Below are 115,343 nucleotides of genomic sequence, written 5' to 3' on the forward strand. Positions count from 1 at the left end.
CGCATCTCCCGTTTCTCGGGGTCGAAATCGGTACTCTCCACGCGACCGACGGTATAGCCCTGGTAGGTGACCGGATCGCCGGCGCTGAGCGAATTGCCGACCTGACTCACCAGGTTGATCCTGAGTCCAGGGGCATCCGGCGGTGCGACCGGCGGCTGTTCGAGGACATCGAAGCTGTCCTGAGCTTCATCGCTCTTGCCCGGCGCGAGCTGGATGTAAGCGCCGGACAGCACGGTATTGAGACCGCTGATGCCCTCGCGCCCGATGCGTGGCTTGACCACCCAGAAGCGCGTCTCGGCATTGAGCATTCGCGCCGCGTCGTTGGACATGCGCGCCGTGACCACGGTGTGTGACAAGTCGTCGGACAGGCGGACGGCCTCGACATGGCCGACTTCGACATTGCGCGTCTTGATCAGGGTCTTGCCGGCCTCTATGCCCTCGGCGTTGTCCATGTTCAGCGTGATCAACGGCCCTCGGCTGGAAATGTTGTCCCACACCATCCAGGCACCGATCAGCGCCGCCAGTAGAGGCACTATCCAGATCGGCGAGAGTCGCGATTGCGACACCCGTTTGGCGCGTTGCATCGAATCAGGCATCGTCGGCTTCCTTGACGGGCGAGTAGGGTGACTGGCGTTTGAGCGCGGCCGGCATGTGGGGCTGCATGTTGCGCGCGTCCCAGATCAGGCGTGGGTCGAAGCTGATCGCGGCCAGCATGGTAATGATGACCACCGCGGAAAAGGCGAGCGCCGCCGGGCCTGGCGTGATCGCCAGCAGCGATCCGGCATGGACCAGGGACACCAGAATGGCGACCACGAAGACGTCGATCATCGACCAGCGCCCGATCAGTTCGGTGATCCGGTACAGCTTCTGGCGCTTGTGCTTGAATTCGGATTCACCGCTGCGCCGGACTGTAATGCAGAGCCAGCCGAGTGCGAAGACCTTGCCGATCGGCACCACGACACTGGCGGTGAAAATGACCAGCGCGATGGGCCAGTCGCCGTGGCCGAGAAAGATCATGACGCCGCCAATGATGGTCGAGGGCGTTTCGTTGCCCAGCGACGTCGTGGTCATGATCGGGTAGAGATTGGCGGGGATATAGCAGAGTGTCGCCGCGATCAGCAGCGCCCAGGTCTTCTGCAGACTGTGAGGGCTCCGGAAGCGTAGCGGCTCGCCACAGCGCTGGCAGCGCCCGCGCCCGAAATGGCCGAGGCGATTGACCAGGCCGCAGGTCGGGCAACCGGTGAGCTTCTGTTCGGCGGCCGGCTGGCCCGGTCGGCACCCCTCGGGGGCGAGCGGCTCACCCACCAGCGAGAACCACATCCAGTCGGTGTCGATGGAGCGTGTGGTCAGCAGCAGCAGCAGGGCATAGACGCAGAACGCCCAGAACGACAGGCCCAGGTCGACGGATGCCATGCCGGCGATCTTGATCAGGCTGACGAGGGCGCCGATGACGAACACGTCCGCCATCATCCAGGGGCCTAGATGGGAGAGCGCGCGAGCGATGCGGTAGCTCCGCGGCAGCGGACGTCGTTGCAGGAGGCCGAGGTGCAGCCAGACGACGGCGAGGAGATAGACCGTGGGCAGCACCACGACCGTCAGCAGGACCAGCATGCCGACGAACGGCTCGTGGAATCTGACGAGACTGGCGGAGGTGTCGACGAGATGAATGGCATTGCTGACCCCGCGCGCTTCGAAACTGATGAACGGGAAGTAGAGCGCCGCCGCCAACGCCATCAAGGCGCTGATGGCAAATGCCAGGCTGCGCTCGGCGGGGCGAAAATGTCGGTGGCTGAGTGTGTGACCACAGCGTGGGCAACTGGCTCGCTCACCCGGATGCAGAGGCGGCAGGGCGACCAGTAGATCGCATTCGTGGCAGGCACGAAGACGACGACGCGTCCGTCGAGGCGTCAGGAAACTCGTCTTGTCGATGTCAGAGTCACTCTTGCCTGCTGCCAAAGCCGTACCCGATGCGAAAGCTGGATGAAAGGCGTACCACGCTGCTTGATGTCAGCATGTTACTGGAATACATACGTCCGTGCATGTTTGTTGGATGCACTCGAAGACGCTGGCGTCGTTGTCGAAAAGTCATGATAGTTCAGCCGCTTGGATACTATAGTAGGCTAAGGCCGTTTTGCCGAAGAAGCACAATCGCTTACCTGGGCGGCAGAGGCGTTCTCCGGAGCGCAGCCGGGCGCTCTGTCGTTGCCCCGCCACCGGCTGTCGGGGCCTTACGAACATAGGGGAGATCCTAACGTGTGGATGGCGCTGGCGGCCATTGTGGCCGGACTCGTGGTACTGGTGTGGAGTGCCGACCGATTCGTGGATGGCGCCGCGGCGACGGCTCGTCATCTGGGGCTCCCGCCACTATTGATCGGCATGGTGGTGATCGGTTTCGGCACCTCGGCTCCGGAGCTGATGGTATCGGCGCTGGCAGCCGTCCAGGGCAATCCCGGCCTGGCGCTGGGGAACGCCTACGGCTCGAACATTACCAATATCGCCCTGATCGTAGGGCTGGTGGCGGTGATCAGCCCGCTGACTGTGCACTCTCAGGTGATCCGCCAGGAGTTGCCAGTGCTTGGGGGGGTGACGCTGATTTCGCTCTGGTGCCTGCATGACGGCGTGATCTCCCGCGTCGATGCGGTCCTCCTGCTGGCACTGCTCTTCGGTTTCCTTGGCTACAGCATCTGGCGGGCCCGCAGTACCCACGGCGATGCGCTGGAGACCGATGTCGAGGCGCATGCGGCAGCAGACGCCATGTCGCTGAAGCGCGGCGTGGTCTGGACGCTGGTCGGCTTGCTGATGCTGATCGTCAGTTCGCGCTTTCTGGTCTGGGGCGCGGTCACGGTCGCCGAGGCGTTCGGGGTTAGCGATCTGGTCATCGGGCTGACGGTGGTCGCCATCGGCACCTCGCTGCCGGAGCTTGCGTCTTCCATCAGTGCGGTACGCAAGAACGAGCACGACCTGGTGATCGGCAACGTGGTGGGCTCCAACCTGTTCAACACCCTGGCGGTCGTCGGCCTGGCCGGCGTGATACACCCCATCGACGTCGATCCCGACGTGCTGGTCCGGGATTGGCCGGTCATGGCGGCACTGACGCTGGCGCTGCTGGTGTTCGGCATCGGCATCAAGGGGCAGGGCCGCATCAATCGGCTGGAAGGTGCGGTGTTGCTACTCAGTTTCGTGGCCTACACCACGTGGCTGGTCTACAGCGTGATCGGCACGCGCTAGACCATCGACTCGGGCCGCCCGACCCTCATGGCTGGGCGTGCCACGGCGCCAACCCGCTCAGCGCTTGCTGGAGCGGTACCAGATCGTCACAGCAGGCCGGGGCATGGGACTGGTGATCGATACGTATGCACTCGCGGTCGGGGAAGGTCGCCTCGAGATGATCGATCCAGGGGCGTTGCTCCTCGCGCCAGTTGGCGAGCCATTGGCTGTCGATCTCGGCAGGCAGGCACTTGTTGATGACCACGGCGCCGACGTGCAACCCGTGACTCTCGAGAAGTTGGCGGGTGCGTGTGGTTTCCAGTGCCGGCAGCCGTTCCGGGTTGGCGACCAGGATCACCGCCGAGTGCGCGGGACAGGTCAGGTGCTCGCGGGCGGCGGCGAGACGCCCGCGGCGGCGCATCAGCGTCTCCTGGATGGGATCGTCGACGACCTCGCCGTCGCCTAGCCACGCCTTGTAGTCGCTGCGTACCTTGCGGCGGCGCTGCATCAATCCCTCCACCCAGGCGCCCATGATCTCGGGCAGCGCCAGTAGACGTACCGTGTGCCCGCCGGGCGCGGTGTCGAAGATCAGTCGATCGTACGCGTCGCCGGTATCCAGCAACAGGCCCACCAGGGCATCGAACAGGGCGGCTTCCTCGGTGCCGGGAGCATGTCGTGCGAGGTCGAGCTGGCGAAACACGGTTTCGCTGCGTTCGCCGCTGACCAGGGGGCGCAGCGTGGCCTTGACCTGCTCCAGGTAGCGTTGCGTCTCGTGATCGGGATCGAGCTCGACGACGTCGAGACCGGCCCGCATGCGCGTTGGACTCGGCCCCGGCGAGCGCCCGAACAGATCCGCCAGATTGTGGGCCGGGTCTGTGGAGACCAGCAGGGTCCGCCAGCCGGCCGCCGCGCAGCTCAAGGCATAGGCGGTGGCGCAACTGGTCTTGCCGACGCCGCCCTTGCCGCCGAAGAAAAGGCTCTTGGCCATGCGGGGTTCCTTGTGCGACATGCGCCCGCCTAGCAGCAGCGGAAGCCCGCCAGGGGCGAGCGCGGCATGCCCTGGCGGGTGTGCCACTCGTGGAAGCGGTCGAGCATGTGCGGGTAGAGCTCCAGGGTCATGTCGCTGACGGGATTGGGGATTCCCATCATGTCGCAGAAGCACAGCAGCATGAAGAGATCCTCCTCATCCTGCAGCTCCCGGGCGATTTCGCGCCGGTGCGGCAGGCTCAGGACCGCGTCGTATCCCTGGATCGCGCGATGTAGCCGCGATCGCCACAGGGCAACCGTGGAGACCTCGTTGTCAGGGCGATTCATCGGAGCTCAGCGATGGCTGCCGTGTGCCAGTGTCGTCCTGGCGGAAGCTGCGCGAGGCCTCGAGCAGGATCCACAGCGTGAACACCATGATCAGGCTCCCGAAGATGAACAGCAGCCAGTTGCGGTCGGCATCGCCGAAACCCGACCAGGTGAAGATCACCTGCTGGCCCATGGCCCACAGCGTCATGACCAGCAGGAACAGCATGGGGGCGAGGGTAAAGATCACCGGGCGGCCCTGGCGCTTGAGCCATACCGAGACCAGCATCAGCGTGATGCCGGCCAGCAGCTGGTTGCTGGTGCCGAACAGCGGCCACAGCAGGTAGCCGCCGGAGCCGAAGCCGTTGGGACCTTCCGGCAGGATCACCAGCGCGCCGCTGGTGATGACGGCGATGCTGGTCGCGACGTGCTTGCGGGCGATGACCGGCATGCCGTACTCGTTGCCCAGCTCGGCAATGATGTAGCGCATCAGGCGCACGGCGGTATCCAGGGTGGTGGCGGCGAAGCTCACCACGATCACCGCGATCAGCGTCGACCCCACCTGTTCGGGAATGCCGAGATTGCCGGCGAGCTGGCCGGCACCCCTCACGAACGACCCCAGGCCGTTGGAGCCGGCCGCGGAAAAGCTCGAATAGGTGGCGGTGAAGTCGGCGCCCGAGGCGAACAGGGTGCCCACCGCGATGATCGCGATCATCGCCAGCATGCCTTCGCCCAGGGCGCCGCCATAGCCGATCATGCGGGCGTCGGTTTCCTTGTCCAACTGCTTGGAGGTGGTGCCCGAGGCGACCAGGCCGTGAAAGCCGGAGATCGCGCCGCAGGCGATGGTGATGAACAGCAGCGGATACCAGCTGATCTCCGCCTCGCCGTTGATGCTGGGCGCGGTCATCTCCGGCGCGCCGAACAGCAGCCCCAGGTACAGCAGCGCCAGGCCGACCACCAACTGATGCGAATTGATGTAGTCGCGCGGCTGCAGCAGTTTCCAGACGGGGAGCGTCGAGGCGATGTAGACGTACACCATCAACACCACGATCCAGACCAGGAAGGCCATCGAGGTGCCGTTGAAGCCGCCGACGACCGGTGCGTCGGCCCCGCCGAACCAGCTCACCAGGTCGAACTGCAGCAGCGGCACCTCGCTGGCCACCAGCACCGCGCCGTACATCACCGCCAGAGCGACCACCGACGGCAGCAGCATCGAGCCCGAATGGCGATAGACGCGATAGCCGATCCACACGGCAAGCGGAATCTGGATGAAGACCGACAGCACACTGGCCGGGAAGGTGATGAACAGCTTGGCGATGACCCAGGCGAAGACCGCGTTGACCATCAATACCAGAATCAAGATGATGAACAGGAACAGCAGTTTGGCACGCTGTCCGATCAGCCGGTTGGCCAGTGTCCCGATCGAATGGCCCTTGTGGCGATTGGAGAGCACCACCGCGCCGAAGTCGTGGACGCCGGCGGCGAAGACGGTGCCCAGCACCACCCACAGGATGGCCGGCAACCAGCCCCAGTAGATCGCGATGGCAGGCCCCACGATGGGCGCCGCCCCAGCCACCGAGGTGAAATGGTGGCCCCACAGAATCCACTTGTTGGTGGGAACGTAATCGACACCGTCGCGATAGGCATGCGCCGGCGTTTGAAAATCGGCGTCGAGTCGGTAGATGCGTTCGGCGATGAACTTCGAATAGAACCGATAGCCCATCACGAAACACACGGTACCGAACAGGGCGATCCAGATAGCGTTCATGGGCATCCCCTAGACCGTTCCGGCGGGCGTGGCGGAGCACGGCCACCTGCGTTGTCGTGGTATGCCTACACTACCGAAGAACAGGAGGGCGCTCCGTTAGACGAACGCAGCAGGCGCGCGAGGGGTTTCGAAGAGACCCGAGATCTCCCTCCGGTGGCTCAGCCCGGGGGCTGGCGATCGAACCGCAGCGCGGTTCTCAACGCGATCTGGCCGATCACGGCAGCCGTGGCCAGCACCACGGCCGCACCCAGGGCCGGGTTGTCGCCCAGGCCGGCCAGCGCCGTGCACAGAGCGCCGATGCCCATCTGGGCGAATCCGTAGAGCCCGGCCGCGGAGCCGACCACCCTGGGGTTGATGCCCACTGCCAGCGTCAACGCGGTCGGTCCGGTCATCCCCACCCCGAAGGTGAACAGCAGCACCGAGGCTTCGAGGGTGACCGCCGAAGCCCAGCCCGCCAGCACGATGACCAGCATCGAGATTCCGCCCGCCAGGCTCAGCAGGCTGGCAGACAGCATCAATCGCACCAGGCCGACGCGGTGAATGGTGCGATTGGTGATGAAGTTGCCCAGCGAGATGCTGAGGATCAGCAGCGACAGGTAGTACGCCACGTGACTCGCCGGCTTGCCCAGCTGTTCGACGAAGATGAACGGTGCCGAGGCGACGAAAGCGAACATCGCCGTGGTGACGCAACCTCCGCCGATCGCGTACCCGATGAAGGCGGGAGAGCGGAGCAGGGTGCGATATTCGTGGGCCAGGTTTGGCAGGTTGATGCGACCGGTGGCTTGTGCCGTTTCCGGCATCAGCCGCCAGACGAACAGCAGGTTGCCGACACCCATCAGGCAGAGTGCCAGCAGTACGGTTCGCCAACCCAGCGTCGATGTCAGCAGGCTGCCGATCAGCGGCGCCATGGCCGGGCCGATGGCGACCACCAGGTTGAGCACCGCCAGGCGCTGCACCGCCCGGTCCGGGGCCGCGGTGTCGCGGATCATGGCGCGCCCCAGCGCCAGCCCGGCGCAGCCGCCGAAGGCCTGGAAGAAGCGCGCCGCGATCAGCATCTCGACGCTCTGCGCCTGCCAGGCGACGACGCCCGCGATGCTGTAGATGGCCATGCCGAGCATCAACGCCGGTCGTCTTCCCAGCGCGTCGGAGAGCGGGCCATAGAAGAGCTGGCCGAGCGCCAGACCCAGTATGTAGAGGCTGATGGTCAACTGCATTCGGGCGTTGTCGGCGTGCAGCGCCTCTCCGGCGATCGGCAGCGCCGGCACGAAGATGTGCATGGCCAGCGTGCCGGCCAGGGTGATCATGACCAGCATCCACAGGGCCGGCACGGGACCGGCCTTTGTCGTCTGGGCCGGGGAGGCCGAGCGGGCGGTCGAGGAGGTCGGGTCGGTCACGAAGCGCCTCGTGATCAGGGATAAGAGTCAGGCAGGATCCAATAGCGGGATAGCCATTAGCCTGTATGTCATTCGAACCTTACGCGATCTGCCTTTGTATGACTATTTGACGTATGACTATTTGACCAAAGCCGTCTGCCGCGTGACGACGCGGGGCGGCCCCCGGTCGCCACGGCGTGTCAGCCAGGCATATTGTCGCAGGTGTGCTGGAATCCGCCGGGATGAAAGTCGGCTCTGCGGGTGGCGCGGAGGCTTGGAAACCCTCGTGGTTGGCGACTTTCGGCAGCATTGCCTAGGTTGTCTAGAGCGTCGCGCGCAACAGTGCGGCATGGGGCTGCGACAACCGGACACGGCGGCCCGGCCCAGGGTCGCGCCTATGATAGGGCGCATCGAACGGCTGCAATGGCCGGGCGAGGGACAAACAGCAAACAGTCAGATGAAACAGCTGCCGTCGGGGTATGAGGGAACCGCTGCCCTGGCGCTTGCGAGGAGTCAGCCATGGCGTTAGATCCTATCCTGCTATCACGATTGCAGTTCGCCTTCGTGGTCTCTTTTCATGCGATATTTCCCGTCTTCACGATAGGGCTCGCTTCCTATGTGGCGGTGTTGCAGGGTCTCTACGTCGCGACCGGTAACGCGGTCTGGGATCGTCTGGGCCTGTTCTGGACCAAGATATTCGCCGTCGTCTTCGGCATGGGCGTGGTTTCCGGCATCGTCATGGCCTTCCAGTTCGGTACCAACTGGAGCAATTTCTCCCAGTTCGCCTCGAACTTCATCGGGCCGATGCTGAGCTACGAAGTGATCACGGCGTTCTTCCTGGAGGCCGGGTTCCTCGGCGTGCTGCTGTTCGGCCGCCATCGTGTCTCGCCGTCGGTGCATTTCTTCGCTGCGCTGATGGTCGCCATCGGTACCTTCATCTCGGCCTTCTGGATTCTGGCCACCAACAGCTGGATGCAGACGCCGCAGGGTTACGAGATCCGCGAGGGTGCCGTGCACGTGACCTCCTGGCTGGAGGCCATGTTCACGCCCTCCTTCCCGTATCGATTCGCGCACATGGCGCTGGCGGCCTTCCTGACCGGAGGCTTCGTGGTCTGCGGGGTCAGTGCCTGGTTCCTGCTCAGACGGCGCGATGTCGAGGCACACAAGCGGGCGCTCTCCATGACCATGTGGCTGCTGCTGATTCTGGCGCCGTTACAGGCCTTCGTGGGTGACGAGCACGGTCTCAACACCCTCGAGCATCAGCCGATGAAGATTGCGGCGATGGAGGGGAACTGGGAGACCCAGTCCAATGTTCCATTGCTGCTGTTCGCGCTTCCGGACCGCGAGCTCCAGGCCAACCGCTTCGAGATCGGTATCCCCAACGGCGCCAGCCTGATTCTGCGTCACGATGTCGATGGCGTGGTGCCGGGGCTCAAGGAGATCCCCGTCGATCAGCAGCAGCCGGTCTGGATCGTCTTCTACAGCTTCCGGGTCATGGTCGCGCTGGGTCTGCTGATGATCGCGTTTGCCGTCACCGGGCTGGTGCTTCGCCGTGGCGGGAAGCTGTACACCTCGCGCTGGTTCCTGCATGGCCTGCAGGGCATGAGCCTGGCACCGTTCATCGCGGTGCTGGCGGGGTGGTTCGTGACCGAGATCGGGCGCTCGCCCTGGCTGGTCTACAACGTGCTCTCCTATGCGGATGCGGTCACGCCCTCGCTGACGGGTGGCATGGTGCTGGCGACGCTGATCGGCTATGTCGCGGTCTACGCGGTGATCTTCTGGGCCGGCATCTACTACTTGTTCAAGGTCGTTCGCCAGGGGCTGGACGATCTCGGTGCGGACGAGGAAGTCCATGACGCCGACCGCCCCATGCGTCCCTTGTCCGCCACCCACGTGCCATTCGACGGCACCACCGCGTCATCCAGGAGCTGAGCCATGGAAATGTACGATCTGTCGCTGATCTGGGCCTTCATCATCGCGTTCGGCGTGATCATGTACGTGCTGATGGACGGGTTCGACCTGGGCCTGGGCATTCTGTTTCCGTTCGCCCCCGACGAGGACGCCCGCGACGTGATGATGAACTCCGTCGCACCGGTGTGGGATGGCAACGAGACCTGGCTGGTGCTCGGCGGTGCCGGTCTCATCGCCGCTTTCCCGCTGGTCTACACCATCCTGCTCCCGGCGCTCTACCTGGGGGTATTCCTGATGCTGGCCGGATTGATCTTCCGTGGCGTGGCGTTCGAGTTTCGCTTCAAGTCCAAGCGGACGCGGGGCTGGTGGAACGCGGCCTTCGCCGGCGGCTCCTTCGTCGCGGCGTTCGCCCAGGGCTGCGTGGTGGGGGCCTACATCCAGGGCTTCGAAACCGCGAATCGCGTCTATACCGGCGGGGCGTTCGACTGGTTGACGCCGTTCTCGGTCCTCACCGGCATCGGGCTGGTGGTCGGTTACACCCTGCTGGGGGCGACCTGGCTGGTGCTGAAGTCCGAGGGGCATGTTCGCGAGTGGGCGCGAGGCTTGATTCCCGGGCTGCTGATCGGCGTGCTGGCGATATTCGTCATCGTCAGTCTGTGGACGCCCTGGATCGATCCGGGCGTGTTCGACCGCTGGTTCGATCATCTGCAGGTGATCTGGCTGCTGCCGTTCGCGGCGCTGCTCTGCGCGGCTGGAATCTACCTTGCCACTCGCCGTCGCCGTGAAGGGCTGGCGTTCCTGTTGACGCTGGGCCTGTTCATCTTCACCTACCTCGGACTGCTGGTCAGCCGCTGGCCCTACGTGATCCCACCGGATTACACGCTCTGGGACGCCGCCTCGGCGCCGGAATCCCAGTTCTTCATCCTGATCGGGGTGCTGTTCGTGGTGCCGATCGTGCTGACCTACACCGCGTGGTCCTACTGGGTCTTCCGCGGCAAGGTCCGCGTCGGTGAGGGCTACCATTGAGCGCCGCCAGGCGATCCGCTAACCCGTCACGCGAGTGGTTGAAGCAGCAGGCGGCCGATGTCCGGCCCTGGTATCGTGGGGCCGTCTGCTGTGGACTATTGGTGGGCGTTGCCACGCTGATCCAGATGGGGGCGCTGGCCTGGGTCGTCGATCGCGTGATCTCGGACGGCGCCTCGCTCGAGGCGGTCGTCGGTGGTATCTCGGTGATCGTCGCCGCCATTGCCGCCCGGGCACTGGCGCAGTGGGGGCAGGAAGTGTGCGGCCAGGCCTGCGGCCTGCGGGTGAAGCAGCGAGTGCGTGCGCTGTTGCTGGCGCGCCTGCAGCAGCTCGGCCCCGTGCGGCTGGCGTCCCGGCATAGCGCCGGTCTCGCCAGCCAGCTGGTGGATCAGGTCGAGTCGCTTGAGGGCTACTACGCCCGCTTCTTGCCGCAGATGGTGCTGGCGGCGCTGATCCCCTTGATCTACCTCGCCGTGGTGTTCTGGCTCAACTGGCTGGCGGCGATCTGGCTGTTGATCGCGGCGCCGCTGATTCCGCTGTTCATGGCGCTGATCGGGATGGGCGCGCAGCGTCTCAACGAAGCGCAGTTCCAGGCGGTCACCCGGCTTTCGGGGCATTTCCTCGACCGGGTGCGGGGCATCGCCACGCTGCAACTGTTCGGTCTGGCCGAGCGCAGCGTCGAGGAGGTGAGCGAGGTCGCCCACGACTATCGGCGGCGAAGCCTCAAGACGCTGAGGGTCGCCTTCCTGTCGTCGGCGGTGCTCGAATTCTTCGCGGCGGTCTCCGTCGCGGTGGTGGCGATCTACATCGGCTTCGGCCTGCTGGGCTATATCCAGTATGGCCCCGCCGATCAGCTCGATCTGTTCAGCGGGTTGTTCATCCTGCTGCTGGCCCCGGAGTTCTTCCAGCCGCTGCGCACCCTTTCCCAGCACTACCATGACCGGGCTTCCGCCCTTGGCGCGGCGGAAGGGCTGGTGGCGCTGCTGGAGCCGGAGGCCGACGAGAAGGGCGCGCCGGCGGGAATCGGCGGAGAAACCGAGGCGGACGAGACCCCGCGCCAGCTTCCCGGTGCGGTCGCGCTCGACGCTGTCGAGTTGCGCCATCGCGGGCGGGAGCGAATTCTCGGGCCGCTGTCGTTGAGGATCAATCCCGGCGAGGTCGTGGCGCTGATCGGCCCCTCCGGCAGTGGCAAGTCGAGCCTGCTGCAACTGATCGCGGGCTTCATCGCGCCCAGCGCGGGGAGGGTTCGGGTCACCCCGACGCCGGCAATCGCCTGGCTGGACCAGCGACCGCTGATCGTCCAGGGCACCCTCGCTGAGAATCTGCGCCTGGTGGCGCCGGATGCCAGCGATGACGCGCTGCGTAGCGCCCTGGAGGAGGCCGGATTGGGGGTCTGGCTGCGCGCCGCCGAGTCTGGCCTCGACACCCCGCTAGGCGAGCGGGGCGTCGGGCTCTCCGGCGGCGAAGGGCAGCGGCTGGCGCTGGCCAGGGTCTTTCTCTCGCCAGCGAAGCTGGTGCTGCTGGACGAACCGACGGCAGCCCTCGATCCGGAGACCGAACGCGAGGTCATCGCCGGCCTGACCCGGCTGGCCGCCAGCGGTCGCACCCTGATCGTCGCTACCCATCACCCTGCGATCATGGCCATGGCCGGTCGTGTCCTCGCCATCGAGGCGGGCAGGCTGTCCGCGGTCGAGCGTCCGGATCTCTCCCGGGAGGCGCACTCATGAAGTCACTGCTCTCGCTGCGGCCATGGCTCGGCGTCCTGGCCGAGCGTCGCGGCCGGCTCCTGATCGGCGCGCTGCTGATGCTCGCCACGCTGCTCAGCGCGCTCGGGCTACTGTCGCTGTCCGGCTGGTTCATCACCGCCACGGCGATCGCGGCGGTCAGCGCAACCGGCTACCTGGACGTCTTCACCCCCGGCAGCGGTATCCGGTTCTTCGCCGTCTCCCGCACTGCCAGCCGCTATCTGGAACGGGTCTACAACCACGACACCATATTGCGACTGCTGGCGGATCTTCGCGGGCGCGTATTCGCTGGCCTGGTCACGCTGGATGCGCGCACGCTGGCACGGGCCCGTGCTTCCCAGTGGCTCCATCGACTGACGGCGGATATCGACACCCTCGACAATCTCTATCTGCGCCTGCTGGCGCCGCCGCTGGTGGCACTGATCAGCGTGCTGGCATTCGCCGCTTTCGCCAGCGCCTTCCTGCCCGTCGCCGGAATCGTGCTGCTGGTCATTCTGTTGCCGCTGGGCGTGATCGCGACCGCCGGCTGCGGCTGGTGGGGTTGGCGGGCCAGTCATCGCCGGATCGATCGGCAGGAACGGCTGCGGACGCGCGCCATCGAGCAGGTCGAGGGGCTGGCCGAATTGACCAGCTACCGGGCGCTGGAGACACATCGCGCGCTCTGGCGCCGCGAGGAGCAGGCGCTGCTCGACGACCAGCGTCAACTCGGCCGGCGTACTGCCACCGGCAATCTCGTCGTCACGCTCGGCGTCCAACTGGCCACGCTGCTGGTGCTGCTGGTGGGGCTCGAGGCCTTTCGCGGCGGCCAAGTGAGCGGGCCGGTGATGGTGATGCTGGCGCTGGGCACGCTGGCGGTCAGCGAGGGGCTGGGTAATCTGCCGATGGCATTCACCCAGTTGGGGGCCACGGTACGGGCCGCCGAGCGGCTCAACGCCCAGGCCGAGCTGAAGACGCCGCTGGCCGGGGACCGGCTCACGTCCGGAGGCGCGGCGCCATCGCTGGTCTATCGGGGCGTCGAGGTCAGCCATGGCGCGCGAACCGTCTTCGACGACCTGAGTCTGGTCATCGGAGCCGGCCGGAAAGTCGGCATCATCGGCCCGTCGGGGATCGGCAAGTCGACACTGGCGCAGTTGGCGGTACGCGCATTCGATCCCCAGGCGGGGCGCATCGAATTCGCCTCCCAGGATATCTCCCGGCTGGCGCCCGACTCGTTGCGAGCGCGAATCGGCTATCTCACCCAGCGCAGCGAGCTGTTCCACGACACCCTGGCCGCCAACCTGCGCATGGGGAACCCGGATGCCAGCGATGCCGAACTCTGGGCCGTGCTCGCCAGTGTCGAGCTCGAGGCCTGGGCGCGATCGCTGCCGGACGGCCTGGAAACCTGGGTCGGCGAGCAGGGGCGCCAGCTTTCCGGGGGCCAGGCGCGTCGCGTCGCCTTGGCGCGGGTGATGTTGCGCAATTCGCCGCTGGTGATTCTGGATGAGCCCCTGAGCGGGCTGGATGCCGAGACGGCGGCCTCGATCAAGTCGACACTGGATGCGTGGCTGGCAGGACGCACGGCGCTGCTGCTGGGCCATGATCGCCAGGCGCTGCCAGCCTGCGACGAATGTTGGAGGCTGATGCCGGCCCGGACGGGGAGGATCGGCGAGCGCGAGTTGTCAAAAATGTAGACATTTATCCAATAGTGTCGATATTCGCCATGGCGTTACCCTGACCATATCTTGCCCGTCCGAGCTGTCGAAGCCGGGCGATTCCATCGATGTCAGGAGCGCCAATCATGTCCGGTTTCCAGTGGGATGACCCTTTTCTGTTCGACCAGCAGCTCGGCGACGAGGAGCGCCAGATTCAGCAGCTGGCCCGCGACTACTGCCAGGAGCGCCTGCAGCCTCGCGTGCTGGAGGCCTTCGAGCGCGACCATTTCGACCGCGAGATCCTGCGCGAGATGGGCGGGCTCGGCCTGCTGGGGGCCACGGTGGCCGAGGCCTATGGTGGCGCGGGCGCCAACCACGTCGCCTACGGCCTGATCGCGCGCGAGGTCGAGCGGGTCGATTCCGGCTATCGTTCCGCCATGAGCGTGCAGTCCTCGCTGGTGATGCACCCGATCGAGGCCTACGGCAGCGAGGCGCAGAAGCGGCGCTACCTGCCCGAACTCGCGAGCGGCGAGATGGTGGGCTGTTTCGGCCTGACCGAGCCCAATGCGGGCTCCGACCCCGGCAGCATGCAGACTCGGGCCAGGAAGGTCGATGGCGGCTATCGTCTCAGCGGCCAGAAGACCTGGATCACCAACAGCCCCATCGCCGACGTCGCCGTGGTGTGGGCCAAGTCCGATGCCCACGAAGGCAAGATCAAGGGGTTTCTGGTCGACCGGGGCGCCGATGGCTTCTCCACGCCCACCATCCAGGCCAAGGCGTCGTTGCGGGCGTCGGTCACCGGCGAGATCGTGCTCGATGACGTCTTCGTCGACGAGGAGGCGCTGCTGCCCGGCGCTGCCGGGTTGAGCGGGCCATTCGGATGTCTCAACAAGGCCCGCTACGGGATCGGTTGGGGCACCATGGGGGCGGCGGAATTCTGCTGGCACGCTGCCCGCCAGTACACCCTGGATCGGGAGCAGTTCGGCCGGCCACTGGCCGCCACGCAACTGGTCCAGGTCAAGCTGGCCGACATGCAGACGGAGATTGCGCTTGGCCTCCAGGCGTGTCTACGGGTCGGGCAGCTGCTGGACGCGGGCCAGGCGACCCCGGAAATGATCTCGCTGATCAAGCGCAATCACTGCGGCAAGGCGCTTAACATTGCCCGCGTATCGCGAGACATGCACGGCGGCAACGGTATATCGCTGGAGTTCGGCGTGATCCGCCACATGATCAACCTGGAGACGGTCAACACCTACGAGGGGACGCACGACGTCCATGCGCTGATCCTGGGGCGTGCCCAGACCGGCATCCAGGCGTTCGGTTGAAGGCGATGCGTGAGCTATCCAAACCGTTGGCCGGTCTCAAGGTGCTGGACCTCTCGAGGGTGCTTGCCGGCCCCTGGTGCACGCAGCAACTGGCGGATCTCGGCGCCGAGGTGATCAAGGTCGAGAGACCGGGGCGGGGCGACGATACCCGGGCCTGGGGCCCGCCGTGGCTCGACGGCATCGGCACGGGGTCGGAAACAAGAGAGTCGATGGAGTCGGGTACCGGCACCGGTCCGGGTGCCGAGACAGGAAAGATGGAGTCGGGTACCGGCACGGGTTCAGGTGCCGGAATGAAAGAGTCCGCCTACTTCCTGAGCGCCAACCGCGGCAAGCGCTCGGTCGCCATCGACCTGTCGACCGCGAAGGGGCAGGAGCTGGTTCGGCGCCTGGCAACGAAGGCCGATGTCGTGATCGAGAACTTCAAGGTCGGCGGGCTGGCTGCCTATGGGCTCGACTACGCCAGCCTCCAGCGACTCAAACCGGACCTGATCTACTGCTCGATCACCGGGTTCGGCCAGGACGGGCCCTACGCCGGCCGCGCCGGCTACGACTTCCTGATCCAGGGCATGGGCGGGCTGATGAGCCTGACCGGGGCGCCCGACGCACAGGGCGGCGAGCCGATGAAGGTCGGCGTCGCGATCACCGACATCTTCACCGGGCTCTACGCCGCCAACGCGATCCTGGCGGCGCTGCGCCGCCGGGATGCGACCGGCGAGGGCGGCTACATCGACATGGCGCTGCTGGATGTCCAGGTCGGCGTCCTCGCCAATCAGGCACTCAACTACCTCACCAGCGGCCAGACGCCGCAGCGCATGGGCAATGCGCACCCCAACATCGTACCGTACCAGGCGTTCGCCGCTGCCGATGGTCATCTCATCGTCACAGTGGGCAATGACAGCCAGTTTCGCCATCTCTGCGAGGCGCTGGGGGAGCCGGCGTGGGCGGTGGATCCGCGTTTCGCCACCAATGCCCAGCGAGTGGCCCATCGCGAGGCGCTGGTTACCCTGCTGGAGGCGAGGTTGATCGCCAGGCCGCGCGACGAGTGGCTGGCGCTGCTGGAGGCCCATGGCGTGCCCTGCGGACCCATCAACACGCTCGATCAGGTCTTCGACGATCCCCAGGTGCGCCACCGGGGCATGTCAGAGGAGAGCGCCATGGAAGATGGCCGCCGTGCCAGATTGGTGGGCAACCCGATCACGCTGGATGGCTGTCGGATGACGTCGCCCCGATCGCCGCCGCGCCTAGGGGAGCATACCGCGTGCGTCCTGCACGAATGGTTGGCGCTGGACGCCGAGGCGCTGGCGGATCTGCGTCGTGATGGAGCGATTGGCTGAACGCGCCGTATCTGGGCCCGGTGGTGCCAGACAAGCGGCGAGACATCCCACTAGACCCAGCCCCGTTCCTCCAGCCGCTCGCGGATGATCGGCACCGGCGTCATCAGGTGCTCGCGCATCATTCGGCTGGCGGCCGTGGCATCGCGTGACAGGATCGTGTCCACCAGTGTCCGATGCTCGCGGTGCTTGTCGGCCAGCGCCTGATCGGAGAAGACGGTTCGGCGTAGCCATAGATGGCGGTAGCGCTGGGCCTGATCGAACAGGGCCGCCCGCGACTGCAGCAGCGGCAGGCAGTCGCAGCCGGCGACCATGGCATCGTGAAGCGCCTGGTGTCGCCGGTCCCAGCGTTCGAGCATCTCCTCGCCATCATTGATACGGTCGACCTTGGCCAGGGTATGGGCCCGGGCCAGGATCGAGGCCTCCCAGTCATCGTCGCCGCGCTCGATGGCCAGGCGTATCAGCAGGCCCTCGAGTTCGGCGCGAGCGTCGTAGATCGCGGCCAGTTCGGCCACCGACATCGGCGCCACGCGATAGCCACGCTGGCTGATACCGGTGACCAGGCGTTCGCCGATCAGTCGGGTCAAGGCCTCCCGCAACGGGCCGACGCCGGTGTCGTAGCTCGCCTTCAGCCGGCTCATCAGCAGCTTTTCCTGCGGTGCATAGGCGCCGCGGATGATATCCGCTTTCAGGCGCCGGTAGACGTCGAGCGCGGTGGGGGATCGTTCGGCAGTTGCGGTCATCGCCAGGCCCTATCGGGGTCGATCGGTGTCGGTTGGTCAATTCTGTCGATGTTGAAGAAAAATATCGACACCTGTGCTGCGTCGACCGGTATCCGACGAGAGGCGCATTGTGGCCGTCGGCGATGCCGACCAGAATGAACTCGAAACCTTCGGCGCTACCCGGCATCCGTCCGGTGTCGCCATGCACCGGATCCCTCGTGCATCGGCATCCGTCAAGCGAGGTTCGCCATGCCGCTCACCACGCCGCACCAGATCGAACAGCATATCGCCAGGACCATGGCGTTCTATCACCCGCGCTGCATCGATCCCCAGGCGGGTTTCTACCACTACCTCACCGACGACGGGCATCGCTACAACCGCCACCATCGACATCTCGTCTCCAGCGCCGGTTACGTGATCATCTACGCCCGCTCCGCGATGCACACCGGCGCGCCCGAGGCTCTCAAATGGGCACGCCACGGTTTGAAGTTCATCGAGGAGAAACACTACCAGACCCGTACCCAGGGATTCGCCTGGACCCTGGACCACGGCAAGGCGGAAGAAGCCAACCATCACTGCTACGGGCTGGCCTGGGTCATGCTGGCCTACGCAACGGCGCTGAAGGCCGGGGTTGCCGAGGCGCGAATCGGGCTCGATCGAGTCCACGCCCTGATGGATCGCCGGTTCTTCGAGTCCCATTCGCGGCTCTACGCGGCTGAAGCGGACGCGAACTGGCACCTGACTGGCTATCGTGGCCAGAGCGTCAATCAGCGGAGCTGCGAAGCGCTGATCGCGGCGTTCGACGCCACTGGCGAGCCTGCCTTGCTCGACCGGGCGCTGGGTATCGCCCGAACGCTGTGGCAGCGGCTGGCGCCCATGGGCGATGGCTGGCTGTGGGAGAACTACGACCGCGACTGGCATATCGATTTCGACTATCACCGCGACCGTCCCGACGACCAGTTTCGACCCTGGGGGTTTCAGATCGGTCACCAGACAGCGTGGGCCAGACTGCTGCTGCGGCTCCATCATCATCGTCCGGCCGAGACCTGGCTGCTGCCGACGGCCCGCCAGCTGTTCATCGAGGCGGTCGAGAAGGGATGGGATGACAAGTATGGCGGGTTGATCGGCGGGGTGGATTTCAACCGTCGGCCTCTCCATCGCGACAAGCTCTACTGGGTGCAGGCGGTTGGCCTGGCCGCCGCCGCGATGCTCGGCGACCTGACCGGGGAGGCGCGCTACTGGCGCTGGTATGACAGGATCGCCAACTACTGCTGGCAGCACATGATCGATCACGAGCACGGCGGCTGGTATCGCATCCTGACCCAGGACAACCGGCGCTACTCCCGGGAGAAGAGCCCGGCCCCCAAGACCGACTGCCACAATCTTTCCGCCTGCTACGACATCCTGCCGATCATGCAGCGCCAGCACGGCGAGCGCGGAGTGGCGGCATCGCTATGACTTCCCGCCAACTGACGGCGTTTCGGCCGGGTCCGGATCGGGTTCTTCTGCCTGACCCTCGCTCGAGGCCTCCTTCGCCGCCAGCAGCGCCGCACGTTCGTCGTCGAGGCGATGGCGGATATCGGTCCAGGCCGCGAAGGTGCTGAGATAGGCCTCGCCGGTCAGGTGATCGAGGAAGTCGCTGTTGCCGAGCATGTCCATCACCGGCCCTTTCACCTCGGCCAGGTGGAGGGTGACCTGCGAATCCTTCAGGCGGGCGTTGATCGCCTCCAGGCTCTCCAGCGCCGAGGCGTCGATCAGGTTGACCGCCGAGCAGATCAGCACCAGGTGTCGCAGGTTTTCGCGGTCGGCGAGCAGCCCGTAGACGGTATCCTCCAGATAGCGGGCATTGGCGAAGTAGAGGCTCTCGTCCACCCGCAGCAGGGCGATCTCGTCATCGACTTCCGCTTCGTGACGCCGGATGTTGCGAAAGTGCTCGGTGCCCGGGAGACGCCCGACCTCCGCGGTATGGGGACGGCTGGTGCGGTAGAGGTAGAGCGCCAGCGAGACGCCGACGCCGGCCATGACGCCGGCCTCCACCCCTTCGACGAAGGTCAGCACGATGGTGATCAGCATCGCGGCGAAGTCGCTTCGGGAGTAGTGCCAGGTTCGCCTGAGGCCGGGGAGGTCGACCAGCGTCATCGCCGAGACGATGATGCTGGCAGCCAGGGTGGCGATCGGCAGATAGGCGATCAGCGAGGTCAGAAACAGGATCACCAGCCCGACGCCCAACGCGGCGAACGCCCCGGCAGCCGGGGTGCGGGCGCCGGCGTCGAAATTGATCACCGTGCGTGACAGGCTGCCGGTCACCGGCATGCCGGAAGTGAAGGCCGCCGCCAGGTTGGCGGTGCCGAGGCCGACCAGCTCCTGGTCCGGGGAGATGCGCTCACGTCGCCGTGCGGCCAGCATCTGTGCCAGCGACACCGACTCGATAAACCCGACCACGCTGATCAGGAACGCGGGCAGCAGCAGGTCGCGCAGCAGGCCCGGCTCGAACGAGGGCAGGCTGAGCGGCGGCAGATGCGCGGGGATGTCGCCGACCACGTTGACGCCTTGAGCGGGGAGCTGCAACGCCCATGAGGCGAGCGTGGTAATGGCGACGGCCATGACCGGGCCAAGGCGTACGATGAAGGTCGCCTTTCCGGCGCTCAACCCCATCTTCTGCAGCATCGGCCCTGCCCGTCGTATCAGCAGCAGAAAGACCAGCGCGGCGACGCCCAGTATCAGTGTTGGCCAGTGAACGCCATCGAGATGGGTCAGCAAATGTGCCAATTGGTCGATCAGCGTGAATCCCGAGCCGCCGATGCCGATCAGGCTGGCGAACTGGCTGGCGGCGATCAGCACGCCAGAGGCGGTGAGCAGGCCGGAAACCACCGGATGGCTGAGGAAATTGGCGAAGAACCCCAGTCGCAGCAGCCCCATGACGGCCAGAATCAGGCCCGACAGCATCGCAAGCGTCATTGCGGCCTGGCTGTAGGCCGGGGTGCCGCTTGCGAACAGGGGTGATAGGGCGGCGGCGGTCATCAGCGAGACGATCGCCATCGGGCCCACCGCCAGCGTGCGGCTGGTGCCGAAGATCGAATAGAGAATCAGCGGCAGCATGCTGGCGTAGAGGCCGGTGATCGCCGGCAGCCCTGCCAGGATGGCGTAGGCCAGGGCCTGTGGAATCACCATCAGCGTGACGATGATGGACGCTACCAGGTCCTCGCTCAGCAGGTGGCGGTTATAGTAGGGCGCCCAACTGATGATCGGGAAATAGCGTGCCAGACGGGCACGGAAGTGGATCTGTTCTCGCGTGTCGGTTCCCGTCAATCGGCGCCAAAGGCTCATCGTCTCGTCACGCTCCCGGTAATAAGCTTATCGTTTAAAAGGATAATCAGGGCGGTAAATGGTGCGCGCACTCCGGATCGTGTGCAAGTCGACGAGCGCTCCGCCGTATTCCCGCGGGCGGCGATGGGGCACAAGTGGTGGCCTGGCTGTGGATGTGTCTTCAGGCGTTCGGCGCCGGCATCTCCCGCGCCAGGAAATCCAGCGCTGCGGATTCGGCGCTGCCACGAAACAGAAAGGTCGTGATATGGCCGCGGCCATTCATCCAGAGCAGTTCCACGTGGTTGCCGTCCGCTTCCAGCGCCTGCATGAAGGTTTCGGCCTGTTCGGGGGGCACGAGGTCGTCCCAACTGCCATGAAACAGAAAGAAGGGCGGTGCGTCGGGATGGACATGGAAGACCGGTGACGCCTCGGCATAGGCCGTCGGACGCTCCGCCTCGGTTCCATTCATCAACTGGATCAGCAGGCGACCGCTGTCCCATAGCCGCAGGTCTGCCGGCGTACCGCCGGACACCACCGCCGCGAAGCCGGTATCGCTACCGCCGTAAGGGGCGTCCAGTCTGCTGCTCGTGCCAGCCACCAACGCCAGCAGGCTGACGAGATGCGCCCCGGAGGAGTAGCCGAGACCGGCGATGCGCTGCGTATCGACACGCCACTCGCCAGCGTGGTCATCGATCCAGTGACGGGCGACCTGCAGATCGTTCAACTGGGCCGGAAAACGATACTCCGGCGCGAACCGATAGCTCACGTTGACCACCACATAACCCCGGCGCGCAAATCGCTTGGCGATCGGAGTCATGTCATCTCGCGAGCGGCCTTCCCAGCCGCCGCCGTGGACCATCATGATGGCAGGGCGTAGCGCCTCGCCGGCGGTCTCCGGCAGGTAGATATCCGCCTGCAGCGGCTGGGGCCAATCCGATGGCGTATAGGTTCGATTCTTGACCACGCGATAATCGAGACCGTGTGGCTGTTGCCATGCTGGGGGAAGATCGCCCTTGGGAGCGTTGACGTAGGTAGTGCAGCCGGCAAAGAGAACGCAGGAGAGGACCGCTGGCAGCCAGCGCCCCAGCGGTTTCATGACTCGGATTGGCATTCACGCACATCCCTGATTCGTGTCTGGTGAGTTCAGCGTAAGAGGTCACTGACCATTGCGCGAATCGTGGCCGAAGGAGGCTCGATGGTGAATCAGACAGAGGCGTCGAACAGTCGTCCCTGATTTTCCGCGAACGCCTCGGCGATTCTTACCATCTCTTCCGCCGGGATCTGGCGGATGACGTCTCCCGTCGTCCGATCGATGACCTGCGTAATGACTCGACTATCGAATTCGCTCAACTCGAAACGCAGTCCGTACTGAGACATGACGCCGTTGAGCGAGTGAAGCCGATCGCTCAGATAACCGACTCCTGGGGTCGAGCCGTCCGCTGGCGAAGAGGAGGACGCCGTGACGGATGGCGGCGCAACCAACCCCGCTTGGCTCAGCAACGTTTCCAGTCTCTGACGGGGAGACCCGTCGACACCCAGGTTGAGAGAGAGCGAAGCCAGATCGATGGGGGTAGGCATGACCATCTTCCTCGAAGAGTCGACACGGAAAGTAGACATCCAGGTTTCGTCATCGCTATCTGGACTCGGAGACCGGACGGGGTGAAGCAGGGGCGGGAGACACGGGACGAGCAGGGGCCGCCCGTCTGCCGCCGATACCGAAATTGCCCTGGATCCATGCACCCTCGTGGCAGTGCAGGCTTGCCGTGGAGAGCTGGCCTTCCAGCCGCGCCCCCATTTCGATGACGACATGCTCCGATACTTCCTGCCTTCCCAGCGAGGTTCCCGCCAGACGGAGTTCGCGAGCCGCGAGCCACGGCGCTACCCGGGCATCCGTGCCGACCACGACTCGTTGACCATCGGCCACGACGTCTCCCTCTACCTCCCCTTCGATCCAAAGCGTCTCGCGCGTCTCGAGACGACCCCGCACCTTGACCGTTCGGCCGATCAGGCTGCCTTCAGGGAAGGTGGGCGTCTGCCCTGGTTGCGACTCGCTTGCGCATGGGGCGGAAGTCGCATGCTCGAGCAATGACCCGTTACCCGGAGGTGCGGTGTCAAGCGGTGTACCCGCGGGTAGTCGTTGTCGCCTCGTTACTCGGCGATACCCATCCAGCAGCAGCAGGGCGCAGCCGATGAGTCCACCGAGCAGAAGCCATTCTGCCGAGTCCATAGATTTCATTCCCCAAGCGGCTCCAACCCCTGTGTCGAATAGACCGTTCGGCGATGGTTGGGCGAGATATGTCGATAGCTATCGGCGCGGCGGGAAATATCTGAAGGTGAGAATTGCCGGTAGGCATCGAAGGGAGATAAAGATGCCTCGTCTTCTGCCGATCTATCATCACACCGGGTGGCCATGCTTGAGGCTGAATCCGCCATCCCCCGACAGCGACAGAGAACTGCGACATGTTTCAGAAATCGAACCACAATACCCGGCAGTCGGTGGCGCCATCCCGCAGCAGCGACAGCCCGGCGTCATCTGGCGGCAACCCCGCTCCCGCTCACGGCCTCTCTCGAATCGGGGGCAAGACGACCCTACAAGGCGACATCAGCGGCGACGAGGACCTTCTTATCGAGGGGCGGATCCTGGGCGACGTCCTGTTTCGGGAGCATGGCGTTACCGTCGGAGCGGAAGGCGTCGTGGAAGGCCGGATGGTGGCCAGGGAGCTGACGGTGAAAGGACGGGTGGATGGCACCCTGATCGCCGCCGAGAAGATCACCCTGAAAGCGGGGGCCGTGGTCAACGGCCAACTCCACTCTCCCGGTCTAGTACTGGAAGAGGGCGCGGCATTTCACGGCAACATCGACATGGAGCCGGAACAGGAAGAGCTCAGGAACGCCTTCGAGACCGGGGCGGCGCGTGTCGACTCCACGGTTCCGGCGTCGGCTCGCCTCGGCGCGGAGCCGTCTCCGGTTGCAGAAGCCGATACCTCCCCGGCGGACGACCGGAGCGCGCCCGTCTCGGGGAGTTGAGGCAAGAAACCCGTAGATGCGTCGAACCCGAGTGAGCTGAATGGCTCGTCAGTTTTGATATTCGACTAGAATTACAAATTATCATTTTGTTCAAGATTTAAACAGTTTTTGGGTGAGCTTAGACATTTCCTCAATATGCGGCCCCGGCCGGCTTTACGGAGCCGGCCTTGGTTCGTCGGAATTCAATGGAGTTGGTTCCGGCAAAATAATTTTATCGTTACTACGATGCTCCATATGCAACTTTGTTGTAATTTTCCAAAATCCATGCCAAGTGTTTTCTGGGTAGCGAGCTAGGTACGAGGTCAAATCGTGCCATCCTGCCCACGGTCTCCGTTGGCTCTGCCAATCTTTCGATCTCGTGGTAGTAGTGTCGATCTGTATAATCATCGAAAAGCACGATGGTGGGCTTCTCGATCATCAAGAAAGTCGTTATAAAGCACGCCCGCCGAAACCGGCCGTCGATCAGAACAACATCTGGGTGCACGAAGTCATCGTGATGCCACGCTTGAGTGGGATATCGATGGAAATTGCGCCATTTTGCATCATTTTTGGGTTTTGCCCAAAGGCCCGTCTCGCCGACATCGACATGCATGACGTTTGGGCGCGACAAGAGATCGGCTGATTCGATATAGCGATCCATGTTTTGGGCCCAAGCAGCATCGTTCTCTACTGACGTAATATGCTTATTGGGCATTTTAGCAGCGATGATCGTGGAGCCCCCACTCCCGTACTCGAGAATGACAGAGCTTTTCTGGTATAGCTCAGTAATGTAGTTTTCTACTTCTGGAGGTAAGGTGACCTTGGGTTCTATCAGGGTATCCCTGCTATCACTTTGCTGTTCTGAGGTGTTTTTATCAATTTTCGGATGAGTACGAGCATCTTCTGCGTATGATGCCCGAGTAACGGCGTCCCGACTGATGAGCCCTTGACTCTTGGCCTCCTGAAGAAGAGAAAAATGCTTTGAAATTTGGGAGTGCAAAGCGTTCAGCAATACCCATGAGTCGGCCTGCTTGCGGATCTTTTCTTTGGCATGGTCCTGACCACGAAGATATTCGTGAATCAACACCGGACCAGGGTCGTAAGCCTGTTTGCGGGCAGAATATCCCGCTTGAATCAGTCTATATGAGATATCCACGCCGCCATGGCCGAACAGTATGTAGTCTCCCCAGCCTCCTATTTCGAAGAATGGCTTTGCTGAAAATGAAGCATTACCCTCCAGCTCCGGAGGAGCCGGGAGTGGCTTGTCGCAAGGGTAGTAGTGGCTAGGTCCAGTCAACCCTGAAGGCTGATGATAAACGCCTCGCAGTGAGACGATATCCCATTTTTTATGGGCTCTGATATGGCTGTCAATGAAGCCCGGTTCAGGGATGCCATCATCATCGACAAACAGAAGAATAGGGGCTTCGCTGTACAGTGCGCCAATATTGCGCGCTAGATATGCACCTGCGTTTCCAGAGGTTTTTAACCAAGTGTCTACCCAAGGCTCTATGTCTTTGAACTCCTCGTCCGGGCAGCCGTTATTGACAAAAACGATCTGTAATTTATTTCCACCTTCCTCACGAAGTTTTGAAAGGTTTTTTACAATTTCTGGTTTGAATCGGTTTGCTATAATGATAGCCGATATATCGAACTCAGCCCGATGGTTTCGCACATTCTCTTGAGATAGCCAGTAGTCGTAGAGTGGCCCTTTGTGCTCCCATTTGACTCTTGCCAATCGATTTCTTAGAGATGCTGATTTTTCACTGTCATCTAAGTATTCCTTTCTCGACAGTAGTGCATGTGTGAGAATGAAGAATGCGGCATTATTGCTCTGTTGCCACTCAAGCAGATCTCTACAGCTTTCAAGTAAGCTATCGACCGAGCTTGCATCGAATCGATTCAGGTTGTCTGTCAGGCCGACTACGATAGCACCCTTTTCATGATCCAGAGGATCTTCTTCACTTACCAATGAAATAATGTCGTTGGGAGTGAGCGGTCCTCCTTTGTTGTTTTCTTTCAGCATTTTGAGACTGTTGGGGATATTTTCTTCTTTATTAAAAGATGGTAACAAGCCCTTGAAATCTTCAATGCCGTAAAGACCAGCGGCAAGAAACGCCAGCTTCTTTCTCTGCACCTCGCTTAAGGTAGATAGGCGAGAGTCATTTGGTATCAGCAATGCATCAGCGCTGATCAACTGGGACGCCCGGAAACCTGGGATTGATGATTTATCCTGTTCAGTGACAGCATATGAGGCTGAATGAAAGCGATAGAATTGAAACCCGTTCTCATCGGCCCACTGAATCAGATGGCCTAATTCTGTCTGTCTTTTATAAATAGGGTTGAATCTTACCCGAATCTGCAGGACGAGCGCCTCCGCCAACGCCTGAGAGCCATGTTCAAGGATTTCCAGGTTGTCGTGCCGATCATCCAGCGCCAACAAATCGATACTTTCCAGCCCTTCGATGCTGTCCAAGGAAACGCTGGCGATATCGAATGTCTCAAGATCGACGGTATCAGGGATTTTCAATGGCTCAAGGGTTGCGGGTTTCTCTCCCGTATCATTGAGTATCACCGGGGTTGGATGTCCATCGCCAAGAGTGACCTGCGGTAGATGCTCTAATTCGCCGTATTGAGAAAGCTCACTCGCATTATCGAGCTCACAGGCGGGATCGAAGACCAGCATTGCCACGTTGCCAGTGCCTAGCAAGTTCTTGATGTCGCCACGTCTGACGATATTGCAGCCGTTGTCCAGAATCGTGATTGGGCTCTCCAGATCCCAATCGAACTCCTTTAGAAGCGATGCAGGCAGTTTGACGGGCTTGGCCTCATCTTCGAACCAGGCTTGGCCACCTTTGTTGAAAGTCAGGGCTGCCGGTGCCTTGTCTTCACAGTGGCGTTGCCAGATGGCTCGTAAGGCTTTGTGCAGATTTCGGGCAAAGCGAGGGGCATCGCAGATGGGCGACTGTTCGAGATAGGTGCGTAGCGCTGCTCGAATCACTGCCAGACTCGGTAGGTCCGAAGCGAGGTCGAGAACACGTTTGCGGTAGTCTTCCCAGTTGTCCGTCACCAATTCCGGCATGCCGGCGTTGCACAGATGGGTCGCGCTATGGCGGCCGGCAAAAGTCGGGCCGGTGTGGGTGACCACGGGAACGCCCATCAGCAGGGCTTCGCATGTGGTCAGGCCGCCGGAGTACGGCCAGGTGTCCAGCGCGATATCGACACGGTTGTAGCTCTCCAGTAACTCCTTGTGTTGCGACGGGCCCTCCAGCAGGACTCTCGACCGCTCGACGCCGTGTTTTTCCAGCGTCGCGAGCACACGCTCGCACACCTCGTCGCTGCTGTACTGACCGCCTTTCAGGAACAGGCGGCTACCCGGCAGCTGTTGCAGGAGAATTGCCCACTCGGCCAGCAGAGTGTCGTTGACCTTGGCAGGATTGTTGAAGCAGCCGAAGGTGATGTAGCCATTGCTGAGCGAGGGTAGTGCGGTAATGGCGGGCTTGTAGCCCGGGGGTTGATAACAGATATAGTCGTCCGGCAGCCGGATGAGCTTTTCGGTATAGAGGTGGTCGACGCCCGCCGGGGTTTCATGACTGTCACTCAGGAAGTAGTCAAACGCATCAATGCCCATGCTACTGATCTGCATGCCGACCCATTTGACAATGATGGGAGCCGGTTTCGTGTCGACGGTCGGCAATCGGTTGAGACCGCCATGTCCGGCGAGCTCGATCAGAATGTCGATGTCGTCCTCGAAGATCTTTTCGGCGAGTTGGCGATGATTCAAGTGATAGACGGGATGCCACTCGCAGGCCTGCTTGATGCGTTTGGCAATCGGATCATTGTCTCCGGCGTCGGCATCGGAATAGGCATGGAGCTCGATGTCTTCAGGGAGCTGCTCGATGGCGCTACTGATCATCCAGCCGACCGGATGAGCACGCAGGTTTCCGGACAGCAGGCCCACCCGTAATCGTCGATTGGGGGACGTATCCTTCTCACCCTGATCAAAAGTCTGGGGCGGCTTGAAACGCGCGCTCCACTTTGTCGACTTTTCAAGGATGCTCTCTGCCGAAGCTTCCGGATCATAGTGCTTGGTCAGGATCTCGTTGGAGTAAGCACCCGAATAGTCGGGTCTCAAGCGCAGGGCTTCTCGATAATGCCACTCGGCCTTTCTGAAGTCGGCCATGTCCTTGTGGTAGTTACCGAGCGTGTTGTGCACTGTGGGGTCTTGAGGCCTCAACGTATAAAGACGATTCAGTGCCTCCAGCCCTTCCTTGAACTTGAAATGGAGCGAGAGGATCACACTGCGCATGGCCAGGACTTCTGCGGGGGAGTGGCCCAGCTCCTCGGCTTTTGACAGGAACTTTTCTGCCTCCGAATAGGAGCCCATCTGGTAGAGCATATGACCCATGTTGAAATGGGCCTGGGCATTGCCGGAATCGAGTTCGATACTGCGGGCCTGCAGTGCCTGGGCTCGCTGCTTCTCTCCCGCCATGAAACAGGCTCGTGCCAGTGCCGTCAGCGTTAAGGGATCATCGGGATCGAGCGCATAAGCTCTCTCCAGTGTCTCTTTGGCCTCATCGGGGGCAATCTGCAGCTGGCAGTTGCCCAGTGCTTTCCAGGCAAAAGCATCCTCGGGATAGTTCTGGACCAGTTTCTCGGCTTCCGTCATGGCGAGTTTGTGCTTGCCCTGCCGGTAGAGATCCATGAACTGTTTTTGACGGGAGGCGGGGGCTTGAAGACTCTGGCTCATAAGAATCCGTATTCCGGTGTGGTGCTGACGAGGATTGGATCAGCTTCCCACACTCGAAGAGATTCGAAGCGACGAAGTGATGTCACTCCAAGCCTTTTATCGTCGTGAACCGAAACGTAAAAAGGCCGGCATATTGCCGGCCTCGTTTACCGCCTCGGCGCGCTTACTGGAGCAGTGACAGAACGCTCTGCGGAGACTGGTTGGCCTGGGCCAGGACCGAGGTGCCGGCCTGCTGCAGGATGTTGGCGCGTGTCATGTTGGAGACTTCGACCGCATAGTCGGCGTCTTCGATGCGCGAACGTGCGGCAGACAGGTTGGTCGAGGTCGTGGTGATGTTGTCGATAGCGGTCTCGAAACGGTTCTGGACCGCACCGAGGTTGCTACGCTCGTTGTCAACGTTGTTGAGCTTGTTGTCCAGAATGGCCAGTGCACTGGTGGCGAGCACGTCGAAACCGTTGGTGCTGACAGCGCGAGCCTCGCCGTTGACGGAAGCTCCGGCTGCAGTTGCGGTGCTCGTGTACATGTTCCAGCCAGAGGTGCCAGTGCTGGAGGTGCCGGAAGCGCTGGCGCCGCCGATGGTGATGCTGATGGTCTCGCCGTCTTTGGAACCGACCTGGATGCTGAAGGAAGAATCGCTGGCGTTGGTCTTGAAGACGTTGGTTCCGTTGAAGGACGTTTGAGTCGTAACGCGGTTGATCTCTTCCAAGCGCTGGTTGACTTCCTTCTGGATGGAGTCGATGTCCTGGGCGCTGTTGGTACCGTTCTGAGCCTGTACGGTCAGTTCACGGATACGCTGCAGGTTGTCGTTGATCTGATCCAGCGAGCCTTCGGCAGTCTGGGCCAGAGAGATGCCGTCGTTGGCGTTACGGCTGGCTTGGGTCAGACCGGTGACGGTAGAGGTCATGCGGTTGGCGATGGCCTGGCCGGCAGCATCGTCCTTCGCGCTGTTGATGCGCAGGCCGGAAGAGAGACGCTCCATCGCGGTCTGAAGCTGGCCCTGAGACTTGTTCAGGTTGTTCTGACCGATCAGGGAGGTGATGTTGGTATTGATAACTGCCATTGTCGTATTCCTTTCTCACTTGAGAGGGCAATTTGGGCCTGATCCGCTGCGCGGTGGCAGGTGGTGCCGGATCCTGCTGCAACGGCCCCGTGGCCGTTGACCCAGTTATCGGCGCTACCCGATGTTGCTTTAGCCTCGTCTGAGAAATTTTTGATGTAGTGATTCGGTACTGGTGGGAGTGCCTCAATGCGAGGCCGCATGGTTGCGGGGATTCCGGCGGTGTAGGAGAGCTGACGGCAAGAACCCGGGCAACAAAAGACTTCTATTGATTACCTAATGTTACTCATTGTCCTTCATATGAGTCGCTACCTTCGGGCAGGCGAGGTGGCGTCTCGCTCCAGGCCGCAGGGTAAACGCCAATCCGACACGAGCGTGTGACATGGCTCTACGCATTTGCAGTAAGAGGAGCGAACTTGGTCAGCGGCTGTGCGGGGCCCCCGGCGCTACGCCATCTTTTTCTATCCATCGCGAGAGCGCATTGACCAGAATTTAGCGATCGATGTTCGAGACGCCCTCGAAACGGTCGAATCGGGCTCGAATGATGTTGCTTGGCGGGCTTGGCGGGCTTGGCGGGCTTGGCGGGCTTGGTGGGCTTGGCGGGCTTGGCGGGCTTGGCGGGCTTGGCGGGCTTGGCCAAGGCGAGGCGGGAGCCGTTCCTGGCGATGCTGGACGCGACCGTCCCAAGTCACTATCCGCACGCCACTATTGATTCGCTCGTTGCTTTGCTCGCCCGCTTTCTTGGTTCCTGGCCCGACCAAGTGCAGGCATGGTGATTTTTCGGGTGTCTTTCGCTAGACTGAGCAGGCCCGTGTCAATGGCAAAATGCTGAATCTTCTGTCGGCAAATAGTGACTCTTTCGTGCCTATCAGAAGGTGGTAGCGCTGACGATGCGTCGATTTCTCTTTTTATTGATAGGGTTTCCTGATAAATCACTATGCCACGCACCATGAATGAACGTGAGAAGATTCGTAAGTTCCGTGAACTTGATGATGCCTTTGCCGAAGCCCTGCGCGAGCTGGATGGCGGGCCCAGCCGATCCGAGCAGGTATCGGTGGATCAAAAAGATTCTGATTTCAAGGATCGCTTGCAACATCTGATGCAGGAATACGCCTTGAGCCAGCGCTGCGTGCACAAGATGTTGAGCACGCTGATGGAATATAAAAAAATATTCTAAAATCGAGTGGTTGAATAATGGTGTTGTAATTGCTACGTGTCTCTGAAATTTATCTGCCTTTGTATGGCGTGAGCGGTAGCTAAAAGTTCGGCCGAATACTTTTCCTTTAATTCAACCCCGCAGTGGAAAGGATTCCGCTCATGACATCCTCGATTAGCCTCGAAAGTCGGCTAAGTTTTGTTTTACTATTATCCTTGCCCCAGTTTTTTGTCGTGAAAGTCATGGGGATGTGGCTTCCTTTAGCTCTCGTGGCCGTCGTTCTACTATTTCCTGAGCTAATAATTCGATTCAGAGAGCTGGTCAGGGATAGAACGGTTCTACTCTTGATGGGCTTGATGGCGACGCAGTGCTTTGCTCTTACAGGGTCAGTCGATAAAGCAATGGGAGTGAAAGTCATTGTCTACGAGGCAGTCTTTATCGTCGTGTTTTTAGCGGCAAAGCATTGTGATTGGGAAAGGCTCAAAAAGCAGCCGGCCATGTGGATCTTTTTCATAGGATGTTTTCTATTGGCAGGATTCGTCATCATTTGTCGAATCTTTCCGGAATTGGAGGATACCTTCCTGCTATCCGGGTGGAGTGGTATTTTCATCAACCCCAATGTGCAGCAGGGATTGGCCGATGGCAGCATCCGTAACAATGTTTTCGACCCAGTGAAAGCTGGCGGCATATTCGTCAACGCCAACGTGGCAAGCTGCTACCTGGGTATGCTTTCACTCTGTACGTTGGCTTGTATCAGGCGCCCTCGGCTGGCTTGGGGCATCAGCCTTCCACTGCTCGTTGCCGTTTTTTCGACGGGATCGAAGACGGCGACGGTTATCTTGATCGGCCTGACCATCGTCTATCTGGTAGTCGCTCTCGTCCTGAGAAACATCCTGGCCGCCAAAATGGCTCTGGCGCTGGGAGTGATGGTGGCTTCAATGATGATATTGTTCTACAGCCCGATTCCACAACAGTTCGTCGGCAAGATTACGAGTCAGGAAACTAGCCTAGCTCCTATGTTACCCTCCGCGTCTCCGCCGTCTTCGGACGAACCGGGCCCGCGCGAGACATTGGATAATGCCGAGGATTCGATGAACAGCCGACTGCTGATATGGCAATACGGCTTGGAAGCGTTCGAAGAAAGACCTCTCATGGGGCAAGGGTACGGGGGGTGGCAGCAGGGGTTTTCCAGTTACGTCAAAAGACTGGGCGAGGAGGGGATCGAGTTGCGCGATGGCTTTCCCCCGCATAATACCTTTATCTATCTCTGGAGCCAAAGCGGGGCGCTCTCGGTTGTTTTTGCGGCTCTGTTGTTATTGTACTGGAGCGGTATTTCCCTTTCGGCGATCGGCAAAAATCGTGAAAAAGAACATGGCCTCAGGATGGCGATGGCGTTGACGGGGGCATGGGTCTGGCTGACCGTGCATGGCATGGGAGATAACACCGGGCTCCTTGGCGATGCTCATCAGGTGACGCTACTGGCTGTCATCATTGCCGGCATCGACAATCTATCAGAAAGGAAGCGCGCTAGTGCAGCTTAAGCGAGTGGGCATATTTCGGAATCAATTGTTTAAATTTTCCGAACCTTTCATAACTCAGCAGGCACAGGCGTTAACCCATTTCGAACCGGTTTATATCGGCAGGAAACTGCTGGGTAGAGCGCCTGAGGGCGCAAGGTATCTATCACTGGATTGCTCGCAGGGAACCGTCGCGCGGGGGCATCAAACGGTCAATGCACTGACTCGCTACCCGGGTGCATACGTTCGCCTGCTGAGGGAGGGGCCGGTCGACATCATTCATGCCCACTTCGGCGTGGATGCCGTCTACGCGCTACCATTGGCTAGAAGGCTTGGCGTGCCGCTGGTCACCACGTTTCATGGGTTTGACGCCACGACCAACCGCAAAGGACTCCTGACATCGGGTTCTCCCGCGTGGTATCACTATCTGCTGTTTCGAAGGCAGCTGGCTCGGGATGGCGACGTCTTTCTTTGCGTTTCGGACTACATCCGAGAGCGTGTGCTGGCGCTGGGTTTTCCCGAGGAGAGGACGTTTGTCCACTACACGGGAATTGACTCGGCCCTGATACCTCCCAGGTCGCCCGTCGGCGGGACCAAAAAGATAGTTCATGTCGCAAGACTGGTGGAGAAGAAGGGCACGCGTTACCTCATTCTGGCATTCAAGGAGCTGCTTCGGGAAATGCCGGATTGTGAACTGGAGATCATCGGCGAGGGTCCTTTGGAGAGAGAGCTTAAGGATCTCGTCGACTCCTTGACGCTGAACGGGAAGGTCAATTTCCTGGGTTCGCTTCCACACGAGACTGTTCTCACCAGATTGACCGGTGCCTCGGTCCTTGCCTTGCCCAGTGTCCAGGCGGCAACCGGAGACATGGAAGGTCTCGGAATGGTGCTGCTCGAGGCGGCAGCCATGGGAATCCCTCTGGTCGGCACCCATCACGGTGGTATACCGGAAGTGATCGTTCACGGGGAGACGGGGTTTCTCGTTGAGGAAAAATCCGTCACGAATCTCAAGAAATACCTTCTAGAGCTAGTCTCGGACGATGAAATCAATGTCCGCATGGGGCTGAATGCAAAGGTCATGATACAGGACAAGTTTGATATGCCTAAGCAAGCTGAGTCTCTGGAAGCCTTCTATCGTAAGGCTATCCATGACCGATAATGTTGTTATTTTCTCCCGTTCCTTGCCAATGCACGGTCTGGGAGGCATGGAGGTGGCTGCCTGGGACTTGGCCGTTGGCTTGACGCGGTTGGGTTATCGGGTTGTGATATTAACAACTTCAATTCCTGGTGAGCCTGAATTAATCGAGCGGGAGGGAGTTGTAATTGAGGCTTTGCCGGTAGCTAGCGGCCGGTATTCCCGTGAATGGTGGAAGTCTAGTCGTAGTCGCTTCAAGGATCGTTATATGACTTCGGCTAGCTGCGTTGTCAGCGTGAGTTCTGCGGCACTTGGAGTTTTGTCGTTGAGAAGCTGTATTCCTGAGGTTCCTTTCCTGTTTCAAGCTCACGGAACCTCCTGGGGAGAAATTGTGTCAAAGTGGAGGAGCTTGAAACCCAAGTCAATGGCAACGTCCATGAAGAATTTTTTTTGGTTGCCAAAAGATATTCTCGCGTATCGGCAATTTGATTATATCGTGGCGGTCGGTGCCAATGTGCAAAAAGATTTACAAAAACTATGCAGCTACAAGCTTTTAGATTCGGAAAAGGTTCGCCTTATTTCCAACGGTATTGATACCGAACTGTTTTCTCCGAGTTCGGAGAGCCGGCGTTATGTTAGACAGGCTTTAGGCGTCGATGATGAAAGTTTGATCATGTTTTCCGCGAATCGGCTGCATGCGCAGAAGGGTACGCATCACGGGCTAGAAGTTTTCTGTCGAGTCAAAAAACGTCGGCCGAATTCATTGTACATTATTGCCGGGGATGGGGTGGAAGCCGAAAATTTAAAAAAACAAGTGTTGAAGCTTGGGCTGGAGAAGAGCGTAATTTTTCTCGGTCGGATCGAACGGAAGGAATTGTCGAGATATCTATCGGCTGCTGACCAGTTTCTTTTTTTGACCGAGAGAACTGAAGGGCTTCCGCTCAATATATTGGAATCTTTGGCATGCGGTGTGCCTGTGTTTATCTCTTCTCATGTAACTCTTTTTGACAGTCCTTTTATCAAATTCGTCGATTTTAAGGATTACGAAGAAGTCTCTAATTTGTTGCTTCATGAAGCAGAAAAGCGTCGCCTGGCAGTGTTGCCGGAGGAGTATTCGCTTGGCAATAGCGTGAGAGCCTATGAAAGCTTGATTCGTGAGAGAGTTGCGGGCCAGATTTGAGCTCGTTAATAGAGTGCCGGTGCGTCAAGGTGCCTACCGCTACGTATGACCGAAGGGGTACATGAAGAAATCAATAGTCCAGTTAACCGGTGGTAACTTTCTTTCCAAGCTACTCGGTGGTTTACGTGAAATCCTGACGGCAGCCTGTTTCGGAACCGGCGCAACGGCCGGTGCTTACCGGGTGGCTCAGACCGGTACGCTGGTCCCTGTCAACTTCTTCACCAGTGACAGCCTGAATGCCGCGTTCATCCCGCTTTACAAGCGTTATCTTGTCGAGTCCCCCGACAAGGCGATCGTCCTGCTCTGGGAAATTCTCGGATTGTTCACGCTGTTGTCCGTCGCCATCGGCTACGGGCTGGCGGTACTGGCTCCCCTTTGGGTGGAGACGCTGGCGCCGGGACTCGGTTCCGTCGCCACGACCACTGCCGTCGAGTTGCTGCGTATCATGGCGTTGGGCGTGCCTTTCTATCTCTGGAGCATGATCTTCATCTTCCAGGCGATGGCCCATGATGACTTCGTGCCCATGGCGCTGCGACCCTCCATCCAGAATCTCGGCATGATCGCGGGGGTGCTGCTGGCCTATTTCACTGGCCACGTCAGCTGGTTGGCCTGGGGGTTCACCGCGAGTTACATGGGGCTCTTTGGCTGGAGCCTGTATCGGGCGATCGTCACCCGCAGTCTTCGATGGCCGGAGGCGTGGCAGCTGGGTGAGTTGCGCGAGGTCGCACGGGCGTTCTGGCTCACTCTGAGGCCGCTGTTGCTGCTGCCCGTCATGCTTCAGGGCAATATCGTGACGGAACGGGCGGTCGCCTCGATGATCAGCCTGACCGCCGTGGCGGCGATCGACTATTCGCGCTTCGTCACCGAGACGATCATCCTGCTTCTCGCCATGCCGATCGCCTACGTCGGTCTGTCGAGCTGGAGCGTGCTGAGTCGAGAGGCGCTGGACCGGCAGCTGCGGCGGGTCACGATGCTGCTGTTGCTGGTCGCGGTGCCCGGCAGCCTGTTCCTCTACGACAACGCGGGTTCGATCGTGGATGTCGTCTACGCCCGGGGAGCGTTCGATGCGGTTTCTTCCACTACCACGGCGGCCATTCTGCAAGGCGCCGCAATCGGGCTTTGGGCCCAGGTGGTGGGGTACGTGCTGATCAAGGCGCTCAACGCCAAAATGCGCAATCGCCAGGTCCTGTGGATCATGGCGGCTGCGCTGTTCGGCAACGTGATCACCAATCTGCTGCTCTACCGATGGCTGGGTGCCTGGACCCTGGGGTTGGGAAACGCCGTCTACGGCCTGCTGCTGTTCCTCGGTACGGTCTGGGCCTGTGGTCTCGCGAAATCGATTGGACGTTACTTGCCCATCCTGGCCGTCGCCTGTTGCGGATATCTTCTGTGTGGCCGGTGGGTACCAGCTCCCGACCATGAATTGTCGCGCCTTTTTTGCAACGCGCTGTTCGCGGCCATCTACTGGTCTATCGTCGTCTTAGTGATACCTGCCTTCCGTCAGTGCATCGTCGATCTGGCCAAGCAGCGTAACGTCAGGAGTTGAGTGGTCATGGAGAAGTTCGACATTGTGATGTTGTCGACAGCAGACTGGGACAATCCGTTCTGGACCAACAAGCAGCATGTCGCGCGTGAGCTGGCCAGGCGAGGGCATCGGGTGTTCTACATCAATTCGCTGGGATTGCGCCAACCCAGTTTCAATCGCTCCGACATGAAGCGTATCGCAGCCAGGTTGAAGTCTTTCTTCTCACGGCCCAGGCATGTCGAGGAGAATGTGATCGTCTGGTCGCCGATCGTCATACCGCTGCAGCGATTTTCTCTCGTGCGCCGCATCAATCGGTTCTCTCTGGGACTGATGATTCGTCTGCTGACGCGATGTCATGGATTCCGAAACCCCGTGCTCTGGACATACAATCCGCTGACGCTGCGGCTGCTCGATGTTTCCCGATACCGATTTCTCATCTATCACTGTGTCGACGAGATCAAGGCGCAGCCGGATATGCCGGTTCTCATCCTCGAAGAGTCCGAGAAGAGACTGGTGGAGGAATCCGACGTGGTGTTCGTCACCGCGCCAAAGCTCTTCGAGACCCGGCAGCGGTGGAACGATAAGACGTGGTTCTTCCCCAACGTGGCCGACTATCGTCACTTCTCCCGGGCGAGCGAGCCCTCGACGCCCGTTTCTCCCATCGTGGCGCGCCTCGACAGGCCGGTGATCGGTTTCGTCGGGGCGATCAGTGGGTATAAGGTGGATTTCCCGTTGCTTGAGCATCTGGCGCTCACCCGCCCGGACTACCAGATCGTCCTGGTGGGCAAGATCGGGGAGGGCGATCCCCATACCGACATCCGCCGTCTCGAAGCGCTTCCCAATGTCCACTTTCCGGGGCCGGCGGCCTACGCCGACCTGCCGGGCATCCTCAAGGGATTCGATGTGACGATCCTGCCCAGCCTGCTGAACGAATACACCGTCAATATGTTCCCGATGAAGTTCTTCGAGTACCTGGCTGCAGGAAAGCCGGTCGTCGCGACGAGGCTGGAAGCGTTGGCCGAGTTCCAGGAAATGGTCTTTACGGCGAGAGGGGAGGAGGATTTCGTGCATCAGGTCGATCGTGCCCTCAAGGAGAACAGCGCCGAGCGCATCGAGGCCCGTCAGCAATTGGCCCGCGAATATACCTACGAAGCCAGGACTTCCAGCATGCTGGATCTCGTCAGGCATGAGATGACTGAAAAAGAGGGTTCCCAATGAAAGTTGCACTGATATCGGACTGGCTCGTCTCGTACGCCGGTTCCGAGAAGGTCGAGGAAGCCATTCTGGGGCTGTTCCCTCAAGCCGATGTCTTTACCTGTGTCTTCAATCGCGAGGCGTTCAAGGGAACCGGGTTCGAAAAGGCCCGGGTGACGGAGTCTTTCATCGCCCGGTTGCCTGGGGCGCTGAAGCATTACCAGAAGTATCTGCCGCTGATGCCCCTGGCCGTCGAACAGTTCGATCTGTCCGCCTACGATGTCGTGATATCGAGCTCCCATGCGGTGGCCAAGGGGGTCCTCACCGGGCCGGATCAACTGCATATCTGCTACTGCCACACCCCCATTCGTTATGCGTGGGATTTTCAACACCAATATCTGAACGAGTCGGGCATGGGCCGCGGCCCGAAAGGGTGGCTCGCGCGCTATCTGCTGCACCGGTTTCGCATCTGGGACGTTCGCACGGCGCATGGCGTCGATCATTTCATCGCCAATTCTCGCTATATAGGTCGGCGGATCCGCAAGGTCTATGGCCGCGATGCCGATGTCATCTATCCGAATGTCGCCGTCAATGATTTTTCGCTGGTGCCCGAGAAGGAGTCTTTCTATCTGGCAGCGTCACGCCTGGTCCCCTACAAGCGCATCGACCTGGTGGTAGAGGCTTTTTCCCGGATGCCGGATCGCCAGCTCGTGGTGATCGGGGAGGGCGACCAGGAGGACAAGATTCGGCGAATGCTGACGCCCAATATCGCTTTTCTCGGTCATCAGCCCTTTTCGGAGCTCCGTGGCTACCTGCAGCGCGCCAAGGCTTTCGTGTTCGCCGCCGAAGAGGATTTCGGCATCATGCCGATCGAGGCCCAGGCCTGCGGCACGCCGGTGATTGCCTATGCTCGTGGTGGCGCGCTGGAAACCGTTCAGCATGGCAAGACGGGCTTCCACTTCGATCGCCAGACACCGGAATCAATCCGTGAAGCGGTCGAAAATTTCGAGACAAAAGGAGTATCATTCGGCGCCTCCGAAATCCGGCAGCATGCCGAGAGTTTTTCGCGTGAACGATTCGATCGGGAAATGGAGGCGTTCGTGCTGGAGCGATGGGACGCCTTGAAAGGGAAACGGGGATTCTAGGCTGAGTGGCCGAGTTTTGGCTGTCGGCCACCAGTGACGGCGACTGACGGATGAGCGCTGTTCTCATCGGAAGCGTGAGGATGGAGAGAGGATAATGTCGCCTGCAGAGGAGAGGTCGCGGCCCCGGGGTCACGACTGGTTGATGGCGCTGCTGTCTCGCGGGGCGGATTTCTGTGCCGTGCTGCTGGCCGGGTGGATCGCTTATGCCTGGCGATTCGATAGCGTGGTCGTCCATTACGAGCGTTACCAGTGGGCGCTCCTGGTGGGCGGTCTCATCCAGCTTTGGCTGTTCCCGCTGTTCGGGCTCTACCGTTCATGGCGGGGGCGTCGCTGGCTGGCCATGGTCGCCAAGCTCCTTGGGGGCTATCTGGCCTGGGGCGTGGCACTTGCCATGGTGATGTTCGCGTTCCAACTGTTCGACTACTCGCGCATCTGGCTGCTGGGGTGGATGCTGCTGGCCTTCGCGCTCTCCACGGGCGCCCGCGGGCTCGCCTATCCGTTGATCACCCGGCTGCGCAAGCATGGCCGCAACCAGCGCAAGGTGTTGTTGATCGGCGACGCTTCATCGTGTCGCAACGCTTTCTACGCCCTGCGCCGGGACCCCGGGCAGGGGTTCGATGTCGCTCGGGTTCTGGTCCTGGATTACGGCCTCCGCCGGCGACTCGGGAAATACCAGGGCGTTGTCGATAACTACGAGTTCGGACGACGCATCACGGTCGAGGAGGACGAAGTCTGGGTATGTCTGCCGCTGTCACGCGGGAATGATGCGCATCGCATCATCGACGCGCTGGATACGGTCACTGCCAATATCCGGCTGATGCCGAACCTGTCGGATCTGCGTCTGATCAATCACAGCACATCGGTCATCGCCGGGCAGCATCTCATCGACGTGTGCTGTTCGCCGATGACGGGCTGGCGGCGAATGAAGAAGCGCATACTGGACGTAGTGTTGTCCAGTCTGATCCTGGTAACGATTGCGCCCCTGCTCCTGATCCTGGCCTTGGGCGTGAGAGCCAGTTCCCAGGGTCCGATCTTCTATCGGCAGGAGCGTGTCAGTTGGAACGGGCGACCGTTCTGGATGCTGAAGTTCCGCTCCATGCATGTCGATACCGAGCAAGCCGGTGTGAATTGGGGCGGGGCGAGAAACAAGTCGACGACCCGCTTCGGCGCCTTCCTGCGGCGGACCAGTCTCGATGAGCTGCCGCAGTTCATCAACGTGCTTCGCGGGGACATGTCCATCGTCGGCCCGAGGCCGGAGCGCACCATCTTCGTCGAGCGCTTCAAGCACGAGATACCGGGCTACATGCAGAAGCACATGGTCAAGGCCGGCATTACCGGATGGGCCCAGATCAACGGCTGGCGTGGCGACACGGACCTCAACAAGCGGATCGAGTGTGATCTCTGGTATATCGAGAACTGGTCGCTGTGGCTCGACCTGAAAATCATTCTGCTGACGTTCTTTCGGGGGTTCACGAATCCCCACGCCTATTGAGGCCGAGTTATCCGCACGATACCCGTGAAGGGTCGTTTCGAGATGGGTGAGTTTGTGACGCCGCCGCTGCGGCGTTTTCTTTTTCGAGTGAAAAGTGTGAGGGGAAGGGATGGGTTGGTACTGCCCTAGGGGGCTCTGGTGGTTGGGCTTTTCATTGGTGCTGGTCTATGCCGCCCTGGGAATCGCTGCGCATTCGCTGAAGGATGTCATCGAGCCTTACATGGCGTTCCTGGGGCTGGCTTCGTTGCTGGTGTTCGGAGGCTGGCGGCGCAAAAGCGGGGCACTGGTCCTGCTGGTGGCGATCTGCCTGGTCCAGCTCGTCAGCTGGTGGCTCGCCATCGCCGATCATCCGCAATGGGCCAGACCCAACCCCGATACGGAAAGAATGGCAAAGCTGTTCATCTTCATCGCCATCGCCTGGTGGTTGAGAGGAAGCCTGTGCCATCTCTTCTGGGTATGGGGGCTCGCATTGGTAGCCTTTCTGCTGACGACGGTTGTTTATCCCGAGGGACGTGAATCATGGGTCCTCGGCTTGCAGGGGGAGCGTGTCGGGTTCGGTATCCAGAACAATCAGCATGCCTCGATGCTATTCGGTGTCGCGCTACTCGGGCTCTGTGTCTTTGCCCGACGGTTCTGCTGGTCCGGCGGGTTTCATAGGGGCCGCGCCTGCGTCTGGTTCGGCATGATGCTGATGGTGCTGGTGGGGATTCTGTTCGGCCAGACTCGGGCCGTCTGGTTGGCGCTGCTCCTCTCCTTGGTCGTGGTCTTGTTCGTGCTCGGGATTTACGCCAAGAAACGCTATCGGGTCCGGCTGCTGAATCGGCTGACCATGGGCATCGGCGCCGGGCTGCTCCTGGCGGGTGCGATCGTCATGATGCTATTCGGCCACGTGCTGGCCGACCGTGTGTTATCCGAACACCAGATCATCGCGCAGTTGCTGTCGGGGCGGCTGGATACGCTGCCCTACAGCAGCATCGGCATTCGCATCCACTCCTGGGTCGCGGCCACCCAGTGGATCGCCGAACGGCCCTGGATCGGCTGGGGCAGCAACGGGCGCGAGCTGGTGATCGAGCACACGCCCTGGTTGCCGGAGTACGTGAAAAGCCACTTTGGGCATCTGCACAATTTCCTGTTGGAGACGCTGGTCAATTACGGCTTCCTGGGGCTCGTCTGCATGATCGGATTGATAGCCTGGGTCGGAACCGTCACCTGGCGAGCCTGGGCGCGGGGCGACATGCCCAACGACGTGGCGCTGTTCGCGGTGGCGTTCTTCTGCTATTGGCTGATCGTCAATCAGTTCGAGTCCTACCTCTCGTTCTGGACCGGCATCTATGTCCACAATCTGATCGTGGGAGGGCTGGTCACGCTTTACTGGCGTTCACCCGCCGACCCGCGCCGCGCCGTCGAAAACCGATTACCATAGGCCACAATCGTATAGTGGCGAGTGCGACGCGTAGGCAGGAAAACGGTGTGTCGGCTCGCGCTTTTTTCATCCGATGGTTGAAGGGACAGCAATGCGAATCACGATTTTCGGTACCGGATATGTCGGCTTGGTCACCGGAGCCTGTCTGGCCGATGCGGGCCATGACGTCATGTGCATGGATATCGATGAACAGAAGGTCGCCCGGCTCAAGCAGGGCGAGATTCCGATCTACGAACCCGGGCTGGAAACGCTGGTCACCGAGAACGTCGGTCAGCAGCGGCTGCTGTTTACCACCGACGCCGCGGAAGCGGTGGCGTTCGGCACGCTGCAGTTCATCGCCGTGGGCACGCCGCCGGACGAGGATGGCAGTGCCGACCTGCAGTACGTGCTGGCGGTGGCCAAGACCATCGGCCAGCACATGGACGAGTACAAGGTCGTGGTCGACAAGTCCACGGTGCCGGTCGGTACTGCGGATCGGGTTCACGAGGCGATCAGTGGGACCCTGGGCGAGCGCGGCGTCGCGCTCGACTTCGATGTCTGCTCGAATCCGGAGTTTCTGAAGGAAGGGGCTGCCATCGAGGATTTCACTCACGGCGCACGTATTGTCGTGGGCACCGACTCGGAGCAAGTCAAAACGCTGATGCGCGAGTGCTACGCGCCCTATAACCGGCGCGTCGAGAAACTGATGTTCATGGACGTGCGCAGCGCGGAGCTGACCAAGTACGCCGCCAACGCGATGCTGGCGACCAAGATCAGTTTCATGAACGAGATCGCGAACCTCGCCGAGCGGTTGGGCGCGGATATCGAGCAGGTCCGCCGAGGGATCGGCAGCGATCCGCGAATCGGCTATCACTTCATCTACCCCGGTTGCGGTTATGGCGGCTCCTGCTTTCCGAAGGACGTGCAGGCGCTGGCGCGGACCGCCAGCCAGATCGGCTACGATCCGCAGCTGCTCAATGCCGTCGAGGCGGTCAACGACCGCCAGAAGTCGACCCTGTTCGACAAGCTCGGCCAGGCGTTCGATGGCCAACTGGATGGCAAGACGGTGGCGGTCTGGGGGCTGGCGTTCAAGCCCAATACCGATGACATGCGCGCAGCCCCGAGTCGCCACCTGATGGAAGCGCTCTGGGCCGCTGGCGCCAAGGTTCGGGCCTACGATCCGGAAGCCATGGAGGAGTGTCGACGCATTTACGGCGAGCGCGCCGATCTGACACTGGTTGGGGGGCGCGACGAAGCGCTGCAGGAAGCGGATGCGCTGGTGATCTGTACTGAATGGAAATCCTTCCGGACGGTGGATTTTGGTCATCTTCAGCGCACGCTGCGGACCCCGGTCATCGTGGATGGCCGCAACCTGTTTGAGCCCGAGCAGGTGCGGGCCGCCGGCCTGCTCTATTTTGCGGTGGGTCGCGGTGATTCGCTGCGTATCAGCGGCCGTCCGGCGCACTGAGCGTCTGACCATGCCCAACCCGACAAGCGAGCGCGAAGGAGAGGCCGGAATGCTCATACCCGTGGTATTGGCTGGCGGTGCCGGCACGCGTCTGTGGCCGATGTCCCGCGCGAGTCACCCCAAACAGTTTCTGCCCATTACCGGGCGTCGCAGCATGCTGGTAGAGACACTGGCGCGGTTCGATTCGCTGTCGCCGGCGGCGCCGATCGTCGTCTGCCAGGATGCGCATCGTTTTCTGGTGGCCGAGCAGTTGCGCGAGGCGGGTGTGACCGGCGATATCCTGCTCGAGCCGGCGCTGCGCAACACCGCACCGGCGATTGCCCTGGCGGCGTTACAGGCCATTGGCCGGGATGACAATGCGCTGATGCTGGTATTGCCGGCCGATCACGCGGTGGCCGACCCGCAGGCGCTGATCGCGGCGATCGCGCCTGCGCGGGCGGCGGCGGAGCAGGGCCGGCTGGTGACGTTTGGCGTGTCCCCGACGCGGGCGGAAACCGGCTACGGCTATATCGAGGCCGCTGACACCCCGAGCGCCGATAGCGCGGTGCCGATCCGGCGCTTCGTCGAGAAACCGGATGCAGAGACCGCGCACTCCTACCTCGCTAGCGGCCGCTATCTCTGGAACAGCGGCATGTTCCTGATGCGGGCGGATCGCTACCTGCAAGCCCTCGAGCGTCAGCGGCCGGCCATGCTCGCGGCCGTGAAGTCGGCCTGGGACGCGCGCCAGGTCGATCTCGATTTCCTCAGGGTGGGCGTGGACGCCTTCAGCGCCTGCGAGGCCGAGTCGATCGATTATGCCGTGATGGAGAACGCCCCGGATGCCAGCGTGGTGACACTGGATGCCGGTTGGTCGGATGTCGGCTCCTGGCAGTCGCTGTGGGAAATCTCCGCCAAGGACGAGGATGACAACGCGCTGCGTGGGGATGTGATCGTCGACGGCGTGAGCGGGAGCCTGATCCACAGCGAAAGCCGACTGGTGGCGGCGATCGGCGTCAGGGACCTGATGATCGTCGAGACGCCGGATGCGGTGATGGTGGCGCATCGCGACGCCTCGCAGGCGGTCAAGCGCGTTGCCGAGACGCTCAAGCGCCAGAATCGTACCGAGTGGGATCAGCATCGCCGGGTCCACCGTCCCTGGGGCAGCTACGACGGCGTCCATGCCGCCGAGCGATACCAGGTCAAGCAGATCAGCGTGCGGCCGGGTGGCCGGCTGTCGCTCCAGAAGCATTTCCATCGCGCCGAGCACTGGATCGTGGTGCGCGGTACGGCGCGGGTGACGCGGGGCGAGGAGACCTTCCTGCTGGAGGAGAACCAGTCGACCTACATCCCGCTGGGGGTGCTCCATCGTCTCGAGAACCCCGGCAAGATCGCGCTGGAGCTGATTGAAGTCCAGAGCGGCAGCTACCTCGGCGAGGACGACATCGAGCGCTTCGACGACGTCTACCGCCGGGAGTGATCACTGGGCGGGCCCGATCCTGCTGCCCCGGTTGTCGGCCCCCGCGACTCTCGTCGTCGCCGGGTCCGGCGGCGTACTGCCGCCATCGCGCTGGGGAACGTCCAGACGCAGGGTCGGCAGATACTCGGGGTAGTTTGCGCAGATGAAGTCGATCAGGCCTTCCCGGATCTCGCAGCGTAGATCGAAGGTATTGGGGCCGCCGCTGCTGCTGATCAGCACACGCAGCTGCTTGTTGCGCTCGGTCATCTCCAGCATCTGCACCTTGCAGACGCGCCCGGTCCAGAATGGCGAGGCCTCGGCAATTCGCTGACACTCGGCCCGCAGCGGCTCCATCGGCAGGTGGTAGTCGACGTAGAGAATGACGACACCGATCAGATCCTTGTCGCGGCGGGTCCAGTTCTCGAAGGGGTGGTCGACGAAATAGGTGATCGGCAACACGACCCGGCGCCAGTCCCAGGTCCTCACCACCGCGTAGGTGAGCGTCAACTCTTCTACCCAGCCCCACTCGCCCTCGACGATGACCGAGTCGTTCAGCTGGATCGGCTGGGTGAGGGCGATCTGGATGCCGGCGATCAGGTTGCCCAGTACCTTCTGCGCCGAGAAACCCAGCACCACACCCAGGATCCCGGCGGAGGCGAGGATACTGGCGCCAAGCTGGCGGACTTTCTCGAACACCATCAGCATCGAGGCGAGCGCCAGAATGACGATGATGAAATTGATCAGTTTTCGCAGCACGGTGATCTGCGTGTGCACCTTGCGCGCGACCGCATCCTCGTCATCGAACTTGTAGCGCTCGCTCAATGCCCGCTCGCTGATGTTGATCCCGTGAATCAGCACCCCGGCGATGCTGCCGATCAGTATCAGGCTGGTCAGGTCGTGCAGCGCCGCGTCGAGGCGGGCCGAGGTGATGAAAACCGGGAACAGCGAAAACAGCACGAAGATCGGGATCAGCGCGGCCAGGCAGCGCGCCATGAACGGCACCAGGAAACGTTCCAGTATCGAGGTCCGCGAATCCCCCCAGCGATCCATGGTGGCGACCAGCCGCCGGCATAGCCGAATCAACAGCCAGACGCCAAGCAAGGCGGCACAGAAGTGCGCCACCGTCATGATCAGCGCGTGGCCCTCGACGGCGTTCGGAACCAGGAAGTGGGCCGCGCCGAAGAGTCCGTAGACCCAGAGTACGCCCACCAGCGGCGGATGGACGGCCTTGACGGTGGTACCGAGCAGGGAGTGGCGGCTATCGCCGAGTCGTCGCAGCCGGAAGTGCACATACTTGAGCAGGGCATGGGCGGCGATGGTGACGACGACGATGATCGCCGCCGTGAGCCAGAATGGCAGCGCATCGAGCCACGCCGCCACCGTCGTATCGATGACTGATGCCTTCATGGAGGAGCCTGTTGTTGCTGTTGTCGACTTCCTCCAGCTTAGGCGCTCTGGCTACAACTTTCGTCGGGTGGGACAATTTTCTCCGGCAGGGCCGTCGTTGGCTCGGCGACACGGCGAGCGGCGCTCCCGCGGTGGCGCCCGCCAGCGCCGAATGTCCGGCAGGTTACCGGGAGAGCCCGATCTGGCGCGAGATATCGTCGATCTGGGCGATCTGATCGTTGACGAACGTCGTGAAGGCTTCGCCATGCATCTCGAACGGCATCAGCCCGTTCTGCGTCATGACGCTTTTCCACTCATCGCTGCTGTAAAGCGTGTCGATGGTATCGACCCACCAGTCGTAAGCGTCGTCGGAAACCTCTGCCGGCATGTAGAAACCACGCCAGTTGGGGGCGATGGTATCGATTCCCTGCTCACGCGCCGTTGGCCACTCCTGCAGCTTGCCGGGCAGGCGCTCCTCGGAGAGGATCGCCAGAGGCCGCAGGTCACCGGACTCGATGAAGCTGATCACTTCCGAGATGTCGCCGGTGAAGGCATCGACGTGGCCTCCCAGGGTCTGGGTTACCGCCTCGCCGCCGCCGTTGTAACCGAGGTAGGGGATGCGCGCCAGATCGTCGACGCCCGCGGCATCGGCCGCCATCAGCAGCTTGAGGTGATCCCAGCCGCCGGTCGCGGTGCCGCCGGTGAAGGTCAGCGCCCTGGGATTCTCCTTCAGCGCTTGCATGACGTCGGAGAGCGATTGGTACGGCGAATCGGCGGCGACGGCGATGACCCCGTAGTCCGCGCCCAGCGTCCCGATCCAGTTGACCATGCTGGCGTCCATCCCGGGAAACTGGCCGCGAGCCAGGCCGGTCGTGGTCACGGTGCTGGCGGCGACGATCAGGTTCTCCTGGCCGGCCCGTTTCTGGACCACGTGGGAGAAACCGACACCGCCACTGGCGCCTGGCATGTTGATGGTCTGGACGTTGCCATCGACCAGGTCGAGATCGCTGAGCACTCGCCCCACGGAGCGGCAGGTGAAGTCCCAGCCGCCACCGGGATTGGCGGGAGCGATGCAGTCCACCTTTCCGCTCTGCTCGAAAGCCTGGGAGGCACTGGCGACGCTCCAGAGCAGACCGCCCACGATGAGCGTCTTGAGTTGAGGCTTGATCATTGGCGCGTTCCTCTTCGTCTTGTTATCGATTGGCATGGGAGACCTGCCTGCTGTGCCTTGTAACCGGGAGGGGACGACAGCAGACGGTAGAGGACTGTAGCGAGGGGCGCCGACGGGAAAAATTGGTTTCTGGGCAAGCAAGGCTTCGTGCTTTTCGAAGGGTTTACACCTTCGTCGCAGCGACCGCGCCGGCTCGGGTCTCGCTGGCCTCGAGCTCTCGGGTCCCCGCGCCGACCAGATGGTCGACCATCTGGCGGGCGATCAGCGGCAGTGCGTCCAGGTCGCGGACGCCGATGACCAGCTCGCGCTCCGCCCACTCGTCGATCAGCGGGACCGTCGCCAGGGATAGGCTCTCCCGATAGGCGGCGACGGCCCGGGCGGGCAGGATGCCGATTCCCATGCCCCGGTCGATCATGCGGCAGATGCCCTCGAAGCTGCGCACCTGGATGCGCATCCGCAGTGGCCGGGACAGTCGCTGGGAATCCTGGTGCAGCAGGGCGTGGAGCGACGAGTCCTGCTCCAGCCCGATGAAGTCGTGATCCAGGGTCTCGGCGAACGCCAGCCGCTGCCGGTTCGCCAGTGGATGGTCCCGGGCGGTGACCAGCACCAGTCGGTCCCGGCGGTAGGGCTGGATCGAGAGGCCGTCGGCGGGGATGTGCGCGGAGAAGATGCCGATGTCGGTGAGGCCGTCGCGGACGGCCGTGATGATCTCGTGACTCAGGCGTTCCTGCATGTCGATGCGAATCTGCGGATAGCGCCAGGTGAAGTCGCTCAGGTCGTCGGGCAGGAACTCGATCACCGCGGAGGTGTTGGCGTGCAGCCGCACATGCCCGCGGATTCCCACGCTGTACTCGCTGAGATCGGCGTTGAGGTGGTCGAGGCTGTCCAGCATGTGGCGGGCATGGTGGAGCAGCGCATGGCCGGCGGGGGTCAGCTCGACGCCGCGCGGGCGCCGATAGAGCAGGGTGGTCGAGAGCTGGGTCTCGAGATCGCTGATGCGCTTGCTCACCGCCGCCAGGGCCAGGTGCTCCCGTTCGGCGGCGCGGGTCAGGCTTCGCAGGTCGGCGATGGCGACGAACAGCTTGAGTGTGATGAAGTCGAGCCGCTTCATGGTGAGGGTGCCCGTTTGGCGACGAAGTTGCGGCCACTCTAGCGTTCGCGATGGACGAAGCCTAGCTTGACGATCGCCTAATTGTGGCAGCCCGAGGGCTGGGTCACTCTGCCGCTATCGAAAAACGATCATGGCGGCAGCGGTTCGAGCGAGGCGGTGCCGATGTACGTGACGGAGGAGAGCGATATGGCGGCCAGCGACGACGCGCAGGCGCTAGCGGGACTCAAGGTGGTGGAGCTGGGTCAACTGATCGCGGGGCCCTTCGCCAGCAAGCTGCTCGGCGAATTCGGCGCGGACGTGATCAAGATCGAACCGCCGGGCACGGGTGATCCGTTGCGCAAGTGGCGCGTGCTGAAGGACGACACCTCGCTGTGGTGGCACGTGCAGACCCGCAACAAGCGATCGCTGGCGCTGGATCTGCGCTCGGCAGAGGGGCAGGAGATCGTGCGTCGGCTGGTCGACGAGGCGGACATCGTGATCGAGAACTTTCGCCCCGGCACGCTGGAGAAGTGGGGGCTGGGCTGGGAAACGCTGAGCGAACGCAACCCCGGCCTGATCATGGTGCGTATCTCCGGCTATGGGCAGACCGGCCCCTATCGCGATCGTCCAGGGTTCGGCGTCATCGGCGAGGCGATGGGCGGGCTGCGCTATCTCTCGGGGCATCCCGACCAGCCCTCGGTGCGGGTCGGCATCAGCATCGGCGATTCGCTGTCGGCGCTCTACGGCATCATCGGTGCCCTGCTGGCCTTGCAGGAGCGCCATCGCAGTGGCCGGGGGCAGTACATCGATGTGGCGCTCTACGAGTCGGTCTTCGCGATGATGGAGAGCCTGATTCCCGAGTACGACGGTGCCGAGGTGATCCGCGAACCCAGCGGCAGCGCCCTGCCGGGGATCACGCCCTCCAATGCCTACCCCTGCGCGTCGGGCGATGGCGATAGCGACGAGTACGTGCTGATCGCCGGTAACGGCGACAGCATCTTCAAGCGCCTAATGACGGCGATCGGTCGCCAGGACCTTGCCGATGACCCGCGCTTCGCCCACAACGATGGCCGCAGTCGACACGCCGAGCTGATCGATGGGGCCATCGCCGACTGGACCCGACGCCACCGTCGCGACTACGTGCTCGACGTGCTGGAGAGCGCTCACGTACCGGTGGGTTATCCGTACACCGCCAGGGATATCGTCAGCGATCCGCACTATCTGGCCCGGGAGATGATCGAGACCATTCGGCTGGGCGATGGCGAGTCGCTCAAGGTACCTGGCGTGTTACCCAAGCTGAGCCGGACGCCTGGCCGTATCCAGGGCGGCGGCCCGGCACTTGGCCAGCACACTCGGGACGTGCTCGACGAGCTCGGCATCGACCGCGAGACCCAGGCGAAGATGCGCGAACGAGGAGTGATCTGATGACGACGCCTACACAGTCCATCACCGTCAACGACGTGGCACCGCGTGACGGTCTCCAGATCGAATCGCGGTTCGTCCCCACGGAGGAGAAGATTCGGTTGATCGACGCGCTCTCCCGTACCGGGCTGGCGAAGATCGAGGCGACCTCGTTCACCTCGCCCAAGGCGATTCCCAATCTGCGCGATGCCGAGGAGGTGATGCGCGGTATCGAGCGGGTGCCGGGGGTCGACTACGTGGTCCTGGTTCCCAACGAGAAGGGGGCCGAGCGCGCGCTCGCCTGCGGGGTCGACGAAATCAATCTGGTGCTGTCCGCCAGCGACAGCCACGGCCGAGCCAACCTTCGCATGACCGCGGAACAGTCGCTGGAGCGCTTTGCCAAGATTCTGGAGATCACCAAGGGAAGCGACGTCTTCGTCAACGCCTCGATCTCGACGGCATTCGGCTGCCCGTTCGAGGGCGAGGTGCCGTTCAAGCGGGTGCTGTCGATCACCGAGAAGCTGCTGGCGCTGGGCGTCCAGGGGATCACCCTCTGCGACACCACCGGGATGGCCAATCCGCGCCAGGTCGCCGATCTGAGCCGCGAGACGTTGAGCCGTTGGCCGTGGCTGCCGGTGACGCTCCACGTCCACAACACCCGCGGGATGGGGCTGGCCAACGCCCTGGTCGCTTGGCAGAGCGGGATCACGCGCTTCGATGCCGCGCTGGGCGGCCTGGGCGGCTGTCCCTACGCGCCGGGGGCCACCGGCAATGTCTGCACCGAGGACCTGGTCCACATGTTCGAGCAGATGGGCGTGGAGACCGGCGTCGACCTCGACCGCCTGATCGCCGCCGCCGAATTGCTGCCGGCGATGATCGGCCACGACGTGCCGGGTCAGGTGGTCAAGGCCGGCACCTCGGATCGCCGCTACCCGCTGCCGGAGACGGCCAACGGCTGAGCGTCGTCAGGCCGCTGCCGCGTCGCGCTGGTGGGCCAGGCGGCCATTGGCCCAGGTCGCCGCTACCGTGCGGTCGTCGCCCAGCATCATCAGTGCGAACAGGCGTTCGGACAGGGTCGTGGTCTGGGATAGCCGGCGCGCCATCAGCGGGGTGGACTCGGGGTCGAGAACGGCGATATCCGCCTCGAACCCCGGCTGCAGGCTGCCGATCTTGTCATCGAGGTGCAGCGCCCGGGCGTTGCCCAGCGTGAGCCGGTAGAACCCCTGCCAACCGGTCAGCGGCTGGCCCAGCAGCGCCCCTACCTGATACGCCCCCTGCAGCGTGCCGAGGCCGGACAGCGAGGTGCCGCCGCCGACATCGCTGGCCAGCGAGGTAGCCAGCCCGGCGTCGCGGCAGGCCAGGCGGTCCATCAGCCCACTGCCGAGGAACAGGTTCGAGGTCGGGCAGAAGGCGATGTTGGCGCCACCCTGCGCCAGCCGTCGGCGCTGCTCCGCGTCGAGATGAATGCCATGGGCGAAGGTGCTGCGCGGGCCGACGAGTCCATGACGCTCGTAGACATCGAGATAGTCACGACTTTCCGGGAACAGCTCGGCGACCCAGGCGATCTCGCCGCGATTCTCCGACAGGTGGGTCTGCAGGTAGAGATCGGGGGCATTGCGCAGCACGCCACCCACGGCGTCGAGCTGCTCGCGGGTCGAGGTCGGGGCGAAGCGTGGGGTCAGGGTGTAGTCGAGACGGTCGCGCCCATGCCAGTCGGCGATCAGCCGCTCGCTGTCGCGAACGCCGCCGAGGGTGTCGTCGGTCAAGGCGTCCGGCGCATGGCGATCCATCAGCACCTTGCCGGCGATCATGCGCAGCTGGCGACGCTGGGCCGCCGCGAAGAAGCTGTCCACCGAGACCGGATGGGAGGAGCAGAACACCTGCGCGGTGGTGGTGCCGACCCGCAGCATCTCGTCGAGGAACCGTTCGGCCCCCGCCTGGGCGTGCCCGGCGTCGGCGAACCGGCATTCGGCGGGAAAGGTGTAGTCGTTGAGCCAATCGAGCAGCTCGCGGCCATAGGACGCCATGATGTCGAGCTGAACGTAGTGAACGTGGCTGTCGATGAAGCCGGGCATCATCAGCTTGTCGCGGTAGTCGACGATCTCGATCCCGGCCGGTAGCCGATCGGCGAGACCCTCGAAAGGTTCGACGGCGTGAATGTGGCCGTCGACGATCCAGATCGCGCCGTCCTCGAGATAGCGGGTGGTGCCGGTCAAGGGCACGGCATCCTCGCCGGGATCGTCGAGGCAGGTGAACAGCGGGCCGCGAAGCAGACGTTGATGATTTGTCATGGTCATTCTCTGGCGGAATCTCTTGAATGGGCGGTGTCGATCGGCTCGGCGCCTGCAAAGGCGGAACGAAGTCGCTCCGGCGCCGCGCCTCGTTGTGCCGGTGCGCCTTCCGGCGGGCGTTGGCCGGCCAGCAGTTCGGCGGCAACGCTGATCGCGATCTCGCGAGGGCGCTTACTGGCGGTGGAGACCAGGCCGATGGGACAGCGAATCCGCGCCAGGGTGGCGTCATCGAATCCGGCGGCGGCCAGGCGCGAGCGGAAGCTGGCCCACTTGCTGTTCGAGCCGATCATGCCGATGGAGCGCAACGCCCCATCGCCCGAGTTCGTTCGGGATAACAGGGCGGCGACAAGATCCCGGTCCTGGGCGTGGTCGTGGGTCATCACCAGCACGTGAGCATTCGGGGGGATGGCCGCCACGGCCCGTGCCACGCCTTCGGCATCCGCCGCCAGCGTCAGGGGCCGGATTCGGTCGGGGTAGCGGTCGTGAGAGGGCCGGGGCGGGAACGCCCCCGCGCGGCTGTCGTACCAGTCGATGCGCCAGGGCAGTGGCGCGAGCAGTTCGACCAGGGCCTGGCCGACGTGACCGGCGCCGAACAGCGTCAGGTGGCTTTCGGCGCCGGCGAAGACCTCGATCAGGACGTGCACGAACCCGCCACAGCACTGCCCGGAGCGGCCGCCCAGCGCAAACGCCTCGAGATGGGTGCCCGCCGCCACGGGGGTTGCCGCCAGATGCCGCCGGGCGGTCTCGATCACCTGCTGCTCGAAGTGGCCGCCACCCAGCGTATCGATGACCGCCGTCGAGGTGACCACCAGCTTGGCGCCGGGCTCCCGAGGGGTCGAGCCGGCAGCACCGACGACGCTGGCGAGCACGTGAGGGACGCCGCGCTCCTGCAGGCGATGCAGCGCGGCGTGCCAGCTTTCGTGGTGGTCCCCAGCTTCGCGAGCCTCGTCGTCGCTCATCGTGGGTCCCCGGCGTTCGCCTGCGCGGCGCGTAGCGCCTCGGCCGCCATCAGTACCCGCTCCGGCGTGGCAGGGGTATCCAGCGACGGACTGGCGCGGTAGCCGGTCAGGCTCGAGAGTGCATCGCGCAGCGCCGACCAGACCGAGATGCCGAGCATGAATGGCGGTTCGCCCACGGCCTTGGAGCGATAGATGCTGGCCTGGGAGTTGGGATGGCCCTCGAGCAGTTCGACATTGAAGATGGGTGGCAGGTCGCCGAAGGTCGGGATCTTGTAGGTGGCGGGGCCGTCGGTCAGCAGCCGGCCGTCGTCGTTCCACTTCAGCTCCTCGCTGGTCAGCCAGCCCATGCCCTGAATGAAACCGCCCTCGACCTGACCCAGATCGATGGCCGGATTGAGCGAGTCGCCGACATCGTGGAGGATATCGACGCGCTCGACCCGATACTCCCCGCTCAGGGTGTCGATGCGGACCTCGCTGACCGCGGCGCCGTAGGCGAAGTAGTAGAACGGTCGGCCCTGGCCGGTGTCGCGATCGTAGTGGATCAGGGGCGTGGCGTAGAACCCGGTCGCCGATAGCGAGATGCGACCGAGATAGGCCGCCTGGACCAGGTCCCCCCACGCCACCCGCTGATGCACGTCGCCGACGCCGGAGACCAGTTCGCCGTCGACGAGACGCAGCCCCTCGCGGTCCAGGCGATAGTGCTCGGCGGCGAAGTCGAGCAGACGCTGGCGGATCTGTGCGGCGGCGTCACGGGCGGCCATGCCGTTGAGATCGGCACCGCTGGAGGCTGCGGTGGGCGACGTGTTGGGGACCTTGTCGGTGCGGGTGGCGCTGATGCGTACCGAGTCGAAATCGAGCCCCAGTTCGCGGGCGACCACCTGGCAGATCTTGGTGTGCAGACCCTGGCCCATCTCGGTGCCGCCATGATTGATCATCACGCTGCCGTCGGTGTAGACGTGGAGCAGGGCGCCCGCCTGGTTGAGGTGCTTGGCGGTGAAGGAGATGCCGAACTTGACCGGTGTCAGCGCCATGCCGCGCTTGATCACGGCACTTTCGCGGTTGAACGCGGTGATCTCGTCGCGGCGCTGCCAGTAGTCGCTGCTGCGTTCCAGCCGCTCGATGATCTCCACCATCAGCGGATGCTGGTCGACCTGCTGGCCGTAGTGGGTGGTGTCGCGACCGCTGCGATAGAGATTGCGCTTGCGCACGGTCAACGGGTCCTGGCCGACATGGCGGGCGATGTCGTCCATCGCCAGTTCGGCGATCATCATTCCCTGGGGGCCACCGAAACCGCGAAACGCCGTGTTCGAGGCGGTATGAGTACGCGCCCGATGGCCGGTCACGCGCGCGGCCCCCAGCGAGTAAGCGTTATCGGCGTGGAACATGGCGCGGTCGACCACCGCTTCGGAGAGATCCGGCGAGTGACCACAGTCGCCGATCAGGGTGATGTCGCCGCCGAGGATGACGCCGTCATCGTCGAAACCCAGCCGGTAGCGATTGTGGAACGGATGGCGCTTGCCGGTAGCGCGGGTATCGTCGCCACGGGGCAGGCGCAGGCGAACGGCGCGGCCGGTTCGCCTCGCCAGCAATGCTGCGACGCATGCCCAGGGCGCGGCCTGGGTCTCCTTGCCGCCGAAACCGCCACCCATGCGGCGATTCTCCACCGTCACCGCATGGAACGGGATATCCAGCACCTCGGCGACCAGCTTCTGGGTCTCGCTGGGGTGCTGGTTGGAGGTATGGACGATGACGCCCTCATCCTCGCTGGGTACGACCAGGCAGGCCTGACCCTCGAGGTAGAAGTGTTCCTGGCCGCCGACGAACTGCGCGGCCTCGAGCACGTGGGGGGCGTGCTCGAGCGCCTGCTCCCAATCCCCGCTGACCTGCCGGTGGGTGGGGCGTACGAATTCGCCGGCCTCGGCGGCGGCGACCGGGTCGAAGCGGGGCGGCAGCGGCTCGATCTCCACTACTGCTGCCTTTACCGCGCGGCGCGCCTCGAGATAGCTGGTGGCGGCCACGGCGAACAGCGGCTGGCCGACATAGCTGACTTCCTCGTCGGCAAACATGGGGTCGCCCGGGAACACCGGCCCGATATCGCGATGCCCGGGAATGTGCTGCGTCGTGATCACGTCGACCACGCCGGGCATCGCCCGCACCGCATCGAGGTCGAGGCGGACCACCCGGCCATGGGCCACCTCGCTCAATCCCACCATGGCGTGCAGCGTATCGCCGGGTGCCGGCAGGTCGTCGATATAGCGGGCGCGTCCGGTGACATGCTTGATGGCGCTCTCGTGAGCCTGGGCGTGACGGGCAGTGTCCCGGGTCGGCCGTGGGCTGACGGTGTCGCGGGCAACCGGCTCGTCGCCTTCGAGCCGGCCGATCTCGGCGCCTTTCCCCCGGTCGGCCTCGGCCAGGGCTTCCGGCACGGCTTCGGAAGCGACGCGCGCCGATCGGTATCGTTTTTCAGTCAGCGTACGCATCGAGTGTCACCTCCTGGGTCGGTTCTTCCAGGTCCGCATGGGCGAGTGTCAGTCGCCAGCGCTCGAGCAGGTTGGCCGCGGCGGTGGCGCGGTAGTCGCGGGAGCCACGGGCGTCGCTCATTGGCGTGAGCGACTGGTGGAGTGCCCGCCTGGCGGCACCGAAGCTCTCCTCGTCGGGGGCCTTGCCCTCCAGCGCGGCCTCCACGGCGGTGACTCTCAGCGGGATCGCCGCCATCCCACCGTAGGCGACGCGCACGTCCCGCAGCGTGCCGTCCTGCAGTCGCCAACGGAAAGCGCCCAGCAGCGTCGAGATGTCGTCCTCACGCCGCTTGGAGAGCTTCCAGACGCGCTGTTCGTGGCCGTCGCCCGGCCTGGGGAGGAAGATGGCGGCGATACACTCGCCGGGAGCGAGAGCGGTCTGCTTGTAGTCGAGGAAGAACGACTCTAGCGGGATCTCCCGAATCCCGTGCGGCCCGGCGAGACGCAGGGTCGCGTCCAGCGTCAGCAGCACGGGCGGCGTATCGCCGATGGGGGAAGCGTTGGCGATATTGCCGCCGACGGTGGCCCGATTGCGGATCTGCTCCGAACCCAGCCGGGTCAGGAGATGCGCGAAAGCGGGGTAATGGGTTTTCAGCAGCGGCTCCCACTCGCGGTAGGTGACCGCCGCACCCACCCACCAGCCGTCCGCGACTTCCTCGATCCGGCGGAGCTCCTCGACCTGGCGCAGATCGATCACGGCGTCGAACCGCGCGAGCCGCTGGGTGATCTCGAGCCAGAGGTCGGTGGCGCCGGCGACCAGCCTGGCCTCGGGATGGCGCTGCATGGTGGCGATGAGCTCGGCGAGCGTGGTCGGCGTGAGATAGCCAGTCTGGTCCTCGCCGGCCACGGTCGGGGAGAGATCGCGAACCACCTGCTCGAAGGCGGGGTCCTCCGCCCAGGGGGGGCGAGTGTCGGTGCGTTCACCCATGCTACGGGCGGCGTCGCGTATCGGACGGTAGCCCGTGCAGCGGCACAGATTGCCGCCGAGTACCGCTTCCAGGCGGTGGTCGTCCAGTTCTTGCCGGGGGAGCGCTCGCTGCTGTTCGTGTAGCGCAAACAGCGACATCACGATGCCGGGGGTGCAGAACCCGCATTGACTGCCGTGGCATGCCACCATCGATGCCTGGGCCGGGTGCAGCGCATCGCCCCGAGCCAGACCCTCGACGGTCACCAGGTGGGCGCCCTGCAACTGATGAGCCGGGGTGATGCAGGCATTCAAGGTGTGATAGGCCATCGCCCCGTCGTCGTCGGGGCGGGCGATGGCGACAGTGCACGCGCCGCAATCTCCGGAGGCGCAACCCTCCTTGGTGCCGTGCTGCGCGAGAGGACCCCGCAACAGCTCGAGTATGCTGGTGTCGGGCGCGGCGGCCAGCCGCCGATGCTGGCCGTTGAGGAAGAATTCGATCATGGGGAGCCTGCCGTTGTCATTGTGCGGGCTGCCGTCTCCCGGCAACCTTGCAGGATAAATCCTGACCGATCGGTCAGCTTCGTATAGCCTCTTCGATTCCGGCCGTGATGGCAAGTGCTCTCTACCGGTGCCGAAACGGGTTCACCGGCAGACAACCCTCATGATTCAGCATAGCATCGGCATCGGAAGCCACTGATAGGCGCGCCAGGGGCGTGGCAGCCTGGCACCGTAGCGGGCGCTTTCAGTCTGATTGATGGGTAAAAGGAGTTCAGGTGGATAATCACGATCTTCCCGAAGCCACGGCCCGGGAACGTAACGAACAGCGGATTTTCGAGGCGGCGGAGAGCGTCTTCGCCCGACACGGCTATCGGGGCGCCAGCATCCAGGCAATCGCCGCGGCTGCCGGGATCCCCAAGTCCAACGTCCTCTACTATGTCGGCAGCAAGCGCCGCCTCTATATCACCCTGCTCGAGCGTACGATGTGGCGCTGGAATGCGATGCTGAGCGATATCAGCGTCGATGACGATCCGGCGGAGGTGCTGGAGGCGTTCATTCGCAGCAAGATGAGGCTGAGCCAGACCCATCCCAGAAGCTCGCGGCTTTTCGCCAACGAGATACTGCAGGGGGCACCATTTCTGAAGGAGTCGCTGTTCGGTGAGATGCGAAAGTGGGTGGAAGTCCGCGCCGAGGTCTTCCGCCACTGGGCGGAGCGCGGATTGATGGACCCGGTGGATCCCGTCTGGCTGATCTTTCTGATCTGGTCGGCGACCCAGCACTACGCCGACTTCGAGACCCAGATCGTGGGGATCACACATCGTGAAGCGCTCGACGAACGAGACTTTCAGTCGGCCGGCGATTTCCTCTGCCAGGTGATCATCAAGGGGTGTGGTGTCCGAAGGCGTGATGACGCGATTTAGGCCGATGAGGAACCGGGCTGGAAAGCGACACGTCGTCGAAGCGGGAGGGGCTGGGGGGAGATCGGCTGACCGTTTCGGCGTGCGACACGAGGACGGAAGCGAGTCCTTTCGCACTCAACTTCCTGTCGAGTCTCAACCTTGAGGGCCGGCAACGTCCTGTTGCTCTGCGGTCGATCCCTGGATGCTGTCCCTATCGCGTTCCGTGCATCTTCGCATCGTCCTTGAAGGGGCTTCCTTGCGGCAGCGGCATCCTGCCATGGGCAGTGTATATGAGACTCGATCGCCAAGGCGACGGGAAAATCGCTAAAAAGCGTTAAGCTACAAAGCGATACGCTTGGGCTGGGGGTTGCCGTGGCCTGCTCTCAAGTGATTGTTTCGCCGCTAGAATCGAGAGTCGAACGCGACGCTTCGAATCAGTGCGACCATCGGCTTGCCGACCACCAGTTGCATTTCGTCACAGGCCTGCCGGGTAAGTCGGGCGCGCAGCTGTTGGCGCCCAATCGTCAGGCGCACTTCATTGGCGCTGGGTTCCTGGGTCGAGGGTTCGATCGCATCGATCACCACCGCGAGCCCGTTGCGATAGCTGGTGCCCTCGGGCATGGCATGGGCGAGGGCAACGTCGCGCACGCCCACGCGCAGACGTACCGGCGTTCCCGGTGGGTGTTCGAGCGCCGGGATGCGAAGCGTCTGTCCGTCGTCGAGGACGACCCGGGTCAAGGCGTAGGCGGGGTCGTGGTCGACCACCCGAGCACCCAGTCGCGTGGCGGCATCGAATCCACCCAGTCGCTCGGTGAGGTCGAGTCGCATCATCAGTGCGTCCAGCTGGCCGTGTGCCGTCAGCCGTCCCTGCTCGATCAGGGCGAGATGATCGGCGATCGCGGCGATCTCCGCCGTGTCGTGGCTGACGTACAGCACCGGCAGGTCGATCTCCCGGGTCAGGCGGACGAGATAGTGCAGCAGTTCCCGCTTGCGCTCTCCATCGAGTCCGGTCAACGGTTCGTCCAGCAGCAGCAGGCGAGGTTGGGTCAGCAGCGCGCGGCCGATGGCGACCCGGCGCGCCTCTCCTCCCGAGAGGGTGCCGGGCAGGCGCTCGAGAAGATGGCCGATCCCCAGCAGTGCCACCAGGTCGTCGAATTGGGGACGCGCTGCCCTCGGCATGCCGTAGGTGAGGTTGCCGCGAACCCGGTAGTGGGGGAACAGCCGCGCTTCCTGAAAGACGACACCCAGATGGCGCTTGTGAGGCGGTACCTGGGTACGGCTGGCGACCTCGGTCAACAGCCGCTCGCCAAGCCGGACATGGCCGGCATCGGGACGATCGAGGCCGGCGACGAGTCGCAGCAGGCTGGTCTTGCCACTACCGGACTCGCCGAACAGCGCGGTCACGCCCCGGCCCGGCACCGTCAGTGCCACATCCAGGTCGAAGCTGCCCAGGCGCTTGCGCAGCCGACACTCCAGCGCACCGTCGGCGGCGGGAGGTGCGCCCGGGGTCGAGGGATGAATGTCTCCGCTCATCGGTCGCGCTCCTCCAGGCGCTTTCTGGCGCGCCGTGCCAGCCACTCGGAGGCCATCAGCGACAGCATGGCGATGACGATCGACAGCACGCAGAGCCTGGCGGCGGCGGCTTCCCTGCCGGGCGTCTGGATCAGGGTATAGAGCGCCAGCGGGAGGGTGCGGGTCTCGCCCGGGATGTTGGACGCGAAGGTGATGGTGGCGCCGAATTCCGACAGCGCGCGGGCGAATGCCAGGACCGTGCCGGTCAGCAGGCCCGGCACCGCCAGGGGCAGGGTGATCGTGAACATGACGCGCCAGCGGTTGGCGCCGAGGGTGCCCGCGGCCGCCTCCAGCTTGGGGTCGACGGCCTCCAGCGAGAGCCTGACGGCGCGGACCAGCAGCGGGAATGCCATCACGCCGCCAGCAATGGCCGCGCCTTGCCAGGTGAACGGCAGCGACAGGCCGAAGCCCTGATAGAGCCACTGCCCCAGCCAGCCATGGCGTCCCAGCGACAGCAGCAGCAGGTAGCCCACCACCACGGGAGGGAGCACCAGCGGCAGGTGGAGCAGGCCGTCGAGCAGGGACTTGCCGCGAAAGTCGTGACGGGCGAGCAGCCACGCCACGGCGACGCCGGGAACCAGAATCCACCCCACGGCACTGCCGGCGATCTTCAGGCTGAGAGTGATCGCCTGCCACTCGGCGTCGGAGAGCGCTATCGCCTCGAACATCCGCGCCTCAGTCGGATTCGACCGGCGTGAAGCCGAAGCGAGCGAAAATCGCCAGGGCGTCGTCGCCCGTCAGCCAGCGCCGGAACGCCTCGGTGGCCTCGTCCGGCGTCGGGTTGACCACGGCGAGCGGGTAGGTGATCGGGTCGTGGCTGTCGTCGGGGAACACGCCGATCTGCTTGACCCGATCGCTCGCCTCGGCGTCGGTCTGGTAGACGATGCCGAGCGGTGCCTCGTTGCGCTCCACCAGCGCCATGGCGGCGCGGACGTTGTCGCCACTGGCCAGCCGCGACTGCAGCGCGTCCCATTCGCCGATCGACTGCAGCGCCTGCCTGGCGTAGATGCCGGCCGGTACGTGGCTGGTCTCGCCGACCGACAGGCGCTGATCGTCGCCCAGCCGGGAGACGATCGTGGTTCCGTCGCCCGGGGTGAAAGCGGCAACGTCGCTGGTCGTCGGCGCGATCAGTACCAGTCGGTTCCTGAGCAGGTCGGTACGTGCCTCGACCGAGAGATCCTGGGTTTCCAGCCAGTCCATCCACTGCTCGTTGGCGGAGAGATAGATGTCGGCGGGAGCGCCGCTGGCGATCTGGCGCGCCAGTGTCGATGAGGAGGCGTAGACCGGGACGATATCGACATCGTGGTCGGCTTCGTAGGCCTGGATCGCCGCATTCATCGCATCGGTCACCGAGGCGGCGGCATAGACCCGGACCGGGTCGGACGCGCCGTCGGCATGAGCGACGGCCGGCACGCAGAGCGCCAGCGCCAGCAGGACAGACGGAATTCGTCGGGCCGGGAGATTCACGGGCTTCTCGCTATGTATGAATGGAAATAACGGGAAGTCACTATAGCTGCCGGTAACGCGGTGGTCGAGAGGGAATCGGGCGGAGCCGTGGATCAGTCGGCGTCGGCCGCCGCTTCGGCATCGGGGGTGCCAGTCGACGCGAGACGGTTCAGCAGCGTCTTTCCATGGGGGCTGTCAACGAGATCGGCCATCAGCCGGCGATAGTCGTCGACCAGGGCGCGCCCCTCTACCGTCAGGGTGGCACCGCCACGCCGAGTACCGCCGGTGACGGTGTCGATCACCGGGGCGGCGAGATGTCGGTTCATGGTGTCGAGAAGTTGCCACGCCTTCTTGTAGCTCAGGCCCATCTCGCGACAGGCCGCGGCGATCGAGCCGTGCCGCTCGATCGCCTCCAGCAGCTCGATCTTGCCCGGTCCGACAACGATCTCCCGGTCGGCAACCAGGCGAAGCTGAAAGCGTGGCGAGGGGTGGTGGGTTCGGGTCATGGCGGCATCGTGGCGGTGGCGAGCCCCTGTTGTAACACAGGCGCTCGCCACGGGCCCAGGATCAGGCCGTCTGTGCCAGCTGCTGGCGGACCCCAACCCGCCAGCGCAGGTAGTCCACGGCGACGAACAGCAGCAGGCTGGCGCCCATCACCGGCAGGGCGTAGCCGAAGGCGGCCGCAACGAGGAGGGCGACCAGTCGCGAGCGCCCGTCCATGAGCCGGAAAATGGCGGTCAAGGTCTGCGGTTCCCGGGAAGCGGCGGCCCGCCGCCGCCACCACATCGCGTAGCCCCAGCAGATCAGGGTGGCGAGGCACGAGGCGAACGCGATCAGCGCCAACTGGTTGGGCAGTCCAAACAGCACGCCCATGTGCAGGTCGATGCCCCAGCGGGTGAGCTTGGCCGCCAGCGGGAAGGTGGTGAAATCGGTGCGGTCGAGTACCGCAAAGCTGTGCGGGTCCAGCGCCACCTGGTCGACCTCGGTGGGCCACTCGCGACCGATCTCGCGCACCTTCCAGGCACGATCCGGCGCCGATGGCGGTTGCAGCTCGATCTTGCCCGCCAGCAGGCCGGCGTGACGGGCTGCCGCCAGCGCTCGGTCGAAGTCGGCACCGGTCACCGGCGCCGCTCCCATATCCATCCCCCCCGCGCCGTGGTGGTGCTCGGCGTGGGGATCGGCGGCCGCGGTCTCCTGTCCCTGGAGCGCCGTGGAGACACTCGGCGTGCCCCAGCCCCAGGCGTGGCGCAGTTCGGCGATATTGCCGCCGGCCCACTTCGACCAGGTGAGACCGGTCGCCGAGAAGAATACCAGGCCGACCAGCGCTACCGCTCCAAGGGTGGCGTGACGCTGGCGCAGGCGCTGCGGTCCCGCCGCCTGCCGGCGGATCCGACGGCGGCGCCACCACAGGAAGCCGCCGCCCAGCGCGGCGATCCAGAGCCAGGAGGCGGCCAGTTCGCTGTAGAGGCGGCCGGGTTCGCCCAGCAGCAGGCTGCGGTGGAGCTGATCGATGGTGGTGCGCAGCGGGAGCACGCCACTGGTGCCGTAGACCGGCAGGTCGCCGCGTACCGCCAGCGTCACCGGGTCGATGAACAGCGCGCGGTGCTGGAACTCCGCCACGCTGGGGTCGTCGAACATCACTCGCGTGGTCTGGCCCGGCGCCGGCGCCGGGCGCACCGCGACGGGGGCCGCGCTGATCCCCGCGGCGCTCCGGGCGGCGGCGATCTGGCGTGCCAGCGGCTGTGCTTCGCCCTCGCTCTGGGTGGTCAAGGCGTCATGGTAGAGCCAGCTCTCCAACTGGGGCGTCAGCGCATAGGCAATCCCCGATAGTGCGGCGACGAGCAGGAAAGGCCCGACGAACAGGCCGACGTAGAAGTGAAGACGAGTGATCAGTGCAACCCACAAGGGGCGCTGGCGGCGATCGGCCGCCGATGAAACGGTGTCCATGGGGGAACTCCAGGCCTGGACTGGATGGCAGCGCCCGACGACGGTCGTCGGACGAGCGTGACATGACCCCGATGCGCATCGGGTCACGATGGGCACGCGGAGCGGGGAACAGGTTCAGGCCAGGGGCGGTGCACGAGAGGCGTAGCGGGGATAGACCGGCGTCGGCGACGGCGGGGCGATGACCTCCAGCGGATGTACGGCCGACGGTGGCGGCGTTACCGGCGGTGTGACACGCGGCGGCGCGATGCCGGGTGCGTGGAGAAACAGCTCGCAGTAACCGCAGGCGGCCAGGTGCCAGTGGTCGTCTGCGCTCATGCCCCGAGTGGACGATGGCATCCGATGATCGTCGACGGCCGCCGCGTGATGGGACGTGGCCATCGTCATGCCGCCGTGGGCCGGCATCTCCATCAGGCGCTGCATCTGGCTGATCAACGGGCCCGTGAACGCCATCAGCATGGCGAACAGCGCGAGCGCGGTCAGCGGGCGGTAGCAGCGATGCCAGAAATGCGTCATATCTCGTCCAGGACGCCGTCGTCAGAGGGGGACTCTACGCGCTGGCGGTCTGGCCGCCAATCTTGACCGCCCGGGTGTGTAATTATGCCGCACCCGGCGCGAGTCAGGGATGGACGAGCTGGACGTCGAGGCGATAACCGTGCTGGTAAATGCTCTGCAACTTGACGCCGTGGCGGCCGTCCAGTGCCAGCTTGCGCCGCAGTCGGCTGACATGGGTGTCTACCGTGCGGGTAGCGATGTCGCCTTTATGGCCCCATACGACTTCCAGCAGGTGGGCTCGTGAGAGCAGTTCGCCAGCGTGAGCGAACAACAGGCTGACCAAACGATATTCTCTTTCCGTCAGCGGGATCCATTCCCCGGCCAGCGACACCTGGCGCTGGCTGGCGTGGAGCTCGTAATCGCCGAGTCGATGGCGTTCACGGGGCTGGGGAGAATTGACGCGTCGCGCCAGCGCGTTGACCCTGGCGACCAGTTCCCGTGGGCGCAGCGGTTTGCCGAGGAAGTCATCCGCGCCCAGCGCCAGCGCCTTGACCACGGTCTCCTCCTCCTGGTTGGCCGTCACGAACAGGATCGGGCCCTGCCAGCCATCGTGCTGTCGAAGCTGCGCCAGCACGTCCATGCCGCTGGCATCCGGCAGATACCAGTCGAGGATCATCATGTCGAAATGATGCTGCTTCAGTCCTCGGCGGAATTCGCTGGCGCGGGAAAACATCCGTGGCCGGTGGCCCGCGCCGTCGAGGCAGATTTCAATGAAAGCCTGCTGATCCGGATCGTCCTCCAGCACGCCGATGTGCATGGATGTCGTCATGAAGTTCCTCGACCGTCGAATGGTGATTCGCCGCTTGGACCAGTCTGCCTCAGTGTCACAAAGGTTCACAGTCTGGATCGAGAAACTCGAAATATAATCGACGAAAGTTCCGGGGGATCGGCTTAAATGGGCGCACTGACACGGTCAATCGGCGGTTTGTTGATTTATGGCATAACGCTGTCGATGCCGGCCTGGGGGCTGGAGCAGCCGAGTGGTCCGATCCTGCTGACGGTCTCCGGCAATATCGGCAAGACCAATGTCGGCGATACCGCCCAATTCGATCGCGCGATGCTCGAGTCACTGACGGGGGGCCGCACGCAGACTCACACGCCGTGGCACGACGGCCTGATGACCTTCGAAGGCCCGTTGGGCCGTGCCGTGCTGCAGGCGGTCGACGCCCGAGGTGACGCGCTGCGAGTCGTGGCCCTCAACGATTATGCGGCGACGATACCCGTTGGTGACTGGCAGCGCTATGACGTGCTGCTGGCGCTGACGGCCAATGGGGAACCGCTGCGCGTCAGGGACTATGGGCCGATATTCGTGATCTATCCCTTCGACGACCACCCTGAGCTGAAAAACGAGGACATCGTCACCCGCTCCGTCTGGCAGGTGACGCGGATAGAGGTCCAATGAGGTCTCGAGTCCGATGCCGGGCGTAACGGCCAAATCCCTGCTCTCTCGGCGATTCAGGGTCGCGACCTTCGCGGCCGTGCTGTTCTTCTCGTGCACCCTCGTCACCGGCGGGATCATCGTCGCCCGGCAGCACACCGTTGCCGGCCGCCTGCTCGAAAATCTGGTCTGGGCCGCGTACCAGCTCGATCGCGAGGGTCGAGAACTCTCCACAAGATTGTCATCCCTGGCTTCCGAGGCAGAGTGGGAGGCGGTCCAGCTTCGTTTCGAGATCTTCTACAGCCGGCTGACACTCCTGCAACGCGGGGAACTCGGTCGATCGATCGAGGCGGTGAAGGATGCTCGATCGCATCTCGACAAGCTCGCTCGCGAGATCGTGGTGCTGGATCGAACGCTGGCGACCTTGTCGAGCCTGCCGTGGACCGAACGGATTTCCAGACTTCCCGCTCCCCGGCAGCGACTGGAGGTGATCACGTTGTCGACCCAACAGTTACTGGTCGATATCAATGCGAGGGTCTCCTCCGGTCGCCTGATCGAGCGTCGCCAGATGATGCAGCTGTACGGCCTGGCGTTGACGCTGGTCGTATTGGCGATGCTATCGGGTGCCATCCTGATCAGGGCCCTTTTTCGGGAGGCGATGAGTCGCCATCACAAACTGCAGCAGTTGGAAGTCCAGCGTCAGGCGCTGAATGAGGCCGTCGAGCGTGCCGAGCGCGCGAGTCGCAGCAAGTCGGAATTCATGGCGGTCATGAGTCATGAGATTCGCACGCCGCTCAACGGAGTGGTCGGGATGGCGGACTTGCTGTCCACGGAGGTCGTCTCGACGCGGGGACTTCAGTATCTGAAAGCGCTGAAGCAGAGCGCCTCCGGGCTTCAGGTCATCATCAACGACATACTCGACTACTCCAAGCTGGAGAGCGGGAGCCTGGAGCTAGATCGGCACGCTTTCGACTTCCAGGAATTTCTCGATCAGATCTACGAAGAGTACCGACTCTGCGGTACCCGCGTTGCCTTCATCCGGGAGCTTTCACCCCGACTGCCAAGATATGTCGTCGGCGATGTGACCCGGCTACGGCAGGTGTTGATGAATCTGCTCAACAACGCTTTCAAGTTCACCTCCGAAGGCCAGGTCGCCCTGAACGTCTTCAACGACGAGGCGTGCCGAATTCAGTTCGAGGTGTGCGACACGGGCTGCGGTATTCCCGACGATTATCGAGCCCGACTGTTCACTCCCTTCTCGCAGGTCGATGCCTCCATCGCCCGGCGACACGAGGGGACCGGACTGGGACTGGCGATCTGCAAGCGCCTGGTCGATGCCATGGGCGGCGAGATCGGTTTCGCTGGCCGCGAGGGCCATGGCACTCGCTTCTGGGCGAGCATACCGCTGCCGGAGGTTTCCTCCGTGGAGGCGGTGGCCACGTTGCCGATAATGACGGTGCCGGTTCAACGAAGCATTCTCGTCGTCGAGGACAACGCCATCAATCAGCAGGTCGCGCGCGGCATGCTGGAGGCACTGGGCCAGCGCGTCACGATTGTCGAGAACGGCAGTGAGGCGCTGGCCCTGCTGCGGGAACATCGCAAGGCGTTCGATCTGGTTTTGATGGACATGCAGATGCCGGTCCTCGATGGCGTCGAGACTACCCGGCGCTGGCGATCGCAGGAGCCCCGGCCGATCCTGCCGATCGTCGCCATGACCGCGAACGTGATGCCCGAGGATCGGCAGCGCTGCCTTGACAGTGGCATGCAGGGCGTGATCCTCAAGCCTTTCACGCGTCAGGAGCTGCGTCAGGTACTGTTCACGCACCTGGGGTCGACCTGCGGGAGCACCGGCAGCGATGGCGCCACGTTGCCATCCGGGCCGGCTGGAGGCATTGCCGAACCGCCAGCGCTCTTGGACGACGCGGTCTGTCGGGAGTTGCGGGCCTCGCTGTCGAGGGATGCGCTCGAATCGCTCTACCACCGTTTCTTCCTGCGTCTGGAAGACAGGATCGGCGCCTTGAGGTCGGCCATCCGGAATGGCGATGTCGTGATGATCCGTCGGGAAGCGCACTCGTTGAAAGGGGCCGCCGCCGCGCTGGGCTGTCTCGGCCTGGCGGAGCTGGCGGCCGGTTTCGAGGCGTTCACGACGGCAGAAGGTGTGAGTCATGTCGAGAAGCAAGTCGATCGGTTGAACGCCTGCGCCGAGCGCACCCGCCGAGCCATCGCGATCCCGTTGGCAACGGTGCCCCAGGAGGCCTCAGCCCGAGGCGGCGAGCACGCTTGACGAGCGATACCAGGTCTCGAACGCTGATCCCGGCATCGGGCGGCCCAGCCAATACCCCTGAGCGATGTCACAGCCGGCATGGCGCAGGAGTTGATACTGCGTCTGTGTCTCGACGCCCTCGGCCACGACCTTCATGTGCAACCGATGGCCGAGGTCGAGGATCGACAAGGTGATTGCTTCGGCGACAGGGTCCTGGTCGGCGCGGGAGACGAAGCTGCGATCGAGTTTCAGCTCGTCGAAGGCAAGGCGGTGAAGCTGCGTCATCGACGAGTAGCCGGTGCCGAAATCATCCAGCGACAATCGACAGCCACGCTCGCGTAACCCCCGCAGGATATGGGCGGCGTAACTCAGGCACTCGATGCCAGTGGATTCGGTGACTTCCAGCGTGAGGTGACGCAACGGCGCTCCCCGGGCTTCCGCCAGCAGATCGAACGACGCCAATACGTCGGCGGACTGGATCCAGGCCGAGGGTATGTTGACGGCCAGGTTCAGTGTCCAGCCATTGGCGTGCCACCGGGCAAGCTGGTCGAACGCCAGGGTGAGCACTCTCCAGGTCAACTCGACGATGAAGCCATGACGTTCGGCGAGCGGGATGAAAAGATCGGGCGCGATCGTCCCATGATCGCTGGTTTGCCAGCGCAACAGGGCCTCGGCGCCGGTCACGCGCTCCCGGCGCAGATCGAATTTCGGCTGGTAGACCAGGAAGAATTCGTTGCGTGACAGAGCGCGAACCAGATCCTCGATGGCGAATTGTCGTGGGCGTGACGCCAGGGGTTCGAGCAGTTGATCCAGGCCGGTCGGCAAGCGTCGCTTCGGCAGAAATCCCAGCATGCCGAGGCCTTTCTTGCGACCTGCCTGGATGACTCGATCGGCGATATCGTCCGCGCATGCGCTCAACAGCACGATCGAGGCGTCCAGTCGCAGATCCTGAAGATATTGCAGGACATCGAAACCGTCGAATTCGCCAAGTGCGAAGTCCAGCAAAATCAGGTCGACCGCCATTCTCTCGGGCCCGCGAGCCAGCTCGTCGAGGCCGCCCACGGCATCGACCTGATAATCCCGCTGGCTGAGCAGATGCGCGGCCAGGGTGCGGATTTCGTCGTCATCGTCGATGACCAGAGCGCGTCTCGGCATGCTTCTTCCTTGTTGATGGCAGGATCGGTGCGTTCCAGGACGGCGGCCAGGGCCGCCGTGCCCTCAGAACGATTCCCACTCCAGCGCCCGACTGGCCTTCGGTGCAGTGGTGATGGCGTGCCGATTCGGCGTCGCCGGCGTCGTGGGCGCGCTGGACTTGGCCGGTGGTGCGGTCTGGCTGAGCTTGAAACCCGACAGCAGTTCGTCCAGCCGCAGTACCTGGTCGCGCATCTCTGCCGCCGCCGCGCGCGACTGCTCGACCATCGAGGCGTTGTGCTGGGTCATGCTGTCGAGGTCGGAGACGGCCGTATTGACCTGGCCAATGCCGATACTCTGCTCTTTGGTGCCGGCACTGATCTCGTTGATCACATCGTTGACATGCTGAACGCTCTTGACGATGTCCTGCATCGCGCTTCCTGCCCGGTCCACCAGCTCCGCACCGCTGCGCGCGTGGGCGACGGAGGTGTCGATCAGCGTGCGGATCTCGTTGGAGGCCTCGCTGGAGCGACTTGCCAGAACTCTGACTTCCTGAGCGACGACGGCAAAGCCACGACCGTGCTCACCCGCGCGAGCGGCTTCCACCGACGCGTTGAGCGCGAGGATGTTGGTCTGGAAGGCGATGCTGTCGATCATCGCGATGATCTCGCTGATCCGGTTCGATGAATCCCGTATGTCGCCCATGGTAGCGATCACCGCTTGCATCGTGTTCTGACCGGCCCTGGCGTTGTCGACGGTGTCCTGGGTCAATCGAGAGGCTTGCTGAGCCGAATCCGCGGTGTTCTTGACCGTGGCGGAGATCTGCTCCATCGAGGCTGAAGTCTGCTGCAGGTTCGACGCCGACTGCTCGGTACGGGAAGCGAGATCGTCGCTGCTGTGGGCAATTTCGTCAGCCGCGACGCTGACCGAGGCGGTGCTGTTGCGAACGCCCTGCAACAGTTTGTCGATCCGGGCGATGAAATTGTCGAACTGGGTTGCCAGATCGCCGATCTCGTCTCGCCGGCGGCTGGCGATTCGGGCGGTCAAGTCACCGTCGCCCTCCGAGATTTCCCGGATGCGGGCGGTGATCTGGCGAAGCGCTCGGGACATCAGGAGCGGCCCGCCCAGGGCGAGAGAGACCGAGAGCACGAGGACGACGATACCGAACCCGATGATCGCGGTTTCCTGGGTGTCGGCGCGGGAGAGCGCGGCGGACTCCAGCTCGGGAATGAGTTCGAAAGCACGCTGCCCCGCAAGATCGTAGATCAGGCGCAGTTCCTCGAAGGCTGTCAGGGAGTCGCCTTCCAACTGATCGCGTGCCGCCGCGGTGTCGCCATTGGCGTGAAGATCGAAAGTCTTTCGTGAGGCGTCGAGCCAGTTCCGGTATTTGTCATCCACACCGGCGGTCGTCGCGACCACCTCCGGGTAGTCGGCCATCAGGGTCCGGAAATTCGTGATGCGATCCCAGGCCTGGCGGGCGTTTTCACTATGCGCGTCCAACGCCTGTCGGGCGCGCTCGGAGCCTGGTGTCGACCGCAGGAATTCGAGTTCGGCGACTCTGGACTGATAAAGATCGCGGTCGCCGTTCAGGACATCGCCAATCGCGGCATTGAACGTGCCGCCAAACTCCTGCATGCGAGATTTGAGAGATTCTATCAATCGGTAGTCGGCCAGATAGACAATCATCAAGGCGAGAGGGATCAGGAGAAACGCGAGCGTGTACTTGATGCGGATTTGTCGAAAATTGGTCAGCATGGACGTTGCCTCGGTTCGGGGTAGGTAACCGATAAATAAGGCGCTTCTCATGCTTAGTCGACTATGCAACCCGATATGTCACGTTTGTTGACATTGCCGGATTTTCTGAATAGCACTTTCGTCTTGCTGGCGTAAAGAACTATCCAATCCGGCCGATATTGCTGGATTTTACTCCCCTTTTTCGACCACATCTCCATGATGTATTGCGCGGAAAACTCTCCGGATACAGCGTCGGAAACGGTTGGGCAGGTATTGCCATTATGGCTTGGCGAGAGCGGATTCGTGGGTCAATAGCCACTGTTTTCTGGCGACACCTCCCGCATAGCCCGTCAATCTGCCGTTGCTGCCGATCACTCGGTGGCAGGGGACGACGAGAGAGATCGGATTGCGTCCGTTGGCGGCGCCGACCGCTCTGACCGCCGACGGGGCGCCGATCTCCACGGCGATGTCGCGATAACTGCGAGTCTGGCCATAGGGGATTGCCCGAAGCGCCTGCCAGACCCGGGCCTGGAAGTCGGTGCCACGAGGGGCCAGCGGCAGGTCGAATGTCGTCAGCTCCCCCTGGAAGTAGGCCTCCAGTTGCCGCGCGCATTGCGCGGTGACGGCATTGGGGTTGTCGACGTGATCCGGTGTCTTCGAGAAAGCGATCCAGGTCAGGCCCTGCGCGGTGGCGCGAATCTCGATGGGGCCCAGGGGGATCGAGGCCGACGGTTGATAGCGCTGGACGAATTCGTCGTGACGCGTCGGCAGACGGGCGTCGTACTGAGGGAAGTCGGTGTTCATAGGATCTGGTTCCAGAGCTGCATTGTGAGATAGCTGCGCCACGGGGACGCGGAGGCGACATCCACGGGCGTCTCCCGACGAGCGAGCGCGCGGCGCAGACCGACATCGCCGTCCAGCCAGACGTCGGGGTCGCCGTTCCCGCGCATGGCGACCACGTTGGCCGTCCATGGGCCGATGCCCTTGAGCGAGAGCCACTGCCGTGGGTCGTCGCCGATGTCCCCCCGGTCATGGGCGCTCGCCAGCCGCCGGACGGTTTCCCGGCGGCTGGCGGGCAGCTTCAGGAAAGCCAGATCGCTGGCGGCGATGGCGCTGGCGGTAGGGAAGCGCCGGCGTCCGCCGGTTTCGGTCTCCCCGAGGTGGTCGACCAGGCTCTGGATCAGGCGATTGGCGGCGGCGATCGAGATCTGCTGGCCGAGCACGGCACGGATGCCGGCTTCGAAGACGCTCCAGGACCCCGGCAGGCGCAGCCCCTCGGCCAGCGGTAGATCCGGTAGATGCCGCTGGAGGTGGGCTTCGATGGTGGCGGTGTCGGCATCCAGGTCCAGCATCCGCCGGATCTGACCCACGATGGCACTGAGGTCGCCGAGCTCGCTCAGGACCAGCGTGACCACGAACTGGTGGCGTTCTTGGTCGTGCCTGGCCTCGAAGTAGCCGGTGGTCTCCCCCTGTCTCAGGGTCCGCCCTAATGAATGTTCGTCGACCCACTCCAGGCCGTCGATGACGTGAAGCGCATAGAAATGGCGCAGACGCTCCCACTGGTAGGGCGGGCGATAGGCGAGCTTGACGGTCAGGGCGGCGCTGTTGCGCTTGCGCCGTCGGATATCGCTGGGGGCCAGCGCCATCTGTCGTCTGAAGGCGTCGTTGAAACGCCGGAGACTGGAGAAGCCGCTGGCGTGGGCGACATCGATCACCGGCAACGTCGTCTCGTGCAGCAGTTTCTTGGCGAACAGGCACTGGCGGTAGATCGCGTACGCCTTGGGCGATACCCCGAACCGACGCTGGAACAGCTGGCGCAGATAGCGCTCGCCGATGCCCAGCCTGTCGCAAAGCGCCGTGACATTGCCCTGTTGCAGCGCGCCGGCATCGATCAGACGAATGGCCCGCGCCAGCGTGGTCTGAGGCCCCTGCCAGGCGGGAGAGTCCGGTGCACTGTCCGGACGGCAGCGCAGGCAGGGGCGAAAACCGGCGCGGGCAGCGGCGACCGCCGACTCGAAGTAGCGAACGTGGCGCTCCTGCGGGAGGGTCGCCGGGCAGATCGGGCGGCAGAAGATCCCGGTGGTTTCCACCGCAATGAAGAAGCGACCGTCGAAGCGGGCGTCTCGGGCCAGGCGGGCACTGCGGCACTGCTGAGGGTCGAGCATGAGGGCGTGTCCTGATCATCGTCTCGGCCTCATTGTAGCGGGACGAGTCGGCGGGACCGGCCGGATCCGGCACTCAATGATTGCCACGGCGAGGATATCGGATCGTCGGATCGAGGCAAGAACGGCGCCCGTGAGGCGCCGTTCGAGAGCGAGGCTGGCAGGTCGCCCGCCGCTACTCCCAGAGCTTGTCGTAGTCATTCCAGTAGTGACCCATGTCGCGATCCTGGGTCAGGCCATAGAGCGTGTAGCGGCGGGCGAGACGGGCGCCGCCATCGCGGGTCAGCGGCTGCCAGGCGATGGTCGTGCTGCTGCGGCTCGATTCCGAGAAGAAGACATCTAGCGGGATCGAGACGTAGAGCCCCTTGTCGAAACTGCCTTCGCCGTAGTCGTCGCCGGCGTCCGTCAGCGTTGCCCAGGCACCGATCCGCACCCCGGAATCGAACTGGCGGGAAAGATCGAATGTTGCGCCGAGGTCCTTGGCCAGATAGCGACCCACGCTGACCTGAGCGAGAACATCCTCGATGCCGGTCTCGATATAGGCGGTGGCGTGACCGGTCCAGGTGTCGTAGTCGCGCATGTCGAAGCGCTGGTCGAAATCCCGCTGCTTGACCCAGTTGAGGTCGACGCCGAACGCCACCGGGCTGTTGAAGGGGCGATAGAGCACTTCGCCACCGGCGCCGGCATACATCATCTCGAGCAGACCGCCGTAGGCCATACCGTACCAGTCCTGGCCGAATCGCAGGGTGCGGGTGTACTGCAGGTTGTAGATACCGAGACTGGTTTCATCCAGATAGCTGTTGATGTTGGTGCGAACGCGAGGCAGCCTCGAATTGGCGACGTAGTCGAAGTCATCGAAATTGTCCGCCAGGTTCAGGGCGGCGCGGCCGCTGAACCAGCCGTTGGGGTCGGTGCGGTATTCGGCGTCGAGCTTGGCATAGATCTGATAGAGGTAGCCGTCGGGACCTCCCAGGTTCTGATTCAAGCCCGGCGACAGGCTCCAGGTGAACTGATCGAGATCGTTCTGATAGAGCAGCTCGCCGGCGGGAGGGGTGTCGCCGGGTTGCGTCAATGCCGAGGCGTACAGACCGTAGCGATACTGCTGGTCATAGGCCGTGGAACCGGCTGCGTCGAGATAGGCCTGGCGATCATGGACATCGTCGCGCAGTCCCATGCCGACAGTCTGCCAGCGGTAGCGGTACGTGCCGATATCTTCCGCGGTATGGTTGTTGAGGATGCGATTGGCGCGGCCTTCGCTCTCCAGCATCGAGCGATACTTTGTCGCCTCGGCCTCGACGATCAACTCGTCGTCGTCGCGGGTGATACGCCGCACGCGCATCCCGGCATTGGCCTGCAGTTCCGAACTGACGGCTTGCCAGTCCTGTGCGGTCCGCTCCGGTGCCGCCTGGATCGGTACCGGGCGCGGATCGTCGGTCTTGGGTTGGGCAAGGCCGGCGAGATTGCCTCGGAAGGTGATACCGAACATGGCGGTGTCGCCGCGCTCCCATCCGGCGCTCAACGAGACGTTGTCGTTGAGGCTCAGGCGGGCCCCGAGATTGAGCGGAGAGGATTGCGCCAGGGTGGTCTCGAACGGTTCGCTCCGGTAGTCGTTGCCATCGTATTCGAGCTGGAGGGTCAGCGGCTCCCAGCCGGTCTGGTATTCGATGCCGCCGAACAGCCCGACGTCGCCGCTGAAGATGTCGCCGAACTCGAAGTCGCCGGCTTCATCGGGGTTCTCCGTGGAGCGCTCGTCGAATCGATCCGATACCGCCCCCAGCGGATTGCCGATGCCGCCACCATTGGCCAGATAGCCCCAGCCCAGCCCGAGCGTGAAATCGAAGTCGTACCAGCGTTTGCTGGCGACCAGGTACTCGCTGCCGAAGAGGCCGGTACCGCCGAAGTCGCGGAAGCCCAGCGCCACGGCTGGCGTGTTGCGGTCCTCCTCGAGTAACCGCAACTTGAAGTCGATCCCTTTGTCCAGGTAGGCGCGCCCGGGATCGCTGGAGGCCGGGTAGTCCTGGTTGGTGATCGCCGTGTAGCGAAAGCCGGCCTCCAGCCAGTCCATCGGCTGAAAGCTGATGTTGTAGCGGAGGTAGGGCGACACATGGCTGTGATTGAGGGAGATGTCCCCCAAGGGTGCCATGCGTGCCGTCGGCGTCTGCATCAGCCCGACGCCGCCGAAATCGGTACGGGCCTGCCCCAGGTCTGCCTGCACGATGGGGGCGTGCGCCATCAGCATCGGGAGCGAGACTCCCATGACCGGGGTGAAAAGGCGCAGCTGCGTCCAACGGCGATCTGCGAATGTCGTCATGAGCATGGCTTATTGATAGAGATGGGCTGGATCGAGCGTGATGCATTCGTCGCCGGGCATGCGTGTGGCCAGAAACTGGGGTAGGGCCATATCGACCCACTGGGCGCCGACCGAGTCCAGGGGCAGGGGGACCACCACGCGGGTGCCGGGGACCAGCGGTGCTCGCTGGTGATTCCAGGCGGCGATGCCCAGTCGATGAATCTCGCCCTGGGGACTTACCAGTTGCAGTGTATCGGCACCGATATAGGCGTTCTCGTCGAGTCGGGCGAGCAACGTATCGGTGGTCATGCCCGGCTCCCACGCCAGCCTGGTGATGCCCTGGGGTGTCCAGGCCTCGATCCATTCGGGGGTCTGGCACCAGCCCAGCGCGTCGACATCCTCGAGTCGGGGCACCTGACGCAGATGCGCCATCAGCCAGGTCGGATCGACTCGCCCCGGTATCCGCCCCTTGTCCAGTTTGGCGAGCGCCTCGCGCCACGCCTCGAGGCCGTCACCGACCCTGGGTGCGCCCAGTAACCGGGCTTGCATGGCAAGGCCCTCGAGTTCGGCGTCCAGGCGGCGTTGGCGCTGACGCTCCTCGGCCGTGGCGTCATCTCGAGCCACGAAGGCGCGCGACCAGTTGACCGTGGTCTCCCGTTCCACGGTCAACCAGGCATCCAGCAGCGACGGGGAAGGCGACGGTGGCCGACGTCCCTCGATATCGATGGTGAAGGTCGAGGTCGGTTCGCTGTCGTCCTGGGCGCCGGCGTTACCGGCCAGACTGAGAGCGCACAGTGCGATGGCGATCCAGTAACGCGTGGTGCGCCATGGCTGGCGCCGATGATACGGGAAACGGGGGGTCACCATGTGTCGATCTCGTCCTTGCTGCGCTTCACGAAAATCCCTGTCTCGCTCTCGCCGAGGGGCGACGCTACCTGGGTCACCAAGGGCGGGCGACCTGCCAGTCGAATATCGGCGCGCCGGGCCATGGTTGGGTTTCGACCGCCCATAGTCGGCCATCTTCCGGCGCTCGCCAGAGTGTGCCGTGAGTGACGTTGCCATCCTCCCAGTTCACGGTTTCATGGCAGACCTGCAACGCTCGCGACATCAACGGCAGTTCGACCTGGGAAGGTGCCGCGTCACAGTCGAGCAGGGCGGTCGCCTGGCCGTGGTGCAGGTCGCCGTCCGCCGTCTGCCACTCCCGCGTGAGGCGATAGGCGATCGAGGAGGAACTTCCTCTCCAAGGACTTTCGTCGACGATCTCGCCTTCCTCGCCAGTGATGCTGGTGTCGATCAAGTTCTGCTCGAGACCGGCGCTGCTGTGCAGGTAGCCATCCTTCAGGGCGACGGTGGCCGAGTCGCGGAACTGCCAGTAGGTCATGTCTCTAACCTGACTCGCCAGGATCACCAGTCCGCCATGCCCCTCGACGTGAAAGTCGAGCGAGGCGTAGGAAGTGGCGGCGGCCTGGTCGGACACGTCGCCGCTGGCGGAACCCGGAACCAGGCCATCAAGGGCGCGCCCACTGCCCAGGGAGCAGCCGGAGAGGAGGAGGCTGGCCATGGCGAGACAAAAGAAGACCGCCCGAGGGCGGTCTTCCAGGCGGTAATGACGTGCTGCTGTCATTACCGGGTCCCGGTCGTACCGGTGGTGCCGGTCGTTCCGGTAGTGCCGTCACTGCCCCCTGCTGCGGCCAGCGCACCGACCGACGACGCCGCAGTGCTGGTGCCGACAGACGAGGCTGTCGATGCACTAGCGGCGGTGCCGGCTCCGGCGGCGCTGCCCGTTGCGACTTCCTGGGCGACGGCGAGTGAAGAGACAGCCATTAACGCGACTGCCATTATGGCCAGTTTCTTCATAAGTACCTCCTAACGTGTTGGTTAAACCAACGATGTGGTCCGAGGACCATCTGTATTCTTACCAATATCACGTATCTGAGCAATTATAACTTTCAACTTTCTGGCGTTGTAGTGTGTCAAAACAAAGACACCCGGCGCGCTGCACTGAATGGCATCAAGTATAGTTAGTCATCTCCATTATGGTGCAAGCGTCGCGAGATAAAGCAACAAAATTATCATGTGTTTTTATGAAACTTTGATTGTATTTAGTGTGATCGCCAAGTTTAATTTGTCTAAAAATGGAGACAGTTGGCTCGTTTGCGAGCTTGATGAAGTGCAGAAATTGGCCGATCGCCGGGAAAAAGCGCACGGCGCATCGCGCCTCTCTTGAGCCGAAAGCCGGTGCTGCAAGGTGGTTTCGTACTTTTCTTTCTATAAGTCATTGAAAAGCAAAGGTGGGTGTTTTCAGGATTCGGTATTGTTTCGATAGGTTTCCTGTGTCACTTGGCGTGTATTTCAAGACCTGAATGGTAATTTTCCGCTTTTACCGATACTTACGACTGTCGCGAATTCGTCACACCGGATCGTTATCAGTAGTGGCCGGATCCATGTGGATTCGTGGGATTCTTGGTTCTTGCACACTCTACGGCGCGGTTTTGTAACTCAAAGGTTAGGTATGTTGTTTGCTTTGAAAAGCTGGCACGTTATTGGCATTGGTTGATTTGCGAGGAGGCTGCGTCAAGGATTGCTCGACTTTCAATGTTGCGCATCGGTGATCGGCAGGCGTCGATGATGCGCGATTTTTTTCTATGGAAAACTCGACACGATAATCAGGGCTTCGGGGAATGCCGTTAAAATCCCGGGGCGGTAGCGTGTTTAAAAATTATTTTAAAAGCGGATGTCATTCACGGGTCATAGTAGTCAGGGCTTTATATGGACGAAATAAAGGGTGTTCGACAGGGATGATGAAAATTCGCGAAGGTTGCCGTCGCTCTATTTTCCGAGGGTGTTTGCCCGTGTTGGCGTTATCGCTGGTCGTTAGCGCCTCCGGCTGCGCCTTTGCGCCCGGGGGGCACATCGACTACGACACGGATTCCGCCCCTATCGATGATCTGGTCGATGTGGAGCCGATCACGCTGGGCCTGGTCCGGACACAGCAGGCGATGACGTCACTTCGGGGTGGGGGCGGCGACAAGGCCGACCTCCAGCGGGTGACGGCCGCTTCCCATGGTGACCCGGCGCTGGATGAGCGCTACGAGTATCACATCGGCATCGGTGACGTGCTGTCGATCATCGTCTACGACCACCCGGAGTTGACCATACCTGCCGGGAGCGAGCGGCCGACGGAGGACACGGGCAATACGGTCTACAGCGACGGCACGATCTTCTATCCCTATGTCGGACGTATCCAGGTGGCCGGCCGCACGGTAGAGGATGTCCGCTCCCAGCTTCAGCGCCGCCTGGCGACCTACGTCACCGAACCCCAGGTCGACGTCAAGGTCGTGGGCTTCAATTCTCAGAAGGTGTACGTCACCGGGCAGGTCGAGAATCCCGGGGTGATGCCCATCACCAACGTTCCGATGACGGTGCTGGATGCGATCAATCTCGGTGGTGGGCTCAATGGGGATGCCAACTGGCACGACGTGGTGCTGTCGAGAGGCAGCGTCGAAACGCATATCGACGTCTATTCGATGCTCCAGAATGGCGATATGCGCCAGAACCAGCTGCTTCGGGACGGGGATGTACTCCATGTATCCGATATCGGCAGCCAGAAGGTCTTCGTCATGGGCGAAGTGATGGACCCGGTGACGCTGCCGATGGGGAATTCGCGCCTCTCGCTGACCGATGCGCTGTCCCAGGCAGGCGGAATGGACGAGACCCAGGCCAACGCAAAGGGCATTTTCGTGATCCGTCAATCCACGCCGGACAGTGGCAAGCTGGCCACGGTCTATCAGCTCGACGCACGCAATGCGACGGCGCTGGTGCTCGGGGCGCAGTTCATGCTGCAGCCCACCGATATCGTCTATGTCACCGCCGCGCCGCTGAGTCGTTGGAATCGGGTCATCAATCAGCTGACGCCGACGATCAGCTCCGTCTATCAGGTGACGCGAGCCACGCGTGACTTCGACGAACTTCGCGACGGCAACTGACATGTTCGATCGAATACTGGTGTTGTGCACCGGCAATATCTGCCGCAGCCCGGTGGCCGAGGCGCTCCTGAGGCAGCGATTCCCCGGCAGGCGGATCGACTCCGCGGGGCTGGGGGCGCTGGTCGGCGAGGGCGCGGAGCCCACCGCCCGGGAGCTGGCGGAGCGGGAAGGGCTGGATCTGTCCGCCCATGTCGCGCGGCAGGTCGATGTCGGCATGTTGCAGTCCGCCGACCTGATCCTGGTGATGTCCGATGGTCAGCGTCGGGCGGTGACGGAGCTTTATCCTGCCGCCAGTGGCAAGACGATGCTGGTCACTCGCTGGACCGGGGAGGGCGAGGTCCCCGATCCCTATCGCAAGAGTCGGAGCGCTTTCGAACACGTTCATCGTTTGCTGACACAAGCTGCAGATGCCTGGGTAGGCAAGTTGCCGGATCGCTGAAAGGATGCAAAAACCCCACATGACCACAAGCAACACATCGACGACATCGACAGCGAGTAACCACGAAGAGATAGACATTCGTCGGCTGCTGGGGATCTTGCTGGATCACAAGAAATGGGTGATGGCGAGCGTTCTGGGCTTCGCGTTGATCGGCATCCTGTATGCCAGCCTGGCGACACCCATCTATCGAGCCGACGCCCTGGTGCAGATCGAGAGTGACTCGCCGGGCAACAATCCGCTCCAAGAGGTTTCGAGCTTGCTGGGCGAGAAGCCGCCGACGCTTTCGGAGATCGAGATCATCCGGTCGCGGATGGTGCTGGGCCAGGCGGTCGACCTGCTCAATCTCGACATCAACGTGGCGCCGGTTACCCTGCCGATCATCGGGGCCTTCCTGGAGCGTCAAGGCGTCGGGCGACCCGGGTTCGCCAACGGTTGGGGCTATGCGTTCAGCGGCGAGACCATCGCCGTCAGCGAGATGCCGATGGCCGATGCCTATCTCGGCAAGACGTTCACCCTGGAGGTCGAGGACAGTTACACCTACCGTCTGCGGGATGCCGACGGGGAATCGCTGGGGTCGGGCAAGGTCGGGCAGTTGAGTACCTTCCTGAACGGTGACGTGGCCATGCGGGTCACCTCGATCCAGGCGCCAGCCGGTGCCGAGTTCACCGTCCAGCACGTGCCTCGACTGGCAGCCATCAATGGCTTGCGGGGGCGCTTCGAGGTCGGGGAGGCGGGCAGCGAGACGGGGATTCTCAGTTGGAGCCTGACCGGTCCGGATCCGGATGCCGCCAAGAAGACACTCAATACGATCGCCGACATCTACTACTCGCAGAACGTTCAACGGCAATCGGAAGAGGCGCGCAAGAGCCTGGAGTTCCTGAACACTCAGGTGCCGCAGATCCGTAGCCAGTTGAACGAATCGGAGGAGAAGCTCAACGAGTATCGCGAGTCCAAGGATAGCGTCGACCTCTCGCTGGAGACGAAATCGGTCCTCGAGCGGATCGTGAATCTGGAGTCCCAGTTGAATGAACTGGAGATGAGCGAGGCGGAGATCTCGCAGCGCTTCACCAAGAGCCATCCGACCTATCAGGCGCTGCTGGAGAAGAAGGCGCAGCTCCAGCGCGAGCGGGACAATCTCGACAAGCAGGTCAAGGGGTTGCCGGAGACGCAGCAGGAGATATTGCGGCTGCAGCGGGACGTCGAGGTGACCAACGAGATCTACGTGCAACTGCTCAACAAGGTGCAGGAGACCAAGATCGCCGAGGCCAGCACGGTGGGTAACGTGCGGATTCTGGATGGCGCCGAAGTCCTGCCGGCCCCGGTGGCACCGAACAAGCCGCTGCTGGTCGCTGTCGCCATCATCGTCGGCCTGATCGTCGGGGTTGCCGCCGTCTTCCTCAGGGCGCTGTTCAACCGCGGTATCGAAACCCAGGAGCAGATCGAGGATCTGGGGCTGCCGGTCTACGCCACCATTCCGCTATCGGACGAGCAGGGCAAGCTGAATCGACGCGTGAAGCGCTCCGGCAAGGAGTACGCCCGCAGCTATCCCAGCGGTCTGCTGGCCGCCCGCAATCCTGCCGATGTCTCGGTCGAGGCGCTGCGCGGGCTGCGGACCAGTCTTCACTTCGCCATGCTCGAGGCGGGCAACAATCGGCTGATGATCACCGGGCCCAGCCCAGGCGTGGGCAAGAGCTTCGTCAGCGTCAACCTGGCGACGGTGTGTGCCCAGGCGGGGCAGCGCGTGCTCGTCGTCGACGCCGACATGCGCAAGGGGCAGATCCACAGCGCCTTCGGTGCCGCTTCCGAGAACGGGCTGAGCGACGTGCTGTCCGGCAAGCAGGGGCTCGAGGAGGTGATTCGACCGGTCGACAAGGTCGACAATCTCTATTACGTCGCCCGTGGCATGGCGCCGCCGAATCCTTCCGAACTGCTGATGACGTCGCGCTTCAGCGACTTCCTGGCCCAGGTCAGCGAACGCTTCGACCTGATCATCGTCGACTCCCCGCCGATTCTCGCGGTGACCGACGCGGCCATCATCGGCAAGCAGATGGGCACCACGCTGATGCTCGCCCGTTTCCAGACCAACCCGGTCAAGGAGCTGGAGTTGGCCATCAGCCGGCTGAGGACCGCGGGCGTCGAGCCGCGCGGAGCCATCTTCAATGCCGTGGAGCGCAAGGCCGCCACCGAGTACGGCTACGGCTACTACCACTACAGCTACAAATGATGGCTACCCGACCGTTCGAATCCAGGCGGATTGATCCGACTCCAGGACTATCCTCATGACGCTTTCTCTGCTGGGCGGCAGACACGCCCGGATCGTTTCGCGGTTGCGTGGCGAGCTGTTCGTCAACCTCTGTCGCACCTTCGCCGCCCGGGGCATCGCCGCGCTGGGGACGATCCTGCTGGGTGTCGTCCTGGGGCGCCTCTACGGGGCCCAGGGAGTCGGGGTCTTCGCGCTGGCCCAGAGCGTCATCTTCGGTGCAGGCATCATCGCCTGTTACGGCCTCAACGGGTCGCTGATGCGCTACATCAGCCAGGACAACGCCAGCCCTTACCTCATGCGCTACCTGCGCTGGGCACTGGTGCGGGCGGGCTGGCTGAGCCTGCTCCTGGGGGGCGGGATCGGCCTACTGCACCGCCAGATCGCCGAGGCCTTCGGTTCGCCCGAGCTCTCGTCGCTGCTGATCAGCATCGCGGTGGCGACGCCGGCCTTCACGCTCTCGTTCGTGCTGGCGGGGTTCCTGAAAGGCGTCCACATGCCGGCCAGGGCGAGCCTGCAGGAGAACGGCTCGATATCGCTGCTGGCCGCGCTCTGCATCCTGGCCACGGTTGTCGTCACCGACTCCCGCTCGCTGCCGCAGGCCGGTTGGGCATTCTGCCTGTCGGCCTGGCTGGTATGCCTGCAGGGGGCTCTCCAGATGGTGCTGTGGTTGCGCCGTCATCCCGCGGTGCGGCACGCCGACGGGGAGGATGCCGAGGCGCCGCCTGGCCGCGCTGAGTTCTTCGCCACCGCGCAGAGTTTCATCGTGCTCAACCTGTCGATGTTTCTCCAGCAGGTAGTGGCGATGCTGATTGCCGGGGCGCTGCTGAGTCACGCCGATCTGGGGCTGTTCAAGTCCGCCGAGCGGGTCGGCATGGTCATCAGCTTCATTCTGCTGGTCATCAATGCGGTCTTCCCGCCGCGCTTCGCGCAGCTGTTCCATCGTGGCGAGCACGAGGCGCTGGGACGACTGGCCCGCCAGAGCTCGATGGTCGCGGCGGGCATGGCAACGCCGCTGGCGATCGTCTGCTTGCTCTTCCCTGAGTGGGTGCTGGGCTGGTTCGGGCCGGAGTTCCGCGAGGCGGCGAGCCTGTTGCGTATCGTCGTGGTCGGCCATCTCGTCAATGTGTCGTTCGGCTCGGTGGGTTTCCTGCTGACGATGACGGGGCGGGAGAAGGTGATGCGCAATATCTCGCTGGTCTGCAGCGCTCTGGGGCTGCTGGCGTTCGTGGTGCTGATTCCGCTGTGGGGGGCCGTCGGTGCCGCAATCTCCCTCGCCATGGTGCTGGGGATGCAGAACCTGGTCGCGGCATGTTTCGTCTGGCGTCGGATGGGCATCGTCATGCTGCCGATCCGGCGCTGAACCACCGCGGATGCCGGGGGCGGACAGTCTCCGGCTCGGCACCCTACCTTGATCGAAATCGCAGGCCACGGATTGCCGTCGGCGGTTAATGGATAGCGAGAGACATGCTGGTAATCAACGCCAAACGGCTGTTCGTGGCGATGGCGATCGTTTTCGCCATCGCGCTACCGAAATCGGGGGTCGCCGTGGGCGGCATCCCCCTCAATACCATCTATCTGCTGATCTGCTTCTCGTTCCCGATCCTGTTCATCAAGGCGATCCTGGGGACGGGCCAACTGGGCCGCCAGGATCGCTACTCGATCTACATCTGGTTGCTGATGCCGTTCTGGGCGTTGTTCCTGACGGTGACGCTACTCAATGGCATTGCCAGCGTCGGGATCTACTTCGGCTACATCATGGCGCTGATCGTGGTGCCGATCTTCTTCTACGTATGGTCGAAACGGCTGTCGGCGGAGAATGTACGCTATCTGCTGGTCTGCCTGCGCAACTGCACTCGGTTCGCGGTCGCCTTCGGTCTCTTTCTTTTCGTTCTCAAGATCGGAACCGGGCAATATTTCTCCATCCCCGCACTGACCACGACCTTCGGTGCCGAGCGGACGCTCGAGGCCCGGATGAACGACCGCGGCGGAATCTACAAGCTGTTCTCGACCTACAACAACGGCAATATCTACGCGGTCTGCATGATCATGCTGCTGCCGGTCTACGCCGTCATCGAGAAGAACCGGTTGTGGCTCCTGGCGCTGATGCTGACGATCATGTTGACGCTGTCGCGCACCGCCTGGGCACTGTTGCTGATCTACTGCGCGTTCGAGTACCTGATCTTCAACAAGGCGATATCGGTCAAGAAACTGATCGTGATCTGTCTGGCAGTGTGCCTGGTGGTGCCGGGCATCATCGGATTGCTGGGCATGATGGGCAAGGACGTCACGTTCCTCTTCGACAGCAATCTGGGCGGCCGGGCGGCTTATCTGGAGTACTTCTTCGATGCCGGTCTGATCTCCAGTACGCCGATCTACTGGTCCTACGAGATCCCCTACGTCTCCATCGCGGAGTTCGTCGGCCTGATTGGATTGGTCCCCTTTCTGATGTTCTTCGCCAACATCGTGATGGCGCGGAGCCTCTTCGACGCGACCCGGCCGATCAGTCGCGCCGCTTCGATCGGATGCGTGATGTATTGGGTGGCGACGTTCTCCGATGCCGCGCTGGTGCTGGTTCCCACCTTCATCATCTATTGCCTGCTGGTGATGCTCTCTTTCAGCGAGTGAATTCATGAAAATCATGCATGTGTGCGAGACGGTGACCGGCGGCATCGCCACGTACCTCAACAACGTGGTGGCGGAGCAGGCGCGACGCCCGGAAGTCGAGGCCGTGTCGGTGTTGCTGCCGCTCACCCAGCTCGAGGAGATCAACCTGGGCGACATCGACGGGCTGCAGGGCAAGATCCATATCGTCGGGTTCGAGGGAGCGGGCCGGATCCAGCGACTGAAACATCTTGCGCTGCGTCTGCGCGGCGCGGTGTCCCAGGCGCGCCCCGATGTGGTGCATGTTCACAGTACCTTCGCCGGCTTTCTCTGCCGCACGTTGCCGGTCTCTTTCCACGGCGCCAAGTTGATCTATCAGCCGCATGGGGTCGCGTTCGATCCGCATCGCATCTCCGGCCTCAAGAAACATGGCATCCAGTGGGTGGAGCGAGTGTTGTATCGACGCACCGATGGTGTCGTCGCCATCTCGGAGTATGAGCGCGCACTGCTGGAAGCGGCCGGGATGGGGGACAAGACGCTGCTGATCAAGAACTGTGTGCGCGATACCCGGGAAGCGATCGGCGACGAGCGCAAGGAGGACTTCTATCTGTTCATCGGGCGCTTCGATCGTCAGAAAGGATTCGACCAGCTCCACGCATTCTGGGGCGAGGATCGCCCGCTGCTGAAGATCGTCGGCGGCAACGTCGTCGATTCCGATGCCACGTTCACCCCCCGCGACAACATGGAATTTCTCGGGTGGCAGGACAACACCGCCCTCGACGGGCTGATCGCGCGGGCCAAGGCGCTGATCGTCCCCAGCCGTTGGGAGGGATTCGGGCTGGTGGTCCTGGAAGCGTACCGCAACGCCACGCCGGTGATCTGCTCGAATCGCGGTGCGCTGCCCGAGCTGGTGAGTCATGGCGAGACCGGCTTCGTCTTCGACTTCGACGACTTCCCGGCCTCTCTCTGCGCGGCGATGACGGCCTTCGACCATTGCGACCGACAGGCGATGGGGCGGCGCTGTCGTGAGCGCTACGAGCGGGATTTCTCGCCGGCCAGCATGAATGCCGAACTCTTGAAACTCTACCAGCCTAGTGGGCAGTGCTATGTATAGTCAGGTTCTGATCAACATCTCCAATCCCGAGGATTACCGCTTCTTCAAGCGCGTCTTCGCCGCTCCCGGCGCCGGGGGTTGTCGTGTCGAGTTCGTGGCCAACAACCTGATCATGTATGTCTACCTGACGCTGAAGCGCGAGACGGTGTTCATGCCGCGTCGGGGCCGCGGCCGTACCTGCCGCGAGAACAACTTCAGCATCCTGACCGGCCGCCTGACCCACGCGCAGGCCGACAGGGTCTACTCCGGTTTCGCGGAGTTCATCGAACGCGAGCAACCCAAGCGCCAGTGGGATCTCTATATCCTGCCGAGCGGGCGCCTCGCGTCGCAGTCGGCACTGGCCGATCATGCCCGAGTCAACGGCATCGACGTGCTCTACACCGGCTACGGCAATATCGGCAACAAGACCTTCGCGGATCCGCAGGGTACCGACATGCAGTCCTATCTCTACGAGCATGTGGAGGTGCTCGACGAGTACCCGGTCGATCTCGACGCCTTTCGCCGGTGGAAGCGCGAGTACACCGCCGCACGCATGAAGCGGCACGTGATAGGGCAGGCGCGGAAGCTCGATTTCAAGACCGCGTTCCAGAAATTCGTCCAGGTGGTGGGGTGCCGCCTCGAGGCGATCCTGGGTTACGCCGGCGAGAACGCCTACGGCTTCGACGAGCTCAGCAAGCTCCGCAAGGCGGATGAGGTCGCCCTCGACGAAATGGATTGGGAAACGCCCTACCTGTTCTTCCCGATGCAGGTGAGTACCGATGCCCAGATCATCCTGAACTACCACAAGAATAGCGTGATCGACGGTCTCAAGGAGGCGATCGCGATGGCCAGGGAGAAGGGGCTGAGGCTGGTGGTCAAGCCACATCCGGCGGAGATCAACCAGGCCATCCCGTCGATTCTGGCCGGGCTGCGGGCGGAGCACGGTTTCCTCATCGTCAACGAGAACACCTTCCAGTTGCTGGACCGGGCGGTCGAGGTGGTGACGATCAACTCCACGGTGGGTCTCGAGGCCAAGCTGCTGGACAAGAAGGTGACGTTCCTGGGCAATACCTTCTACGCGCACTTCAGCGAGCGTCGTCTGGCGGCCTACATCGATCACTACCTGGTGAACGAGGACTACTTTCAGGAGACTCCCTTCAGCGAGGCGAATTTCGTTAAGCTAATGGACCGCGCAAGATTGCATTCAATGGATAGAAGTGAGGTGGCTTGATGAAATCCGTATCGGTCGGCGGACTGGCAGTGGCCAACGACGCGCCTTTCACGCTGTTTGGCGGCATCAACGTGCTGGAGGACCTCGACAGCACCTTGAGGGCCTGCGAAGCCTATGTCGAAGTGACCGGAAAACTGGGGATTCCCTACGTGTTCAAGGCCTCTTTCGACAAGGCCAACCGTTCCTCGATTCACTCCTTCCGCGGCGTCGGTCTCGACCAGGGGTTGAAAATCTTCGAGGCGGTCAAGCGCGAATTCGACGTGCCCGTGATCACCGACGTGCATGAGGTGGCGCAGGCCCAGCCCGTCGCCGAGGTCGCCGACGTGATCCAGCTGCCGGCATTTCTGGCCCGCCAGACGGACCTCGTCGTGGCCATGGCGAGGTCCGGCAAGCCGATCAACATCAAGAAACCGCAGTTCCTGAGCCCGGGGCAGGTCAAGAATATCGTCGACAAGTGCGCCGAAGCGGGCAACGAGCAGGTGATCCTGTGTGAACGCGGCAGCTGCTTCGGCTACGACAATCTGGTCGTCGACATGCTGGGCTTTCGCGAGATGATGAACGTCAGCGGCAACGCGCCGGTGATCTTCGACGTGACCCACAGCCTGCAGCGTCGGGATCCGACCAGCGAGGCCTCGGGCGGGCGTCGTCGTCAGGCTCTCGAACTCGCCCGCGCCGGGATGGCCGTGGGGCTGGGCGGGCTGTTCCTCGAGTCGCATCCCGACCCCGACAATGCGCGCTGCGATGGCCCCAGCGCGCTGCCGCTCGACAAGCTGGAACCGTTCCTGGCCCAGATCAAGGCGGTGGACGATCTGGTCAAGAGCCTGCCCCCCGTCGAGATCGACTGATGGAAAGACGAGATCGATCGATGACTCGCCCGGATCTTCGTGACCAGATCGAGCTCGTGCTGTTCGATGTCGATGGCGTGCTGACCGACGGTACGCTGTTGATCGGCCCGGAGGGTGAAGCGCTCAAGCCGTTCAACGTACGTGACGGCGTCGCGATCGGGCTGCTGCGGCAGCACGGCATCAAGAGCGGCGTGCTCTCGGCCAAATCGAGCCAGCCACTGTTGACGCGAGCTACCCAGTTGGGCATGGACGTGATCAAGATCGGCTTCAGTCGCAAGCTCGAAGCCATCCAGCAGATCGCCGAGGAGCAGGGCATCGCCGCCGAGCGTATCGCATTCGCCGGGGACGACATCATCGACATCCCGGTGATGCGGGAGGTCGCTGTGGCCTACGCCCCGGCCGATGCCCACCCCCTGGTTCTCGCGGCCGCCGACCATGTGATGACGACCCCGGGCGGTCGCGGTGTCGCCCGCGAGATCGCCGAGGACCTGCTCCTGGCGCGGGGCCTCGACCTGGCCGGTATGTATACACATATGCTGGGAGATGACGACGCGCTGCGTCGCCTGGTCCAGTAGCACTCCGACGGGAGCGCGCCCGCTTGCGCCTCCCGCCATGCCTCAAGGCACCGGACTCCCCCTCCGGTGCCCGAGTCACCGACCGCCCGGTCGGTGACCCTGACGAGGCCTGGGTCCTCGATCCCTGAAACCCTCAGGTGTCGGAGGCACGGCCCTCGACTCTCGATCCTATCGACATCTTCTTATCGCGAAGTCGCGCGTCCGCGCGCGCTCGAATCATGGGCCCAGATGCCGTCGGTGCGGCGTCATCGGTCCGCCGTCGGCAGTCGGCCGGTTCGGTCTGACAGCTACCCGTGTCAGGGAGGAGCAGTGAATGAATCTGGAATATCTGGAAACGGCACGACAGGTCTTCGTCAAGGAAGCCGAATCGCTTCTGGAGGTTTCCCGCAAGCTCGACAACGACCTGAGCGCCGCCATCGACGCCATCCTGCAGACCCCGGGGCGGGTGATCGTCTGCGGGATGGGAAAATCCGGGATCGTCGGTCGCAAGATAGCGGCGACGCTGGCGAGTACCGGCAGCCCGAGCTTCTTCATGCATCCAGGGGAGGCCTACCACGGCGACCTGGGCATGGTGACGCCCCACGACGTCTTCCTGGCGATCTCCAATTCCGGAGAGACGGAGGAGGTCGTCAAGCTGATCCCGTATCTCAAGGATAACGGCAACTATCTGGTCGGCATGACCGGTAACCGGGGCTCGACGCTGGCGCGCGCTTCCCACAGCCATCTCGATATCGGTGTCGTCGAGGAGGCTTGTCCGCTGCAGCTGGCGCCGACATCGTCGACCACCGCCACGCTGGCGATGGGGGACGCGCTGGCGGTGACGCTGATGAAGGCGCGGGACTTCCAGCCCGAGAACTTCGCCCGATTCCACCCGGGGGGCTCGCTCGGGCGCCGCCTGCTGAGCCGGGTCGAGCACGAGATGCACAGCGACAACCTGCCGGTGGTCAAGGCGGAGGCGGAGGTGCTCGATGTGATCCAGGCGATGTCGCGCGGACAGTTGGGGATGGCGGTGGTCCAGCACAACGACAGTTGGGGCGTCATCACCGATGGCGACATCCGCCGTGCCATCGAGAAATACGGCGAATACGTCTTCTCCAAGAAGGCCTATGACTTCATGACGCCGCAGGCGTCGCGAATTGCTCCAACGGCCCGCGTCGAGGACGCGCTGGTGATGATGGAGTCCAAGAAGATCAATGCCCTGCTGGTCTTCGACAGCGACCGACTGGTGGGGGTTTTCCAGAAATAGCGGGCGGGTTCGGGAGACTGTCCGCCGAAACCCGAGCGTGATTTCCCCGGACGCTTTCAAGGATGGATCTCGACGACGGAGTGTGGAATGACCTTCAAGGATGAGGTTCGGCAACCGTTTTCAACAACAGCTATGTCAAGGGTCATCAGGATGGTATCGGGAGAACGAATATGAAGAGTCTGAATCCTGTCAGGCGGTTGGCACCGTTGATCGACGTCATGGCGATTCTGCTGGCGGGGATTCTCGCCAACGGGATCCGGTTCCAGACGACGCAGCTGGAGAGCGTCAACAAGCTGGTCCTGATCGTGATGGCGCTGGCCGTGGTGCTGATCAACCTGTCGGGTGGCGGTTACAGCAAGTGGCGCTCCACCCGGCTGCGCAGCCGGATCTATCGGCTGCTATGGGTATGGGCCGCGGTATTCGCGGCGGTGAGCATCCTGATGTTCCTGCTCAAGCTGTCGGACGAGGTCTCCCGCCAGTGGCTGGTGTTCACCTTCATGCTGTCGTTCTGCCTGGTCGCCGCCTCCCGGGCGCTGCTGATGATGCTGACGATGTACCACAATGGCAGCATCCGCAATCGACGCAAGGTGTTCCTGGTCGGACCTGAGGAGAATCTGCTCGATGTGGCGCGTTCGTTGCGTCGGCATCAGGAGCAGGGGTATGCGATCGCCGGTGTCTGTCGCGGGCGTGTGCTGCGGGCGGAGAAGGCGCCACGCAACCTGGCTCGCCGGGTGGAGAAGTCGGGTGCCCATGAGGTGTGGATCTGTCTGTCGGTCTCCGAGGGCGAGCATGTCAAGGCGATCATGTACAACCTTCGCCACCTGCCGTTGGAGATTCGCTTCATCCCTCATTTTGCCGACATCCCGCTGCTCAACCATCGCGTCAGCCATATCGCCGGCACCCATGCCATCGATCTGAGTGTCAGCCCGATTGCCGGCAGTGCACTATGGGTCAAGCGGCTCGAGGATATCGTCATCGGCGGGCTGATCCTGCTGCTGATCGCGCCGGTCTGTGCGGCTTGCGCCATCGCCGTCAAGTTTTCCTCCCCCGGCCCGGTGCTGTTCAAGCAGCTGCGTACCGGCGCCAACGGTCAGGACGTTCAGGTCTACAAGTTTCGCTCGATGAAACTGCATCAGGAGGAGAACGGCCAGGTCGCCCAGGCGACGCGGCGGGATCCTCGAATCACGCGGGTCGGCGCGTTTCTGCGCCGTACCTCGCTGGATGAGTTGCCGCAGTTCATCAACGTGATTCAGGGACGCATGTCGATCGTCGGCCCGCGGCCCCACGCCCTGGCGCACAACGAGTACTACAAGGATCTGGTCGAGTCGTACATGCAGCGGCACATGGTGAAACCGGGAATTACCGGCTGGGCCCAGGTTCGCGGTTTCCGCGGTGAGACCGATACGCTGGACAAGATGCAGCACCGCGTCGAGCACGACCTCTGGTACATCAACAACTGGTCCCTGCTGCTGGACCTCAAGATCATCTTCCTGACGGTCTTCAAGGGCTTCACCGGCAACAACGCTTACTGATCCCCCTGTGTCCGGCCGCGGCCGGCGGCCGCAGATCTCTCACATCAAACGCGATCCCACCGCTGCCTTCATCCGCTATGACGTCGGCGGGGCAGGTGTGGCGCGCTTCAACCCAATGCCCAAGGAAAGCTCTCGTGGAACAGACGACGGCAGCACGCTATCGATGGATCGATCTCGTCAGAGGGACGGCGGTCGTCCTGGTGATCGTGCTTCACTCCCAGTACGGGATTTCGATTCGCTATGACGGACTCTGGTCCTGGCTCCCGCTGATGTCGGAATACCTGGCGCCGTTCAGGATGCCGGTGCTGATGTTCCTGTCGGGACTGATGGTGGCGCGGTCGCTCCAGAAAGGGCCGCGCCGGTTCTTTACCGGCAAGCTGAAGAACATCGCTCATCCCTACGTGGTGTGGACCCTGGTCGCCTTCGTGCTCTATTCGCTGCGCTGGGTGCTGATGAACGAACCCATGCCGGATGAGCTGTTTCCGCTGCTGATCCTGCCCTACAACTATCTCTGGTTCCTGTACTGCCTCTTCATCTACTACATCCTCGCTTTCTTCCTGTTCAAGTTGAGTGCCAAGGGCGCGGTCGCGGTGACGCTGGTCGGCTATCTGCTCTATTTCTATCTGGCCCAGCACCTGGCGCCGGACTGGCTGCTGGTGCCGGACGACGACGGCCGGATGGTGCCGACGCTACCGACCAAGATCGTCTTCTATGCGGTCTTCTTCATGCTCGGCGGCTGGCTGGGCGAAAACCTGAGCAGATTCGCCGAGGGTCTCGCGCGGCTGAATCCGATAGTGGTCTGGCTGCTGGTGGCGATCTGCCTGGCGGGCTACCTGCTGCCGCTCCATCCGTTCTCACCGGTCTATCTGCTGATCTCCCTGGCATCGCTGGTGCCGCTGGCGCGTCTCGCCATGCTCGGTTGGGTGCAGCGTTGCACAACCCTGCTGCAGTGGTGCGGGCGCCAGTCGATCGTACTTTTCGTGGCCCACATGCCGATCATCCTGGTGGTCGTCACGGTCCTGTCGAAAGCGATGCCCGACTCGAATGCCAACCTGGTGTTCGCGCTGCTCTTCGCCGTGACCTTTGTCTGCTGTTGTGTTCTGGCGCGGATGTCTCAGCGCTGGGCCGCGGTCAGGTTCCTGTTCGCCTACAACCTGAAGGGGCGCCAGGTCCGGGTCGGGAGCCGAGCCTGACGCCCCTCGGCCAGGGGGAGATCCAGAGGGCCGCCGTCGGCGGTGAGGGTTTGAAAAGTGCTTTCCGCCGGACATTCGCCGTCCCGCGGGAAAGTACTTAGGGAATGGAAAGGAGCCATTCGTTGGGCAAGGAACGTAAGTATCTCTACGAGATTCAGGGGTTGCGGGCCGTCGCGGCCCTGATGGTCGCTGTCTATCACATCTGGATTCAACGCGTCTCGGGCGGCGTCGACGTCTTCTTCGTGGTTGCCGCCTTCTTCGTCGTGGGATCGCTGATACGTCGGGTGCCGCTGTCGTTGGCCGACGTGCTGGATTACTACGGCAAGACGCTGCGCCGGCTGCTCCCGAGCGCGGCGCTGGTGGTGTGCACGACGATTCTGCTGTCGATGTGGTTGATGCCGGACTCGATGTGGCGCAATCAGATCAAGCATGCAATGGCATCGATGCTGTTTCTGGAGAACTGGTCGCTGGCGTTGACCGCCACCGACTATCTCCAGCAGGGGGCACCGCCGTCGCCGTTCCAGCAGCTCTGGGCACTGGCGGTTCAGGTGCAGTTCTATTTCGCGTTTCCGCTGCTGCTCTGGGCAGGGTTGAAGCTAGATGCACGCCGTGGGCGTCGGGACAACCACGCCTGCGTGCTGTTGCTGATGGCGGTCACCGTCCTGTCGCTCTGCTACAGCATCTACATTACCGAGAAGAATCAATCCTGGGCCTATTTCGACACCTTTGCCCGGGCCTGGGAATTCGCCCTCGGTGGGCTGCTTGCGCTCGGGGTGTCGCGGGTCTCGCTGTCACCGCCCGCTGCGAAGGTCCTGGGCTGGATCTCGCTGGTCGTGCTGACGACCTTCGCCCTGTTTCTCGACGTTTCGACCCTGTTCCCCGGCGTCGTCGCCCTGGTGCCTGTGCTTGCCGCGGTCGGAATCGTCATCGCGGCGCGGAATCGGTGCGACATGCGGGTGCTGAACAACCGGTTCGTCGTCTGGTTTGGCGACATGTCGTTTTCGTTCTATCTCTGGCACTGGCCGCTGCTCTCGTTCTATCGCTATGTCACCGGAGAGTTCGACGTTGGCCTCCTCCCGGGGCTGGCAATCATCGGCGGGGCCGGCGTGTTCGCCTTCCTGACGACATGGGGCCTCGAGACGCCGGTGCGGCGCTCGCCGCTGCTGTCTCGCCGCCGCATTAACACCTATGGCGCCTGCGTGCTGTTGATGGCGTTTCCGCTTGCCTCGTTGGCAATGTGGTATCAGGACTATCAAGGACGTAGCGCGGCAGCCAGATCGGAACTCGCGACCTTCCTGCGCGCGCCCGACGTTGCCGATCACGATCTCCAGCCGTCGACCCTGATCGCCAGCCTGGATCTGCCCGCTTCCTCGTTCGATGGTTGCCATCAGAACTATCTGCAGCCCGAGGTCCGGGAGTGTACCTATGGCGATCCGAAAGCGGACTATACGGTCGTGCTCGCGGGCGGCTCCCATGCCCAGCACTGGTTGGCAGCGCTGAAGGTCGCAGCGGAGCGTGAGGCGTTCCGGTTGATCTCGATGACCAAGGGGGCCTGTATGCTATCGACCGATCCGCATGCCCGCTATCAGGTCAACCCCTCCTGTCTGGCATGGAATCGCGAGGCACTCGAGCGCCTCGGCGAGTTGAAACCCGACCTGGTATTCACCACGGCGACTCGGGGGCAGGGGGCGGAGGAGCGCGTGCCAAAGGGATACCGACAAGCCTGGCAGCGGTTGGCCGACGACGACATCGACGTGCTCGCGATTCGCGACAACCCCTGGTACGGCTTCGACGTGCCCAAGTGCGTCGACCTCCAGGATAATCCGAGCGTGGCGTGTTCCATCTCCAGGCGCTCGGTATTGAAGGCGCAATCGCCCACCGGCGAGGTTCACCTGCCGAACGTCCAGTTCGCCGACCTGAGCGATCTCTTCTGCGACGACCAGCGCTGCTCGCCGCTGCGGGACAACGTATTGGTCTACCGCGACGACCATCACATTACCAACACGTTCTCCCATCTGGCGGCAGATCGCATCATCGCGGCGCTGCATCGGGCGGAGTCGACATTCGACGACTCTCCTCGAGGGCGCTGAAACACCTGAGCACCGGCGGGTTACCGCCGGCGCGTCATCCGGTGCTGGCGAGCCGCCCTCGTGCCCGAGCTCCACAGTGCACGCCCCTCATCGATCCCATCAGCCGCAGGAGAGTGTGTCATGCCGAGTCGACGTCAAGTGCTGGCCGCGGGACTGGGCGGCCTGGCGATCATCGTCATGCCGTCCCTGGCCGTGGGAGCCAGCCAGCGATCATCCAAGTCATCTTCGAGGTTACCGGACCCGGCAGGGTGGGTTCAGGAAACCCCGCCCCAGGGTGAGATCCGTCTGCGTCAGGCGGAGGGACTTATCGTGCTGGGCTAGCCCGACATCTCGTAAGGTGGCAAGTGGGCCGGGCTGAAGAGAAACGGTTCGCGAGCGTGGCGACGCTACCGAGGCCCGGCTCAGCGCGGGCGGGTCGCCTTGAGACCAACGCGTAGCCCGCGGTAGCGTGCGATGCCCTCGTTCTGGTCGGTCTCGACGTCGACGGGAGAAAAGCTCAGGTCCCGATTGTTCAGGGCTTCCCACTGGAGCGCCGCGCCACCGGATCGCTGGTTGATATTCAGTGCCACCAGCCGGCTCCCGGCTGTCACCAGGTTGCCGTGGAGGCGGAAGGCGTGGCCGGGCGAGCGGCCCGAGCGGCGGGCGTCGCCGATCAGGATCGAGGTGTCGACGCCAGGCACGTCGATTCGACACTCGATGATGTCGACGATGGTCACGCCCCCGTAGGCGCGCGCCTGAGCCAGCAGCGGTATCACTCCCGACGGCTGTTCGATCGTCGATTCGATGACCCCGCCTTGCCAGCGGGCGTAACTTGCCCCGTTGGGGCCGATGGCGACGAGGGTGTCGCCGTCCGACGCCGGTTTGGTGAATGTGAAGCGGTTATCCTGCAGGTACTGTTCCCGCGCGTTGCTGTGCGCGCGCAGATCCATCACGACGTTATGGTGATTGACGTTGCGGTAGGTGACGTCGACCCAGGAGTCGACCGCCACCAGGCCAAAGCCTTCCCCCTCGTAGACGAAAGATCCGGTATCCAGCACCACATCCTGTTCGAAATCCGGATCCTCGAATCCCGCCAGGCGCCTGAATAGCGTCTTCCCCAGCCCCGGCTTGAAACGCTTCGTCGCGTAGCGCTCGCGCAGCCGTGCCGCTTCGGCGGTCTGCCGCGCATGGAAGTTCTTGATCACGTTGCCGCGGGTCGCGTAGAAGATCGAGATGCCGAAATTGCCGGCATTGACCGAATGGATGCCATCGAACAGGCAGTAGGTGCAGCCTTCGAAATCGAACGCCGTATCACTCACATCTCGGGCGCTGCAGCCGAAGATCTTGACGTTGTGGGCGTTGTTGAAATAGATCGCGCCGTTGGAGCGAGTGCAATGGACGTCGCTGATGTAGCCGTCGCGCAGGCGCCGCATCCAGCGTAGTTCGCCTCCCTTGCCGGGCCTTGCCGATCCTCCCCAGCCGGAAATGTTGCAGTAGTCCATGCGCACATGGGCGATGCTGAAGTCGCTCACGAAGTTGAGCCGCACGGCCACGGCTGCCTTGCCGTCTCCAGGGGTATAGCTGTAACGATCGGCGCCCCCGGTGAGATGGCTGATGCGAATGCCCTGGTTGAGATCGTCCGGGGTGTCGGGATCGAAACCCGCGATGACGGCGTTGTCGGTGGTGGGATCGTCCTCGTGCGCCAGCGAATAGCGGCGGTTGAGCTCCAGTTCGTGGAAGAACTTGATGCCGCCGCAGCGGACGTGATGATTGTCGTGGTAGTCGACGCCGCGCACGCAGACCAGGGTGGCCGCGGCGCTGGCGAAGTCGCTGGCCTCGAAGGTCAGCCCCCGCAGCTCGATGTCGTGGCTGAAGCCGAGGTCGACATCGCCGGCGGGGCGCCCCTCGGCCCAGGCTGCCACCACATGGGGTTCGCGCAGCCAGAACAGGCCGTCGCGAAAAGAGGCGCCGACGTAGTCGCTGACGATGCGACTGTTGGCGAGCGCGCCATCGCCGATGATGCGCGTGCCGGAACAGAGCCGAATCCGCTGACTGCCGACGTAGAGACCGCGACCTGCGGGCAGGCTGGGCAGGTACTTGGTGCGGTAGGGCGTCTTGTCGAGGGTTTCCTGAAGCCAGGCCGATTCGTCCGTGCCGGCGCGACCATCGTCACCGAGGCCGTAATCGGCGCGGAATCCCACCTTGAGCAGATGGACGTCGTGACTGTAATGCTGATACGCCGCGCCATCATCCGCCCACAGCGTGAAATGGTGATGACCGGCGCGCTCGTCGCGCTCGGCATCGCCAGCCAGCCAGGCTCGTTGACCGGCGCGTGACGGGTCGTCCCGGGCCACGCAACGTTTCAGCTCGACATCGACCTCGTCGGCCAGGTCGTGGTGGAACCGGCGGCAGATGACTGCGCAACCGTCGGGTACGCGATGTGCGGGCCAGCGCCTGAGGGTGTCGACCGAGTCGACGACCAGCAGGCGCTGATCGAGCGCCTCGGTCAGGGACTGTTGGCCAGAGGCGGAGTGAACCTCTCCCTGATCGAAGAACTGCGTGTTCAGGCGCTGGTGGCTGTCGTCACTCCGAACCTCGATTCGATAGTGTCCGTTGGGCGCCGCGAACTGGATCTGGCCGTCGTCACCCGCGGAGAAAGGGTTGTCGAGCGGGTCGCCAGCGGCGTCGCGGAGCGTCGCCAGCGGATCGCCATCCTCGAGGGAATAGACGGTGACCCGGGCGTGGGGGATGACTCGGCCGTCGGTACCTTGGGCAAAGAAGGTCTTCAATTCCATATCGTCGTGCACCTGAGCCTAATCCGTTAGTCGCATTATCCGGGCTCGACGTGGACGACGCCTTAGCGAAGCGTTGTTCTTTTGTAAGAGGGATGAGGCATCGGGTAAGTCTCCGGAAAGGCGCTGGCCGACGAACCAGGAAAGGCCGGTTCGACGGGGTGGATCAGAGCCCGAGCAGATGGACCAGCGGAGGCAGCAGGAACGCGGTGGTCAATCCAGAGACCCCCATTGCCAGGCCGGAGAACGCGCCGGCAACCGCGCCCACCGAGGCAAAGCAGTAGGCCGTGCCGAAGCCGTGGGCCGCCAGCCCCATGGAATATCCCTGAATCGTGGGATCGGTAATGCGGGTCAGGCGAAAGATCCAGGGGCCGACGATGCAGCCGATGACGCCGGTGATGAGGACGAGCCCCGCGGTCAGTGACGGGATGCCTCCCAGTTTCTCGGCGATGCCCATGGCGATCGGTGAGGTGACCGATTTCGGTGCCAGCGAGAGTACCGTTTCGGTGTTGGCACCCAGGGCCATGGCGACCCCCACGGCGGAGATCACCGCCGTGGCCACGCCGGTGATCGTGCCGATGACGATGGGCCGGAGCATTCGGCGCACCCGCTCCCGATGGTCGTAGAGCGGAATGGCCAGGGCCACGGTGGCCGGCCCCAGCAGGAAATGCAGAAACTGGGCGCCCTGGAAGTAGGTGGCGTAGTCCGTGCCGGTGAACAGCAGAAAGCCGATCAGCAGCGCGATGGTGACGATGACGGGGTGCAGCAGTGGGGTGCCGCCAGCCCAGCGGTTGATATAGGTGGCGAGAATGAAGGCCAGCAGCGTGGCGAAGAGGTGCAGCAGGGGGGAGGCGGAGAGATAGACCCATATCTGCTCGAGCCCGAGAGTGTTCATGCCTCGTTCTCCTTGGCGGGTTGGCGCTGGCGGGCGGTGCGCTGGAGGATCTGGCTGGTCACGAGAATCGTCACCGAGGTCGAGGCGATCAGGGTGGCGATCAGAATCCAGATCTCCTGGCGAATCAGGCCGAAGTGCTGGATCAAGCCGACGCCGGCAGGCACGAACAGCAGCGTGAGGTACTTGAGCAGACCTTCGCCTATCACCCTCAGGCTGGCGGGGACGCTGCCGCGGATCAGCAGCCCGATCAACAGCACCAGCATGCCCAGGACCGGCCCGGGAACCGGCAGGGAGAGCGCCCGGCTGATGACTTCTCCCAGGAACTGGCAGCCGAGCAGAATGCACATACCGATGATCAACGACATGATGCCACCTTGTTAGACTTTGGTCTCGATATCGGCGAATTGTACCCATGGCTGGCCATGGAGACGAGGCCTACGCTCAGCGCCTCCATCCCGCCAGGCGCGTATCACAGCCACCGCGATGGCCTTGCTGCCGCGCCTGGCTTGTGTCGAGGAGGTTTTCGCAACCGATTGAAAAAAAAGCCTTAAGAAGCGCTTTTCATTTGCGGGGACGCAAGGTAGTATACGCAGCGTTTCACGGGGACTGCCGCTGGTGGCCCTGTCGAAATCGGAGCGTGGCGCAGCTTGGTAGCGCGCTGCAATGGGGTTGCAGAGGTCGCAGGTTCGAATCCTGTCGCTCCGACCAGATACGAGAAAAAGGCCGCCGGAGACTCTCCGACGGCCTTTTTTTGTTGCCTCGCTTTGCAGGGGGAGCCGGCACCGCAGTGGGGCCATGATGCCGGCTTCGGTGCACCTATAGCCAGACCAGCTCGATCAATCCCAGGCAGATCAGCGTGACCACCACGGTCCCGGCGACGTTCAGGAAGAAGCCGGCGCGGATCATCGATTGGATCGTCATTCGGCCCGTGGCGAACACGATGGCGTTGGGTGGGGTGGCCACCGGCATCATGAAGGCACAGCTGGCGGCGATGGCGGCGGGCACCGTAATCAGCAGGGGATCGACCCCCAGCGATATCGCCAGGGCGCCGAGCAGCGGCAGGAACGCAGCGGCCGTTGCCGTGTTCGACGTCAGTTCGGTAAGGAAAATGATCACCAGCGTGATCACCCCGATCAGAAGAAGAAGCGGCAAGTTGCCGAAGACGGTGAGTTGATTGGCAATCCAGTCAGCCAGGCCGGAGCTGCTGATCGAACTGGCCAGGGCGAGGCCCCCGCCGAACAGCAGCAGAATTCCCCATGGGAGATCCCGGGCGTCCTCCCACAGCAGTAGCGGACGATGCCGCTCACTGCCGCTCGGAATCAGGAACAACCCGACACCGGCCAGCAGTGCGACCGAAGTGTCCGAGAGCCATTCGACGCCCCAATCGTTGAGTAGCGGTCGCGTGACCCAGGCCAGCGCGGCCAGGAGAAAGACGACGCCGACGCGTTTTTCGGCCGGTTTCATCTCGCCGAGCTTGGCCAGTTCGTCGCCAATGACGTCGCCGTTGTCATCATCGAGCTTGAGTTTGAAGCCGCCCCGGGTCAGCCACCACCAGGCTACCGCCATCATCACCACGCTGACGGGAAGGCCGATCACCATCCATTGCGCGAACCCAAGCTCGATATCCTGCTCGCTGGACAGGTAGCCCGCGAGTATGGCATTTGGCGGGGTGCCGATGAGCGTCGCGATGCCGCCAATGCTGGCGGAATAGGCGATGGCCAGCAGCAGGGCCGTGGCGTATCGTTTCACGTCTTCCGATTCCGCGTCGGCGAACAGGGACACCACCGACATGCCGATGGGCAGCATCATGATGGCGGTCGCGGTATTGGAAACCCACATGCTGATGAACCCGGTGGCCAGCATGAAGCCGGCGATCTGCTGCCTGGGTTTCTGGCCGACGACGTCAAGAATGCGCAACGCAATGCGACGGTGGAGGTTCCATCGCTGCATGGCGATCCCCAGCAGGAAGCCGCCGAGAAACAGAAAGATGGTGGGGTTGGCGTAGCTGGCGGCCGTTCCCTTGAGATCGGCGATGCCGAGCGCGGGAGCCAGCGGGATGGGGAGTAGCGAAGTCGCTGGAATCGGGATCGCCTCGGTCGCCCACCAGGTCGCCAGCAGCAGCGCCAGGCCCACGCAGTGCCAGGCTGCGGGCTCCATACCGACGGGGGCTGGCAGCAGCTGTGTCGCGACGACCCAGAGCGGCCCGAGAACCAGGCCGACCCGGGCGGCCATCGAAGGCGCTTCGGATGCTTGATCGGATGCTTCCGTCATCGTGTGAATTCCTTGTCCATAGGCGGGGTGATCTCCATTCTACTTAAGACGTAGATGACTCCGAGCCTGCCGGGTCTTAGTCTTTGGTCTAACTCGGTGGCGGGATAGTTAATGGTGACTCGCTTTGCCAACGACGATCGACTGGCCCGATCGCCAATCGATCTCCTTGTTAGAAGAGCTGACTGATGAACGTATCGCTGCAATCCTTGATTGACCCTCTTGTCGCCCTGGTCAGGGAGGCCGGAGCCGCTATCGAAGCGGTCGGGCATGGTGCCCTCGATACGCAGCGAAAGGTGGACGACAGCCCGGTCACGGCCGCCGACCTGGCCGCTCACCAAGTGCTCGTCGAGGGGCTGCCGTCGATTGGCTCTCGCGACTGGCCCATCCTGTCCGAGGAGTCGGCCTCCATCCCATGGTCGGAGCGTCGCGGATGGTCCACCTACTGGCTGGTCGATCCATTGGACGGCACCAAGGAGTTCATTCGCGGCTCGGACCAGTACTCCGTCAATGTGGCCCTGATCGACAACAACCTTCCCGTGCTGGGGGTGATCGGAAAGCCGCGCACCGGCGAGATATGGGTCGGTGAGCCGGCTCGAGGAGCCTGGTACCAGGCGAGTGATGGCGGGGCCTGGGAGTCGCTGCAGGTCCGCTCACACAGCCCCTTGCGGCTCGTCGTCAGCCGTTTTCACCGAGGGGCGAGCACCCGGCGCCTGATCGAGTCACTGGGCAATGTCGAAGTCGAGGAACTGGGCAGTTCGCTCAAGTGCTGCCGGGTGGCGGAGGGTCTGGCCGATCTCTATCCTAGGTTCGGTCCAACCAGCGAGTGGGATACTGCCGCGGCGCAGGCCGTGCTGGAAGGCGCCGGCGGACATCTTGTCGATTGCCACTCCTGGAGAGCGCTACGCTACAATGCCGGGGATAGCCTGCTGAATCCGGCCTTCGTGGCCTGCGCCTCCTTGGATGGCGTGTGGCGGGACGTCTGGCCGGATTGACTGACAACCCTGGGGCGCCGTCACGAGAGCGTCGTGGCGCCGGTGTCTCGGAAACCTCGATGACCACATCACCAGAAGGCGGCTTTCTCTCTCATGTCCTTGTCACTTGCGGTAGGGCTTTCACTCCTGGCCATTCTCGTCATCGTTGCGCTGTCCGTTTATGCGTGGCGACTTTGGCGTGAGGTCGAGCGGCGCAAAGTGCGCCGGGAGGAGGAAGTCGCGCGCGCCAATCGGAATTGCATCGAGAGCCTGCAGGCGCTGTCGCAGGCCATGCTCGAACGCCAGGTGGACATGGTCGAGGGCGCGTTACGCTGTAAAGTGCTGCTCGATATCATCGATCACCGCCTGACCGAGCGGGATGGCTGGAGAGTGTTCCGCGAAGTGCAGGCCGAAGCGGAGCATCTGCACACCCATCAGGCCCGGCGCGAACTGTCGCCGAAAGACCGCCATCGAGAGGACAAGGAGCGCGAAGCCATTGCGGCCAGGCATGAGCACAGTCTTCACCATGCGGCGGCGGCGCTGCAGGCTTTCTGCCTCGAGTGGTCGGGGCGCGACGCTTCCCGCGCCGCGAACTGAGATGCGGGGCTTCGGTCAGCGAGACTTGTTATTCGGTCACGACGCGAAAGTGTAATAGGCGCACGCTGCGTCCTTGATGCGAAAGGATAGGGATTAAAAAGCGAAGTTTTCGCTAATCCACTTTGCCAATCTTGGAAATGATGCTAAAAAAGAACAGTGTTTCCCGACACGGGTTTGCATCTCGGGCTGGAATCGATAATGCTGTTACGGAGCTGCAAAGAAAAGGGACAATGGGAACATTGACCACTGCTCAAGTCGACGCGAATGACGGTCGCCGAGAGATTTCTTTGTCGTTGGGGAAGGAACACCTTTCTCTTGACGAATTCGGCTTCTATACTCGAAGCCGCTGGGTAACGCCCGTTACGACTAGCGCTGTGTTAAGAAGGAGTCTTACATGAAAAAATCAACGACTGGCCTGCTACTGGGTTCCGCTCTGGTAGTCGGTCTCTCTGGTTGTGCCAGTTCCGGTATGGAATCCACCGGTAGCTCGTCAGACCAGGCTTGGTATCAGTCCCCGTTCGTCTGCGGCATCGCCGGCGGCCTGATCGGTGGTGGCATCGGTTACGCGACCAGCAGCGATTCCGACGAAGATACCGGTGCTGCAGTCGGTGGCGTTGCCGGTGCAACCGCCGGTGCGCTGCTTTGCGCCGACTATTCCTCGAACGTCATGGATAGCGATGGCGACGGCGTGCCCGACGATCGCGACCAGTGCCCGAATACGCCGGCTGGCGTAGCGGTCGACGCCGTGGGTTGTCCGCTCGACACCGACGGTGACGGCGTGCCGGACTACATGGACCAGTGCCCGGGAACTCCGGCCGGCGTTGAAGTCAACGCTCAGGGCTGCCCGCTGGATTCCGACGGTGACGGCGTGCCGGACTATCAGGACCAGTGCCCGAACACCCCGGCTGGCGCAGAAGTCAACTCGCTGGGTTGCGAGGAAGACCTCGTGCTGCGTGACGTCAACTTCGAATTCGATTCAGCCAAGTTGACCCCCAGCGCTGAAGCCATCCTGGATGGCATCTCCGAGAAGCTGATGGCCAACGACCAGCTGCGCATCCGCCTTGAAGGCTTCACCGACTCCGTCGGTCCTGCGGCCTACAACAAGGAGCTGTCACAGCGTCGTGCCGACTCCGTCAAGGCCTACCTGGTCAACAAGGGCTTCTCTGCCAGTAACATCACCACTATCGGTTACGGTGAAGAGCAGCCGATCGCCAGCAACGATACCGCTGAAGGTCGTGCTCAGAACCGTCGCGTCGAACTGGGCGAGTGGGAATAAGTCTCTTCCCGACACGCTTCTGACGTGATTTTGAGGGCGCCTTCGGGCGCCCTCAATGTTTGTAGCAACAAAATGGTTGGACCTGGGGCGCCTGGCCGTTCACGGATGGTCAAGCGGCTTCCCCGCTGCTAGTCTACTGCTCCTCGTAATTGCCGAAGGGCGATGCCAATCCACCTCCCTCGCGTATCGGTCGGCCTGCCCGTATGCAGGTCCTGTCGCATGGAGGGGGTGTTCTGTTGATCGATCGAGTTCATGTGGTCTTTGGTGTGGACCACCACTGAATGTAAGGATGTTTTGATGCCTATTGTGACACTGCCCGACGGCAGTCAAAGAACGTTTGAAGAACCCATTACCGTGATGCAGCTGGCCGAATCCATCGGCCCTGGGCTGGCCAAGGCCTGCATCGCGGGAAAGATAGACGGCGTTGAAGTCGATGCCGCCGACGTCATCGACCGTGACGCCGAGGTGGCGATTCTGACCGCCCGCGACGAAGAGGGGGTCGCGATCATTCGTCACTCGTGCGCCCACCTGCTGGGGCATGCGGTGAAGCAGTTGTATCCGGACGCCAAAATGGCCATCGGTCCGGTGATCGATGACGGTTTCTACTACGACATCGATTTTGCAACCTCGCTCTCTTCCGAGGACCTGGAGGCCATCGAGGCGCGGATGAAATCGCTCATCGAGCAGGAGTACGATGTCGTTCGAGAGTATGTCGATCGCTCTGAAGCCCTGTCGGTCTTCGTGTCCCGAGACGAGCCTTACAAGCAGGAGATCGTCGAGGGTATTCCTGAGAACGAGACCATTCGTCTCTATCATCACCAGGAATACATCGACATGTGTCGCGGCCCCCACGTGCCGAACACTCGCCACCTCAAGGCGTTCAAGCTGACCAAGCTGGCCGGTGCCTATTGGCGTGGCGATGCATCGAAGCGCATGTTGACGAGGATCTACGGCACGGCCTGGGGCGACAAGAAAGCGCTGAAGGCGTACCTGACTCGGCTGGAGGAGGCCGAGAAGCGCGATCACCGCAAGCTGGCACGGCGTTTCGACTTCTTCCACATGCAGGAAGAAGCGCCAGGCATGGTGTTCTGGCACCCTCGCGGTTGGACGCTTTGGCAAGTCGTCGAGCAGTACATGCGAGGCGTCTACAAGCGTAGCGGGTATCAGGAGATCAAGTGCCCCCAGGTGATGGACGTGTCGCTGTGGAAGAAGTCCGGGCACTGGGACAACTATGCCGACAACATGTTCTTCACCGAGTCGGAAAAGCGTGAGTATGCGCTCAAGCCGATGAACTGCCCTGGGCATGTCCAGGTGTTCAATTCGGGCTTGCGCAGCTATCGTGAGTTGCCGATTCGCTATGGCGAGTTCGGTGGCTGCCATCGCAACGAGCCTTCGGGCGCCTTACACGGTATCATGCGGGTCAGAGCATTCACTCAGGACGATGGGCATGTCTTCTGTACCGAGGGGCAGATCGAGCCCGAGGTGACTGCCTTTCATCGCCAGGCGCTCGAGGTCTATGGTGACTTCGGCTTCGAGGATATCGCCGTCAAGATCGCGCTGCGCCCCGACAAGCGCCTCGGCAGTGACGAGACGTGGGATCGTGCGGAGGATGCACTTCGCGCAGCGCTTAGCAACTGCGACGTCGAGTGGCAGGAGCTGCCTGGCGAGGGCGCTTTCTATGGCCCGAAGATCGAATACCACATGAAGGACTGCCTGGGGCGTGAGTGGCAGGTCGGAACCATGCAGGTCGACTTCATGATGCCGAGTCGCCTGGGAGCACAGTACGTCGCCGAAGATGGCTCGCGTCAGGTGCCGGTCATGCTGCATCGTGCCATCGTGGGCTCGATGGAGCGTTTTGTCGGTATCTTGATCGAACATTATGCCGGGGCCTTGCCCTTGTGGCTCTCTCCGGTCCAGGCTGTGGTGCTCAATATCACGGATGCTCAGCGTGATTATGCCGAAAAACTCGCCAAACGCTTGCGTGAAGCGGGTTTCCGGGTCGAGTCGGACTTGAGGAATGAGAAGATCGGCTTTAAAATCCGCGAGCATACGCTGCAGAAGATTCCTTATCTGCTGGTTGTCGGCGATAAGGAAGTCGAATCGGGTGCCGTTGCAGTGCGTACTCGGTCCGGTGAGGATCTTGGGTCGCTATCGGTGGAGGCGCTGCTGGCGCAGCTCCAGCGAGATGGCCAGCCGGACAGGCACTGAGCAGCAACGTTAATCGCCAAACGGAGATCTAACGATCAAGCGTAATAATCAGCGCGGGCGCCCTCAGGAAAAGCGCGCGCCCATCAACGACCGTATTCGTGCAGACGAAGTTCGCCTTATCGATGCCGAGGGCGAACAGGTGGGAGTCGTTCCCATGCAAGAGGCGCTGGAACGCGCCGAGGAAGCCGGAATGGATCTCGTTCAGATTTCCAATGCCGATCCCATCGTCTGTAAAATCATGGACTACGGCAAGTTCCTCTTCGAGCAGAAGAAGCAGAAGTCTGCTCAGAAGAAGAAGACCAAACAGATCCAGGTCAAGGAAGTCAAATTCCGGCCTGGCACGGACGAGGGTGACTATCAGGTGAAGTTGAAAAACCTGATACGTTTCCTCGAAGGTGGCGACAAGGGTAAGGTCACGTTGCGTTTTCGGGGTCGTGAAATGGCACACCAGGACATCGGTCGTCGACTGATGGAACGGATTGCCGCCGATCTCGAAGAGCTGGCCGCTGTCGAGTCCTTCCCCAAGATGGAAGGTCGGCAGATGATCATGATCCTTGCGCCCAAGAAGAAGTGATCCGCTGGCAAGTCGAACGGGGCGTGGCGAGTGCGAACTCGTCACGTCCGGCCTCGGGTTTTCTCAATAAAACGGAGTGGAGTTTTTCCCATGCCGAAAATCAAGAGCAACAGTGGCGCTGCCAAGCGCTTCAAGAAGACTGGTAACGGCTTCAAGCACAAGCAGTCTTTTCGTAGTCACATCCTGACCAAGAAGTCCACCAAGCGTAAGCGTCAGTTGCGTGGCATGAAGCAGGTACACGCTGCCGACAAGCAGCTCGTCACCCGCATGCTGCCCAACCTGTAACACTTGGTCGTCAGTCTTTAACGTCAGGAGAGTACTATGTCTCGCGTCAAGCGTGGTGTCGTCGCACGTCGTCGTCACAAGAAGATCATGAAGCAGGCCAAGGGCTATTACGGTGCGCGCTCGCGCGTTTTCCGCGTAGCCAAGCAGGCCGTTATCAAAGCCGGGCAGTATGCGTATCGCGACCGCCGCCAGCGCAAGCGTCAATTCCGCGCTCTGTGGATTACGCGTATCAATGCGGCGGCTCGCGTCAACGGCATGTCCTACAGTCGTTTCGTGGCGGGTCTGAAGAAGGCCGGCATCGAGATCGACCGCAAGGTGCTGGCTGATCTGGCAGTTCACGAAAAAGCGACCTTTACGGCGCTCGTCGAGAAAGCCAAAGCTGCATAAGCGGGTCATGCCTTGCCTTTGACGGGCAATGCGTTGTACGACCGATCCAGGGGAAGAGCAGCTGCTCTTCCCCTGTTTTTTTATACCGTTTTGCTGCGTGGCCCATGACAGGTGGCGCGGCATGCCGAACGACAAGCGGAGCTCGACGGATGGATCATCTCCCTGCCCTGGTAAACGAGGCGAGAGCGGCGATCGCCGCTGCCGAAGACGCCCAAGCCCTGGACCAGGTGCGCGTGCGTTTTCTGGGCAAGAAAGGCGAGATCACGGCTTTGCTGAAGGGGCTGGGTCGGCTTTCCGCCGAAGAGCGCCCGGCGGCCGGTGAGCGCATCAACGAAGCCAAGCAGGCCTTGCAGGCGGACCTCGATCAGCGCAAGCAGGTGATCGATGAGGCTGCGTTGGCGGCCCAGCTCGAGGCCGAGCGCATCGATGTCACGCTCCCGGGGCGGGGCGAGGTCAACGGCGGCCTGCACCCCGTGACCAGAACGCTGGAGCGCATCGAGTCGCTGTTTCAGCATATCGGTTTCGAGGTCGCCGTCGGTCCGGAGATCGAGGACGATTTCCATAACTTCGAAGCGCTCAACATCCCCGCCCACCATCCCGCCCGCGGCATGGCGGACACGTTCTATTTCGACGCGACACGTCTTCTTCGAACCCACACCTCGCCGGTTCAGGTTCGCACCATGCAGTCCCAGGAGCCGCCGATCCGCATCGTCTGTCCCGGTCGTGTCTATCGTAGCGACTCCGATCTGACGCACACGCCGATGTTTCACCAGGTGGAGGGGTTGCTGGTCGACGAAGGTGTCAGCTTCGCCGACCTCAAGGGTACGATTGCCGACTTCCTGCATGCGTTCTTCGAGCGTGATGACCTGGAAGTGCGGTTTCGACCCTCCTATTTCCCCTTTACCGAACCGTCTGCCGAGGTCGATATCCAGTGCGTGATGTGCCGGGGCGAGGGTTGTCGAGTCTGTTCCCAGAGTGGCTGGCTGGAGGTGATGGGTTGCGGCATGGTGCATCCGGCAGTATTCCGTCACTCGGGCATCGATCCGGAGCGCTATACAGGCTTCGCTTTCGGGATGGGAGCCGAGCGCTTGGCGATGCTGCGCTATGGCGTGAACGACCTCCGGTTGTTCTTCGATAACGACCTGCGTTTTCTGAGTCAGTTCAACTGAGTCCACCGCCCAGTCAAGGAGTGTCAAGATGAAGTTTTCCGAAGCATGGCTGCGCGAGTGGGTATCACCGGCGCTGGAGACGCAGGCCTTGGCCGATGCGATCACCATGGCGGGGCTCGAGGTCGATGCCGTCGAGCCTGTCGCCGCGACCTTCCATGGTGTGGTGGTGGCAACGGTGACCGACAAGTCGCCGCACCCCGACGCGGACAAGCTCAACGTCTGTCAGGTCGATGACGGCTCGGGTGAGCCGGTGCAGGTGGTGTGCGGCGCCCCCAACGTGGATATAGGGCAGCGGGTCCCGTTCGCGCGGGTAGGGGCGGTGCTGCCCGAGGATTTCAAGATCAAGAAAGCCAAGCTGCGGGGTGTGGAGTCCCGTGGCATGATCTGCTCGGCCTCCGAGCTCGGCTTGGAAGAGGGGCGTTCGGAGGGGATTTACGTGCTGCCGCCGGATGCGCCCACCGGGCAGGATTTTCGAACCTGGCTGGGCCTCGACGACCACACCATCGACGTCGACCTGACCCCCAACCGCGGTGACTGCCTCAGTCTGCGTGGAGTCGCACGCGAGGTGGGCAGCGTCACCGGTACCAAGGTCAGCGAGCCGACCGTCTCTACCGTCGTGGCCCGAAACAACGCCCAGTTCCCGGTCAGCGTGCACGATGGCGAAGGGTGTCCCCGCTATCTCGGGCGTGTCATTCGCGACGTCGATGTGACCGTGAAGACCCCGCTGTGGATGCGCGAACGCCTCCGTCGCAGTGGCATCCGCAGCATCGATCCGGCGGTCGATGTGACCAATTACGTCATGCTCGAGCTTGGCCAGCCCATGCACGCCTTTGACCTCGACTCGCTGGAGGGCGGCATCGAAGTCCGCCGTGCGGCTGTTGGCGAGCGCCTGACCTTGTTGGATGGACAGGAAGTGGCGCTGGACGACTCCACGCTGGTGATCGCCGATCGTAGCGGCCCGCTGGCGATCGCGGGGGTCATGGGCGGCGAGTCTACCGGTGTCACATCTCGGACACGCCACCTGTTTCTGGAGGCTGCCTTCTTTTCGCCCCTGGTCGTCGCCGGCAAGGCACGGGATTTCGGGCTGCATACCGACGCCTCGCACCGTTTCGAAAGGGGGGTGGACCCCGATATCACCCGCACCGCGATGGAGAGGGCGACCGAGTTACTGCTTTCGATCGTCGGCGGCGCGCCCGGGCCCATCACCGAAGTGAGGAATCCCGCAACCCTGCCGCACCGGGGTAGCGTCGAGCTTCGCCGTGATCGTCTGGCTTCCTGCCTGGGCGTACGTCTGGCAGACGAGGAGATTCAGCGCATCTTCCGCTCGCTCGGCATGACCAGTTCGGTGTCGGGGCAGACCTGGCATGTGCAGGTGCCGAGCTGGCGCTTCGACGTGTCGATCGAGGAGGACCTGATCGAGGAGTTGGCGCGCATCCATGGTTACAACCGGCTGCCCGCCACGCGACCCGAAGCCCGTCTGTGGCTGAAGGCCGACGACGAGGCGACCCAGCCGCTGAAGCGTCTCCGCCGTCACATGGTGTCCAGGGGCTATCAGGAAGCCGTGACATACAGCTTCGTATCGCCCGAGCTGCAGTCGCTGATCGTGCCCGAGGGCGTTTCTCCCGCGTTGGCGAATCCGATCTCCAGCGACATGTCGGTCATGCGTCACAGTCTGTTCCCGGGATTGATCAAGGCGCTCACCCACAACCTCAATCGTCAGCAGCATCGCGTCAGGCTGTTCGAGACCGGGCTGGTGTTTCAGGGGGCGCTGGACGACCTGACCCAGACATCGATGTTCGGGGGCTTGATCTGTGGGCCGCGCAGTGCGGAAGGGTGGTCCGCCAGTCGCGAGGGAGTCGACTTCTTCGATCTGAAAGGCGACCTCGAGAGCCTGATGGCCATGAGTGGATGCATGGAGGAGTGGACATTCGTCTCAGCGTCGCATCCCGCCCTGCATCCGGGACGCTCCGCCCGCCTCGAGCGTAACGGAGTGGCGGTCGGTTGGTTGGGTGCGCTGCATCCGGATATTCGCTCGCAGCTCGATATCAAGCCTGACGTTTATGTGTTCGAGGTCGAGCAGGAAGCCCTGACGCGCGGCGTCATACCAAAGTTCAAGCCGCTGTCGCGATATCCGGAAGTGCGCCGCGATCTGGCCTTCCTGGTGGATGAGAGCGTCGGCGTCACACCGCTGGTCGAGGCGATTCGGGCCCAGGCCGGCGAATGGTTGACTCGCTGGCAGCTGTTCGACGTCTATCAGGGTGCCGGTGTCGAGGCAGGCGCCAAGAGCGTTGCCCTGGGCTTGACCTGGCAGCATCCTTCGCGCACTCTCAATGACGAGGAAATCAATCAGTTAATCGCAGACGTGGTGCAGGCGGCGCAAGCTCGCTTCGGTGCCAGGCTGCGGAGTTGATCTGTAATCCTGCGCGAAGGGAGCGATCATGGGAGCGCTGACGAAAGCTGAGCTTGCGGAGCATCTTCACACCGAACTTGGCTTCTCCAAGCGAGAGGCCAAGTACATGGTAGAGACGTTCTTCGAGGAAATTCGCGGATGTCTGCGCGAGAATGAACAGGTCAAGCTCTCCGGGTTCGGCAATTTCGACCTGAGAGACAAGCGGGAGCGACCTGGGCGCAATCCCAAGACCGGCGAGGAGATCCCCATTTCCGCCCGGCGAGTCGTGACTTTCCGTCCCGGCCAGAAGCTCAAGGCCCGAGTCGAAAGCTTCGACGGTGAGTTGCAGGAAGAGTAAGCCGCCGGACTGGCCTCTTGCTCCCATGGATTTCGCGATCGCCTGCCAGCAGCACGCTGGCAGGCGATCGCGTTTTCATTTCCGGCGCGTGAGCCCCGCTGTCGGTGTGTGCTAAGCTCCCGCGCAAATCAACTGTCGACTGAGTGTTATGTCCAAGCTGAAGATCTTTGTCGGTACCGTCTACGGCGGTGCGCTCGATGTCGCCGAGCAGGTTTCTCCCTTGTTCGAACAGTCCGGTTATGACGTCACTATCGTCGAGCAGCCATCGCTGGAAGCGTTGACCGATGATATGCCCGACCTGGCACTGTTCTGTGTCTCCACCACGGGGAGCGGTGACTTTCCTGGCGATTTCGTGCCATTCGTCCGTGAGCTGAAGACCCGGTCGCCGAGTCTTGTGGCCCTGCGATATGGTCTGATCGCTCTGGGCGACAGCTCTTATGGCGACACGTTCTGCGGCGCCGGCCGGGCGCTCGACGAGATGCTCGCCGATCTCGGTGGGAAGCGATTGGGAGAACGTCTCGAGATCGATGCCATGGAGACGTTCATGGCGGATGATGCCGCGCTGCCCTGGGTGGAGGAGTGGCTGGCATCGCAGGGGTTGAACGGATGACTGTTCAGCAGGGACCGGCGGCGTCGCGGGCATTGACCGCCACGCGCTGGAGCACGCTGCTCGGACTGTGGGTGGTGATGCTGGTCTCGCTGCCACGCTACTGGCTACTGCATGACATGACCCGGCTATCGCTGCTGGCCATCCTGGCTGCGGTGGTCACCGTCGCGTTGATAGGGTTGTGGTGTCTGATGGCCGCCGCCGAGCGTCACCGTTGTCGCGGCGCCGTGGGGCACCTGGTCGCCTGTCTCGCGGTCGGTGGTCTGCTGATCTCCGCCTGGCACTGGATCGATGTGGCGGCCGTTCATTGGGCGGTGGTGGTCTCTCAGGGGGCGGCCCTGGGACTGCTGATACACGTCGTGCTGCGTCTCTGGCGACGACGGCGCTAGATCCGGTCGGGTCCTGCCTATTTTCCGTCCTGCAGGACTGAAACTCGCCAGCGTGTCCGACACGCCATCCGGCGATCGTCGTTGCCCCGAGAGCCGGAAAGGGGGCCGTCAAGGGCTTCTCTTTCCCACTCTTTCCTGTTCGATACCGTTTCCACTCGATTCAGAACCCCGGATCACGATCAGGCAGGCCTGATCGTGATCCGGGGCAGGCCGCTGGCAGTCGACGTTAGCCCAGGGTGTAGCAGGGCACGTATTCGCTGCCGGGCAGCTTCATGCGGCCCTGGGCGACGAACGATGTCAATAGCGCATCCAGGCGGGCCATCAGCTCGGGCTCGGCGTGCAGGCGGAAGGGGCCGCGCGCGGCGATGGCGCGTACGCCCGGTTCCTTGACGTTGCCGGCGACGATGCCCGAGAACGCCCGGCGCAGGTTGGCGGCGAGTTCGTGGTTCGGCTGATCGTGATGCAGGGCCAGCGCCGCCATGGCTTCGTGAGTCGGCTCGAAGGGCTGCTGGAAGCCGCGCTCGATATTGAGCCGCCAGTTGAAGTAGAAGGCGTCGTTCTGCTCGCGTCGAAATTCCGCCACCTTCTGGATGCCGTCGCGCATCAGGCGAGAGACGGTGATCGGGTCGTCCACAACGATGCGATAGTGACGACGGACCGACTCGCCGAGGGTATAGCACAGGAACTCGTCGATTTGCTGGAAATAGTCCCGGGCGCTCTCCGGGCCGGTGAAAATGACCGGGAAGGGAATGTCGCGGTTGTCGGGGTGCATCAGGATTCCGAGCAGATACAGAATCTCTTCCGCCGTCCCCACGCCACCGGGGAAGACCACGATGCCATGCCCGATACGCACGAACGCTTCCAGACGTTTCTCGATGTCCGGCATGATCACCAGTTCGTTGACGATCGGATTGGGAGACTCGGCGGCGATGATGCCGGGCTCGGAAATCCCCAGATACCGACTGCCATGGCGTCGCTGTTTAGCGTGGGCAAGATTGGCGCCCTTCATGGGCCCTTTCATGGCGCCGGGACCGCAGCCGGTGCAGATGTCCAACCCGCGCAGCCCCATGTGATACCCGACACCCTTGGTGTAGTCGTACTCTTCGCGGGTGATCGAATGCCCGCCCCAGCAGACCACCATGCTTGGCTCGTGCGCCGTGCGTAGGGTGCTGGCGTTACGCAGGATGTGGAAAACCGCGTTGGTGGCTCCCTCGTTGGTCTCCAGGTCGAACTTGGGGTTGTTCTGTATCTCGTTGTAGACGTAGACGATGTCACGCAGTACGGCGGACAACTGCTCGCGCACGCCGCGAATCATGCGACCGTCGACGAAAGCGCAGGCAGGGGCATTGGAGAGTTTGAGTCGGATGCCGCGATCCTGCTGCAGGACTTCGATGTCGAAGTCCTTGTAGGTCTCCATCACCGCCAGACCATCGTCGGTAGGGGTGTCGCAATTCAATATCGCCAGCGCGCAGCGGCGCACCAGGTCGTGAAGGCCACTGGTCGAGGTGTCCCGGAGTCGATTGACTTCGGACTGAGAGAGCACCTCGAGGCTGCCCTCGGGGGAGACGATGGTCGATAGCGTCTCAGGCATGGACGGCATCCTCGTGCAAATAGGTTCGGTGATTCAGTGCTCGGCCCGCGCAGCGGCGGTTTGCCAGAGTCCCGCGATCTGTTCGCGATCGGCGTCGCTCATGTTGTCCTGAGCGAAAGTGCTCTCCAGCCATTGCCAGTAGGTGGCGTCGAAGTCTTCCGCTTCGACATCGGCGGGATCGTATTCGGCCATTTCCTGCACCAGACCGATCTGGGGAATCATGTAGCCGAGCGCGAACAGCTCGCTGTCATCGGCGCGCTGCTCCATCGCGAGAAGCGTTTGCTGCACGGCCTTGGCGCGCTGCGCAAAGGGATCAGACATAGCGTTTTTCAATCCTGAGTGAAAGCCCGTCAATGCTAACATAGGCGCCGGTCCCTATCGCAGTTCGCAGTGGCGCGGGAGGGCAGATCAGACCGTTGTGGCGCCGCCCGGGTTCGGTAGGGTGTCGGGACCGGGGATCCTTGGAAAGGCCAGGACCTGGCCGGGCTTTTCTCGGACGTAACGGTGCGAGTTCGGGCATAAATTGTTATGATTGGAAAGTCCACAGGCGACAACGAGGCGTTATCGACTTTCGGCAGCAGCAGGCCATCGAATCGAAGCGCTTTAATTGCGTACAGCGTGAGTGATCCGCGTTTCCATGTTCAACGCCCAGTATTTCCGCACCTACATGATGCTCGTCGAGACAGGTAGCTTCACCCAGACCGCGGGCAAGCTGGACATGACGCAGCCGGGCGTCAGCCAGCACGTGCGCAAGCTCGAGGAGTATCTCGGCCGCTCGCTGCTCAATCGACATGGCCGTCGCTTCTCGTTGACCGACGCGGGACGTCGGGCCTACGACTATGCGGTGAAGCTCTTCGCCGAACACGAGCATTTTCGCCATTCACTGGATGATGATTCACCGGACAGCGGTGAATGTCGTATTGCCTCGCCCGGTAGTGTCGGCCTGATGTTCTACCCCTTCCTGCTGGGATATCAGCAGATGCATCCGGGGCTGACGGTCAACTACAGCTTCGCGTTCAACCACGAGATTGCTCAGGATGTGGTGGCCGGCCGTTACGACGTCGGTATCGTGACTGAAGTCAGCAAGCATCCCGACTTGAGTTACGAGGCTTGGCACCAGGAGCCACTGTGCCTGGTGGTACCGGCTGACTTCGCCGGCACCAGTCTCGGTGAACTGCTCGCGCTCGGGTTCGTCAATTACAACGACGGCAACACCAATGCGAGCCTGCTGTTGAAGAGCAACTTCGGCAGCGAGTTTCGCAGCATGAGCCACTTCCCGCGGCAGGGCTTCACCAATGAAGTGGGGCAGGTTCTGGATGCGGTGGCCAGGGGGCTGGGATTCACGGTCGTTTCGCGCCCGGTGCTGGAAACCTCGCCATGGCAGCGCCAGGTCAAGGAGGTCTCGCTGTCGAAACCGGTCTATGAGACCTTGCATCTGGTATCGCGAACCGACGTCGAACTGCCCAAGCGTTACCGCCAGTTGCTCGAGTCCTTTCGCCAGCAGCGACTCAACTCGCTATATGGTTATAGCGAACTGCCCGCCATGGAACCGAATTAGGGCTTCGTCTGAAATTGCCCGCGCTTGCCCGCGTGGTGTTAAAAATCGGCTCACTGAACCCTACCCGTCCCTGGCGTAACGACAACGGCCGTTGTCGTTGGGTCCTTGCTGTGCGCTTCAGAGAGCCTCCCGATAGGCCTCGATCGGCGGACAGCTGCAGATCAGGTTGCGATCGCCGAAGACGTTGTCGACCCGATTGACCGCCGGCCAATACTTGGCCTCGCGCACGGCGTCGGTCGGGAACGCCGCCGTCTCCCGCGAGTAGGGGCGATTCCACGCTTCCTCGGTCACGTCCGTCATGGTGTGCGGCGCCAGTACCAGAGGGTTGGTGTCCTTCGGCCACTCCCCGGATTCGACCCTGGCGATCTCTTCACGAATCGCGATCATGGCATCGCAGAAGCGGTCGATCTCGTAGCGAGACTCGGATTCGGTGGGTTCCACCATCAGCGTGCCCGCTACCGGGAACGACATCGTCGGGGCATGGAAACCATAGTCCATCAGACGCTTGGCGATATCCTCCTCGCTGATACCGGATGCCGCCTTGAGCGGGCGCACATCGAGAATGCACTCGTGGGCCACGGTGCCGTTGGCACCCTGATACAGCACCGGATAATGCGCCTCGAGCCGCCTGGCGATGTAATTGGCGTTGAGGATGGCCAGCTCGGTGGCTTCCCGTAGTCCGCGGGCGCCCATCATCTTGATGTAGGCCCAGGAGATCGGCAGGATCGAGGCGCTGCCGAAGGCGGCCGCCGAAACCGCGCCGGAATCCTTCTCGATGCCCTCCTGCGGGGTCACCACGTGATTGGGCAGGTGTGGCGCCAGGTGTGCCTTGACGCCGATGGGGCCCATACCCGGGCCGCCGCCGCCGTGCGGAATGCAGAAGGTCTTGTGCAGATTGAGATGGGAGACATCGCCGCCGTAGTCACCGGGGCGACAGAGCCCGACCTGGGCGTTCATGTTGGCGCCGTCGATGTAGACCTGGCCGCCATTGTCATGAACGATCCGACAAGCGTCACGAATGTTCTCTTCGAACACGCCGTGGGTCGATGGGTAGGTCAGCATGATGGCCGACAGATTGGCGCTGTGCTTCGCGGCCTTGGCTTCGAGGTCCGCCATGTCGATGTTGCCATCGCGGTCGCACTCGACGACGACCACCTTCATCTGGGCCATGGCCGCGGAGGCCGGGTTGGTGCCATGGGCGGAGCTGGGGATCAGACAGATATCGCGATGGCCTTCATCCACCGCGGCCTGATACCGCCGAATCGCGACCAGGCCGGCGTACTCGCCCTGAGCGCCCGAGTTCGGCTGCATCGAGATGCTGTCGTAACCGGTGATCTCGATCAGGAAATCGCTCAGCTCGGTGATCATCTGGCGGTAACCGGTGGTCTGCGCCGCGGGAGCGAAAGGATGGATGTTGGCAAACTCGGGCCAGGTGATCGGTATCATCTCGCTGGTGGCGTTCAACTTCATGGTGCAGGAACCCAGCGGGATCATCGCATGGGTCAGCGAGAGATCGCGATTTTCCAGGCGCTTGAGATAGCGCAGCATCTCGGTTTCGCTGCGAAAACGCTGGAAGTTGGGATGCTGCAGGAAGTCGCTCTGACGGCGGTAGGCGGCGGGGATTCCGCAGGCGTTGCCCTCGACGGCCTGATGATCGAGCTCGCTGACGGAAAGGCCGTGCTCCTCGCCGATCAGCACGTCGAACAGCTCCGCCAGGTCGGCCGCGGTGGTGGTTTCGTTGAGGCTGACCCCGACTTCGCCATCGGCGGGATAGCGCAGGTTGATCTCGCGCGTCAATGCGCGGCCCTGAATCCGGTGGCTGTCGACACCGGACAGCGTCAGCGTGTCGAACCAGCTGTCGTGCTTGAGCGCAATCCCATGCTGCTCCAGGCCCAGTGCGAGCAGGGTCGTGAGGCGATGAATGCGGTCGGCGATGGTCCGCAGTCCGTCGGCACCATGATAGGTCGCGTAGAACCCGGCGATGTTCGCCAGCAGCGCCTGCGCGGTGCAGATGTTGGAGGTCGCCTTCTCGCGGCGGATGTGCTGCTCGCGGGTCTGCATCGCCATGCGCAGCGCCGGGCGTCCACGGCTATCCTTGGAAACGCCGATCACCCGGCCGGGCAGGGAGCGCTTGAGCCCTTCGCTGGCGGCGAAGAAGGCGGCATGCGGGCCGCCGTAACCCATCGGCACGCCGAAACGCTGGGAGTTGCCCAGCACGATGTCCACGCCCATGGCGCCAGGCTCCTTCAGCCTGACCAGGCTCATC

The 115,343-nt window shown here is 62.8% G+C and carries 93 protein-coding genes and 1 tRNA gene (2 of these 94 running past the window's edge); 53 read left to right on the top strand and 41 right to left on the bottom strand.

Annotated features, from left to right (window positions below; genetic code table 11):
* Both pqiB and DOM45_RS08300 read right to left on the bottom strand, forming a co-directional pair.
* Window positions 1–596, bottom strand: the beginning of a protein-coding gene (gene pqiB, locus DOM45_RS08295) for an intermembrane transport protein PqiB (protein ID WP_110599407.1). Its footprint begins 1,057 nt before the window's first position; 596 of the gene's 1,653 nt are visible here — the first part of the coding sequence; its start codon is at window positions 594–596; the stop codon falls past the left edge of the window.
* Window positions 589–1,956, bottom strand: a complete 1,368-nt coding sequence (locus DOM45_RS08300) for a PqiA/YebS family transporter subunit (protein ID WP_110599409.1) — start codon at window positions 1,954–1,956, stop codon at window positions 589–591. Before DOM45_RS08300 ends, pqiB begins: the two co-directional genes overlap by 8 nt.
* A gap of 303 nt (window positions 1,957–2,259) precedes the next feature.
* Between DOM45_RS08300 and DOM45_RS08305 the strand changes: the two genes are divergently transcribed.
* Window positions 2,260–3,228, top strand: coding sequence for a calcium/sodium antiporter (locus tag DOM45_RS08305; protein ID WP_240612359.1), 969 nt, complete (start codon window positions 2,260–2,262; stop codon window positions 3,226–3,228).
* Window positions 3,229–3,253: 25 nt separating this feature from the next.
* Here DOM45_RS08305 and DOM45_RS08310 read toward each other — a convergent pair whose 3' ends face one another.
* The 4 genes from DOM45_RS08310 to DOM45_RS08325 all read right to left on the bottom strand — a co-directional run bounded on the left by DOM45_RS08310 (window position 3,254) and on the right by DOM45_RS08325 (window position 7,659).
* The gene (locus DOM45_RS08310) at window positions 3,254–4,195 is read right to left on the bottom strand and encodes an ArsA family ATPase (RefSeq protein ID WP_157958371.1); all 942 of its coding nucleotides are present in this window, start codon (window positions 4,193–4,195) and stop codon (window positions 3,254–3,256) included.
* Window positions 4,196–4,224: 29 nt separating this feature from the next.
* On the bottom strand, window positions 4,225–4,521 hold the full coding sequence (locus tag DOM45_RS08315) for a cory-CC-star protein (RefSeq protein WP_110599415.1): 297 nt from the start codon (window positions 4,519–4,521) through the stop codon (window positions 4,225–4,227).
* Window positions 4,508–6,265 carry a carbon starvation CstA family protein gene (locus DOM45_RS08320; RefSeq protein WP_110600409.1) on the bottom strand — a complete coding sequence of 586 codons (1,758 nt, stop codon included), beginning with the start codon at window positions 6,263–6,265 and terminating at the stop codon, window positions 4,508–4,510. The genes DOM45_RS08315 and DOM45_RS08320 overlap by 14 nt, the downstream gene beginning before the upstream one ends.
* A gap of 158 nt (window positions 6,266–6,423) precedes the next feature.
* Window positions 6,424–7,659, bottom strand: a complete 1,236-nt coding sequence (locus tag DOM45_RS08325; protein WP_205909424.1) for a multidrug effflux MFS transporter — start codon at window positions 7,657–7,659, stop codon at window positions 6,424–6,426.
* Window positions 7,660–8,157: 498 nt separating this feature from the next.
* Here DOM45_RS08325 and DOM45_RS08330 point away from each other — a divergent pair, with 498 nt between their 5' ends.
* The 6 genes from DOM45_RS08330 (at window position 8,158) to DOM45_RS08355 (ending at window position 16,607) form a co-directional block, all read left to right on the top strand.
* Window positions 8,158–9,570 (top strand): cytochrome ubiquinol oxidase subunit I, encoded by a 1,413-nt coding sequence (locus DOM45_RS08330; protein WP_110599417.1) that lies wholly within the window; start codon window positions 8,158–8,160, stop codon window positions 9,568–9,570.
* 3 nt (window positions 9,571–9,573) lie between these two features.
* Window positions 9,574–10,575 (top strand): cytochrome d ubiquinol oxidase subunit II, encoded by a 1,002-nt coding sequence (gene cydB / locus DOM45_RS08335; RefSeq protein WP_110599419.1) that lies wholly within the window; start codon window positions 9,574–9,576, stop codon window positions 10,573–10,575.
* A gap of 38 nt (window positions 10,576–10,613) precedes the next feature.
* Window positions 10,614–12,299, top strand: coding sequence for a thiol reductant ABC exporter subunit CydD (gene cydD / locus DOM45_RS08340; RefSeq protein ID WP_280951666.1), 1,686 nt, complete (start codon window positions 10,614–10,616; stop codon window positions 12,297–12,299).
* Window positions 12,296–13,987, top strand: coding sequence for a thiol reductant ABC exporter subunit CydC (gene cydC / locus DOM45_RS08345; RefSeq protein ID WP_110599422.1), 1,692 nt, complete (start codon window positions 12,296–12,298; stop codon window positions 13,985–13,987). The genes cydD and cydC overlap by 4 nt, the downstream gene beginning before the upstream one ends.
* 107 nt (window positions 13,988–14,094) lie before the next feature.
* Window positions 14,095–15,273 carry an acyl-CoA dehydrogenase gene (locus DOM45_RS08350; protein WP_110599424.1) on the top strand — a complete coding sequence of 393 codons (1,179 nt, stop codon included), beginning with the start codon at window positions 14,095–14,097 and terminating at the stop codon, window positions 15,271–15,273.
* Between the two features lie 5 nt (window positions 15,274–15,278).
* A complete protein-coding gene (locus DOM45_RS08355; RefSeq protein WP_110600413.1) occupies window positions 15,279–16,607 on the top strand; it encodes a CaiB/BaiF CoA transferase family protein in 1,329 nt (442 codons plus the stop codon).
* A 50-nt stretch (window positions 16,608–16,657) separates the two neighbouring features.
* Here DOM45_RS08355 and csiR read toward each other — a convergent pair whose 3' ends face one another.
* On the bottom strand, window positions 16,658–17,347 hold the full coding sequence (csiR, locus tag DOM45_RS08360) for a DNA-binding transcriptional regulator CsiR (protein WP_110599426.1): 690 nt from the start codon (window positions 17,345–17,347) through the stop codon (window positions 16,658–16,660).
* Between the two features lie 228 nt (window positions 17,348–17,575).
* On the opposite strand from csiR, the gene DOM45_RS08365 reads away from it, so the two are divergent.
* Window positions 17,576–18,784: an AGE family epimerase/isomerase gene (locus DOM45_RS08365; protein WP_110599428.1), complete on the top strand. Its 1,209-nt coding sequence runs from the start codon at window positions 17,576–17,578 to the stop codon at window positions 18,782–18,784.
* Here DOM45_RS08365 and DOM45_RS08370 read toward each other — a convergent pair.
* The 4 genes from DOM45_RS08370 to DOM45_RS20480 form a co-directional block, all read right to left on the bottom strand.
* Window positions 18,779–20,653, bottom strand: a complete 1,875-nt coding sequence (locus DOM45_RS08370) for a SulP family inorganic anion transporter (protein ID WP_110599430.1) — start codon at window positions 20,651–20,653, stop codon at window positions 18,779–18,781. The two genes, DOM45_RS08365 and DOM45_RS08370, sit on opposite strands and share 6 nt — an antisense overlap.
* Window positions 20,654–20,813: 160 nt before the next feature.
* Complete coding sequence (locus tag DOM45_RS08375) at window positions 20,814–21,743, bottom strand: alpha/beta hydrolase (RefSeq protein WP_110599432.1); 930 nt, start codon at window positions 21,741–21,743, stop codon at window positions 20,814–20,816.
* A 92-nt stretch (window positions 21,744–21,835) separates the two neighbouring features.
* Window positions 21,836–22,210, bottom strand: coding sequence for a flagellar protein FlaG (locus DOM45_RS08380; protein WP_110600415.1), 375 nt, complete (start codon window positions 22,208–22,210; stop codon window positions 21,836–21,838).
* A 55-nt stretch (window positions 22,211–22,265) separates the two neighbouring features.
* On the bottom strand, window positions 22,266–22,868 hold the full coding sequence (locus DOM45_RS20480; protein ID WP_110599434.1) for a bactofilin family protein: 603 nt from the start codon (window positions 22,866–22,868) through the stop codon (window positions 22,266–22,268).
* A 224-nt stretch (window positions 22,869–23,092) separates the two neighbouring features.
* On the opposite strand from DOM45_RS20480, the gene DOM45_RS08390 reads away from it, so the two are divergent.
* Window positions 23,093–23,659: a bactofilin family protein gene (locus DOM45_RS08390; RefSeq protein WP_110599436.1), complete on the top strand. Its 567-nt coding sequence runs from the start codon at window positions 23,093–23,095 to the stop codon at window positions 23,657–23,659.
* Window positions 23,660–23,879: 220 nt separating this feature from the next.
* Here the strand turns inward: DOM45_RS08390 and DOM45_RS08395 are convergent, their stop codons facing one another.
* Together DOM45_RS08395 and DOM45_RS08400 are read right to left on the bottom strand one after the other, a co-directional pair.
* Entirely contained in the window at window positions 23,880–28,385 is a 4,506-nt protein-coding gene (locus tag DOM45_RS08395) for an O-linked N-acetylglucosamine transferase family protein (protein WP_110599438.1), read from the bottom strand.
* 163 nt (window positions 28,386–28,548) lie between these two features.
* Complete coding sequence (locus DOM45_RS08400) at window positions 28,549–29,445, bottom strand: flagellin N-terminal helical domain-containing protein (protein ID WP_110599439.1); 897 nt, start codon at window positions 29,443–29,445, stop codon at window positions 28,549–28,551.
* A 934-nt stretch (window positions 29,446–30,379) separates the two neighbouring features.
* Here DOM45_RS08400 and DOM45_RS08410 point away from each other — a divergent pair.
* The 11 genes from DOM45_RS08410 (at window position 30,380) to DOM45_RS08460 (ending at window position 44,112) form a co-directional block, all read left to right on the top strand.
* Window positions 30,380–30,619: a hypothetical protein gene (locus DOM45_RS08410; RefSeq protein WP_240612329.1), complete on the top strand. Its 240-nt coding sequence runs from the start codon at window positions 30,380–30,382 to the stop codon at window positions 30,617–30,619.
* Window positions 30,620–30,759: 140 nt separating this feature from the next.
* Window positions 30,760–32,139 carry an O-antigen ligase family protein gene (locus tag DOM45_RS08415; protein ID WP_110599441.1) on the top strand — a complete coding sequence of 460 codons (1,380 nt, stop codon included), beginning with the start codon at window positions 30,760–30,762 and terminating at the stop codon, window positions 32,137–32,139.
* Window positions 32,129–33,274, top strand: coding sequence for a glycosyltransferase (locus DOM45_RS08420; RefSeq protein ID WP_162302609.1), 1,146 nt, complete (start codon window positions 32,129–32,131; stop codon window positions 33,272–33,274). Before DOM45_RS08415 ends, DOM45_RS08420 begins: the two co-directional genes overlap by 11 nt.
* The gene (locus DOM45_RS08425) at window positions 33,264–34,430 is read left to right on the top strand and encodes a glycosyltransferase family 4 protein (RefSeq protein WP_110599445.1); all 1,167 of its coding nucleotides are present in this window, start codon (window positions 33,264–33,266) and stop codon (window positions 34,428–34,430) included. Before DOM45_RS08420 ends, DOM45_RS08425 begins: the two co-directional genes overlap by 11 nt.
* A 61-nt stretch (window positions 34,431–34,491) precedes the next feature.
* Complete coding sequence (gene murJ / locus DOM45_RS08430) at window positions 34,492–35,976, top strand: murein biosynthesis integral membrane protein MurJ (protein ID WP_110599447.1); 1,485 nt, start codon at window positions 34,492–34,494, stop codon at window positions 35,974–35,976.
* A gap of 6 nt (window positions 35,977–35,982) precedes the next feature.
* Window positions 35,983–37,173: a glycosyltransferase gene (locus DOM45_RS08435; RefSeq protein ID WP_110599449.1), complete on the top strand. Its 1,191-nt coding sequence runs from the start codon at window positions 35,983–35,985 to the stop codon at window positions 37,171–37,173.
* A complete protein-coding gene (locus DOM45_RS08440; RefSeq protein ID WP_110599451.1) occupies window positions 37,170–38,294 on the top strand; it encodes a glycosyltransferase family 4 protein in 1,125 nt (374 codons plus the stop codon). Before DOM45_RS08435 ends, DOM45_RS08440 begins: the two co-directional genes overlap by 4 nt.
* A gap of 94 nt (window positions 38,295–38,388) precedes the next feature.
* Window positions 38,389–39,786, top strand: a complete 1,398-nt coding sequence (locus DOM45_RS08445) for an undecaprenyl-phosphate glucose phosphotransferase (RefSeq protein ID WP_240612331.1) — start codon at window positions 38,389–38,391, stop codon at window positions 39,784–39,786.
* 142 nt (window positions 39,787–39,928) lie between these two features.
* Window positions 39,929–41,209, top strand: coding sequence for an O-antigen ligase family protein (locus tag DOM45_RS08450; RefSeq protein WP_240612332.1), 1,281 nt, complete (start codon window positions 39,929–39,931; stop codon window positions 41,207–41,209).
* Window positions 41,210–41,300: 91 nt separating this feature from the next.
* Window positions 41,301–42,656, top strand: a complete 1,356-nt coding sequence (locus tag DOM45_RS08455) for a UDP-glucose dehydrogenase family protein (protein ID WP_110599456.1) — start codon at window positions 41,301–41,303, stop codon at window positions 42,654–42,656.
* A gap of 49 nt (window positions 42,657–42,705) precedes the next feature.
* A complete protein-coding gene (locus tag DOM45_RS08460) occupies window positions 42,706–44,112 on the top strand; it encodes a mannose-1-phosphate guanylyltransferase/mannose-6-phosphate isomerase (RefSeq protein WP_110599458.1) in 1,407 nt (468 codons plus the stop codon).
* Here DOM45_RS08460 and DOM45_RS08465 read toward each other — a convergent pair whose 3' ends face one another.
* From DOM45_RS08465 to DOM45_RS08475, 3 genes are all read right to left on the bottom strand, one after another.
* Entirely contained in the window at window positions 44,113–45,498 is a 1,386-nt protein-coding gene (locus tag DOM45_RS08465; protein ID WP_110599459.1) for a mechanosensitive ion channel family protein, read from the bottom strand.
* 163 nt (window positions 45,499–45,661) lie between these two features.
* Complete coding sequence (locus DOM45_RS08470) at window positions 45,662–46,648, bottom strand: Bug family tripartite tricarboxylate transporter substrate binding protein (RefSeq protein WP_110599461.1); 987 nt, start codon at window positions 46,646–46,648, stop codon at window positions 45,662–45,664.
* Between the two features lie 163 nt (window positions 46,649–46,811).
* Complete coding sequence (locus DOM45_RS08475) at window positions 46,812–47,759, bottom strand: LysR family transcriptional regulator (RefSeq protein WP_110599463.1); 948 nt, start codon at window positions 47,757–47,759, stop codon at window positions 46,812–46,814.
* 186 nt (window positions 47,760–47,945) lie between these two features.
* On the opposite strand from DOM45_RS08475, the gene DOM45_RS08480 reads away from it, so the two are divergent.
* Complete coding sequence (locus DOM45_RS08480; protein WP_110600421.1) at window positions 47,946–49,163, top strand: CaiB/BaiF CoA transferase family protein; 1,218 nt, start codon at window positions 47,946–47,948, stop codon at window positions 49,161–49,163.
* Window positions 49,163–50,098, top strand: a complete 936-nt coding sequence (locus tag DOM45_RS08485; protein WP_110599465.1) for a hydroxymethylglutaryl-CoA lyase — start codon at window positions 49,163–49,165, stop codon at window positions 50,096–50,098. Before DOM45_RS08480 ends, DOM45_RS08485 begins: the two co-directional genes overlap by 1 nt.
* A 6-nt stretch (window positions 50,099–50,104) precedes the next feature.
* Here DOM45_RS08485 and guaD read toward each other — a convergent pair whose 3' ends face one another.
* Genes guaD through xdhA form a run of 4 tightly spaced genes read right to left on the bottom strand, consistent with a single transcriptional unit; the run spans window position 50,105 to window position 56,316 of the window.
* Window positions 50,105–51,430 (bottom strand): guanine deaminase, encoded by a 1,326-nt coding sequence (gene guaD, locus DOM45_RS08490; RefSeq protein WP_110600422.1) that lies wholly within the window; start codon window positions 51,428–51,430, stop codon window positions 50,105–50,107.
* Between the two features lie 2 nt (window positions 51,431–51,432).
* Window positions 51,433–52,389, bottom strand: coding sequence for a xanthine dehydrogenase accessory protein XdhC (xdhC, locus tag DOM45_RS08495; protein ID WP_110599467.1), 957 nt, complete (start codon window positions 52,387–52,389; stop codon window positions 51,433–51,435).
* Window positions 52,386–54,869 (bottom strand): xanthine dehydrogenase molybdopterin binding subunit, encoded by a 2,484-nt coding sequence (gene xdhB, locus DOM45_RS08500; RefSeq protein ID WP_110599469.1) that lies wholly within the window; start codon window positions 54,867–54,869, stop codon window positions 52,386–52,388. The genes xdhC and xdhB overlap by 4 nt, the downstream gene beginning before the upstream one ends.
* Window positions 54,853–56,316: a xanthine dehydrogenase small subunit gene (gene xdhA / locus DOM45_RS08505; protein WP_110599471.1), complete on the bottom strand. Its 1,464-nt coding sequence runs from the start codon at window positions 56,314–56,316 to the stop codon at window positions 54,853–54,855. The genes xdhB and xdhA overlap by 17 nt, the downstream gene beginning before the upstream one ends.
* A gap of 272 nt (window positions 56,317–56,588) precedes the next feature.
* On the opposite strand from xdhA, the gene DOM45_RS08510 reads away from it, so the two are divergent.
* Window positions 56,589–57,233: a TetR family transcriptional regulator C-terminal domain-containing protein gene (locus DOM45_RS08510; RefSeq protein ID WP_110599473.1), complete on the top strand. Its 645-nt coding sequence runs from the start codon at window positions 56,589–56,591 to the stop codon at window positions 57,231–57,233.
* Window positions 57,234–57,614: 381 nt separating this feature from the next.
* On the opposite strand, the gene modC is transcribed toward DOM45_RS08510, so the two are convergent.
* The 7 genes from modC to DOM45_RS08545 all read right to left on the bottom strand — a co-directional run bounded on the left by modC (window position 57,615) and on the right by DOM45_RS08545 (window position 63,498).
* Window positions 57,615–58,745 (bottom strand): molybdenum ABC transporter ATP-binding protein, encoded by a 1,131-nt coding sequence (gene modC / locus DOM45_RS08515; protein WP_110599475.1) that lies wholly within the window; start codon window positions 58,743–58,745, stop codon window positions 57,615–57,617.
* Entirely contained in the window at window positions 58,742–59,452 is a 711-nt protein-coding gene (gene modB / locus DOM45_RS08520; RefSeq protein ID WP_110599477.1) for a molybdate ABC transporter permease subunit, read from the bottom strand. The genes modC and modB overlap by 4 nt, the downstream gene beginning before the upstream one ends.
* Before the next feature lie 7 nt (window positions 59,453–59,459).
* On the bottom strand, window positions 59,460–60,251 hold the full coding sequence (gene modA, locus DOM45_RS08525) for a molybdate ABC transporter substrate-binding protein (RefSeq protein ID WP_110599479.1): 792 nt from the start codon (window positions 60,249–60,251) through the stop codon (window positions 59,460–59,462).
* A gap of 92 nt (window positions 60,252–60,343) precedes the next feature.
* Window positions 60,344–60,736 (bottom strand): winged helix-turn-helix domain-containing protein, encoded by a 393-nt coding sequence (locus DOM45_RS08530; protein WP_110599481.1) that lies wholly within the window; start codon window positions 60,734–60,736, stop codon window positions 60,344–60,346.
* A gap of 61 nt (window positions 60,737–60,797) precedes the next feature.
* Complete coding sequence (locus DOM45_RS08535; RefSeq protein ID WP_110599483.1) at window positions 60,798–62,177, bottom strand: PepSY-associated TM helix domain-containing protein; 1,380 nt, start codon at window positions 62,175–62,177, stop codon at window positions 60,798–60,800.
* 114 nt (window positions 62,178–62,291) lie between these two features.
* A complete protein-coding gene (locus DOM45_RS08540) occupies window positions 62,292–62,690 on the bottom strand; it encodes a DUF2946 domain-containing protein (protein ID WP_110599485.1) in 399 nt (132 codons plus the stop codon).
* Between the two features lie 103 nt (window positions 62,691–62,793).
* Window positions 62,794–63,498 carry a response regulator transcription factor gene (locus DOM45_RS08545; protein ID WP_240612333.1) on the bottom strand — a complete coding sequence of 235 codons (705 nt, stop codon included), beginning with the start codon at window positions 63,496–63,498 and terminating at the stop codon, window positions 62,794–62,796.
* Between the two features lie 159 nt (window positions 63,499–63,657).
* On the opposite strand from DOM45_RS08545, the gene DOM45_RS08550 reads away from it, so the two are divergent.
* Both DOM45_RS08550 and DOM45_RS08555 read left to right on the top strand, forming a co-directional pair.
* Window positions 63,658–64,131 carry a putative pterin-binding protein gene (locus DOM45_RS08550; protein ID WP_240612334.1) on the top strand — a complete coding sequence of 158 codons (474 nt, stop codon included), beginning with the start codon at window positions 63,658–63,660 and terminating at the stop codon, window positions 64,129–64,131.
* A gap of 13 nt (window positions 64,132–64,144) precedes the next feature.
* Window positions 64,145–66,391 carry an ATP-binding protein gene (locus DOM45_RS08555; RefSeq protein ID WP_110599487.1) on the top strand — a complete coding sequence of 749 codons (2,247 nt, stop codon included), beginning with the start codon at window positions 64,145–64,147 and terminating at the stop codon, window positions 66,389–66,391.
* Here DOM45_RS08555 and DOM45_RS08560 read toward each other — a convergent pair.
* The 7 genes from DOM45_RS08560 to DOM45_RS08590 all read right to left on the bottom strand — a co-directional run bounded on the left by DOM45_RS08560 (window position 66,365) and on the right by DOM45_RS08590 (window position 75,311).
* The gene (locus DOM45_RS08560; RefSeq protein WP_110599489.1) at window positions 66,365–67,525 is read right to left on the bottom strand and encodes an EAL domain-containing response regulator; all 1,161 of its coding nucleotides are present in this window, start codon (window positions 67,523–67,525) and stop codon (window positions 66,365–66,367) included. The two genes, DOM45_RS08555 and DOM45_RS08560, sit on opposite strands and share 27 nt — an antisense overlap.
* A 63-nt stretch (window positions 67,526–67,588) precedes the next feature.
* Window positions 67,589–69,256 (bottom strand): methyl-accepting chemotaxis protein, encoded by a 1,668-nt coding sequence (locus DOM45_RS08565; RefSeq protein WP_110599492.1) that lies wholly within the window; start codon window positions 69,254–69,256, stop codon window positions 67,589–67,591.
* A gap of 258 nt (window positions 69,257–69,514) precedes the next feature.
* Window positions 69,515–70,039: a methylated-DNA--[protein]-cysteine S-methyltransferase gene (locus DOM45_RS08570; protein WP_110599494.1), complete on the bottom strand. Its 525-nt coding sequence runs from the start codon at window positions 70,037–70,039 to the stop codon at window positions 69,515–69,517.
* Complete coding sequence (locus DOM45_RS08575; RefSeq protein ID WP_110599496.1) at window positions 70,036–71,400, bottom strand: AlkA N-terminal domain-containing protein; 1,365 nt, start codon at window positions 71,398–71,400, stop codon at window positions 70,036–70,038. The genes DOM45_RS08570 and DOM45_RS08575 overlap by 4 nt, the downstream gene beginning before the upstream one ends.
* A 172-nt stretch (window positions 71,401–71,572) precedes the next feature.
* Entirely contained in the window at window positions 71,573–73,708 is a 2,136-nt protein-coding gene (locus DOM45_RS08580; protein ID WP_240612335.1) for a YjbH domain-containing protein, read from the bottom strand.
* Window positions 73,709–73,717: 9 nt separating this feature from the next.
* A complete protein-coding gene (locus DOM45_RS08585; RefSeq protein ID WP_157958374.1) occupies window positions 73,718–74,554 on the bottom strand; it encodes a capsule biosynthesis GfcC family protein in 837 nt (278 codons plus the stop codon).
* Window positions 74,555–74,627: 73 nt separating this feature from the next.
* The gene (locus tag DOM45_RS08590) at window positions 74,628–75,311 is read right to left on the bottom strand and encodes a YjbF family lipoprotein (RefSeq protein WP_110599500.1); all 684 of its coding nucleotides are present in this window, start codon (window positions 75,309–75,311) and stop codon (window positions 74,628–74,630) included.
* Window positions 75,312–76,488: 1,177 nt separating this feature from the next.
* Between DOM45_RS08590 and DOM45_RS08600 the strand changes: the two genes are divergently transcribed.
* The 14 genes from DOM45_RS08600 (at window position 76,489) to DOM45_RS08665 (ending at window position 93,102) form a co-directional block, all read left to right on the top strand.
* Entirely contained in the window at window positions 76,489–77,673 is a 1,185-nt protein-coding gene (locus DOM45_RS08600; RefSeq protein WP_110600430.1) for a polysaccharide export protein, read from the top strand.
* 1 nt (window position 77,674) lies between these two features.
* Window positions 77,675–78,112, top strand: a complete 438-nt coding sequence (locus tag DOM45_RS08605) for a low molecular weight protein-tyrosine-phosphatase (protein ID WP_110599504.1) — start codon at window positions 77,675–77,677, stop codon at window positions 78,110–78,112.
* A 19-nt stretch (window positions 78,113–78,131) separates the two neighbouring features.
* Window positions 78,132–80,336, top strand: coding sequence for a polysaccharide biosynthesis tyrosine autokinase (locus tag DOM45_RS08610; protein ID WP_110599506.1), 2,205 nt, complete (start codon window positions 78,132–78,134; stop codon window positions 80,334–80,336).
* Between the two features lie 55 nt (window positions 80,337–80,391).
* A complete protein-coding gene (locus tag DOM45_RS08615; protein ID WP_110599508.1) occupies window positions 80,392–81,735 on the top strand; it encodes a lipopolysaccharide biosynthesis protein in 1,344 nt (447 codons plus the stop codon).
* A 104-nt stretch (window positions 81,736–81,839) separates the two neighbouring features.
* Window positions 81,840–83,000: a hypothetical protein gene (locus DOM45_RS08620; RefSeq protein ID WP_110599510.1), complete on the top strand. Its 1,161-nt coding sequence runs from the start codon at window positions 81,840–81,842 to the stop codon at window positions 82,998–83,000.
* A 4-nt stretch (window positions 83,001–83,004) separates the two neighbouring features.
* Entirely contained in the window at window positions 83,005–84,090 is a 1,086-nt protein-coding gene (locus DOM45_RS08625; RefSeq protein ID WP_110599512.1) for a glycosyltransferase family 4 protein, read from the top strand.
* Window positions 84,083–85,300 carry a capsular polysaccharide export protein, LipB/KpsS family gene (locus tag DOM45_RS08630; RefSeq protein ID WP_110599514.1) on the top strand — a complete coding sequence of 406 codons (1,218 nt, stop codon included), beginning with the start codon at window positions 84,083–84,085 and terminating at the stop codon, window positions 85,298–85,300. Before DOM45_RS08625 ends, DOM45_RS08630 begins: the two co-directional genes overlap by 8 nt.
* Entirely contained in the window at window positions 85,300–86,145 is an 846-nt protein-coding gene (kdsA, locus tag DOM45_RS08635; RefSeq protein WP_110599517.1) for a 3-deoxy-8-phosphooctulonate synthase, read from the top strand. Before DOM45_RS08630 ends, kdsA begins: the two co-directional genes overlap by 1 nt.
* A gap of 20 nt (window positions 86,146–86,165) precedes the next feature.
* A complete protein-coding gene (locus tag DOM45_RS08640; RefSeq protein ID WP_110599519.1) occupies window positions 86,166–86,720 on the top strand; it encodes a KdsC family phosphatase in 555 nt (184 codons plus the stop codon).
* A 313-nt stretch (window positions 86,721–87,033) separates the two neighbouring features.
* Entirely contained in the window at window positions 87,034–87,966 is a 933-nt protein-coding gene (locus DOM45_RS08645; protein ID WP_110599521.1) for a KpsF/GutQ family sugar-phosphate isomerase, read from the top strand.
* A 170-nt stretch (window positions 87,967–88,136) separates the two neighbouring features.
* Window positions 88,137–89,498: an undecaprenyl-phosphate glucose phosphotransferase gene (locus DOM45_RS08650; protein WP_110599523.1), complete on the top strand. Its 1,362-nt coding sequence runs from the start codon at window positions 88,137–88,139 to the stop codon at window positions 89,496–89,498.
* A gap of 134 nt (window positions 89,499–89,632) precedes the next feature.
* Window positions 89,633–90,691 carry an acyltransferase family protein gene (locus DOM45_RS08655; protein WP_157958375.1) on the top strand — a complete coding sequence of 353 codons (1,059 nt, stop codon included), beginning with the start codon at window positions 89,633–89,635 and terminating at the stop codon, window positions 90,689–90,691.
* A gap of 122 nt (window positions 90,692–90,813) precedes the next feature.
* Complete coding sequence (locus tag DOM45_RS08660; RefSeq protein WP_157958376.1) at window positions 90,814–92,781, top strand: acyltransferase family protein; 1,968 nt, start codon at window positions 90,814–90,816, stop codon at window positions 92,779–92,781.
* Between the two features lie 120 nt (window positions 92,782–92,901).
* Window positions 92,902–93,102 carry a hypothetical protein gene (locus tag DOM45_RS08665; protein ID WP_110599530.1) on the top strand — a complete coding sequence of 67 codons (201 nt, stop codon included), beginning with the start codon at window positions 92,902–92,904 and terminating at the stop codon, window positions 93,100–93,102.
* 80 nt (window positions 93,103–93,182) lie between these two features.
* Here the strand turns inward: DOM45_RS08665 and DOM45_RS08670 are convergent, their stop codons facing one another.
* From DOM45_RS08670 to DOM45_RS08680, 3 genes are all read right to left on the bottom strand, one after another.
* On the bottom strand, window positions 93,183–95,555 hold the full coding sequence (locus DOM45_RS08670; RefSeq protein WP_157958377.1) for a right-handed parallel beta-helix repeat-containing protein: 2,373 nt from the start codon (window positions 95,553–95,555) through the stop codon (window positions 93,183–93,185).
* A 163-nt stretch (window positions 95,556–95,718) separates the two neighbouring features.
* Window positions 95,719–96,447: an LrgB family protein gene (locus tag DOM45_RS08675; protein WP_110599534.1), complete on the bottom strand. Its 729-nt coding sequence runs from the start codon at window positions 96,445–96,447 to the stop codon at window positions 95,719–95,721.
* Complete coding sequence (locus DOM45_RS08680) at window positions 96,444–96,812, bottom strand: CidA/LrgA family protein (protein WP_110599536.1); 369 nt, start codon at window positions 96,810–96,812, stop codon at window positions 96,444–96,446. Before DOM45_RS08680 ends, DOM45_RS08675 begins: the two co-directional genes overlap by 4 nt.
* Before the next feature lie 266 nt (window positions 96,813–97,078).
* On the opposite strand from DOM45_RS08680, the gene DOM45_RS08685 reads away from it, so the two are divergent.
* A tRNA-Pro gene (locus DOM45_RS08685) sits at window positions 97,079–97,155 on the top strand.
* Window positions 97,156–97,263: 108 nt separating this feature from the next.
* On the opposite strand, the gene DOM45_RS08690 is transcribed toward DOM45_RS08685, so the two are convergent.
* Window positions 97,264–98,718, bottom strand: a complete 1,455-nt coding sequence (locus DOM45_RS08690) for an SLC13 family permease (RefSeq protein WP_110599538.1) — start codon at window positions 98,716–98,718, stop codon at window positions 97,264–97,266.
* Window positions 98,719–98,903: 185 nt separating this feature from the next.
* On the opposite strand from DOM45_RS08690, the gene cysQ reads away from it, so the two are divergent.
* The 12 genes from cysQ (at window position 98,904) to DOM45_RS08750 (ending at window position 109,928) form a co-directional block, all read left to right on the top strand.
* Entirely contained in the window at window positions 98,904–99,710 is an 807-nt protein-coding gene (cysQ, locus tag DOM45_RS08695) for a 3'(2'),5'-bisphosphate nucleotidase CysQ (protein ID WP_110599540.1), read from the top strand.
* Between the two features lie 93 nt (window positions 99,711–99,803).
* Complete coding sequence (locus tag DOM45_RS08700; RefSeq protein WP_110599542.1) at window positions 99,804–100,286, top strand: DUF2489 domain-containing protein; 483 nt, start codon at window positions 99,804–99,806, stop codon at window positions 100,284–100,286.
* Between the two features lie 394 nt (window positions 100,287–100,680).
* A complete protein-coding gene (locus DOM45_RS08705; RefSeq protein ID WP_110599544.1) occupies window positions 100,681–101,562 on the top strand; it encodes an OmpA family protein in 882 nt (293 codons plus the stop codon).
* Window positions 101,563–101,859: 297 nt separating this feature from the next.
* Window positions 101,860–103,770: a threonine--tRNA ligase gene (gene thrS / locus DOM45_RS08710; protein ID WP_110599546.1), complete on the top strand. Its 1,911-nt coding sequence runs from the start codon at window positions 101,860–101,862 to the stop codon at window positions 103,768–103,770.
* A 34-nt stretch (window positions 103,771–103,804) separates the two neighbouring features.
* Complete coding sequence (gene infC / locus DOM45_RS08715) at window positions 103,805–104,344, top strand: translation initiation factor IF-3 (protein WP_083387150.1); 540 nt, start codon at window positions 103,805–103,807, stop codon at window positions 104,342–104,344.
* Window positions 104,345–104,434: 90 nt separating this feature from the next.
* Window positions 104,435–104,629 (top strand): 50S ribosomal protein L35, encoded by a 195-nt coding sequence (gene rpmI / locus DOM45_RS08720; RefSeq protein WP_071230088.1) that lies wholly within the window; start codon window positions 104,435–104,437, stop codon window positions 104,627–104,629.
* Between the two features lie 36 nt (window positions 104,630–104,665).
* The gene (gene rplT / locus DOM45_RS08725; protein WP_110599548.1) at window positions 104,666–105,016 is read left to right on the top strand and encodes a 50S ribosomal protein L20; all 351 of its coding nucleotides are present in this window, start codon (window positions 104,666–104,668) and stop codon (window positions 105,014–105,016) included.
* Between the two features lie 149 nt (window positions 105,017–105,165).
* Window positions 105,166–106,185, top strand: coding sequence for a phenylalanine--tRNA ligase subunit alpha (pheS, locus tag DOM45_RS08730; RefSeq protein WP_110599550.1), 1,020 nt, complete (start codon window positions 105,166–105,168; stop codon window positions 106,183–106,185).
* Between the two features lie 28 nt (window positions 106,186–106,213).
* Window positions 106,214–108,595: a phenylalanine--tRNA ligase subunit beta gene (pheT, locus tag DOM45_RS08735; RefSeq protein WP_110599552.1), complete on the top strand. Its 2,382-nt coding sequence runs from the start codon at window positions 106,214–106,216 to the stop codon at window positions 108,593–108,595.
* 28 nt (window positions 108,596–108,623) lie between these two features.
* Window positions 108,624–108,932 carry an integration host factor subunit alpha gene (gene ihfA / locus DOM45_RS08740; RefSeq protein WP_110599554.1) on the top strand — a complete coding sequence of 103 codons (309 nt, stop codon included), beginning with the start codon at window positions 108,624–108,626 and terminating at the stop codon, window positions 108,930–108,932.
* 148 nt (window positions 108,933–109,080) lie between these two features.
* Window positions 109,081–109,542, top strand: a complete 462-nt coding sequence (locus DOM45_RS08745; RefSeq protein WP_110599556.1) for a flavodoxin domain-containing protein — start codon at window positions 109,081–109,083, stop codon at window positions 109,540–109,542.
* On the top strand, window positions 109,539–109,928 hold the full coding sequence (locus tag DOM45_RS08750) for a hypothetical protein (RefSeq protein ID WP_110599558.1): 390 nt from the start codon (window positions 109,539–109,541) through the stop codon (window positions 109,926–109,928). The genes DOM45_RS08745 and DOM45_RS08750 overlap by 4 nt, the downstream gene beginning before the upstream one ends.
* A 226-nt stretch (window positions 109,929–110,154) precedes the next feature.
* On the opposite strand, the gene ppnN is transcribed toward DOM45_RS08750, so the two are convergent.
* Window positions 110,155–111,519 (bottom strand): nucleotide 5'-monophosphate nucleosidase PpnN, encoded by a 1,365-nt coding sequence (gene ppnN, locus DOM45_RS08755; protein WP_110599560.1) that lies wholly within the window; start codon window positions 111,517–111,519, stop codon window positions 110,155–110,157.
* 33 nt (window positions 111,520–111,552) lie between these two features.
* On the bottom strand, window positions 111,553–111,882 hold the full coding sequence (locus DOM45_RS08760; RefSeq protein WP_110599562.1) for a YfcL family protein: 330 nt from the start codon (window positions 111,880–111,882) through the stop codon (window positions 111,553–111,555).
* A 274-nt stretch (window positions 111,883–112,156) separates the two neighbouring features.
* Here DOM45_RS08760 and DOM45_RS08765 point away from each other — a divergent pair, with 274 nt between their 5' ends.
* Window positions 112,157–113,077, top strand: a complete 921-nt coding sequence (locus tag DOM45_RS08765) for a LysR family transcriptional regulator (RefSeq protein WP_110599564.1) — start codon at window positions 112,157–112,159, stop codon at window positions 113,075–113,077.
* 117 nt (window positions 113,078–113,194) lie between these two features.
* Here DOM45_RS08765 and gcvP read toward each other — a convergent pair whose 3' ends face one another.
* Window positions 113,195–115,343: the 3' portion of an aminomethyl-transferring glycine dehydrogenase gene (gene gcvP / locus DOM45_RS08770; RefSeq protein ID WP_110599566.1), read on the bottom strand. The gene runs 752 nt beyond the window's last position; only the last 2,149 of its 2,901 coding nucleotides appear in the window; its start codon lies beyond the right edge, outside the window — the gene reads right to left on this strand; the stop codon is at window positions 113,195–113,197.

This window comes from Salinicola lusitanus (assembly GCF_003206045.1).
Classification (GTDB): Bacteria; Pseudomonadota; Gammaproteobacteria; order Pseudomonadales; family Halomonadaceae; genus Salinicola; species Salinicola lusitanus.

Coding starts and splice junctions, on each gene's coding strand:
- DOM45_RS08460 (WP_110599458.1), top strand. CDS start 42,706: ATGCTCATACCCGTGGTATTGGCTGGCGGTGCCGGCACGCGTCTGTGG.
- csiR (WP_110599426.1), bottom strand. CDS start 17,347: ATGACCGCAACTGCCGAACGATCCCCCACCGCGCTCGACGTCTACCGG.
- DOM45_RS08400 (WP_110599439.1), bottom strand. CDS start 29,445: ATGGCAGTTATCAATACCAACATCACCTCCCTGATCGGTCAGAACAAC.
- DOM45_RS08410 (WP_240612329.1), top strand. CDS start 30,380: ATGCCACGCACCATGAATGAACGTGAGAAGATTCGTAAGTTCCGTGAA.
- cydB (WP_110599419.1), top strand. CDS start 9,574: ATGGAAATGTACGATCTGTCGCTGATCTGGGCCTTCATCATCGCGTTC.
- DOM45_RS08670 (WP_157958377.1), bottom strand. CDS start 95,555: ATGGAATTGAAGACCTTCTTTGCCCAAGGTACCGACGGCCGAGTCATC.
- DOM45_RS08750 (WP_110599558.1), top strand. CDS start 109,539: ATGACTGTTCAGCAGGGACCGGCGGCGTCGCGGGCATTGACCGCCACG.
- DOM45_RS08650 (WP_110599523.1), top strand. CDS start 88,137: ATGAAGAGTCTGAATCCTGTCAGGCGGTTGGCACCGTTGATCGACGTC.
- DOM45_RS08310 (WP_157958371.1), bottom strand. CDS start 4,195: ATGGCCAAGAGCCTTTTCTTCGGCGGCAAGGGCGGCGTCGGCAAGACC.
- DOM45_RS08590 (WP_110599500.1), bottom strand. CDS start 75,311: ATGACAGCAGCACGTCATTACCGCCTGGAAGACCGCCCTCGGGCGGTC.
- DOM45_RS08765 (WP_110599564.1), top strand. CDS start 112,157: ATGTTCAACGCCCAGTATTTCCGCACCTACATGATGCTCGTCGAGACA.
- DOM45_RS08540 (WP_110599485.1), bottom strand. CDS start 62,690: ATGACGCATTTCTGGCATCGCTGCTACCGCCCGCTGACCGCGCTCGCG.
- DOM45_RS08390 (WP_110599436.1), top strand. CDS start 23,093: ATGTTTCAGAAATCGAACCACAATACCCGGCAGTCGGTGGCGCCATCC.
- DOM45_RS08600 (WP_110600430.1), top strand. CDS start 76,489: ATGAAAATTCGCGAAGGTTGCCGTCGCTCTATTTTCCGAGGGTGTTTG.
- DOM45_RS08570 (WP_110599494.1), bottom strand. CDS start 70,039: ATGAACACCGACTTCCCTCAGTACGACGCCCGTCTGCCGACGCGTCAC.
- DOM45_RS08745 (WP_110599556.1), top strand. CDS start 109,081: ATGTCCAAGCTGAAGATCTTTGTCGGTACCGTCTACGGCGGTGCGCTC.
- cysQ (WP_110599540.1), top strand. CDS start 98,904: ATGAACGTATCGCTGCAATCCTTGATTGACCCTCTTGTCGCCCTGGTC.
- rplT (WP_110599548.1), top strand. CDS start 104,666: ATGTCTCGCGTCAAGCGTGGTGTCGTCGCACGTCGTCGTCACAAGAAG.
- cydC (WP_110599422.1), top strand. CDS start 12,296: ATGAAGTCACTGCTCTCGCTGCGGCCATGGCTCGGCGTCCTGGCCGAG.
- guaD (WP_110600422.1), bottom strand. CDS start 51,430: ATGACAAATCATCAACGTCTGCTTCGCGGCCCGCTGTTCACCTGCCTC.
- DOM45_RS08680 (WP_110599536.1), bottom strand. CDS start 96,812: ATGTCGTTGATCATCGGTATGTGCATTCTGCTCGGCTGCCAGTTCCTG.
- DOM45_RS08415 (WP_110599441.1), top strand. CDS start 30,760: ATGACATCCTCGATTAGCCTCGAAAGTCGGCTAAGTTTTGTTTTACTA.
- DOM45_RS08605 (WP_110599504.1), top strand. CDS start 77,675: ATGTTCGATCGAATACTGGTGTTGTGCACCGGCAATATCTGCCGCAGC.
- DOM45_RS08440 (WP_110599451.1), top strand. CDS start 37,170: ATGAAAGTTGCACTGATATCGGACTGGCTCGTCTCGTACGCCGGTTCC.
- DOM45_RS08375 (WP_110599432.1), bottom strand. CDS start 21,743: ATGCCAATCCGAGTCATGAAACCGCTGGGGCGCTGGCTGCCAGCGGTC.
- pheS (WP_110599550.1), top strand. CDS start 105,166: ATGGATCATCTCCCTGCCCTGGTAAACGAGGCGAGAGCGGCGATCGCC.
- DOM45_RS08585 (WP_157958374.1), bottom strand. CDS start 74,554: ATGGTGACCCCCCGTTTCCCGTATCATCGGCGCCAGCCATGGCGCACC.
- DOM45_RS08445 (WP_240612331.1), top strand. CDS start 38,389: ATGTCGCCTGCAGAGGAGAGGTCGCGGCCCCGGGGTCACGACTGGTTG.
- modC (WP_110599475.1), bottom strand. CDS start 58,745: ATGAGCGGAGACATTCATCCCTCGACCCCGGGCGCACCTCCCGCCGCC.
- DOM45_RS08535 (WP_110599483.1), bottom strand. CDS start 62,177: ATGGACACCGTTTCATCGGCGGCCGATCGCCGCCAGCGCCCCTTGTGG.
- DOM45_RS08305 (WP_240612359.1), top strand. CDS start 2,260: ATGGCGCTGGCGGCCATTGTGGCCGGACTCGTGGTACTGGTGTGGAGT.
- DOM45_RS08675 (WP_110599534.1), bottom strand. CDS start 96,447: ATGAACACTCTCGGGCTCGAGCAGATATGGGTCTATCTCTCCGCCTCC.
- DOM45_RS08560 (WP_110599489.1), bottom strand. CDS start 67,525: ATGCCGAGACGCGCTCTGGTCATCGACGATGACGACGAAATCCGCACC.
- ihfA (WP_110599554.1), top strand. CDS start 108,624: ATGGGAGCGCTGACGAAAGCTGAGCTTGCGGAGCATCTTCACACCGAA.
- DOM45_RS08380 (WP_110600415.1), bottom strand. CDS start 22,210: ATGCCTACCCCCATCGATCTGGCTTCGCTCTCTCTCAACCTGGGTGTC.
- DOM45_RS08485 (WP_110599465.1), top strand. CDS start 49,163: ATGACGACGCCTACACAGTCCATCACCGTCAACGACGTGGCACCGCGT.
- DOM45_RS08355 (WP_110600413.1), top strand. CDS start 15,279: ATGCGTGAGCTATCCAAACCGTTGGCCGGTCTCAAGGTGCTGGACCTC.
- DOM45_RS08365 (WP_110599428.1), top strand. CDS start 17,576: ATGCCGCTCACCACGCCGCACCAGATCGAACAGCATATCGCCAGGACC.
- DOM45_RS08530 (WP_110599481.1), bottom strand. CDS start 60,736: ATGACCCGAACCCACCACCCCTCGCCACGCTTTCAGCTTCGCCTGGTT.
- DOM45_RS08320 (WP_110600409.1), bottom strand. CDS start 6,265: ATGAACGCTATCTGGATCGCCCTGTTCGGTACCGTGTGTTTCGTGATG.
- DOM45_RS08555 (WP_110599487.1), top strand. CDS start 64,145: ATGCCGGGCGTAACGGCCAAATCCCTGCTCTCTCGGCGATTCAGGGTC.
- DOM45_RS20480 (WP_110599434.1), bottom strand. CDS start 22,868: ATGAAATCTATGGACTCGGCAGAATGGCTTCTGCTCGGTGGACTCATC.
- DOM45_RS08465 (WP_110599459.1), bottom strand. CDS start 45,498: ATGAAGGCATCAGTCATCGATACGACGGTGGCGGCGTGGCTCGATGCG.
- DOM45_RS08330 (WP_110599417.1), top strand. CDS start 8,158: ATGGCGTTAGATCCTATCCTGCTATCACGATTGCAGTTCGCCTTCGTG.
- DOM45_RS08615 (WP_110599508.1), top strand. CDS start 80,392: ATGACGCTTTCTCTGCTGGGCGGCAGACACGCCCGGATCGTTTCGCGG.
- thrS (WP_110599546.1), top strand. CDS start 101,860: ATGCCTATTGTGACACTGCCCGACGGCAGTCAAAGAACGTTTGAAGAA.
- DOM45_RS08475 (WP_110599463.1), bottom strand. CDS start 47,759: ATGAAGCGGCTCGACTTCATCACACTCAAGCTGTTCGTCGCCATCGCC.
- DOM45_RS08575 (WP_110599496.1), bottom strand. CDS start 71,400: ATGCTCGACCCTCAGCAGTGCCGCAGTGCCCGCCTGGCCCGAGACGCC.
- DOM45_RS08625 (WP_110599512.1), top strand. CDS start 83,005: ATGAAAATCATGCATGTGTGCGAGACGGTGACCGGCGGCATCGCCACG.
- xdhA (WP_110599471.1), bottom strand. CDS start 56,316: ATGATCGAATTCTTCCTCAACGGCCAGCATCGGCGGCTGGCCGCCGCG.
- DOM45_RS08455 (WP_110599456.1), top strand. CDS start 41,301: ATGCGAATCACGATTTTCGGTACCGGATATGTCGGCTTGGTCACCGGA.
- DOM45_RS08700 (WP_110599542.1), top strand. CDS start 99,804: ATGTCCTTGTCACTTGCGGTAGGGCTTTCACTCCTGGCCATTCTCGTC.
- xdhC (WP_110599467.1), bottom strand. CDS start 52,389: ATGAGCGACGACGAGGCTCGCGAAGCTGGGGACCACCACGAAAGCTGG.
- DOM45_RS08425 (WP_110599445.1), top strand. CDS start 33,264: ATGACCGATAATGTTGTTATTTTCTCCCGTTCCTTGCCAATGCACGGT.
- DOM45_RS08480 (WP_110600421.1), top strand. CDS start 47,946: ATGGCGGCCAGCGACGACGCGCAGGCGCTAGCGGGACTCAAGGTGGTG.
- DOM45_RS08760 (WP_110599562.1), bottom strand. CDS start 111,882: ATGTTAGCATTGACGGGCTTTCACTCAGGATTGAAAAACGCTATGTCT.
- DOM45_RS08665 (WP_110599530.1), top strand. CDS start 92,902: ATGCCGAGTCGACGTCAAGTGCTGGCCGCGGGACTGGGCGGCCTGGCG.
- DOM45_RS08580 (WP_240612335.1), bottom strand. CDS start 73,708: ATGACGACATTCGCAGATCGCCGTTGGACGCAGCTGCGCCTTTTCACC.
- DOM45_RS08690 (WP_110599538.1), bottom strand. CDS start 98,718: ATGACGGAAGCATCCGATCAAGCATCCGAAGCGCCTTCGATGGCCGCC.
- DOM45_RS08640 (WP_110599519.1), top strand. CDS start 86,166: ATGACTCGCCCGGATCTTCGTGACCAGATCGAGCTCGTGCTGTTCGAT.
- DOM45_RS08470 (WP_110599461.1), bottom strand. CDS start 46,648: ATGATCAAGCCTCAACTCAAGACGCTCATCGTGGGCGGTCTGCTCTGG.
- DOM45_RS08350 (WP_110599424.1), top strand. CDS start 14,095: ATGTCCGGTTTCCAGTGGGATGACCCTTTTCTGTTCGACCAGCAGCTC.
- rpmI (WP_071230088.1), top strand. CDS start 104,435: ATGCCGAAAATCAAGAGCAACAGTGGCGCTGCCAAGCGCTTCAAGAAG.
- modB (WP_110599477.1), bottom strand. CDS start 59,452: ATGTTCGAGGCGATAGCGCTCTCCGACGCCGAGTGGCAGGCGATCACT.
- DOM45_RS08630 (WP_110599514.1), top strand. CDS start 84,083: ATGTATAGTCAGGTTCTGATCAACATCTCCAATCCCGAGGATTACCGC.
- DOM45_RS08315 (WP_110599415.1), bottom strand. CDS start 4,521: ATGAATCGCCCTGACAACGAGGTCTCCACGGTTGCCCTGTGGCGATCG.
- pheT (WP_110599552.1), top strand. CDS start 106,214: ATGAAGTTTTCCGAAGCATGGCTGCGCGAGTGGGTATCACCGGCGCTG.
- DOM45_RS08645 (WP_110599521.1), top strand. CDS start 87,034: ATGAATCTGGAATATCTGGAAACGGCACGACAGGTCTTCGTCAAGGAA.
- murJ (WP_110599447.1), top strand. CDS start 34,492: ATGAAGAAATCAATAGTCCAGTTAACCGGTGGTAACTTTCTTTCCAAG.
- DOM45_RS08705 (WP_110599544.1), top strand. CDS start 100,681: ATGAAAAAATCAACGACTGGCCTGCTACTGGGTTCCGCTCTGGTAGTC.
- xdhB (WP_110599469.1), bottom strand. CDS start 54,869: ATGCGTACGCTGACTGAAAAACGATACCGATCGGCGCGCGTCGCTTCC.
- DOM45_RS08370 (WP_110599430.1), bottom strand. CDS start 20,653: ATGAGCCTTTGGCGCCGATTGACGGGAACCGACACGCGAGAACAGATC.
- kdsA (WP_110599517.1), top strand. CDS start 85,300: ATGAAATCCGTATCGGTCGGCGGACTGGCAGTGGCCAACGACGCGCCT.
- ppnN (WP_110599560.1), bottom strand. CDS start 111,519: ATGCCTGAGACGCTATCGACCATCGTCTCCCCCGAGGGCAGCCTCGAG.
- DOM45_RS08545 (WP_240612333.1), bottom strand. CDS start 63,498: ATGACGACATCCATGCACATCGGCGTGCTGGAGGACGATCCGGATCAG.
- DOM45_RS08620 (WP_110599510.1), top strand. CDS start 81,840: ATGCTGGTAATCAACGCCAAACGGCTGTTCGTGGCGATGGCGATCGTT.
- DOM45_RS08435 (WP_110599449.1), top strand. CDS start 35,983: ATGGAGAAGTTCGACATTGTGATGTTGTCGACAGCAGACTGGGACAAT.
- DOM45_RS08610 (WP_110599506.1), top strand. CDS start 78,132: ATGACCACAAGCAACACATCGACGACATCGACAGCGAGTAACCACGAA.
- DOM45_RS08395 (WP_110599438.1), bottom strand. CDS start 28,385: ATGAGCCAGAGTCTTCAAGCCCCCGCCTCCCGTCAAAAACAGTTCATG.
- DOM45_RS08565 (WP_110599492.1), bottom strand. CDS start 69,256: ATGCTGACCAATTTTCGACAAATCCGCATCAAGTACACGCTCGCGTTT.